At 54.7% G+C, this 107,454-nt stretch carries 87 protein-coding genes and 3 tRNA genes; 31 read left to right on the top strand and 59 right to left on the bottom strand.

Features of this window, described 5'->3' with window-relative positions; all coding sequences use genetic code 11:
* Positions 1-761: 761 nt before the first annotated feature.
* From Q1Q75_RS04040 to Q1Q75_RS04000, 9 genes are all read right to left on the bottom strand, one after another.
* On the bottom strand, positions 762-1,475 hold the full coding sequence (locus Q1Q75_RS04040; protein WP_300667739.1) for a hypothetical protein: 714 nt from the start codon (positions 1,473-1,475) through the stop codon (positions 762-764).
* Between the two features lie 167 nt (positions 1,476-1,642).
* Positions 1,643-2,812 (bottom strand): DegT/DnrJ/EryC1/StrS family aminotransferase, encoded by a 1,170-nt coding sequence (locus Q1Q75_RS04035; RefSeq protein WP_300667738.1) that lies wholly within the window; start codon positions 2,810-2,812, stop codon positions 1,643-1,645.
* 41 nt (positions 2,813-2,853) lie between these two features.
* Entirely contained in the window at positions 2,854-3,951 is a 1,098-nt protein-coding gene (locus tag Q1Q75_RS04030) for a FemAB family XrtA/PEP-CTERM system-associated protein (RefSeq protein ID WP_300667737.1), read from the bottom strand.
* A 48-nt stretch (positions 3,952-3,999) separates the two neighbouring features.
* Positions 4,000-4,911, bottom strand: a complete 912-nt coding sequence (locus Q1Q75_RS04025) for a DUF3473 domain-containing protein (protein WP_300667736.1) — start codon at positions 4,909-4,911, stop codon at positions 4,000-4,002.
* Between the two features lie 132 nt (positions 4,912-5,043).
* Positions 5,044-6,219: an outer membrane beta-barrel protein gene (locus tag Q1Q75_RS04020; RefSeq protein WP_300667735.1), complete on the bottom strand. Its 1,176-nt coding sequence runs from the start codon at positions 6,217-6,219 to the stop codon at positions 5,044-5,046.
* Positions 6,220-6,325: 106 nt separating this feature from the next.
* Positions 6,326-6,928 (bottom strand): polysaccharide biosynthesis/export family protein, encoded by a 603-nt coding sequence (locus Q1Q75_RS04015; protein ID WP_300667734.1) that lies wholly within the window; start codon positions 6,926-6,928, stop codon positions 6,326-6,328.
* Positions 6,929-7,145: 217 nt separating this feature from the next.
* A complete protein-coding gene (locus Q1Q75_RS04010) occupies positions 7,146-8,531 on the bottom strand; it encodes a TIGR03013 family XrtA/PEP-CTERM system glycosyltransferase (protein ID WP_300667733.1) in 1,386 nt (461 codons plus the stop codon).
* A gap of 133 nt (positions 8,532-8,664) precedes the next feature.
* Positions 8,665-9,489 carry a polysaccharide biosynthesis tyrosine autokinase gene (locus Q1Q75_RS04005; protein WP_300667731.1) on the bottom strand — a complete coding sequence of 275 codons (825 nt, stop codon included), beginning with the start codon at positions 9,487-9,489 and terminating at the stop codon, positions 8,665-8,667.
* Between the two features lie 4 nt (positions 9,490-9,493).
* Positions 9,494-11,014 carry a GNVR domain-containing protein gene (locus Q1Q75_RS04000; protein WP_300667729.1) on the bottom strand — a complete coding sequence of 507 codons (1,521 nt, stop codon included), beginning with the start codon at positions 11,012-11,014 and terminating at the stop codon, positions 9,494-9,496.
* 248 nt (positions 11,015-11,262) lie between these two features.
* Here Q1Q75_RS04000 and Q1Q75_RS03995 point away from each other — a divergent pair, with 248 nt between their 5' ends.
* Positions 11,263-11,661, top strand: a complete 399-nt coding sequence (locus Q1Q75_RS03995) for a response regulator (RefSeq protein ID WP_300667728.1) — start codon at positions 11,263-11,265, stop codon at positions 11,659-11,661.
* A gap of 789 nt (positions 11,662-12,450) precedes the next feature.
* Positions 12,451-13,482, top strand: coding sequence for a sigma-54 dependent transcriptional regulator (locus Q1Q75_RS03990; protein ID WP_300667726.1), 1,032 nt, complete (start codon positions 12,451-12,453; stop codon positions 13,480-13,482).
* A 994-nt stretch (positions 13,483-14,476) separates the two neighbouring features.
* Here Q1Q75_RS03990 and Q1Q75_RS03985 read toward each other — a convergent pair.
* From Q1Q75_RS03985 to Q1Q75_RS03975, 3 genes are all read right to left on the bottom strand, one after another.
* Positions 14,477-14,677, bottom strand: a complete 201-nt coding sequence (locus Q1Q75_RS03985) for a cold-shock protein (protein WP_300667724.1) — start codon at positions 14,675-14,677, stop codon at positions 14,477-14,479.
* Between the two features lie 309 nt (positions 14,678-14,986).
* Positions 14,987-15,063, bottom strand: a tRNA-Arg gene (locus Q1Q75_RS03980).
* A 9-nt stretch (positions 15,064-15,072) separates the two neighbouring features.
* Positions 15,073-15,148: transfer RNA gene (locus tag Q1Q75_RS03975), tRNA-His, on the bottom strand.
* A gap of 597 nt (positions 15,149-15,745) precedes the next feature.
* On the opposite strand from Q1Q75_RS03975, the gene Q1Q75_RS03970 reads away from it, so the two are divergent.
* The 3 genes from Q1Q75_RS03970 to Q1Q75_RS03960 all read left to right on the top strand — a co-directional run bounded on the left by Q1Q75_RS03970 (position 15,746) and on the right by Q1Q75_RS03960 (position 19,470).
* The gene (locus tag Q1Q75_RS03970) at positions 15,746-15,919 is read left to right on the top strand and encodes a hypothetical protein (RefSeq protein ID WP_300667722.1); all 174 of its coding nucleotides are present in this window, start codon (positions 15,746-15,748) and stop codon (positions 15,917-15,919) included.
* A gap of 138 nt (positions 15,920-16,057) precedes the next feature.
* Complete coding sequence (selB, locus tag Q1Q75_RS03965) at positions 16,058-17,974, top strand: selenocysteine-specific translation elongation factor (RefSeq protein WP_300667721.1); 1,917 nt, start codon at positions 16,058-16,060, stop codon at positions 17,972-17,974.
* Between the two features lie 257 nt (positions 17,975-18,231).
* Positions 18,232-19,470 carry a DUF2333 family protein gene (locus Q1Q75_RS03960; RefSeq protein WP_300667719.1) on the top strand — a complete coding sequence of 413 codons (1,239 nt, stop codon included), beginning with the start codon at positions 18,232-18,234 and terminating at the stop codon, positions 19,468-19,470.
* A gap of 116 nt (positions 19,471-19,586) precedes the next feature.
* On the opposite strand, the gene hemW is transcribed toward Q1Q75_RS03960, so the two are convergent.
* From hemW to murI, 4 genes are all read right to left on the bottom strand, one after another.
* A complete protein-coding gene (gene hemW, locus Q1Q75_RS03955) occupies positions 19,587-20,759 on the bottom strand; it encodes a radical SAM family heme chaperone HemW (RefSeq protein WP_300667717.1) in 1,173 nt (390 codons plus the stop codon).
* A 692-nt stretch (positions 20,760-21,451) separates the two neighbouring features.
* A complete protein-coding gene (locus tag Q1Q75_RS03950; protein ID WP_300667715.1) occupies positions 21,452-22,381 on the bottom strand; it encodes a malate dehydrogenase in 930 nt (309 codons plus the stop codon).
* Between the two features lie 199 nt (positions 22,382-22,580).
* Positions 22,581-22,997: a PilZ domain-containing protein gene (locus tag Q1Q75_RS03945; protein WP_300667714.1), complete on the bottom strand. Its 417-nt coding sequence runs from the start codon at positions 22,995-22,997 to the stop codon at positions 22,581-22,583.
* A gap of 252 nt (positions 22,998-23,249) precedes the next feature.
* Positions 23,250-24,035: a glutamate racemase gene (gene murI / locus Q1Q75_RS03940; protein WP_300667712.1), complete on the bottom strand. Its 786-nt coding sequence runs from the start codon at positions 24,033-24,035 to the stop codon at positions 23,250-23,252.
* 178 nt (positions 24,036-24,213) lie between these two features.
* Here murI and Q1Q75_RS03935 point away from each other — a divergent pair, with 178 nt between their 5' ends.
* On the top strand, positions 24,214-24,456 hold the full coding sequence (locus Q1Q75_RS03935; protein WP_300667710.1) for a hypothetical protein: 243 nt from the start codon (positions 24,214-24,216) through the stop codon (positions 24,454-24,456).
* Here Q1Q75_RS03935 and Q1Q75_RS03930 read toward each other — a convergent pair.
* The 12 genes from Q1Q75_RS03930 to Q1Q75_RS03875 form a co-directional block, all read right to left on the bottom strand.
* A complete protein-coding gene (locus tag Q1Q75_RS03930; RefSeq protein WP_300667708.1) occupies positions 24,421-24,879 on the bottom strand; it encodes a YkgJ family cysteine cluster protein in 459 nt (152 codons plus the stop codon). The genes Q1Q75_RS03935 and Q1Q75_RS03930 overlap by 36 nt on opposite strands.
* Entirely contained in the window at positions 24,854-25,468 is a 615-nt protein-coding gene (gene recR, locus Q1Q75_RS03925; RefSeq protein ID WP_300667707.1) for a recombination mediator RecR, read from the bottom strand. The genes Q1Q75_RS03930 and recR overlap by 26 nt, the downstream gene beginning before the upstream one ends.
* Positions 25,469-25,569: 101 nt before the next feature.
* Positions 25,570-25,881 carry a YbaB/EbfC family nucleoid-associated protein gene (locus Q1Q75_RS03920; RefSeq protein ID WP_300667706.1) on the bottom strand — a complete coding sequence of 104 codons (312 nt, stop codon included), beginning with the start codon at positions 25,879-25,881 and terminating at the stop codon, positions 25,570-25,572.
* On the bottom strand, positions 25,865-27,721 hold the full coding sequence (gene dnaX / locus Q1Q75_RS03915; protein WP_300667705.1) for a DNA polymerase III subunit gamma/tau: 1,857 nt from the start codon (positions 27,719-27,721) through the stop codon (positions 25,865-25,867). The genes Q1Q75_RS03920 and dnaX overlap by 17 nt, the downstream gene beginning before the upstream one ends.
* Positions 27,722-28,022: 301 nt before the next feature.
* Positions 28,023-28,112 (bottom strand) — tRNA-Ser (locus Q1Q75_RS03910).
* Between the two features lie 246 nt (positions 28,113-28,358).
* Positions 28,359-29,192, bottom strand: a complete 834-nt coding sequence (locus Q1Q75_RS03905) for a universal stress protein (RefSeq protein WP_300667704.1) — start codon at positions 29,190-29,192, stop codon at positions 28,359-28,361.
* Between the two features lie 16 nt (positions 29,193-29,208).
* Positions 29,209-30,903: a chloride channel protein gene (locus Q1Q75_RS03900; protein WP_366945151.1), complete on the bottom strand. Its 1,695-nt coding sequence runs from the start codon at positions 30,901-30,903 to the stop codon at positions 29,209-29,211.
* Positions 30,904-31,244: 341 nt separating this feature from the next.
* The gene (locus tag Q1Q75_RS03895; protein ID WP_300667702.1) at positions 31,245-31,913 is read right to left on the bottom strand and encodes a PTS sugar transporter subunit IIA; all 669 of its coding nucleotides are present in this window, start codon (positions 31,911-31,913) and stop codon (positions 31,245-31,247) included.
* A gap of 253 nt (positions 31,914-32,166) precedes the next feature.
* Positions 32,167-32,994, bottom strand: a complete 828-nt coding sequence (locus Q1Q75_RS03890) for a flagellar motor protein MotB (RefSeq protein WP_300667701.1) — start codon at positions 32,992-32,994, stop codon at positions 32,167-32,169.
* A gap of 3 nt (positions 32,995-32,997) precedes the next feature.
* On the bottom strand, positions 32,998-33,765 hold the full coding sequence (locus Q1Q75_RS03885) for a MotA/TolQ/ExbB proton channel family protein (protein WP_300667700.1): 768 nt from the start codon (positions 33,763-33,765) through the stop codon (positions 32,998-33,000).
* Positions 33,766-33,777: 12 nt separating this feature from the next.
* Complete coding sequence (locus Q1Q75_RS03880) at positions 33,778-35,112, bottom strand: HD domain-containing phosphohydrolase (RefSeq protein WP_300667699.1); 1,335 nt, start codon at positions 35,110-35,112, stop codon at positions 33,778-33,780.
* A gap of 399 nt (positions 35,113-35,511) precedes the next feature.
* A complete protein-coding gene (locus Q1Q75_RS03875) occupies positions 35,512-36,063 on the bottom strand; it encodes an HD domain-containing protein (protein WP_300667698.1) in 552 nt (183 codons plus the stop codon).
* Between the two features lie 405 nt (positions 36,064-36,468).
* Between Q1Q75_RS03875 and Q1Q75_RS03870 the strand changes: the two genes are divergently transcribed.
* A complete protein-coding gene (locus tag Q1Q75_RS03870; RefSeq protein ID WP_300667697.1) occupies positions 36,469-37,560 on the top strand; it encodes a LysM peptidoglycan-binding domain-containing protein in 1,092 nt (363 codons plus the stop codon).
* 93 nt (positions 37,561-37,653) lie between these two features.
* Here Q1Q75_RS03870 and Q1Q75_RS03865 read toward each other — a convergent pair whose 3' ends face one another.
* Entirely contained in the window at positions 37,654-39,441 is a 1,788-nt protein-coding gene (locus Q1Q75_RS03865) for a GspE/PulE family protein (protein ID WP_300667696.1), read from the bottom strand.
* Between the two features lie 626 nt (positions 39,442-40,067).
* Here Q1Q75_RS03865 and Q1Q75_RS03860 point away from each other — a divergent pair.
* The 8 genes from Q1Q75_RS03860 (at position 40,068) to Q1Q75_RS03825 (ending at position 48,810) form a co-directional block, all read left to right on the top strand.
* The gene (locus Q1Q75_RS03860) at positions 40,068-40,538 is read left to right on the top strand and encodes a GspH/FimT family pseudopilin (RefSeq protein WP_300667695.1); all 471 of its coding nucleotides are present in this window, start codon (positions 40,068-40,070) and stop codon (positions 40,536-40,538) included.
* A gap of 1 nt (position 40,539) precedes the next feature.
* The gene (locus tag Q1Q75_RS03855) at positions 40,540-41,196 is read left to right on the top strand and encodes a PilW family protein (protein ID WP_300667694.1); all 657 of its coding nucleotides are present in this window, start codon (positions 40,540-40,542) and stop codon (positions 41,194-41,196) included.
* A gap of 31 nt (positions 41,197-41,227) precedes the next feature.
* Complete coding sequence (locus tag Q1Q75_RS03850) at positions 41,228-41,623, top strand: prepilin-type N-terminal cleavage/methylation domain-containing protein (RefSeq protein WP_300667693.1); 396 nt, start codon at positions 41,228-41,230, stop codon at positions 41,621-41,623.
* A gap of 43 nt (positions 41,624-41,666) precedes the next feature.
* The gene (locus tag Q1Q75_RS03845; protein ID WP_300667692.1) at positions 41,667-42,200 is read left to right on the top strand and encodes a hypothetical protein; all 534 of its coding nucleotides are present in this window, start codon (positions 41,667-41,669) and stop codon (positions 42,198-42,200) included.
* A gap of 63 nt (positions 42,201-42,263) precedes the next feature.
* Complete coding sequence (locus Q1Q75_RS03840; protein ID WP_300667691.1) at positions 42,264-46,736, top strand: PilC/PilY family type IV pilus protein; 4,473 nt, start codon at positions 42,264-42,266, stop codon at positions 46,734-46,736.
* 120 nt (positions 46,737-46,856) lie between these two features.
* On the top strand, positions 46,857-47,186 hold the full coding sequence (locus Q1Q75_RS03835) for a hypothetical protein (RefSeq protein WP_300667690.1): 330 nt from the start codon (positions 46,857-46,859) through the stop codon (positions 47,184-47,186).
* A 187-nt stretch (positions 47,187-47,373) separates the two neighbouring features.
* The gene (locus Q1Q75_RS03830; protein WP_300667689.1) at positions 47,374-48,198 is read left to right on the top strand and encodes a dihydrodipicolinate reductase C-terminal domain-containing protein; all 825 of its coding nucleotides are present in this window, start codon (positions 47,374-47,376) and stop codon (positions 48,196-48,198) included.
* Between the two features lie 12 nt (positions 48,199-48,210).
* A complete protein-coding gene (locus tag Q1Q75_RS03825; RefSeq protein WP_300667688.1) occupies positions 48,211-48,810 on the top strand; it encodes a bifunctional metallophosphatase/5'-nucleotidase in 600 nt (199 codons plus the stop codon).
* Between the two features lie 170 nt (positions 48,811-48,980).
* Here Q1Q75_RS03825 and Q1Q75_RS03820 read toward each other — a convergent pair whose 3' ends face one another.
* The 5 genes from Q1Q75_RS03820 to Q1Q75_RS03800 all read right to left on the bottom strand — a co-directional run bounded on the left by Q1Q75_RS03820 (position 48,981) and on the right by Q1Q75_RS03800 (position 52,117).
* Positions 48,981-49,337, bottom strand: a complete 357-nt coding sequence (locus tag Q1Q75_RS03820) for a NifB/NifX family molybdenum-iron cluster-binding protein (protein WP_300667687.1) — start codon at positions 49,335-49,337, stop codon at positions 48,981-48,983.
* Positions 49,338-49,417: 80 nt separating this feature from the next.
* Positions 49,418-49,780 (bottom strand): NifB/NifX family molybdenum-iron cluster-binding protein, encoded by a 363-nt coding sequence (locus tag Q1Q75_RS03815; RefSeq protein ID WP_300667686.1) that lies wholly within the window; start codon positions 49,778-49,780, stop codon positions 49,418-49,420.
* A 17-nt stretch (positions 49,781-49,797) separates the two neighbouring features.
* Positions 49,798-50,688 (bottom strand): ATP-binding protein, encoded by an 891-nt coding sequence (locus Q1Q75_RS03810; protein ID WP_300667685.1) that lies wholly within the window; start codon positions 50,686-50,688, stop codon positions 49,798-49,800.
* Entirely contained in the window at positions 50,685-51,533 is an 849-nt protein-coding gene (locus Q1Q75_RS03805) for an ATP-binding protein (RefSeq protein ID WP_300667684.1), read from the bottom strand. The genes Q1Q75_RS03810 and Q1Q75_RS03805 overlap by 4 nt, the downstream gene beginning before the upstream one ends.
* A gap of 143 nt (positions 51,534-51,676) precedes the next feature.
* Positions 51,677-52,117 (bottom strand): DUF134 domain-containing protein, encoded by a 441-nt coding sequence (locus Q1Q75_RS03800; protein WP_300667683.1) that lies wholly within the window; start codon positions 52,115-52,117, stop codon positions 51,677-51,679.
* 247 nt (positions 52,118-52,364) lie between these two features.
* Between Q1Q75_RS03800 and Q1Q75_RS03795 the strand changes: the two genes are divergently transcribed.
* Entirely contained in the window at positions 52,365-53,159 is a 795-nt protein-coding gene (locus Q1Q75_RS03795) for a hypothetical protein (RefSeq protein WP_300667682.1), read from the top strand.
* Positions 53,160-53,515: 356 nt separating this feature from the next.
* On the opposite strand, the gene Q1Q75_RS03790 is transcribed toward Q1Q75_RS03795, so the two are convergent.
* From Q1Q75_RS03790 to Q1Q75_RS03760, 7 genes are all read right to left on the bottom strand, one after another.
* The gene (locus tag Q1Q75_RS03790) at positions 53,516-54,211 is read right to left on the bottom strand and encodes a Crp/Fnr family transcriptional regulator (RefSeq protein ID WP_300667681.1); all 696 of its coding nucleotides are present in this window, start codon (positions 54,209-54,211) and stop codon (positions 53,516-53,518) included.
* Between the two features lie 99 nt (positions 54,212-54,310).
* Positions 54,311-54,574: a cell division topological specificity factor MinE gene (gene minE / locus Q1Q75_RS03785; RefSeq protein WP_300667680.1), complete on the bottom strand. Its 264-nt coding sequence runs from the start codon at positions 54,572-54,574 to the stop codon at positions 54,311-54,313.
* A 10-nt stretch (positions 54,575-54,584) separates the two neighbouring features.
* Positions 54,585-55,385 (bottom strand): septum site-determining protein MinD, encoded by an 801-nt coding sequence (minD, locus tag Q1Q75_RS03780; RefSeq protein ID WP_300667679.1) that lies wholly within the window; start codon positions 55,383-55,385, stop codon positions 54,585-54,587.
* 129 nt (positions 55,386-55,514) lie between these two features.
* Positions 55,515-56,192 (bottom strand): septum site-determining protein MinC, encoded by a 678-nt coding sequence (locus Q1Q75_RS03775; protein ID WP_300667678.1) that lies wholly within the window; start codon positions 56,190-56,192, stop codon positions 55,515-55,517.
* Between the two features lie 350 nt (positions 56,193-56,542).
* Complete coding sequence (gene alr / locus Q1Q75_RS03770; protein ID WP_300667677.1) at positions 56,543-57,703, bottom strand: alanine racemase; 1,161 nt, start codon at positions 57,701-57,703, stop codon at positions 56,543-56,545.
* Between the two features lie 104 nt (positions 57,704-57,807).
* Positions 57,808-58,506, bottom strand: coding sequence for an anaerobic ribonucleoside-triphosphate reductase activating protein (locus tag Q1Q75_RS03765; RefSeq protein WP_300667676.1), 699 nt, complete (start codon positions 58,504-58,506; stop codon positions 57,808-57,810).
* 409 nt (positions 58,507-58,915) lie between these two features.
* Positions 58,916-61,006, bottom strand: a complete 2,091-nt coding sequence (locus Q1Q75_RS03760; protein ID WP_300667741.1) for a ribonucleoside triphosphate reductase — start codon at positions 61,004-61,006, stop codon at positions 58,916-58,918.
* A gap of 953 nt (positions 61,007-61,959) precedes the next feature.
* Here Q1Q75_RS03760 and Q1Q75_RS03755 point away from each other — a divergent pair.
* Complete coding sequence (locus Q1Q75_RS03755; protein ID WP_300667675.1) at positions 61,960-62,241, top strand: hypothetical protein; 282 nt, start codon at positions 61,960-61,962, stop codon at positions 62,239-62,241.
* Positions 62,242-62,373: 132 nt separating this feature from the next.
* Here the strand turns inward: Q1Q75_RS03755 and Q1Q75_RS03750 are convergent, their stop codons facing one another.
* From Q1Q75_RS03750 to Q1Q75_RS03740, 3 genes are all read right to left on the bottom strand, one after another.
* Entirely contained in the window at positions 62,374-62,940 is a 567-nt protein-coding gene (locus Q1Q75_RS03750; RefSeq protein WP_300667674.1) for a CoA pyrophosphatase, read from the bottom strand.
* Positions 62,941-62,958: 18 nt separating this feature from the next.
* Positions 62,959-63,387, bottom strand: a complete 429-nt coding sequence (locus tag Q1Q75_RS03745) for a thioredoxin fold domain-containing protein (protein ID WP_300667673.1) — start codon at positions 63,385-63,387, stop codon at positions 62,959-62,961.
* 108 nt (positions 63,388-63,495) lie between these two features.
* Positions 63,496-64,197, bottom strand: coding sequence for a cytochrome c biogenesis protein CcdA (locus Q1Q75_RS03740; RefSeq protein ID WP_300667672.1), 702 nt, complete (start codon positions 64,195-64,197; stop codon positions 63,496-63,498).
* Positions 64,198-64,550: 353 nt separating this feature from the next.
* Here Q1Q75_RS03740 and Q1Q75_RS03735 point away from each other — a divergent pair, with 353 nt between their 5' ends.
* From Q1Q75_RS03735 to Q1Q75_RS03710, 6 genes are all read left to right on the top strand, one after another.
* Entirely contained in the window at positions 64,551-67,670 is a 3,120-nt protein-coding gene (locus Q1Q75_RS03735) for a chemotaxis protein CheW (RefSeq protein WP_300667671.1), read from the top strand.
* Positions 67,671-67,703: 33 nt separating this feature from the next.
* Positions 67,704-68,159 carry a chemotaxis protein CheW gene (locus tag Q1Q75_RS03730; RefSeq protein WP_300667670.1) on the top strand — a complete coding sequence of 152 codons (456 nt, stop codon included), beginning with the start codon at positions 67,704-67,706 and terminating at the stop codon, positions 68,157-68,159.
* Between the two features lie 208 nt (positions 68,160-68,367).
* The gene (locus Q1Q75_RS03725) at positions 68,368-69,486 is read left to right on the top strand and encodes a chemotaxis response regulator protein-glutamate methylesterase (protein ID WP_300667669.1); all 1,119 of its coding nucleotides are present in this window, start codon (positions 68,368-68,370) and stop codon (positions 69,484-69,486) included.
* 132 nt (positions 69,487-69,618) lie between these two features.
* On the top strand, positions 69,619-70,509 hold the full coding sequence (locus Q1Q75_RS03720; RefSeq protein WP_300667668.1) for a protein-glutamate O-methyltransferase CheR: 891 nt from the start codon (positions 69,619-69,621) through the stop codon (positions 70,507-70,509).
* A complete protein-coding gene (locus tag Q1Q75_RS03715; protein WP_300667667.1) occupies positions 70,502-72,031 on the top strand; it encodes a response regulator in 1,530 nt (509 codons plus the stop codon). Before Q1Q75_RS03720 ends, Q1Q75_RS03715 begins: the two co-directional genes overlap by 8 nt.
* A 131-nt stretch (positions 72,032-72,162) precedes the next feature.
* Positions 72,163-74,094: a penicillin-binding protein 1A gene (locus tag Q1Q75_RS03710; protein ID WP_300667666.1), complete on the top strand. Its 1,932-nt coding sequence runs from the start codon at positions 72,163-72,165 to the stop codon at positions 74,092-74,094.
* Between the two features lie 412 nt (positions 74,095-74,506).
* On the opposite strand, the gene Q1Q75_RS03705 is transcribed toward Q1Q75_RS03710, so the two are convergent.
* The 4 genes from Q1Q75_RS03705 to Q1Q75_RS03690 form a co-directional block, all read right to left on the bottom strand.
* The gene (locus Q1Q75_RS03705; protein ID WP_300667665.1) at positions 74,507-75,190 is read right to left on the bottom strand and encodes a GntR family transcriptional regulator; all 684 of its coding nucleotides are present in this window, start codon (positions 75,188-75,190) and stop codon (positions 74,507-74,509) included.
* Positions 75,191-75,256: 66 nt separating this feature from the next.
* Complete coding sequence (locus Q1Q75_RS03700; protein WP_300667664.1) at positions 75,257-76,507, bottom strand: hypothetical protein; 1,251 nt, start codon at positions 76,505-76,507, stop codon at positions 75,257-75,259.
* A 319-nt stretch (positions 76,508-76,826) separates the two neighbouring features.
* Entirely contained in the window at positions 76,827-77,825 is a 999-nt protein-coding gene (locus Q1Q75_RS03695; protein WP_300667663.1) for a D-cysteine desulfhydrase, read from the bottom strand.
* Positions 77,826-77,940: 115 nt separating this feature from the next.
* On the bottom strand, positions 77,941-78,318 hold the full coding sequence (locus tag Q1Q75_RS03690; protein ID WP_300667662.1) for a RidA family protein: 378 nt from the start codon (positions 78,316-78,318) through the stop codon (positions 77,941-77,943).
* A gap of 567 nt (positions 78,319-78,885) precedes the next feature.
* Between Q1Q75_RS03690 and Q1Q75_RS03685 the strand changes: the two genes are divergently transcribed.
* From Q1Q75_RS03685 to rbr, 5 genes are all read left to right on the top strand, one after another.
* A complete protein-coding gene (locus Q1Q75_RS03685) occupies positions 78,886-80,634 on the top strand; it encodes an ABC transporter ATP-binding protein (RefSeq protein WP_300667661.1) in 1,749 nt (582 codons plus the stop codon).
* A complete protein-coding gene (locus Q1Q75_RS03680; RefSeq protein ID WP_300667660.1) occupies positions 80,627-82,603 on the top strand; it encodes an ABC transporter ATP-binding protein in 1,977 nt (658 codons plus the stop codon). Before Q1Q75_RS03685 ends, Q1Q75_RS03680 begins: the two co-directional genes overlap by 8 nt.
* Positions 82,604-82,763: 160 nt before the next feature.
* A complete protein-coding gene (locus tag Q1Q75_RS03675) occupies positions 82,764-83,222 on the top strand; it encodes an NUDIX domain-containing protein (protein ID WP_300667659.1) in 459 nt (152 codons plus the stop codon).
* A 237-nt stretch (positions 83,223-83,459) separates the two neighbouring features.
* Positions 83,460-84,299 carry an alpha/beta hydrolase gene (locus tag Q1Q75_RS03670; protein WP_300667658.1) on the top strand — a complete coding sequence of 280 codons (840 nt, stop codon included), beginning with the start codon at positions 83,460-83,462 and terminating at the stop codon, positions 84,297-84,299.
* A 204-nt stretch (positions 84,300-84,503) separates the two neighbouring features.
* A complete protein-coding gene (gene rbr, locus Q1Q75_RS03665) occupies positions 84,504-85,079 on the top strand; it encodes a rubrerythrin (RefSeq protein WP_300667657.1) in 576 nt (191 codons plus the stop codon).
* Positions 85,080-85,160: 81 nt separating this feature from the next.
* On the opposite strand, the gene Q1Q75_RS03660 is transcribed toward rbr, so the two are convergent.
* Complete coding sequence (locus Q1Q75_RS03660) at positions 85,161-86,072, bottom strand: hypothetical protein (protein WP_300667656.1); 912 nt, start codon at positions 86,070-86,072, stop codon at positions 85,161-85,163.
* Positions 86,073-86,516: 444 nt separating this feature from the next.
* Between Q1Q75_RS03660 and Q1Q75_RS03655 the strand changes: the two genes are divergently transcribed.
* The 3 genes from Q1Q75_RS03655 (at position 86,517) to Q1Q75_RS03645 (ending at position 91,082) form a co-directional block, all read left to right on the top strand.
* Positions 86,517-87,851, top strand: coding sequence for a DEAD/DEAH box helicase (locus Q1Q75_RS03655; RefSeq protein ID WP_300667655.1), 1,335 nt, complete (start codon positions 86,517-86,519; stop codon positions 87,849-87,851).
* Positions 87,852-88,111: 260 nt separating this feature from the next.
* Positions 88,112-88,567, top strand: a complete 456-nt coding sequence (locus Q1Q75_RS03650; protein WP_300667654.1) for a YaiI/YqxD family protein — start codon at positions 88,112-88,114, stop codon at positions 88,565-88,567.
* A 463-nt stretch (positions 88,568-89,030) separates the two neighbouring features.
* A complete protein-coding gene (locus Q1Q75_RS03645) occupies positions 89,031-91,082 on the top strand; it encodes a methyl-accepting chemotaxis protein (RefSeq protein ID WP_300667653.1) in 2,052 nt (683 codons plus the stop codon).
* Positions 91,083-91,778: 696 nt separating this feature from the next.
* Here Q1Q75_RS03645 and Q1Q75_RS03640 read toward each other — a convergent pair.
* From Q1Q75_RS03640 to Q1Q75_RS03595, 10 genes are all read right to left on the bottom strand, one after another.
* Positions 91,779-93,020 carry an MFS transporter gene (locus tag Q1Q75_RS03640; protein WP_300667652.1) on the bottom strand — a complete coding sequence of 414 codons (1,242 nt, stop codon included), beginning with the start codon at positions 93,018-93,020 and terminating at the stop codon, positions 91,779-91,781.
* A complete protein-coding gene (locus tag Q1Q75_RS03635) occupies positions 93,017-95,617 on the bottom strand; it encodes an acyl-CoA reductase (RefSeq protein ID WP_300667651.1) in 2,601 nt (866 codons plus the stop codon). The genes Q1Q75_RS03640 and Q1Q75_RS03635 overlap by 4 nt, the downstream gene beginning before the upstream one ends.
* Positions 95,618-95,630: 13 nt before the next feature.
* Positions 95,631-96,770, bottom strand: a complete 1,140-nt coding sequence (locus tag Q1Q75_RS03630) for an acyl-protein synthetase LuxE (RefSeq protein ID WP_300667650.1) — start codon at positions 96,768-96,770, stop codon at positions 95,631-95,633.
* Between the two features lie 2 nt (positions 96,771-96,772).
* Complete coding sequence (locus tag Q1Q75_RS03625; RefSeq protein WP_300667649.1) at positions 96,773-98,326, bottom strand: GNAT family N-acetyltransferase; 1,554 nt, start codon at positions 98,324-98,326, stop codon at positions 96,773-96,775.
* Positions 98,327-98,575: 249 nt separating this feature from the next.
* Positions 98,576-99,103 (bottom strand): hypothetical protein, encoded by a 528-nt coding sequence (locus tag Q1Q75_RS03620; protein WP_300667648.1) that lies wholly within the window; start codon positions 99,101-99,103, stop codon positions 98,576-98,578.
* A 90-nt stretch (positions 99,104-99,193) separates the two neighbouring features.
* Positions 99,194-102,358, bottom strand: a complete 3,165-nt coding sequence (locus Q1Q75_RS03615) for an efflux RND transporter permease subunit (protein WP_300667647.1) — start codon at positions 102,356-102,358, stop codon at positions 99,194-99,196.
* A gap of 94 nt (positions 102,359-102,452) precedes the next feature.
* Positions 102,453-103,640, bottom strand: coding sequence for an efflux RND transporter periplasmic adaptor subunit (locus tag Q1Q75_RS03610; protein WP_300667646.1), 1,188 nt, complete (start codon positions 103,638-103,640; stop codon positions 102,453-102,455).
* 104 nt (positions 103,641-103,744) lie between these two features.
* Positions 103,745-105,157, bottom strand: coding sequence for an efflux transporter outer membrane subunit (locus tag Q1Q75_RS03605; protein WP_300667645.1), 1,413 nt, complete (start codon positions 105,155-105,157; stop codon positions 103,745-103,747).
* The gene (locus Q1Q75_RS03600; RefSeq protein ID WP_300667644.1) at positions 105,154-105,789 is read right to left on the bottom strand and encodes a TetR family transcriptional regulator; all 636 of its coding nucleotides are present in this window, start codon (positions 105,787-105,789) and stop codon (positions 105,154-105,156) included. The genes Q1Q75_RS03605 and Q1Q75_RS03600 overlap by 4 nt, the downstream gene beginning before the upstream one ends.
* Positions 105,790-106,388: 599 nt before the next feature.
* A complete protein-coding gene (locus Q1Q75_RS03595; RefSeq protein WP_300667643.1) occupies positions 106,389-106,952 on the bottom strand; it encodes a flavodoxin family protein in 564 nt (187 codons plus the stop codon).
* Positions 106,953-107,454: the final 502 nt, after the last annotated feature.

Genomic DNA, 107,454 nt, shown 5'->3' with positions numbered 1-107,454 from the left:
CCCGCACCTTCTACCGTAGAGAGGACCCTCGGCCTCGCAAGTTAACGATGACCACGAGTCTTATTTCAAAATGCGGTGTTTCCGGTTTACGATACGCCTGACGGTGCGCACGGCGCACCCTACGCATCCACCCGGTACTTCATTATAAAAATGAGGACGATACGGATTTTCATACATGGGTTCCTGCCTTCGCGGGAAAGACGGTAGAGAAGAGCGACACCCTTCGCTTACTCGTCTTCCCCGGCGGCCCGGAACAATAGATTCGTTTGTGCCGTTTTACAGCCCGACACTCTTCACCTTTTGTATCGCCAAGTGACCGGGGATCCATCTTGTCCCCTGGAGCGCCGCACTCCCGTGCGGCATGGGTAACGACGAACTAAAAAGTCGCACCGGAGTGCGGCGCTTCGGTTCGTTTTTCTCGATTTTTTAAAGGTCGCGGCCCAAACGATGACCAAGGCCTGAAAGCCCGTGTATGGATGCCCCTCACTCCGCCATTAAATGGCAAAAGATGTTGGTTTTCCAAACAAATGGTGCTCAAGCACACGGGGTGTCGCATGGCGGGACGTTATCTCCACCCAGGTAGATTGAGCTGAATAGTTACAATAAAACATACAAAAGGCGATGCCTCCGACGGGAAGGTGAGCCACCTTGAAGGCTGATTACGGCTGTGATTTATCTCTCAATCCCCAGGGTAAACCAAAGCGGCATTCATGTGTGACGCGTTTTTTTCTCTGAGACCTTAGCCAACGACATTATTAGAATTATTCAATCCCATGCCAATTGATATGCCACCCCCTCTTATTCGCATCTTCCGTGGTGGTATTTAGTCCATTTCTCTGAACATAAACTCTAAATCCTGTTGGTGTCGGATTATAAATCGACGTCCCACCACAAGTATCCCAGTGATCACAATCACCTCCTATGGAGGTAAAATACAATGGCGTGGTGGCGAAACCGCATATAGATGTATCAACGTCAACAAACAATCCCTTCCCATCCAAATAGGTCTTCCAATCCGTGTTTCCCTTTTCTGTCGAACCGCAACATACACGGGCCTGCTTTTCAAGGTTCAGATCTACGCTTTTTAAGCTAATCTGATGTTCCGTTTTCGGATCACACGTAAAACCAGTAGAATAGCGCATCTTTTGCCTCAGCTTAAAATCAAACGTCTTGCAGTCCTCAACAAGATCAAAAGCCCACTTATTCCAATCGCCCGACCCTTCCAAAAACAGAAAATTATCATGCCTTGTCATATAAATGCTCCCATGCCCGTTAAACTGATAATTTTTGTCTCCATTCACTTCGTGAAGTACCAGCCCAAATGAATTGACAAGGTAAGTTCGTCTTTCTGGATCTACTTCTGTCGGAGTGTCTCCGACACTCATATTACCAGTAATAACAACATGAAAAGGCGTAAAATTCCCCTGATCCTCGATTGTTAACAACCCTTGCCCATTTGCTAAATAGTCAGACATTATCGCGATCTCCTCTTTTCAAAAAATCCATAATAAATAACTATTGATACACGCAGAGCATATGAGTTGCTGCTTAAAGCCAAGCGTTAACTTTCTCAATTCTATCTATTTATGCCAAAACCGGAGCCATTCATCTCATACCAGCATACACGGCACTGTTGCGCTTTTTATGTTTCTACAAGCGCAAACAGTTCCCTAAACTTTTGACAATCCATCCTGCTCACATAACCATGGACCGGAAGGGTGATCATCTGTTGCGCCACTGCGTGTGCATTGAGGCAACAAGCGCAATGATCCTTCTGCGCCAATTCATCCAAACGGTCTAAAGACTCAGGGTAGGCTTGCATGACTCCCAATCCACGGGCCTCGCTCGCTTTTAACAACGCCCATCTCTGATCAGATTGTCTCACCAACAACGGGTACCTGAGTAATGGAATGGCGGTTTCAATAACTTTGAATTGATTCAAGAATTCACTACGTTTCAGCTCCTCTGTCCATCCGGCAGAATTACGTTTCCGGATGGAGGAGATCTTCTCGAGGGAGTCCTGCCACTCCCTGGAAACACCCGCCTGAAACGCCGATAATTTCTTGAGGGGAAAATGTCTCTCAAAATGGGTTTCACCAAGGTTGAGAAACGGGAGGGACTTTGGAAACCAAAAAAAGCGGGGGTCCATAAAAATCGAGAGGATGATGGACTGCAATGCGAGTCCAATGATCTCCGGGACACGGTACTCTCTGAATTGGCTTAACTCTTCTTTAAGAGCCGTGGCAATGTGGGTATTTGACGTCAAAACGATGCCCCCTTCCACGGTCGAAAAGGCTTTGCCTCGACCCAGACTGAAAAAACCGACATCACCCAGGGTTCCAAGGAACTGCCCCTTCACCTTTGCGCCCATGGACTGCGCGGCATCCTCAACAAGTTTTATGCCCGTTCCGGTAATCAATCGGCGCACCCGCGCTACATCGGACGGTAGACCAAAGAGGTGAGTGGGGATAAGAGAGAGAATACGTTCGGAGGTATCAGATTTTATGATCTCTTCTAACAAGGTATAATCAAAATCAAGGGTCTCAGGATCAATATCACAGAGTCGTACCCGAAGACCTGCCCGCATAATCGCAGAAGGAACAGAGTAGCATGTAAAGGCGGGCACCACCACTTCATCTCTATCCGGTTGAAGAGACTTCAATGCCTTTAGAATAAGATATAAAGCGGCCTTGCCGGAGGAGACAAGAAACACGTGTTCTATGGCGTGGTAGGCTTTCAATTCCTTACGAAACCGCTCGATCTCAGAGATCCCTCGAATCCAGCCCCTCAACCCATTGATGATACTTTTCATCGGCATAGGCGCTGCTGCCGGGGGCAATGTGCGTCCTATTCTCACAGACTGATCTGCCCCCTGACCATGGGGCCAAGCAGCGTCGTCACCGAGACGGGAAGTTTTTGCCAGTATTTAGCAGCCCTTCCGAATCGATCTTTGTCGCTGCGAATGGTTTTTCCCACAGACACGTTATTACACATCCATTGATACCAATGCAGGGGGCGAGGTTCTGCCCCCCATTGTTTTTTGAACCTGTATGTCCCTTCACCGGAAGTCGATCGTCCGAAATCAAATGTCGAATACCTATGATCACTGGCATATTCCAGCATGGCCCAATAAAGGAGCATATTCGGGCTTAAACGGCTGTATCGCCTTAAAGAGGAAGCCCAGGGATTTTGAAGCGTCTTGCCGTGGGGACAAACAATAGATGCTGCGACAGGCATCCCCCCTTTTTTAACAACCACAATCTTTGCGCGGCCTTTAAAGGCGTTCATCACGCCATGAAACAGGGCCTTTGCATGGACAGGGGAACCAAGATCCCTCATGTTCTCGGCAAACACGGTATAAAAAGTATCAATCAACTCCTCGTCTCCCATGTCAACCGTTAAGCCCTCTTTCATGGCTCGACGAATTTGACTTCGGAGCTTGGATTTGAATGAGGTCCACAACGATTCGGAAGAAGGGGGAAGTGCCAGCAGCATACGCTCTTTTTCTTTAAACACGGAAAGGGTATTCCCTCTATCCTCATGCCTCCCATCCGCCTGGTCATCTAAAGCAGCAATGGGCCTGACCTGACGAATCTCCAGACTCTTAACCCCGAGGGTTCGTCCAATATCAAGGGCTTTAAACATCAATGCCTCTTCAATCTCAGGGGTATCGGCCACAGCCCCACCCACATCAAAATAAGGCATTGAGATCAGCCTGTTACCAAAAATACGTGACCGCATATGAACCATTGGCAAAACGCCCACAATTTTTTTGAGTCCCTCCCCACCCCCAACGGCGACCAGGCGTATGCTGTCATGACCGTAAACGTCCCGAATCACATCACCCCACTCCGCCCTGACGTACAAAGAACCGCATTCATGGTGGGAGACGTAATGATTCCAGGCCTCTTTTTCTGAATCCTGATCCAGGTCTGTGGTCACTATCTGCATGGATGTTTTCCGAATCTTGAGAGCCTAAATGATGGCCCTTCTCAAAGATTAAAGGATTTGGGTTTTTTCTAAACAGGGGGTCACATTGTCGAGATATTCGGAGCATGTCAGAAAAGAGGTTTCCGGCAGGTGATTCATCAGAAAAGCCAACTTCCCAAGGGTTTTATTCAAATTGACATAGTGGCGGAACTTAAAACCGATGGAGGCCTGCGTGACGCGGGGTTGCCCAGGATCAATTTCCCATGGATGGATATAAAAAAGAAAAACCCTGCTCTGATCTACCTTCTTCTTCACACCGTAAGTATAAGCCCTTTCAGGGATCAACCGGAAGAAGCCCCCCCCACCCCAGGGAATCGTACGATTCCGAAACATCAGGTTGCTCACCGGAATCTCATACAGCCCCTCGGGCCATTCGAATATGCCTCTGGATGCCTTGGGTACATCCGCCATCGTTCCGTAACGCCCATGACCCGAAAACGAATTGTAACTGGAATCATAGTGATACCCACACCGTTTCAACATACCGATGAGCCTGGGCTCAATGGAAAAACTGGGCGCTCTGTACCCTTTGACCTGTTTTCCAAGGATGTCTTCAAGACACTTACGACTCGATGACAGGTCTTCGAACAACTCATTGTCCGAGCAGAGGGGCACCATGCGATGATTGTACCCATGAGATGCGACCTCATGGCCCCTGGCATGAATTTCAGAAACGAGGCGTGGATACCTTTCTGCCAGCCAGCCAAGGACAAAAAAGGTGGCTTTTATTTGATACACGCCACTTCGTGAGTCCAAAAAATCAAGCAGTGCCAGAGTATTATCAACAACCCGAAGTTCCCGCTGCCCCCAGGTTTCAAAGGGTATCCACTGTTTGAAATTTTCCACTTGAAACCAGTCTTCGACATCGACGGTAAGGAGAAACACGGTCTGGTCATCGCGAGAAGAGAACCCTTCTGTCATGATATTAACCCGGCAACTTAATATACAAAAAAGTAGATGAAAGAGATGTCAGCTTTATCGGGGTGATAACGCTCCTCGACATCCATGCATTTAACCGCCGGGTTAATATATCCCGACATAATTTAAAATGTTTCACGGTACCGGCTTTGTAAAAAAATTCAAGGTCAGGACAATGCTGTTTTCGTCGTACTCATACTCATCCATATTTGACCGCCTGGTATGGTAACTATAGTCAAGCCGCAGCGTGGCATGTCTCTTAAGCTGACGCTCGATCCCACCCATGATTTTGAACGTCACATCATTCCGATCGGATTGACCGGAATTCGTTTCCTGATAATCATCATCCCGCAACTCACAACCGCCATTGCCCTTCCATTTTCGAGACAGGCTGTACCACCCCGACACCTTGCCGGAAACATAGGTATCAAACCCCGGGTTATCGAAGTCGATATACTCCTCTTCATGACCGGTGGAGAAAGAGGCTGTGAGGGCACCTCTGCGCCAGCTCTTTGTAACATCGGCATTGCCGACGACAGAAAACTGACAGGTAATATCAGCCCCTTCCTGATCACGAATCAAAACCCCGGCACCGAGATCGTATTGCCCATTCTGAAACTCTTGGGCCATACCAATAAAAGGGTTGAAGGTGGAATAATTCGCCCGGGAGTCACCGGTGTACTTCGAAAAAGCCATTCTGCCGAAGACCCTCTTTTTCGGAGTCAGTGCATACTCAGAGCCAAGCGTTCCAGAGCCCAACTGATAGGATGTCGAGTCGTCATACCTCCCTTCGAGGTATCCAGCTTCCAGGGTCCCGGAGAAGTGACCCTGGAGACGTTTTCGTGCGTTGATACGTCCTCTAACCTCACGGCTGTCCTCGGACTCACTCTGACTGTCATAATCCAGGGATTCACCGGTCAGTGAGAAGCCGCATAATTCATCTCTGCCCGGAACCCAGGTCCCTGAAAAGGTTGAGGAGAGATTCGTGTATGGCAACCTTGTAGACCCTTGAAGATCCTGATCATCCGAGGTCCCTTCTTCGGTCCTCTCGAAGAGGGTGTTAAAAGAAAGGCCCGCATTTTTTGCGACATCTCCGGCAAGATCGACTTCAAACCGATGTCCCGCTGAATCATACTCCCGATGGGTCTCATACCAGGTGTAGCTGGGATGGTAGCTCAAGGCCGATCGAAAACGGGGCCATTGGGATTGAATGTCCACCCATGGAGAAACCTTGTACAGGATATCAGTCGTCTCGTGCGACTCTTCGAGATGAATATTGTCGTTGTATTCTGCACTCGATCGTACCCCCATCCGAACCTCGGCACAGGCAAGGGAACACGAAACCAGTCCAACGAAAATGAAGGACAGTAAAAAAAGAATCGAAGAAGCCGATCGTTTATCGAATATGAGCATAGCGTCAAGGCACCACAATGGTGTCATCTGCCTGAAGAATGATGTTGCCTTTAAAATCCTTTCCCGAAATGATATCGAGATAATTGACTTTAAGGACCTTATCGCCCCCCTCACTTCTTCTGAGCACAAAGAGCTCCTTTTTATTTGCCCACTCTGTAAATCCCCCGGCGATGGCAAAGGCCTGTAAGACCGTCAATTCTTTGGAGAGGGCATACTCGCCCGTCCGTGCAACTTCACCTAATATATAAAATCGCTGGCTTCGGGATTCCTTTAGAATCACGGTCACCACAGGATTATCAATATATTTTCGTAAAACGATTTCAAGATGGGACTTAAGTTGTCGGGTGGTTCTCCCGGCCGCCTGGATATCATTCACCAGGGGCACGGTGATCTTTCCGTCGAGACGGACTACGCTGTTTTCTAATGTAAAGTCAGGCTCTTTCCATACATTTATATCGAGGACATCGCCATACCCCATGATATAAGAGTCAACACTCTGCTTATCAACCGGTTCCACGGTCTTCGCATTCAGGTCACCTCGCCCGACCCACAAAATCAACGTCACCAGCGTAATGAGTACTCTCAGGAAAACTTTACGACAAGTCATAGCTCCGCCCTTTGGGTTACATGGCCCATATTTTTACGATTAATTTCAAGTTAAACAAACAAGACAAGTAAATGGGGCTACATATGCATTTTTTATATAAATTCAAGAATGATGCATCATAGCGCATACATGTTAAGGACTTTGCATCAATGGGGAATTCTGTTCTCGTTATACCGCCTTGTGCCAAGAAATGGACTCAACTCGTGAACGATCTCGGTTAACGTGCTCCCACCCCAAAAAGAACCGTCCGGATAGTTCGGAAAGCAATGACGATATCCATGAAGATACTCATATTCTTGATATAAAAAAGATCATAATTAAGCTTTTCTATGGCATCATCCACGGAGTCCCCGTATTCATAACGGACCTGGGCCCAGCCCGTCACACCGGGCCTTACGATATAACGCTCTGCGTAGTAGGGCACTTCAGCTTCAAGTTTTTTTACAAAATGCGCCCTCTCCGGCCTGGGGCCTACCAGACTCATATCGCCCTTCAAAACATTAAACAGTTGAGGAAGTTCATCGATCCGCCACGTCCTGATAAACTGACCGACCCGGGTGACGCGCTTATCATCTTTAGCGGCCCAAACGGGACCGCTCACGGCTTCAGCGTTATCAACCATAGACCGAAACTTATAGAGTTTATAAGGCCGATGGAGCAATCCCAACCTCTCCTGGCAAAAGAAAATGACACCTTTAGAATCTAATTTAATCACCATCGCCGTAACCATAATAATGGGGGAGAACACAATCAAAAGAAGTAAAGAGGCCAGAATATCCTCTATTCTTTTCAGAAAATTACGGATCCTGCTTTTTCTGAATCCATTTGAAAAAATAAGCCAGGTGGGGTTGATGGAGGAGACCAGAAATTTTCCAGTGAGCATTTCATAGAAGGTGTGCCCCTCAATCACATCAATACCGTTGACCCGACACATAAGAAGCTCATCCACAGGGAAATTCCCTCGTTTTTCATTCAAGGCGATGACAATCCGCTTTACACTATGGGCATTAGCGATTTGGGATAGATTTTCATACGAATCGATATGCGGAGCCTTCAGCGAATCAAACTCAGGAATATGATTTCGCGAAACAATCCCTTTCACACAATACCCGCAGTCAATTTCATGATCTATTTCCTGGCAGATATCCAAAGCAAGGTCACTATCGCCAAGAATAAATATGTTTTGACTCAACACCCCCGACTTCAGAAGAAAAACATAGACAAATCGCCAAGCCGTAAGAACCACAACGACGACAGGGATATAAACAAAAAAGAAACCGTTACTGATGATAGCCTGGCTGAAACTCATATAAAAAAAAGATAAGAATATAAGCGCCGCCCCAAAAGATTGAAACAACTTGATGGTAAGATCCATATAGCCCTTGGTGTCTTTAATACTGTAGACATTATTGCAGTAAAGACACAGGACGCTCACAATCACGATACATGCGGCCTTCATATGAAGACAGGGAGAATCAATTCCCGACGCATCACCAAAGACAATAAACGAGGAGAGGATAATACTCAAATAGAGAAGCAAGCTTTCCAGGCTGATCAAAAACAAATTGCGTATTGTATAATAACTTCTAAAAAGATTTATCATACCGACATCACGCCATATTTGAAATTATAAAGCGATTACAAAGTCCCATCTCCGACACATAACGGAGATGGCGATCCCATGGCTTTATGCGTACCCGAATATGAAAATGCTGTTCCGGATAATACGCTTTATTTTACCGAGTTCTGCCGTAAGCATAGTAATCTTTGTAACCATGCTGATTTCCGAAGGGGACATCATACCTGTTCAAAATAATGCCTATCACCTTGGATCGATCTATCTTATCCAACATGTCAGACACATATTTTTTCAAGGTTTTATCGTTTCTTAGAACAACGATAATACCATCTACATGCTTCGAGACAGCGATGGTTTCCGGGGCAAGGAGGGGTGGGGGAGAATCAATGATGACATATCGATCTGAATAACGCGATCGAACTTCAGACAACATCTGAGTCATGTTGGAAGAGGTAATCAACTCCGACGGGTTTTCTACACTGTTCCCGGCTGGAATCACGGACAATTTTTCAATTTTAGTCCGGTATATTATGTTCTCCAGGGGACAATCATTATTTAAGTACAAATCTAAGCCCGAAGACTCGGACGGCAAACCAAAGATTTTAGAGATAGAAGGACGCCTTAAATCGCTGTCAATCACAAGCACATAATTATCCATGCTCGAGGCCATCGTTGCTGCGATATTTGATGCGACAAAAGACTTTCCCTCACCGGGAACTGCGCTCGTCACAAGAATTGAGCGCATTTCCCGTCCATCCTCGGGAAACATAATGGATGTTTTGATAGAACGAAACTGCTCTGAAGAAAAACTGTGTGGAGACGAAACCGCGACAAGCGAAGCAAATCCAGACGCCGGCGAGGACTTCTGGGGTTTCTTTTCATTGGAAAATGCATTAGCTATTTCTTTTGACGGCAGGCGCACGTCAGCGGTAAGGCCCGATTCCGAATCCATCTTTTCCAGTGCTTTTGAAAAGTACCCCATGACATTAACCCTTAATGAAAGCAATACCAAGAAATGCACACAACAATGAGACTGTGATCACTCCTCCGGCAACCGAGGCAACACGTTTAAAAAAACGGCCCTTAACGGGTCCCGAAAAATCAATCACAGGCAAAGTCGCAATCACAGGTAAAGAGGTAAAGGATTCAACAGACTTGGTGCCTCTGAATGTTTGGAAAAAAAACTCGAGAAGAGCAATAATTCCGCACCCGACGCCAAGACCGGCCACCAAAACAAACGCGATTAATTTATTCATGTCAGGTTCAACAGGCTTTTGTGGAACTCGGGCAGGGTCGATCACCCTAAACTGCTCGCCCTTCTGCTTCTTCTCCATGTTTACCGCAATTTGAGCTTCCAGCTGTCGACCCAACAGTGAATGATAGGCTTGTCGGATATTATCATAATCCCGCTGCAAAGAGAGGAGCTCCTGTTCGCGTTTCGGGGTATCCTCAACTCTTTTTTTATAAACGGTAATTTGACCCAGAAGCTGCTGCTGTTCCTTTTCATTTGTCAAAATTTCATTCATGATACCACGATGCTGACGGTCAAGCGTGGTATCCGTTTTTTTCTTAACGGGCGTTTCGCCATTCGGGATTTCTGTCTCACGCTGTTCCAGCTGTTCAATGGTCGCTTGAAGTTGAAGGACGTCCGGGTGATATTTTGTATACCGCTTCAACCGACGACTTAACTCTTCTCGCAATTGCTCAAGATGAGTCTTCACCTCGTCAGGCGTATATTCATTTCCCAAACCCGGGTCCGTTGGTTTATTCATTCTCTGGAGAAGATTATCAAGCCTGTATTTTGAAGACCTGATGTCATCACGCACATGGGTAAGCCGTTCATTTAAAGAGTCAAGTATACGAAGGTTGCTGTCCAACTGTTCAGGCAACCCCCCCATATATCGCTCTCTGTACTCTTTTAACTTTGTTTCTGTCTCCACAAGTTTTCTTCTCATGGATTCCATTTCATCTTCAAGAAACGAATTGGTGCCCAGCACCTGGGTCTCTCTGAGCTTCATGTTTTCGTCGATGATATGCGTTGCAAGGGTACGGGTAATCTTAGCGACACGATTCGGATCGGTCCCTTTATATGAAACCGTGAAAGACTCTACATTTCGATTCTGCCCCTTCGTGATTGTAACGGAAATACGGCTGCGGAGAATGGCCACCATATCCTCCATGTACATTTCGGCAGACTGATCCGCAGAAAAAAGATGAAACTCATTGATAATTTTTTCAAGATTTGTTCGGCTCTGAATCCGCTGAGCCAAAGTAGTTACTCTGGTATTAATGTCTTCTGCGACGACATTTTTTACGACGTCTTCCGGTAATTTTTGGGGTTGTACAAGGATAACGGTTGTCGATTCATAGTACCTCTGTGAGAAAAGAACAAGATAAATCCCCACAAGCATTGCCACCGATAACGGTATAAATAATACCCAATACCATTTAACGATCATCCCGCTATAAAATTCAAGATCGGCCTTACCGCTTTTTGAACCGTCCATCGCCCCCCACTATGATATTAGTGCGATCGCTAGTATTTCTAAAACAAGGCCATTACATCTATACCTACCCACATATAGAGAGAGTCATACGATACACAGACCTGTCACATTAATCAAATCTAAAAACCATAATCATTTGTTATTTGGCATATATTTAAGGCTTGCTGTAAACATAATATTCATCTATCATAATAAAATGTCAATATAAATTTAACTGTACATTTCTCTACATTTCTCTACAAACAGCCATGGAACCAAAGGCAAACATTCTGGTCGTCGATGACAATACGATCATCCTTCTTGGCATGATGACGATGTATCTTTCGGGAAAACAGTATCATGTTATGCCGGCGAAAAGTGAGGTCGAGGGCCTGAAGCTGTTCAACTCACACGCCGACATCATCGACTTAATTAGAACCGATCTAATCATGCCGGATATCAGCGGCGCGGCGTTAATTTCGATTATCAAAAACAACACACCAAACCTCCCAAGCATCGCCATTTCAGGGTTTGGAGAACATCCTATCCCGGATATTTCACGAGTTGGGTGCGCTCATATGCAAGGCATCAGAGCTGAAGATGTAGTGGTTTACCTCAAAGCTCTGATAACGCCGCAGATGAGCGCACCCGGCTCGCCCGAAGGGTGAGAAAATCGAGTCCAAAACTGTGGGTTACATTTTGTATTTTTGAAATATCTGCATTTTTTACAACAACTAACTGTAATAGATAGTTATTGCATTGGCATGGTCGCTTTCTCATGAAATATTCGGGCTATCTCTCTGACTGAGGAGTTGAAAGCTAACGCCACCATGGGAAAACCGCTCATTTTAAGTGAACTGGAGAATCAAATCAGCCTGCGGCCCCCCACCACCACGAATCGGCAGCCCCCGCACGTTTCCCATAGATAGCAGTCGGACTAAATCACCGAACCCATAACAAAATTGTTTATTTTAGGTTACTTGTGATATTTATTGACTGGTTTAAAAGGCATTTTTATAACCTGTAAGACCGCCAGGTCTTTTCGTACGAGTATGAGCTTGGTTCCCAGCCCCTATCCTGAATATCTCATGATAAAACGGTAAAACCAATGTAATAATATTACATTACGGCGAGTTACTAAGCAAAATGTAAATATTTCAAACATGCAAAATGTAATTTGCCATTTTCTACTCGCGTTTCTCACCCTTCGCCCGAGCCGAGAGCACCCACCTTCTTCGTTATCAGAGCTTTGAGGTAAACCACTACATCTGCAGCCCTGATGCCTTGAAATGGTTGTGCTCGACTCGTGAAATATCCGGGCTAAGCGAGGGCATGGTATTGCCATTGCGCGACCAAAAACCATGGCGATATATGTACCTGTAAGGTCGTAACCTCATTCAGGTCCAGGCAAACCTTAAAATTTTAAACGCATATCTTTTCACAGGGTAGATACCACAATGCATACCACCCTCGTCGGCGTGAGTCCCGCTATTGCAAAAATTCGTGAAATCATAGAGCTTATTGCCTTGGACACGGCCCTGAACGTAATTATAACAGGAGAAACGGGGGTAGGCAAAGAAGTCGTCGCTCGCGCACTTTACGAAAAGTCCCCCCGAAACAAAAAAGAGTTCGTCAAGGTCAATTGTGCGGCGATCCCGGACACCCTGCTCGAAAGCGAACTCTTTGGCGTGGAGCAAGGGGCTTACACTGGAGCAAATAAAAAAAGAAAAGGAAAATTTGAGCTGGCGGATGGAGGTGTTCTCTTCTTGGATGAGATCGGCGACATGTCGTTTCACCTTCAGGCCAAGCTCCTGCACGTGCTTCAAAGTGGTGAATACAATCGCCTTGGATCTGAATCCAATATAAAATCAAACACCTGGGTCATCTCGGCCACCAACAACAACTTAAACGAAAAAATACGGGCCAAGGAGTTCCGAAAAGATCTCTACTACCGCCTCAATATGGTTCAAATCTATATTCGCCCTCTTCGCGAACGCCCCACGGACATCCCCGAGCTCATCAAACACTACACGAAGATCTATCAGGAGAAATACACCAATCGAAAAATCAATGAGCTGGACACCGAAACATTCAACAGGCTCTGCCATTACTCGTGGCCAGGCAATGTCCGACAACTTATCAGTTTACTCCAAAGGATACTCCTCATAGGATGCGATGCAGCTACGTTAAATGAGATTCTCTCTGAAAAGGACACCCGTACAGACATGGTTTCCGATCCGGCGATGCCCATCGACGGCCACATCATAAAAGAGATCATAGATATTGTAAGCATAAGCACAGACGACATGACGACGATTTCCCTAAAAAAAATCAAACAGGACACGGCTAATATTGTCGAAAAAGAGATTATTTCACGGGTACTTGGCGTTACAAACTGGAACAGAACACACGCATCAAAAATACTGAAAATTAGTTACAAAACGCTGCTAACCAAAATAGACAATCTCAACATCAGCAGACCCAATTGACAGTACCCTCTCTACGAATCAACGCAATATAACCATACGTTTTTTCCCGATCACACCTGGACTAAACCTCAGCTGTTTGCCAGTGCAGCATCCCTGGGAATCCATACGACCCGAGCAGCCTTTTCAGCCGTGCCTCTCACTCTCATCCATCTCTGGACGGTTAGTTTGCAGTATCAGGCGCTCTTCCGAAATTGGCCCCTCAACTCGATCCGATCTGCGATCGACCCCAGACCTGCGATCATTGACCGCCCGTCGTTCAGGATAATACCCCTTGTATGAATAGACACGCCTGTCAGAATGTACTCGCCGCTCATCATAGCCACCCCGTTCTATATGATCCTCCATCCCAGCCTGAGTGCTTGCCATTCAACGCCCTCCTTTCTCAAATATTAACCCGGCGGTTAAATACCATGGATGTCGAGTGGCACGATCACCCCAAAAAAGTTGACATCTCATTTGCCTGTTGTTTCGTATATCAAGTTGCCGGGTTAATGCAAAAAAACAACCCAAGGCAACAATAAATTTATACCATTTATTGGACAAGATTCGAAAAATAAAATTGTAAGATCCTTGATTAATGAGCAATTAGCATGCCACCCGTCACACCCCATACATTCAATGGGTTACGAATAAATGGATTCAATCGTGACATGTAATTGTAACGTTTACTTCACACAATTATGAAACAGTATCCATACCCCACAAAATGATAAGGAGCCGTGAGGGCAATCAGGGATTACCCGCCCAATCAAAGTGACCTTGAAAGCAAGGCACGGATACACCTTGGGTTCGACGTCAATTTGAAATATATAATAAGGCCTGTTTATCAAACCCGGCTCATACACATTGGCAAGAGCTTGCCCCCCAGCAAAAAAATCATAAAAAAAGCCCCGCTGAAATAAATCAACGAGGCTCTTTCTAAACTATATTCAACTTATCAGGCGATGATGAGTTCTTTCAAACCCGCGCGCCACAAAGTTTTATAATCGGGTATCTAAACTACAGTTACGTTACCTGCAGCGGGACCTTTCTGGCCCTGCTCAACGTCAAAAGTGACTCGGTCACCTTCCTGGAGGGTTTTAAAACCGGTAGCATTGATGCTTGAGTGGTGTACGAAAAGATCCGCCCCGTTCTCCTGCTCAATAAAACCAAAACCTTTTGACTCGTTAAACCATTTTACAATTCCGTTCGCCATGGTGACAATCTCCTAAAGAAAAAGTTTAAATGTTCCAAACTTGAGGTAATTGTCACGCAGGTATACGTATCTGACAAATTATGACTTCCCTTAAGTGCGAAACAGTGAACGCGCCTTGAAATTAAGACAGGCCCAGTTTGTTTAAAGACAACAGGCAAGGGGAGCAAAAAGCAACCCAACTTATTATCTCTTTTTATCTACACCCCGCCTCCCTGACACCTTGCTGTCCATAATCAGACACAAAGACCAAAAAGGCTGGATACAAAAAAAGCCACAAGAACTTAACCTTGAGGCTTTAATTTCCCAAAGTGGTGCGCCCGGCAGGATTCGAACCTGCGACCTACGGATTCGAAGTCCGGCGCTCTATCCAGCTGAGCTACGGGCGCATAGGGTAATGGGGTGAGCGACGGGGCTTGAACCCGCGACGACCGGAATCACAATCCGGGACTCTACCAACTGAGCTACGCTCACCACAAAAACAAGAGATTTATACCCGATGACCTCACGCTTTTCAAGGCTTTTTAAATGCCATGGCAAAAAAAAAGCCCTCACGCCCCACCCTTAGCAACCAACCACCTGAATTTGTGAAACGATACGTCAAAGAGGACATGTCAAACATCCCTAAGGTGCTCCTCACCTGCCACAACAAAGCCAGCTTCATCGATCCCGGTCCCTTGCAATCAGCCCTTTGCATCAAAATCCCTGTGACCCCTCCGGGCCGAGGCGAATCCTTCCACAGCGTCGCCAGAAACAGACCCCTGCCAGAAAAAATAACACGGCCCACCACGGGCCGTCAGAAAGTCCCCTCCTTATTTATAATAAGGCTCCCAGAACGACGCAGCCCACCTTTCCACCGGCACGACAAGCCCACGGACACTTGAGGTGGGATAAAACCCTGGGATAGACATGTCCCCCCTCTCAGGACATTGCCTATTGACCCCCACCAGCCAATTATAATAGGTATGAACCGTGCTTTAGGGCACAGGCTTCAGGCATGCGCTGCATGCGTTTATAGATTCCGATACATGAAAACCCAGACGGCGAGCGATCGCCTTGAGGTGTACCCATATGGAACGTGTGACCATCTTTATGATACGTGCGATTCTCTCTTTTGCCTGTGGAACGCTTCTGATGCGTCTCTTTTATCCAGACAAGGGAATCGTCTTTTCCGCAGTTCTGGGCCTGTTGCTGCTTGCTCTGGCCTACTTTTCCGCATACTGGCGTCACAGAAAATCCACATAGATGTGCATATAAAAAGCCCCGCCCGACCACTTCCCGGGAAGAACAGACCCGAAAAGTATCAGGGTTCCCCGTACTTCCACCCGAAACCGGGCCATACGGCTTAATTATATGCCCGCGATAAAGAGGAGCTAAGGGTCGTTGAAACAGATCATACTCGGCACGGCCGGACACATAGATCACGGTAAAACCAGCCTCATTCGAAGCCTGACCGGCATCGAAACAGATCGATTGAAAGAAGAGAAGGCACGAGGCATCACCATTGAGCTCGGATTTGCTTCCATGGCCCTGCCCAATGGCCAGCACGTGGGCATCGTGGATGTCCCTGGCCATGAAAAATTCGTCAAAAACATGGTCGCCGGTGCCACTGGCATCGACATCGTGGCCATGGTGATTGCGGCCGATGAAGGGGTCATGCCACAAACCCGTGAGCACATGGAAATCTGTTCCCTTCTGGGCATCTCCCATGGCGTGGTGGTGCTCACCAAGACCGACCTCGTCGATGAGGAGTGGCTGGAACTTGTCCAAGAGGACATCGGCGGCTTCCTTAAAGGCACCTTTTTAGAAGGGGCGCCAATGATTCCTGTCTCCTCCGTTACCGGCGACGGGATGGACACCCTGAAGCAGACCCTTTCCGAACTGGCCGCGAGCGTTCCACAACGTCGCACCGCCTCTGTTTTCAGGCTGCCCGTGGACCGCGTGTTCACCATGAAAGGATTCGGTACCGTCATCACCGGTACCGTCATTTCCGGAAGCATCTCCATTGGGGACGCAGTTACCATCTACCCCTCCGGGGTGGAATCCAAAGTCCGCGGCATTCAGGTCCACAGTGACAGCGTGGAAAAAGCCTCCTCAGGAATGCGCACGGCCATCAACTTTCAGGGCCTGGAAAAAAGCGCCATCCAACGGGGCGAGGTGGTGTCCACACCCGGTAACATCAAGCCAAGCTATCTCATGGATGTGGAATTTCACTATCTGCCCAGCGCCAAAAAGCCCCTGAAGAATCGAACCCGGATTCGCCTTCACACCGGCACCAGTGAAGTCCTCGGATACCTGATCCTCCTGGACCGGGAATCCCTGGATGCCGGAAAAACCGCCGCCGTTCAGCTGCGCCTGGAAGAGCCCGTCGCCTGTATCAAGGACGACCGGTATGTGATCCGAAGCTACTCCCCGGTCCGCACCATCGGCGGGGGACGTATCCTGAACCCGATCCCCCCCAAACACAAGCGCTTTCGAGAAGACGTCACCCAGGGTCTGGCAGGCTTGAGGGAAAACGAGCTGCCTGAAATCATCTCATTTCATGTCACCCAGGCAGGGTATGCCGGCCTTCCTTTTTCCGACCTGAAGATCATGACCAACTGCAGCGAGAAACAGCTGACAGGAGCCCTCTCCGGACTGCTCTCCAAGCGAGTGGTTATCCAGACGGACAAAGAATCCCGTACCTTGATCCATGGGGACACCTTCTCCCGCCTGACGGAAATCGGCAAAACCTTTCTCGCCGATTATCACAAGACCCACCCTTTAAAGGAAGGGATGTCCAAAGAAGAGTTGAAATCCAAATTTCCCGCCATACTGGGAAACCGTGTTTTTACCCTCACGCTTAATCATCTCGTCACCGACAAGTCGGTCATCCTCACCTCGGACACGGTTAAACTCGCCACCCATACCGTCGAACTTCAGGTGGATCAGGAGCTGCTGAAGAAAAATATTGTCTCCGCTTACAGCGACACAGCCCTCACGCCACCCTACTTCAAGGCCCTGTGTGAGACCCTTGGGGTCCCGGTCAACAAGGCCATGGATGTGCTCCTTCTTCTCACCACAGAGAAAACGTTGAGAAAGGCCAAAGAAGATCTCTACTTTCACCAATCTGCCCTTGAAGGTCTGGAATCACGCGTGCTGGCTTTCTTTGAAACCCACACCGAAATGACCACCGCAGACTTCAAAGAGATGACCGGCGGGGTCTCCCGAAAATATTTAATTCCTCTTCTGGAATACTATGACGGTAAAAACCTGACCATTCGCGTCGGAGATACCCGACAGTTGAGAGGTCGCAGCTAATCCGGGCAGTGGGGTGCAGAAAAAAATAAACGCCCAAGGGAATTCGGGTAAAAAAATGTGTGACCCTTTATTTCCTGAAGCCTCACGCACCTGCGCCCCGATGATTTACCTCTGTAAAACTAAGGGGTTCTTTTGAAACAATGACGCTCTCACCCTGCTCTTTTGACTTCTGTATTAAAAATGTGCATACTGTGGGCCTGACACTAGCTAAACCATCAATCTGTGGTGCTGAATATCCGGGAGATTAAGGAGAAAATATGAATGATCCCACCAACAAAAAGACCGGCAAAGATTTCAAGGTATATCTCGTTTCAAGAGTGGCCCTGGCCCTTGTTGTCACGGTAGCCGTCCTCTGGGGAGGTTCCAAACTTTTTCAGTATTTTACCGACAGTGACGACGTGCCGTCCGCCTATCACCAGGCCGTAGAGAAAAGCCCTGCACTCAAAAAAGCCGACATCGTCCTTGGAAAAGTCCTCGGGACTGACAAAACAGCTCACGCCGGTTCGGCCCTTGCGACCGATGATTCAGGCACACCGGCCACAGATGCCCACGGGGTTTCAGGTGAAAAAAATACGCCCGCTGTATCACACACACCCCAAGCCTCCGACAGTCACGCGGGAACGACCGAAAAAATAGACCCCGAGTCAACCCTCCATGTGGACGCCCAGGGCCATGGCACAGACCCGGCGAACACCCCCCACAGCTCCGTGGAGCAGGATGTGGCCGATCTCTTCCCCAATGCCGTGCGAGGGACTGCCTTTGTCACCGCGCTCATTGAGCCCCTGAACTATGAGATTAACGTCCGTCGGCTTGGATGGCGCCCCAACGACGTCGCCACCTTCTTTACCGACAACATCAGCAATCGCCAACTCGGCATCCTTGAGGTCACCCGGCGCTCGACCGAAAAACTCACGGAACGTATTGCCAGGACCGGCAGCACGATCAAATTCGACCGCAACCTCAACCTGGCGCGGGCCAAGTTCAACAACGACCCCAAAAAATACTGGCTGCCTGCACCCGAAAAATCCTACGCCCAGGCCCTTGATGAACTCAGAACCTACAGGGAACGACTCAACACCAACAAGGCCACCTTTCACTCCCGGGCTGATAACCTGATCCCCCTGCTCAAAAGTTTTGAAGACCTCTTGGGAGACTGCGACGACGACCTCGTAAAAACCCATGAAGAGAACGGCGCCCGGGTCAGCACCTTCAAGGCAGATGATTACTTCTTTTATGCACAAGGGGTGTCCACGGCCATGGCCACCATCCTGGAAGCCGTGATGGTTGACTTTGCACCGGTTCTGGACTCCAGAGGGGCTGCCAACGACCTGCACCATGCGGTGTTGATGCTTCAACACGCCACGGAACTCGACCCTCTCTTTATTCAGGAGAGCGCTTACAGTGGTTTTTTTGCCAACCACCGAGCCAACATGGCCGCTTTTATCAGCCACGCCCGAGCCTACATCCAGTTTGTCACAAAGACGATGAGCACCTAAAAAGCGGCGATCCTTGCCATAAGGGAGCCCAGACGTTCAACCTAAAAAGCCCGTCATTTCATTCTTCTGAAATGACGGGCTTCTCTTTTTTCCGAGTCATAATAAAGCGTCACATCCTACAGCGCCTGCAACAAACGAAGCACAATCCCATCGGCCACGGCAAACCCTCTGCGGGTCAGGCGAATGGCATCTGACGATCTGACCATCAGCCCCTGCTCTTCCAGCTCTCCGAAAAGCCCCCCCAGGACCGACACCAAGTCCACCGCAAAACGCCGATGAAAGTCTTTCAGAGCGACCCCTTCCATGCGCCGCAGACCGAGATATAACGCCTCCGTCATCAACGCCTCCCGGTCCAGAGTCTCTTCTCCCTGGACAGGGCGCCGCCCCTCTTTCAAGCAAGCCAGCCAGGACCTCAGGTTCGCCACATTCCACCAGCGCGAAGGCTCTTGACGCCCCCCCCCGCCACACCAGAAACCATGGGCCGAAGGTCCCAGCCCCACGGTGGTGACCATCTCCCAATACTTCGTATTATGCCGGGAAACAAACCCGGGGCTCCGGGCAAAGTTAGAGACCTCATAGTGGAGGTAGCCCCCTTCGGTGAGGGTATCCGAAACTGTTGAAAAAAGAGTCCCCTGAGCCGTTTCGTCAGGCATCATAAAATCGTTGTTGCTGTGACGGGCGTGAAGCGGAGTTCCCTCCTCCAGGGTCAGCATGTAACAGGAGAGATGCTCTGGCGCATAGGAAAGAAGGGCTGTCACGTCGGAAAGCACGGCCTCGACGCTCTGCCCCGTCGCCCCCCCAACCCCATAGATAAGGTCAGCGCTGAGGCTGGCAAATCCGCAGGCCCTCGCCGCATCGAGCACATCCCGCGCCTGTTCCGCGTTATGAAGACGCCCCAGAAAACGTAAGGTCGCATCATCAAGGGACTGCACCCCGATGCTCAGGCGATTCACCCCGGCATGGCGAAATCCTGCCAACTTTTCAGGCGTCACCGTCCCAGGATTCACCTCAAGGGTCACCTCCACATCGTCGGCAACCGTGAAATGACGCTGAACCGCATCCAAAACCCCTGCCACCTCCGAAGGCTCCAGAAGCGAGGGGGTCCCGCCGCCAAAATAGACCGTATCAAAGCCCCCCGCATCCGGAAGGGCTTCCGCCACCAACGCCATTTCACATCTCAATGCCTCAAGAAATGCGGATTTCAGCGTCAAATCCGCCTCGGAATAAAAGTCACAATACGGGCACTTGCGAAGACAGAAAGGGACATGGATATATAAGCCGGGGTTCATGGAAACATCTCCTTTGGGATATCAGGGTTCCCATGCTTCCTATACCAACCCTTCTCATTTGCATACCCCAAAAAACCGGCCCGCACACAGAGGCGACTCGACGATCACCGGTGATGATCTCACATCGCGAGAAAACCGTCACTATTCAGCTCATGATACGAAGCCTCCGGCGGCAAGGGTGACGAAGCCACTTAGGCAAAAATACCTATAGGCCATCGGCGAGGAGTCGCTTCGCTCAGGCTTTTGGATTCGTTATCGCCCATGTACCCCCCCGGAAAACCATGGTCATAAAAGGACCTGATTCTTTTGAATGGCCGGGCAAAGCTCCCGGCAAAAAAAGTCGCTACGGAGCACGGCGCGCCCGGAAGGGCGGCTGTGGTGCCTCCACTCTATTGTAAAGCCCTATTGGTGTTTCCGTTCGTTGAGCCCATTTTTATTCAACGTCTCGGCCTTGGTCATCGTTTGAGCCGCGACCTTTAAAAAACCGAGAAAGACGAACCGAAACGGAGCGCCGCACTCCAGGGAACAAAGGCGTTCAGGTATGCTTGCGCACCGCGGACCAACCGCAACGGTCACAAAAACCCGTGTACGGATATCCCTTACGCCGCCCTGAAATGGCTCCCCGGAGGCTAGTGTGTACTGAATCGTGACGCGTGCACACCCATTTCACGAAAGGCACCCGCGGCGACCCTTTACTGCCTCGCACGAATTTCAGAGATCACCTTTCGCATGGACCCGGCACAGACATCCAGCATGGCCCGTTCGTGATCGCTTAACTCAAACTCAAAAATATCGTGGACCCCCCGCTCTCCAATGGAGACAGGAAGGGAGAGGGCCATATCGGTGTAGCCATACTCACCGTTCAGGGTCACACTTAAGGGAAAAATATGCTGCTTGTTATAAAGATAAGATTCAATGATATGGGTCACCTTGGTCGCCGCCGCAAAAAAGCCGCTGCGTGTTTTCAAGCGCTTGACGATATCTCCGCCCCCATGCTTTACCAGGGTCACCAGCCGCTCTTCATCGGCGGGGGTCAAATGCTGTGTCACAGGAATCCCACCCACATCCGCCCGTGCCACCAAAGGGATCATGTTGTCATCGTGGGTCCCAATCACGGTACAACCCACGGCTTCACGGGAGACATTCAGGTGTTCGGCCAGAAAAAATCGGAACCGCATGGCATCCAGGGCGCACCCCAAGCCGGTGACATTCATTTCCGGCCATTTCGCCTTGAGCGCCCAGGCCAGCACATCCACCGGGTTGCTGGTGACATGGACAAAGGCCTTGGGAGCCAAAGCCATCACCTTTTCTCCGATCTGATACATGATATCCAGATTTTGATAGAGAAGATCCAGCCGCGTCATGCCTTCGGCCCTCTTACCGCCGGCCGTAATCACCACCACGTCAGCCCCCTCCATCTCATCGAGGGAACGGCACCCCGACACCTTGGAGTCAGAATTCCAATAGGGAAGCGACTGATTGATATCCATCGCCTGACCAATCGCAAAGTCCTCTATAATATCAAAAAGATAAACGTTCCCCAGCTGTTTCATCGACATAAACGCCGCGCTGGCCGAACCGACGTTTCCAGCGCCGGCAATGAAAATCTTACTAACGGTCATGGATTCCTCCTTCATCAGGTTACAAATCGGAATGGCGCAGACTCGGATAGACGCTTTTCACAAAACAAAAAAAAGAAACGGTTGGCTACAGGCTGGAATAAGAAGGAGTGGAGCTCGTAAAGACAGGAGAGAAGAGATGCCCTGTAAAGGCACAGAGGATAACCGTTTGTAAATGCAGGGAGACACACAGAAACAAGGATCAGCAGGAATCGTTGATCGCGAGACGATCAGAAGCCCCTGCGGTACGGTACCGAAGAAAATAGTCCAATTGCGCTTTCTGATCCAGGCTCATGGCGTCAAAACGCACCCTGCGCTGCCGCACTCGCCTGGCATGACAGAGGCGAACCCCGGAGAAGTCCCACGACGGTCGCTCACAGACGGGCACATCATCGATGATGGTGGTGCGAATGCCATCGAGATAAACGGAGTCGTCCCCGATGAAGACATGGGTCTCTTCCCGGTTGCGGTCCACCCCTTCGTGATCGATGTAGCGAAAGGAGAGCCCTCCAACACTGACATCTACCAGCTGCCCCATGCATGTTGATGCGGGCAGCATGGAGACATAAGTGCCGCTTCTCGCCTTGTACCGGGGATGTCGACGTCGTTCATTTGTCATGGCCGGAAAGATTCATTCTGGAAGGTTCAAGAAGGCATTCAAGGCGCGGACCGCCCGAAGAAAAAACATATTTATTTATAATATCAATCTCATAAATGATCAATCATTATTCACCATGTGAGGACATCGTAAGGGCGCCTCGCCACCATGAACAGCCACCAGAGATAGAATCACGCCTTTCCCGAATAAAAAACCCGGTCATGAGTATCCCTCAGCCCGGGTTTTTCCAGATAACGTTACAAATAGAGAGGCTTACTGCTGCACCAGCTGGAGCTCCACCTTCTGTTTGAGGATGGACTCCGCAATGGAACGAAACTGGGGGGTATAATCCGAAACAAAAAAACGATCCCCGCCGGTACGCCCGCCCTTATCCCGCCATTCAGGGTTGGCTTCGACGAAGGCCTTCACCTGCTGAGCCACCGCGGAACCCGAGTTGATAATGGTGACACGCTTACCCGCCTTCTCCTGAATAATCGACTGCAACATGGGGTAATGGGTACAGCCAAGGATCAAGGTATCGATCTGGCGTTCCCGCAAGGGGTGGATATAACTCTTCACGATACGGCGAGTTTCCGGGCGATTGAACCAGCCCTCTTCCACCAGAGGCACCAGCAGAGGGCAGGAATTGGAGTGGACCGTGGCAGAAGGAAGCATCGCCTTGATACGGGTCTCATACACCCCACTGTCGATGGTTCCCCGGGTGCCGATCACACCGATACGCCCCTTTTTCGAAGCGGCCAGCGCCTGTTCCACAGCCGGTGCCACGACTTCAAACACAGGAACGTCAAAGGCTTTGCGGATGGCGTCCGGAGCCACACTGGAGGCCGTATTGCATCCCACCACAATCATCTCTGCGCCCATCTCAAGGAGAAAGCGACTGTTCTCAAGACTGTAACGCACCACCGTCTCCCGGCTCTTGCTGCCATAGGGAGTTCGGGCGGTATCGCCGAAATAGATCATGTCGTGCCCGGGAAGGGCCTGTTTCAGGGCGCGGCAGGTGGTAAGCCCCCCGATGCCCGAATCAAAAATACCAATCATAATAAAAAAGACGCCTGTGTCATAGGGAGGACAACGCAATCGCTTGCATCGCCCGCCAAAGGTTGTGAATTAGGCACTGTTTGATATACTCCGCAGTGTCATCGAAGTGGGACAGCCTGATGGCCTGCCCCAATCATTCATTCCGCTCATACCGATAGGTCAAGGAGGCCCCATGCACATGGACCAGAAAATCTTCACCCTTCATCTCCCGACGGAGACCGTCTCCTGTTACCTGCTCTTAACCGGCCTGGCCGACCAGGCGCTACCCCTGAACCGAGAGACGGTAGCCACACTGTGGACCGGTGAACCCGGCGCCCTGGAGACAGCCCTTGAAGAGCTTCACCGGCAGGGGATCATCGGGATACCCGAAACGCCAAACACCCCGTTACGCCTTCTGCCCTCGGAGATGTGGGGAAATTGACCCTTTTTCATTGCGGGCCTTATCCAGTTTGTCGATCTCCAGACGGACAATGCGGCGCACCTCTTCGAGGGGAAAACCCGTCTGAATGCCGGGGCAGGCACCGGCCATGAGCTCCCAGTTTGAGGGCACCCGTGCCACCGCGTCAATAAAAGGCCAGGCACGGCACATCCGGGGTTTCACTTCATGGATGGTGCAGTTCCCACGAAAAAAAACGCATCGGCCGTCCTCACCCACGGCAATCACCGGCAGGCCGTCTACCATCTGACAGTAGTCCTCAAGGAACCGCTCCCGGCTCACGCCGACAAAAGCGGCAATGCGATCCACGTCCTCCGGGGTCATGTAGTTGCCACCGAAACCTGTACAGCACTCCCCGCACTGGGTGCACTGAAAAATATCATCACTTGTCAAGGTACCTTGTGTCATGACGCGTCTCCATGGCCCGTTTCAGGGTCACCTGATCCACATATTTTAAATCCCCACCCATGGGAACCCCAGAGGCGATACGGGTCACCCGCACCGGCTGGTGATGCAGCTTTTCCGAAATAAATGCCGCCGTGGCTTCACCCTCCACATTGGTCCCCGTGGCCAGAATCACCTCGGAAGGCCCATCGACGTCCACGCGCTTCAAGAGCTCTGCAATGCGAAGATCGTCGGGACCGATACCGTCCATGGGAGAGAGGGCCCCCTGGAGAATATGATAGCTCCCGTTGTAGCCGCCAGACATCTCAATGGCCGCCATATCGGCCGGTTTTTCCACCACACAGATACGCGAATGGTCGCGGTTCATGTTGGTGCACACCGGGCAGTAGTCCTCCTCTGCGAGGGCAAAACAACGGCGGCACAGCCGCACTCGTTTCTTCACCTCAACAATACTGGAGGCCAGAAGATCGGCTTCACGGTGTGAGGCCTTCAGGATATGAAGGGCCAGTCTTTCGGCGCTCTTTCGACCGATACCGGGCAAGCGGGCGAGGTTGTCAATGAGCTGCTTCAACGAGGCTGGATAATGATTCATGCTGGACCTGGTAGTGGGTGCAAAACAAAAGACAACGCCCCCTGCCTGGGTGCCGGGAGCTGATCACCCGGCATTCAGCACAAGAAAGCGCGTTCATAAACCTACATAAGACCGGGAATATTCATCCCGCCGGTCACTTTGCTCATCTTCTCATTGACGATCAGGCCCACCTTGGTCAGGGCGTCATTCACAGCCGCAGTGACCATGTCCTGGAGGATCTCCACATCTTCTGGATCCACCGCTTCAGGGTTGATGGTCACCGAAAGCACCGTCTGCTTCCCATTGGCCACCGCCTTAACCATCCCGCCCCCGGCCGTGCCTTCTGCGGTGTACTGATCCATCTCGCCTTGAAGCTTCATCATCTTGGCCTGCATCTTCTGGGCCTGCTTCATCATGTTACCCATGCCTTTCATGGTCATCCTCCTTAATGATGTTGACATCCACCTTGCCCCCGAAGACCCGAACGGCCTCGTGGATAACGGGGTGTTCCTTTGCCTCCGTGATGAGGCGATCGTTTCCATGGCGTGCCCCGGCAGGGGCCTCTTCACCGGCAATGATGGTGTGTAGGGTCACGTTCATATCCGAACCAAACCAGGCCCGAATTTCCTCTTCCAGCTCCTTTTTTTTGCCGTTATTCAAACGTCCCACGGCAAAACGGGAGGCAGTGATTTCGATCTCAATACTCTTTCCAGACACTTTTTTCAAGGCGCTTTTGGCCAGAAGCGGGGCCATGGAAGGCCTGTTTTTCCGCAACGCGTCGAGAAAAACACCCCAGGCCTTTTCCGGCGAATGGGAAGGATTCCAGGTCGGCTTCGGCGTTTCGGACCGCTCCGGCGTTTCAGCCGGGGGCGATGGCATCGGATCAGCCACCGGCGCTGGAGGTGAGTCCATGGCCCGATCCTCCAATTCTGGCGTTTCTGGGCTGACTGAGGGCTGAGGGTGCGCCTGGGGGGGGGCCGCCTGCGGGGAGACCGGTTGAGGTGCCTGCGGGGCCGCCTGTTGAGTCCCCTGTTGAGTCATGGGGGGAGTCGCGACATACCCCGTCCGGGTTTCAGAGACCCCGGGTCCGGCCACGGGGCTCCCTGTCGGCGGGACGGGTGCCCCTCCCACCTTCTGCAGGGTGTCAATTTTTCGAATCAGGGCATCAATGGACAAGGCGTCCGGGACCTGCAAAATCTTGATGAGGGCCAGCTCCAAAGCCATTTTAGGCGCCGCAGCGTAACGCATGGCCGACTCCTCGGCCAGAAGCACCTCCAGAGCCTTGGTGAGAAACCCCCGGGTCGAGGCGTTGGCCATGGCGGCCAGGGCACTCATCTCCCCATCGGGAAGATCCAGCACACCGGGACCGGCCACCTCAAGCACCAGAAGGTCCCTTAACGTCTGGGTGAGGCTGCCGAAAAGACGCCTCAGGTCATTGCCCTGGGTGTAAAACCGATTGACCGCGGAAAGAACCTCGCCGCCGTCACGCCGGATCAGCGCATTCACCAACCCGAGGACATCGCTCGTCTCCACAGACCCCAGGGTGGTGAGAACCGATTCATGGGTCACAGCGCCGTCCACGGCACTGCCGATAATCTGATCAAGAATACTCAGGGAGTCCCGCACCGAGCCCCCGGCCTCCACAGAGATGAGATCCAGGCTCTCTGCAGGAACGGTGACCGCTTCCAGGCGACAGAGTTTTTCAAGATGGGTCTTGAGGTCCTGATGGCAAACACGCCGCATGTCATGACGCTGACAGCGCGAAAGGATCGTCACCGGAATCTTGTGGACTTCGGTGGTGGCGAACATGAACAGAACATGGGGCGGGGGCTCTTCAAGGGTCTTTAAAAGGGCATTGAACGCCGCCATACTGAGCATATGAACTTCGTCAATGATATATATTTTAAAGGGACTGTAGACCGGCATGTAGCTGACATTGTTTCGCAGCTCCCGGATCTGTTCCACGCTGTTGTTGGAGGCACCGTCGATCTCGAACACATCGGCCGAGCTTCCCTGGGTAATCTCCCGGCAGGACCGGCAGCTGTTGCAGGGATGAGGAGACCCGGTCTCCTTCCGTCCGGTACAGTTCATCGCCTTGGCGAGAATACGGGCCACGGAGGTTTTTCCGGTACCCCGGGGGCCGGAAAAGAGAATGGCGTGCGCGACGCGGCCTGCCGTAATGGCATGACTCAGGGTCGTGGTGACGTGGGATTGCCCCACCACATCGTCAAAAAGCTGGGGTCTGTATTTTCGGGCAAGGACAAGATAGGACATGGTGACCGGTTCTCCCTGCGGGCCGAAGACCGGTTCCGGACCGGAACACGGACAAGGCGCCGGCGTATCATCAAATCAGCCGCGGCCTGGGTGCCGCCTCAAAGACCCCGCATCATGAATGGGGAGTCACTGTCAGGAATGGCATCATTATAAAATCGACGTTGCATACGCGCCGTCATCCCCAGAGGCTCTGAATAAAAAAAAGGGCCCAAACAAAAAAAACAGGTTCCCACTTCCGAATTGAGAGGATGTGGCGAAAACCTGTTCAAATAAACCTGATCCCTATTTTTGATAAGGGGTGTGGCGGAGAGGGAGAGATTCGAACTCTCGGTACCTGTTACAGCACACACGCTTTCCAGGCGTGCACCTTCAGCCACTCGGCCACCTCTCCGCAAACAAAACCCTTATATCAGCCCCCAACATTTCAAGCAAGCTTTCCTGTAAAGGGAAGCTTGAAGCGTTTTGAGAAACTGTTTCAAAAGCGAAAAAAGATTTACGTCATCCCCCCTTCTTTGTCAAGAGGTTTTCTTACCCTTTTCAGGGGTGCAACCCGAGGCTCCACCGAGGCGTCCAGGCGGGCCCCTAAAGGCTCCGCCACAACACACCGGTATCACCATTCATCCCGCCCAAAAGCGATTCACACCGCATGATCGACGTAATTGGGACCCGCCACCATCAGATTGTTGGGCATCACGGATTGGATGGTCTCCACCTTGCTGCCAAAGAGAATGTCCCGGATCAGTCCATGGCCATACGCACCCACCACAAGAAGGCTGTCATGGGGGACATCATACAGATTTTCTTCAAGCCGCCCCCCGAAAAAAAGAAGCCAGTCATCCACGTACTCCGACATATCGTCTCCGAGACCGCTTTCAATGATCGCCCGCTCGTAATCATCCCGGGTCATCCCAGCCTCAACCTGGGTAAAAAGGCGGAGCTTCACCCCGGTCTTTCGAGCGATCCGAACCCCCAGCTTCAGGGCGTTTACCGCATTGCCAGAGCCCCCAAAAAAGACGGTCACGCTGTGCCATTGCCGAAAGGAAGGGCTACTGATCAACACCGGAAACCGAGCCGATCGAATAATGCGGCGGACCCGTGACCCGATATACCCCAGCCCGATCTTGCTTGTCAGGTCGCTGATGCTGCGCGGACAGCACATGAAATCAAAGTCCACGGGGATATCCGGCAGAGTGGAGGCGGTAAAATTTTTCGGATTGAAAAACTTCGGTTCAAGCCCCTCGGCCTCGGCGAGCTCCCGGGCATGCTTTTCCGCCGTTTCCGAAGCGGAGAGATACGACCCGTCGAGATCCACCTGCACCACGTCTTTTTCGAAGTACATCAAAAATTTGGTGTGCTTGGGGACATACACCACCGGCGAGGCCCCCAGGAGATGACAAAAATAAATGGATTGAAGAAAAGTTTCCCGCCCGGTTGGCGTGTTTCGAAAAATATGAAAAAGTTGGGTATCCATAACTCTCCTACCCTTATCAGGGGTTGTCGGTGGTTTGCACCATCAGCTCTTTTCGATATTTATCCAGCAGGGTGGCCTTGGAGATCATCCCCACAAATCGACGATTCACCACCAGAGGCATACTGAAAAGCCCATCGATGTCCATAATGTGGAGCACCTCGGCCAGCTCGTCCCCATAGGTAATGTGTTTCACCTTACTGTCCATGATCTGCTCGACCACCACCGCATCGTACATAATGGTATCAAACAGGTAGGGACGCACCTCGCTCAGATCGACCATCCCCAGAAAATCTCCGCTTTCCGGCTCTTCCACGGGGAAATGGTTTCGGCGGGATCGCTTCACCACATCGACAAACTCCCGAAGGGTCATGTGGGGCGAAACAACCAGGCAATCTTTTTCAATGAGCTCCCCAAGGGAGAGGTCATTCAGCACCCGGGCGTCTGTCCCTGGCCGAAGCAGCTGCCCCCGGTCCACGAGATCCTTCATATAAAAGGATGCCGGTTCAAAATAATGAGTAATGGTGGTAGAAACGGCAGAAACGACGATGAGGGGCAAAATAACCTCATAGCCCCCGGTAATCTGCACGATAAGAAAGATACCGGTGAGAGGCGCCTGCAGAATGCCACTGATGAGACCGGCCATGCCAAGCAAGGCAAAGCACCCTTCCCCGACGAGGGGAATGGACGGCCAGAGGAGGGTCACGCCACGATAAAAAGCCAGGCCGGTAAAACTGCCCACCACAAGGGAAGGGGCAAAAATCCCGCCAGAGCCTCCCCACCCCAAGGTCAGGGATGTGGCAAGAATTTTTGCAAAAATGGCAATCGCAGCAAGCTGAAAAGCGCCATCGTAAGCCCCAACGATCATCTCACGAATGGCATGGTACCCTTCGCCCTGAACGTCCGGAAAAAGAAGCGTCAAAAGCCCCACCAGGCACCCGCCAATGGCTGCCCGCCCCCACTTGGGAAGCTTAACCCCCTCCGACACATGGTGCATGGACCGCATGGCGCGGGTAAGCAAAATTGAAAACAGGGCCGTGGCCAGGCCGAGGCCGGCGGCAGCCACCGTGTCGGCCACACCGATATCAAAGCCGGCATGGCTGAAGGCGATCTGGTTGCCGTTGAAAAAACGACTCACCTCGGTACCCGCCACCGAGGCAAGGGCAATGGGCACAATATTAACGATGGACCACTCCCCGAGCACCACCTCAAGCACAAAGACCAACCCGGCGATAGGGGCGTTAAATATCGCAGAGATAGCCCCCGCTGCCCCACACCCCACCAGGGTCACCCGCTGGCGGTCATTCATGTTAAACAGCTTGGCAATATTGGACCCGATGGCCGCCCCGCTCATCACCACCGGCGCCTCAGGACCCGCAGACCCGCCGCTGCCAATGGTCAAACAGCTGGAGACAAGACGCGTAATACTGGAACGCAGGCGAAGCAACCCCCCATACCGGGAGACGGCATAAATGACCTCCGGAACCCCATGCCCGGCCCCCTCCTTCATAATATGATCCAGAAAGATTGCCGAGGCAGCGGCCCCAAGTCCGGGCACCACAAAGGCCCAGGGGTATTTGCTTAAATGATGCACAAACTCAAGCATCGCCTCGAGGCTGCGGTTCAAGGCCAAGGCCGCCAAACCGCTTGCAATTCCGACCATCACACCTGCCACCATCAGCGTCAACCGGTCATCCGGTTGAATGGTCAGCAATTTTGACGGAAGCCTACGCAGCCCTTTCAACATGTTGAAAAGATCCCTAAAAATTTCAGAAAACCCCCCATTGACGGGCAAAAAGTTTTCGAAGTCATGACGCAAAAAAGCCCTGAAAATACCCACCCTGAACAGCCATGGTGCCCTCTCGGCAACCCTTATCAAAAGAGCCCACAACGTCTTCGGGCCAGGAATTTCCCTGACGAAACCCAACCGATGCCGGGGTCAACCCGACACCGCCGAACTAACAGATTCCATACCCATTGTAAAGAGACCCATTGCAATGAGACGCCTCGTAAAGGGTCGCCATGGATCAGCGCCCCTCAGAACCCACTATAAAATCACAGCCGGCTCTCAAACTCGGCCACCTTTTCCAACAGCGAGGCCTCGGACGGCACCGCGTCGAGAAAACTTAGAAAGGCGGGCTCCCGCACACAAAAAGAGATTTTCGAAAGCAGTTGAAGATGGGCGCCCACATCGGGACTCAGAATCAAAAAAAGCACACGCACCGGCAGATCATCCACCGCACCGAAATCGACGGGATGCTTTAAAAAGAAGGTGGTGATGGAAGGAATAACCCACGCATCCATGGGCGTCCTCGGGTGCGGCAGGGCCACACCACGCCCGACACCGGTGGAGGCAAGGTCTTCCCTCTCGACGAGGAGATGAAAAAGCGTGTCTCGACCCTCGTCATCGAGTCCCTTCACAGAGGCTGTCATACCAAGCAAAACAGAGGACACATCGTCCCCTTCAAGATCGTAAACCACACCCCCGGATCCGAGGGCGGAGGAAAGGGAGACCGCTTCACGCATCACACCCACCGGAGAGGCGGGCTCTTCAATAATAAAAGAGGTGTTGTGCTTTGTCGCCCAGCTTTTGACCGTTTCATACCCGAAAGAGCACTCCATACCGGCCTTCTTAACCGGGATGCGGCCCTGACGAATCCAGCGTTCCAGGGTATCCCGAGGCAAACCCATGGCCTTGGCAAGAGCATCTATTCTCAATTTCATATCTATCACCACAAAATCTTAAAAGGGGCCTTCCCGGCACAGAGGAGTTTCCGCGCCTGATGTCGTCCCAGCGATATTTAAAAACTTTTTATCCTATCTGATAGAAATTGAGAGTTCAACCGCAATCATGGAAAACCAAACACCTGAGATCAAAAGAGACACGGCACACCAGGCCCGAAAAGCCCCTCTTCCAGTGGCATTCCAACGCACAGGGGGAAATCATAAATAAAAGGAAGGGGAAAAAAGGGAAAGATTAACGATACAGCCCGTCGTCGAAAGCCCGGGCAATGTAGGTGCGCTCGTAGGTGATCTCCACCCGCCTGTTCTTCGAACGCCCTTCCGGGGTTCGGTTGTCAGCCACAGGCCGATAATGGGCAAAGCCCTGCGCTTTTAACTGGGTGGGGTCTATCCCCATGGAAATTAGAAACCGGACCACGCTGGTGGCACGCCCCGTGGAGAGCTCCCAATTCGAAGCATAATCCCGGTTGTCCATGGGCATGGCGTCGGTGTGGCCGGAAACAGTGACCGGATAATGGAATTGAGCCAGGACCATGGCCACCTTCTCCATGACAATGCGTCCGTTCTCAGAAAGGCGAGACTCCCCGGGCCCGAAGATCACCATATCGGCGATGGTGATCACCGCTCCATCCTCCGTCTCTTCCACCCGGACCTGACCGCCCAGCTTGTTGAACATGATCAGCTCACGCACATCACTGACGATCTCCTCCATCTCCTTTTGAACCATCCCGCCGAGTTCGTCCACGGCATGGTCTTTCGGCTCATGGGTGTCCGAGTCAGAGTTCATGACCAGCCCCTCACGTGTGCCGGTCTCAGGGACCTGCTGCACCCCCAGGGCGGACCTCAGGGACTGCACAAGCTCCTTGAAGGTCTCCTCCTGAATGGTGCTCATGGCAAAAAGCAGCACAAAAAAACACATCAGAAGCGTCACCAGATCGGAAAAGGTACACATCCACTGCGGGGCGCCCCCACCTCCCTCATCGTCATCCCCGATGGATGCCGGGGGGTTCAATGCCGGAGCTGCATCCTCTTCACTTCCCCCGGAGCCGGTCTCTTCAGCCATGTGCTACTCCTTTTTCGGCGCTTTTCCGCCGCCGGATGTCAAATAGACGTTGAGCTTGTCTTCCATGAGTCTGGGGTGTTCCCCTTCACGAATGGAGACCACCCCCTCATAAAGAAGGGTCATGTTCAAGATCTCCTCGTCACTTCTGAGTTTCAGCTTGTCCGACATGGGAATAAAAAAGAGGTTGGCCAGAAGGGCTCCGTAAAAGGTGGTCAGCATGGCCACCGCCATTTTAGGACCAATGGAAGAAGGGTCATCGAGGTTGGCCAGCATCTGCACCAGACCGATCAGGGTTCCCACCATGCCAAAGGCCGGTGCGTAAGTCCCCATGGACGCCAGGACCGAATAGCCGATCTTGTGCTCCCGGTGAGTCAGCTCCATTCTTTTCTGCATGACAGCGGCAATATCCGAGGTTTTTACCCCGTCCACCGTCATCTGGAGGGCACTTTTCAAGTAGGGATCTTCGGTGGTGTTGATATCCGCTTCAATAGAAAGAAGCCCACCTTTTCGCGCTTTATTGGATATTTCAATGAGGATCTTAACGAGCTCCTCGGGCTTCTCGATCTTAAAAATAAAGACCTTGCCAACGGTCTTGAAGACGCCGAGAAAATCCTTGAGAGGATAGGCGATCATGGTCGAGGCGATCGTCCCGCCAATCACGATCATCACCGACGGCATGTTCCAAAACAGCAGCAAACTGCTGCCGAGAAGAATACCTGCGGCCGTAAAGCCAAGACCCGAAATTACACCGATCAACGAAGCCAGATCCATGAGTATAACAACCTATCCCTTAATAAAAATGGTTTCTTCCAGGGGGTCGATCCGGTTGTAGCGTGCGATCTGCCTGATATACTCATCCGTCAGGACCGTATTCTCCGGCAGAAGCATGGCACCCTTGGCGGTAAAGATGGCTGAGGCGAGAACCATTCCAGGTTTCACATCAAACACGCTCATCTCTACACGGCCTCCGACTTCTATTTCAGGCTTTCGTCCCAGACACTTGTGCAAACAGTGTACAACCTTGGGATCGAATCGCGTCCCTGCTTCTTCTTCCAGCCTGTCAAGATGATCTCGTTCGCTGCCGCCCCCTGGCCACGCAGCCAGGGTTTCGTAGGCATCCGCCACGGCAACAATCCGCGATGCAAAGGGGATGGTCTCTTTTTTCAAGCTATGGGGCGTTCCACTTCCGTCGAAATGCTCAAACAGATGCCGAACGATCCGAGCCGTCTCTTCCAGCCCCTCCACCTTCTCCAGCAGCCCACCGGCTCGTTCCGGATGCCGAGAGAGAAAATCCGCTTCCGACTCGGTGTAATCCAGCGGGTTTTTACCCGCCAGTGATTCCGAAACGAAAAGCAGCCCCAGCTCATGGAGGCGTGCGGCCTGTTCGAGGTGATGAAGTTTTTCCCCCTCAAGCCCCATCTCTTCGGCGATAGTGACAGCCCGACGCGCGACATCGGCACCATGGCCCCGCTTGAATCCCGGCCTGGCATCCAGAGCCGACACCATCATGCTGACGCACGAGTCCAGCGTCTGTACAGCCCGGGCCTCCATGGTATCGGCCCTTTCCACTGCTTTCTGCCGTTCACCGACCAGCGAGGACACCTGCTTGAGGGCACCCGAGAGTGCCTCTCGCTCACCAGCGAGCTCATCCTTGAGCTCTGCCAGCCTCGCCTCCAGTGCATCGCGACTTTGGAGTTCATCCTTTAAAAATTTATCGGCGTTATCTGCCTTATCCTTTAGCTCTTTTATACGCAGGAGGGCCCCGATCCGAGCCACGAGTTCATCCCGGGAAAAAGGCTTGACCAAATACTCATCTGCACCGGCCCCAAGCCCCGCCACCACGTCTCTGGGCTCCACATCAATGCCCGAGACCAACATGAAAATCACGTCATTTAAGAGATCGGACGCCCGAACCCTTCGGCAGAACTCCAGGCCATCCATCCCAGGCATGGCCACATCACTGATGATAAGGTCCGGCTTGAAGTCAAAGGCAATCACCAGCCCCTCTTCGGCATCGCCTGCCGTTTTCAGGGTGCAATGCTCTCCTTCAAGAAACCGGGTATAAATCTGTGTCAGGTCCTCATCGTCGTCCACATATAATATTTTTACTGTATCCATTCTCTCCATACCTTCCACCCCTGTTGTCCCGAAGAAAAAGTCGGGTGCCACCCCTGTTTTTTGTCTCTGCTCTTTAATGATCTTCAACGTCAGTGCGAGGCCCTGCCCCGAGGCCCCTCCCATCGACGCACCCGCAGCTCTGAGATTTACGACTCGCCAACGCATGCACCTATATAAAATAACAGACCACATACCCGACGGTTTCTTCATCCACCCTTTTTGATCGGCCAAACCTGCCGTGAAGTTAAAGCCATTCTCATTTTTTATCTACCAACGCCTTGACAGCACCGGAGCCCCCATCGATATTAATGTTCATTTTCGGGAAGTTACCAGCAAAAGGTCACAGACTCATGCCAGGGTCTTTCCATCCGATACCCAAGCCGCCCCACGGATCTCCTTTTATTCGGAGTCCCCGCCCAGCCACCAATCATCCCATGAGCGGGCCAGAATCGCCTCGGCAAGCTGCCGCCCCGTATCGGTCACCAGGCGCTGCAGGACCGTCTTCAGCCATTTATCCGCGCCCTTATGCCCGGTATCGATCAGTGTCCTCAAATCCAGGACAAAGGCAAGCTGATCGGCATCCTTGGCCAGCATCGCCTCACGGGATTCACAGGCGTTGAACTCCTCCACAAGAGCCTTGTACTCGCCCCCAAAGGGAAGCCCACGGGCCTGGTCAGCGATCGCAAGGCCCTCATCAGCACGGCAATATTTTTTCTGGACATAGTTTAAATCCCCCGTCCTTGCCTCGGGAAGATCATGAAGCAGGCACATGGCCAGTAATTTGCCGGCGTCCACCTCGACATCCATCCGAGAGAGTACAAAAGCAAGGGTGGTCACCATAAAAGAGTGCTCCGCCACACTCTCCTTCCCCCCCCCGAGAAACTGATATCCGGAACGCGGGATGCGTTTCAACATCCCCGCTTCAAATAAAAAGTCTGCAATCTTTTCCATCACCGATTCACTCCTCTCCATATTCTGTGGCCGTCACGACAGCCCGCCGGACGCCCTCCAGACAGAAGAAGAAACGTCATTGAAAACATTGACAAATCAGGACAATAAAAGCTATATCACCCTTAGATATAAACCGATCGATCCCAAACTGAGCCCAGGATCCACCTGACGAGACCCAAGACAGGGTGCCCCCAGAGTGAAAAATAAACCGTTCTACGCGTTGGCCCTTTGAGCCCTTTTCTCTCCCCGCAACACGGCCAGACACCAAAGGACGTGAGTTCACTTTACAGTATTTGGTATTGACACTTTGTTGAAAAACCCGGACAGTAAAGAGTCACTCAGGGCCCTTAGTTCAGACCCAATTTGGTCTATTTTAATTACATTAATCATCATACCGGAGCGATTATGGATATCAAGGCAAAACTCCGTTACGCCGCCGTACTCTCACTGGTTCTTCTTTTCTCCTCTGGGGTATCGGTTCTGGCCGGGACCACTCAGGAAGTTTCCTCGGAAACAGGTGTCTACTATACCGTTAAGAAAGGAGACACCCTCTGGGATCTTTCTCAAAAATTCAGCGATGATCCCTACACCTGGCCTGATCTCTGGAGTAAAAATGGTCAGCTGTCCAATCCCCACCTCATCTATCCGGGCCAGAAAATTAAATTGATCCATCGCAGCGATTTGGATCGTTTCGGCGCAACCGGTGAGGGGCAATCTGCGGCCATGGATGACTCAGGAGCTGTGGAATCAATCGCGGTCACCGCCAAAGAAGAGAGCCGTCGTTACTACTACTCAAAAATCGAACGCGCCGGCTTCATGAAAAAAAAGCCCATCACACCCCACGGCACGGTCTTCAAGCTCAAGGGAACCGATCAGCTGATGTTGGGCAAGGGCGATGTTATCTACATCAAAAGCAATGAAGAGACCCCCCTGGTCATCGGAGCCCGCTACGTCACCTACCGCACCTTCAGCCCCCGGGAAATCACCTCACGCATGATGGATGTGAACCGAAAAAAAATCAACCGAGTCCGGGATGAAATCGGCACCCAGCATTATTTGAGTGGCGTGGTGGAAATTGTGGGCGAAAAAGACGGCTTTTTCATTGCCCGCATCACCGACTCCTACCGTTCCGTCAAGCTCAATGATAAAATCATGCCCTATAAGAAGCGCTCCCGATACATTCCCCTCCTCAAGGGTCTTGAGTCCATACAAGGCGAGATCATGGTGTCCGAAGAGGGAGAGACCACCTTTGGTCAGGACATGGTGGGTTTCATCAACCGCGGAGATCGTGATGGCATCCTGAAAGGCCAAGCCTACACCGTTTATTACAACGAGGCCAAGGAGTCCAACGATCTCTTTGGAGGAAAAGCCCTGAGTGTCCCGGTGACGATCGGAAATTTTATTGTCATCGATACCCAGGAGGAGACCGCCACGGTTCTCGTCACCTACTCCACCCAGGGGATCAGCCCAGGCGATTTCTTTAAATTTATGGAATAGCCCCCAAACACAACATGACAAAACGACGAAGCGCCCTGCAACCCAGGGCGCTTTTTTTATCAGGCCCAAGGGGCCACTCGAAACCGTTTCAGATCAATGACTCTCCCAGGTCACCCTCAACAGCTCTTCCCAGGTCGTATGCCCCGCCAAGAGTTGCCGAATCCCACTCTCCCTGAGACTGATCATGCCCTCTTTTGTGCCCTGCCTTCGAATGGCCGCCGCATCCGTGTCCCGGGTGGTCAGGCGACGAATCTCGTCGCTGAAGGAGAGAATCTCAAAAATAGCCAGCCGCCCCAGATATCCCGTCCCGCGGCACTTCACACACCCGGTACCACGATACAGCGTGAGCGCCCCTTCCTTCCCCACATCCAGACCGAGCCCCTTTAATTTGGTGCTGTCCATTTCATACGGCGCCACACAGTGGGGGCAGATCCGCCTCACAAGGCGCTGGGCAACCACCCCGGCCAGAGTCGCCTGAATAATGTACGAGGGGATCCCGATATCCAGAAGCCGTGTGATGGCCGACGGTGCATCGTTGGTATGAAGGGTGGAGAGAACCAGGTGTCCTGTCATGGCGGCCTGGGCGGCATTTTCAGCCGTATCCAGATCCCTCATTTCACCGAGCATGATGATATCCGGGTCCTGCCGCAGAATATTTCTTAAGATGGTTCCAAACTTGATCCCCACCTGGGGTTGAACCGCAATCTGATTAAATTCCTCGTGAATCATTTCAATGGGGTCCTCCACCGTGGTGATATTCACCTCGGGGCTGGCCAGTCGTCTCAGGGTGGAGTAAAGGGTGGTGGATTTGCCACTCCCCGTGGGTCCGCATACCAGCACAATGCCATGGGGCCGATTCACCAACGATTCATATCGCTCCAGGTCCTCCCCCGTAAAGCCGAGCTTCTCAAGATCCTGAAACATGATATCCGGATGCAGCACTCGCATCACCACCTTTTCTCCAAAGGCAACCGGAACCGTTGAAACCCGTATTTCCACCTCTGTCCCATCCTGGTCCGTCTTGATACGCCCGTCCTGGGGACGCCTTTTCTCCGCCATGTCCAAACGACTCATGGCCTTGATACGCGTCACCAAGGCACTGTGAATCGTCCGGGGCAACTCGTAAACCGTATGCAGCGACCCATCAATGCGCATGCGGATGACGGTCACCTCCCGCTTGGGCTCAATATGAATATCACTGGCCCGCTGGTCAAAGGCGTAACTGAACAGGTGGTTCACCGCATTGATGATGTGATGATCCGACGACTGAATTTCCCCGTAGGAGCCGAGTTTAACAAACTGCTCCAGGTTCCCCAGGTCGATGCCCGAGCCATCGTACTGAGATTTCGCGGCGGCGATGGAAGACCTGAACCCGAAAAATTCATTGATATACCGTTCAATATCAGACCGGGCCGTTACCACAGGCCGGATACGCATCTGACTCACCCGCTTGAGATCATCGAGGACTTCGGTATCAAAGGGATCGGACATGGCGACGGTCAGCTCCCCATCCTTGATCACCACCGGGAGCACCAGGTGTTTCATGGCAAAATTTTTCGGAATGGTTTTGGTCACCGTCTCCATATTCAGCTTCAAGGGGTTGATCTTCATGTAATCGAGACGCCACGCCCCAGCGAGCCCCTGGTAGATGGCATCCTCGTCCAGGGGCTCACCCGGCCTGTCGGCACGGTCCATGGCCAAATGCCACAACACCTCAATAATCCCGACCGGTTTGCCCCCTGCTTTCCGGGCCAGCTTTCTCTCCACACTCTCCCGCATGGAAAAGACATGCCTGGCCTGATCCTGGGAGAGGTAGCCCCCCCTAACGAGATGGCTCAAGACGGCTTTCGGGGAAAACTTCTCACGGGATATTGAATTCATAACAATGGGATCTCCTTGATTTATGCAGAAGAAACGAAGACGGATACCGACCGTTTGCCGGGGTGGCATGAGCCTGCCAGCCTATCGTTTCCTATTTTTATCACACAGATGCCATGAGAACAACTGACAGCGGCCTCCCCCCCATATTAAATCTTTTTACAGCCCACAACAGTTCCAATATTATCGAATTGTTAGAATGCACACAGCTCGGCATCCCTGATGCGTTCACTATTAAAAAATTTAATCATTCCCTCCATCGCCAGGATCAAATCATCCCCGCTGACCCGCCCCTTAATCTCCTGCCTGACATGGCTGTCACCCCTGTTAAATGGCTATTTCATGTAAAAAAGACGCCCTGCAGGTGTGCCATGGTTACCCTGGCATCCACGCGGTCAGTCCTCACACCCGACAAAAAAACAAACCCTGCCCGGCCCCTCAAAGCCAGGAGTCCCTCATTTTTCTCTGAGCCCTTGCCTCAAAGTACCCGGTTATCTCTTTGATACACGGGGTTTTCGATAAAATGAGGTCTGGAGTGCGTCTCACCGGGGTTCGTTTCAGCGGAACACTGGCATGCTTATTGTATATTTAATCCCTGCCGACCAACCTCAACCAAGGAAGCAAGCCGCATGAAAAAAACAGATGGATTCACCTTAATGGAATTGATGGTCACCGTGGCGATTGTGGCGATTGTATCCACCCTTTCCGTCGCGGGCTACTCCCACCTTATTGAAAAGACACGCCTCACCTCAGCCGCCAATGACATCAAAGGCGACTTGGAGCTGGCCAAATTAACGGCTATCCGGCGCCATGCCACGATCCTGGCCTACTTTGACGACGGAGCAGGGAAAAATGGCCATTATACCCTCTCTGTCAACACAAAAGGTGGAGAAAAAATCCTGACACGCGCCATGCCCGAACGCGTGACCCTGACCGGTGTCACCACCCCCATTGGATTTAATTCCCTGGGAATCGCGAGTTCAACAGGACAGGTCGAGGTGAAAACCAACGACGCCTCCGCATACAAACGCATTACCGTCTCCGCTGCCGGCAACATCAAGCTGGAGCGCAGCACCAACGGCACGACCTGGGAGGATTAATATGAGACGCACCATCCGCCGCCCCATAAAAAATGATCAGGGCATCACCCTGGTGGAACTGCTCGTGGCTCTGGCCTTGGGAACCATCGTCTCCGTGGCCCTCATCGCAACCTTTGCCGCGTATTCACGCACCCAGGTCGTCCAGGAGAATGTCCTCTCCATGCAGCAGAACCTGCGTGCCGCCCTCTACCTCATGGGAAGAGACCTCCGCATGGCAGGATACAGGGGCCCCGACCCCACCAACACCGCGGCCACAGGCTTCCTCACGGCCACCCCCGACGCCCTCTCCTTTACCTTTTTCGACGATGATTCCGGGACGCTGTCTACCCTGGCCTATGCCTTCCTCGATTCAGACGGAGACGGAACCAAAGATGTGCTTCGACGCAATGACGGCACCACCAACGAGATCGTCGCCGAACAAATCGACAGGGTCGAATTTTATTATACCCTGGGCTCAGGAGGCCCATCCACCGCCCCAGGGACCCTGACCGATATCGAGGCGGTGCGTATCACGGTCCTGGCCCGCACCCATCGCCGCGACCGGGATTTCTCCACCACCACCACCTACACCACCCCCTCCGGAGTAACCTGGGGACCGTTTAACGATGGGATGAGACGACGGCTGGGTGAACGTTTTATCCTTTTCAGAAACCTGTAATCCCTTGTAATATAGAGAAGGAACAATCACCATGTTCAACACAGAGAGCCAACACAACCCATCGCGCTCCACCACCGAGGAGGGCTTTACCCTCATAGAGGTCATGGTGGCACTGGTCATCTTCACCTTCGGAATTCTTGCCGTTCTTGGCATGCAGATCACCGCCATCCGAGGCGGCTACCAGTCGATGAACCTCACAGAAGCTGCCAATATCGGAGCCAACAGGATTGAAACCATCGTCAGCCAGACTTATGACGCTGTCAACACAGGTAACGACACGAGCGGCAACTACGCACTGGATTGGACGGTTGCTTCCCCCACCGGTCAGCTGCAGGACACAAAAAGCGTCCTTCTCACCGTTACCTGGTCTGAAGGAGGACGCTCCCATCAGGTCGCTTACGAATTTCTCAAGGCCAAAGACATTTAACGGACAGAGCGGCCAGGCCCCCCCTGACCGACAGGAGTCAGCCATGAAACACATCCCACACGCCGTCACCAATGAGGAGGGGTCCGTTCTTCTCCTGACCCTGGTGCTGCTCATTCTCTTTACCGTTGCCGGGCTGGGGCTCTTAAGCACCACCAACACAGAGCTCAAAATCACCCAGAACGACCGATGCTTCAAACAAAATCTCACCCGAGCCGAATCTGCTGTCATGGAAGCGGCCCAGCTGATCGCCTACTACGACGACACCGCCGCGTCCCCGGAATCCAATCTGAAACCCACGGGTGGCAACCCGCTTCTCTGGATTGAAGCCTCGGGCTTTGACCCCTTTGTGGACGGCCAGTGGCGAACAGCACCCGACGGGGCGAATCCGCAAACGGCCCAAGCCTCACAACACTTTACTGACACGCTCTCCGGATATACGGCCGTCTACGAAGGCATCGCCCCGGGTGCGTCCCTGGATGTAGCCAACCCCACCATGCGGCAGTATGCCATCGTCGGCCGGGCTGAACAGTGCAACGGCCTGGTAGATGTCATTGCCGGCTACCGCATCAGATTTTAAGCCAGTTAAAAACGGCATAAACAGTTTTTGAGGTACCAAACACCTTTTTATGGAGGAAATATCATGGGCTATCACACGCAACCCAGTCGAGCCCCCGCCGGGACCCTGCCCCCCTTAAAGCGTCTCGCCGGCCTGATGCTGCTTGGCCTGCTGAGCTTCTGGCTCCTGGTGGGCCAGCCTGCAGCCCATGCCGTCACCCTGCCATTCAATGACAATTTCACCGGGTCCCTCGACAGCGAATGGAACGCATACGACCAGACCCCGTGGTGGTACAACAGCTACCACAACATCCAAAACAATTCCCTTCGCATCATCTCCGGGGGCTATGATGCCCTGGGACACTACTACACGGTCTACCTCGATGCCGTCAGCAATGATTTCACCGCCACTGTCCAGGTGAAACGGCTCACCAACACCGACCCCAACACCAAGGCGGGTCTCATCGTTCAGAACAGCCTGGGAACTGAGACCGACAATCAAGCGCATATTCAGGTGGCCGCGAGCCGCAGTGCCGGTTACCTCATGCTCTTTGACGACAACGGGGACGGCACGGTCGACCAGTCTTTCTCCCTGCCCGGAGCGGTCGATCCTCCCGATATCTGGCTGAGACTCGTCCGCAGCGGCGACACCTTCACCGGGCTCTACAGTACCGATAACGCCACCTGGACCGCCCTGGGAACCGTCACCTCCTCAGAGGCAGGGTCCGACGTGAACCTCGGGGTCTTCGGGACCTCCGGCCACTGGTGGTGGAAAGAGAGCACGGCCCGTTTCGATAATTTCACTCTGCTCGGCTCCGCCGCCGCCTTTGTCTACTTCGCCGACAGTGACGGAGACACCTATGGCAACCCCTCGGCATCCATCGTGTCAAGCTCTGCCACCCCCCCCTTCGGTTATGTCACCGACAACACCGACTGCGATGATTCCGACGCGAACACCTACCCAGGGGCCACCGAACTATGCGACGGCAAAGACAACAACTGTGACGGTGATATCGATGAAGGACTGGTCACCACCACCTTCTATCGGGATGCCGATGGAGACGGCTACGGCACCTCAACCGACACCCATCAGGGGTGCACCCCCAACCCCGGCTACATCGCCACCCCCGGAGACTGCAACGACAACAATTCCCTGATCAACCCGGGTGCCGCCGATATCTGTGACAACAACATCGACGAGGACTGCTCAGGCGGCGATGCGGCCTGCTCCTCAGGCACCCTCTGCGAACCCATTTCGGATATCCCATTAAGCGTTACCGTCGGGGGATCCCCTGCCATTATCATGTTCATTCTAGATGATTCCGGGAGCATGGAGTGGAGCGTCATGTGCCCCGAGGATGAGGGACGTTTCAACGGCATGGCCGAATACACCGAAAACTACGCGAGACCCCGGTGGAAATCTCAGTATCACGGATACAACCGCATCTACTTCAATCCGGAGACCACCTATAATCCCTGGGCGAAATCACAAGCCAACACCTTTACAGACGCCGACTTCACCAATGTGCCCAAGCACCCCCTCGGCTTCACCTCCAACGCCCTGAAAAATGAAAACCGGGGCAGTGCCACCCTCAGCCTGACACGAAGCTTTGACACCGTGGGTGGGCAAACCATCACCTTCGGGCACTACTACCTGGTCTCCACCACAGACAGCCAGCCCTATCTCGTGGACCTGGGCATCGACAGCACTGGCCCCGCCTATTACCGCGTCACCCAGAGCCGGGGCAACGCCAATGACCCCTACCGAACCGTCCAGGGCCTCTCGCCGATCACCGGGACTGCGGTCCCCGCAGATGTCCTCCTTGCGACCTCCTTTGCCGAAGCCAGGACAAATTTTGCCAACTGGTTCACCTACCACCGAACCCGTGAAACCAGCACCAAAGCGTCCCTGGGGTTTGCCCTTCTGAACCTTTCAGGCGTCAAGGCCGGAGTTCACACCTTCAACCGCTCCGTGGTCAAAGCGGCGGCTCTCATCAGCACCAGCGCCGATGTGGAGTCCCTTCTGGACAGCATCTACCAGGTCGCACGCAGCGGGTACACCCCCATGCGACTGGCCTTAAGGGACATCGGCCGGTACCTTGACGTCGACGACGGACTCGACGGAGGCATCGGACCCAACCCCTTTAACACCACTGCCAATGGCGGGGACTGCCAGCAGGCCTTTGCCATCCTCATGACCGATGGATACGGCAACGGCGGCTCCCCCGGGGTGGGCAACGCCGATGCGGACGACAACACCGCCTGGGACGGTACCGAATTCTACGGCAAAAATGCCAACCGACTCCCGGACGTGGCCATGTACTACTATGAGAGAGATCTCTCCACTGCCCTGGCCAATAAAGTCCCGCTTCAAGACCCTGACTACGAAGCCGCCCACCAGCGGATGGTCACCTACACGGTCTCCTTCGGTATTCGTGGATTCTTTAACCAGGCGAACTATCCCAACTGTCCCCCTGCGCACCCCGATAACCCCATCGACTGCCCGGTCTGGCTCTCCGGCGGGACCAATGAAGCCAAGGTCGATGAGCTGTGGCACGCGGCCGCCAACGGTCGGGGACAGTACATCAACACCAGCACGCCCCAGGAACTTGCGGACGCCATCAACGCGGTCTTAAACGACATCACCCGCCGAACCGGTACCGCAGCCTCCGTTGCGATCAGCTCCGAGAAACTCGATACCGGCCTGGTCATCTACCAGGGGTTCTTCGACAGCGGCGACTGGTCCGGCAACCTGGAAGCCTACGATGTCAGCCCCGACGGCGTCGTCAATCTCACCGCCAAGTGGAGCGCCAAAGCCAAACTGAATGCAGCGGACTGGAACACCGGGCGTGTCATTCTCAGCCGAAACAATGCCACGGACGCCACCGTCGCCTTCCGTCACTCGAACCTCTCTCCGGCCCAGAAGAGCTATATCACGGCCAATCAGGTGGACTTTATCCGAGGTGACGACAGCAACGAGGAAGACAATTCTGGAACCTTCCGCAATCGCAACAGCAAATTAGGAGATATCGCGCACTCCTCCCCCATTCTCCACGACGGGGTCGTCTACGTGGGGGCCAACGACGGGATGTTCCATGCCTTTGACGCGGAGACCGGCAACGAACTTTTCGCCTATGTGCCCGGTTTCGTCTATCCAAACCTCGACGAATTCACCAGCCCCAGCTACGTCCATAAATACTATGCGGACGGCACGGCCACCGCGCGAACGGTGACTCAATCAGGAGGTGGCACGGACACCTGGGTGGTCAGCGGCCTGAGAAAAGGCGGACGGGGACTCTTCGGAATCAACGTGAACAATCCAAAGGCCATTACGGAAACCACCCGTCCCGATACCTGGGAGTACCCCACGGTGGCCGCACCCGATGACGACATGGGCTATACCTATGGAGAGATCACTTTTGCCACAGGCAACGACACCTCGGCCGGAGGCCCGCTGATCGTTGTCTCCAACGGCTACGACAGCCCCGACGGCCATGCGGTGCTGCTGTTCCTGAAACTCGACGGCACGCTCTTCCATAAAATCGACACCGAAGTCGGGAGCAGCACCCCCGGCAACTGCAACGGACTGAGCGATCCTCTGGTGGTGGATTTAAACGATGACGGCAAAGCCGACACGATCTACGCAGGTGACCTGCTGGGCAACCTCTGGAAGTTCGACATCTCAAGCACGGACAAGAGCAACTGGGACGTGGCGTTTAAAGACGGCACCGACAACAAACCGCTCTTCACCGCTCGAAACAGCTCGGGACAGATCCAGCCCATCACCGCCAAGCCCTCGGCCATGTTCCATTGCGACGCCACCAAAAAAGGGACCATCGTGGTCTTCGGCACCGGACGCATGCTCTCACAAGCGGATCTTGCCGACACCAACGTCCAGACCGTCTACGGTATCTGGGACTGGCAGGCGGACTGGGCGTATAACGGCATCGGGGACACCACTGAATACAACATGGGACTCTTCGACCCGCCCAGCGGAACCCCTGCGGTCCGGACTCTGTCTAACATCGATGGAAACAGCGACTTCCCAAGCAACGTAAACCTGACCCTCCTGCAGCAGACCCAGACCTCCGCAAGTGACGACTGGCGTTACACGAGCAACAACCCCGTCGACTGGTTTTCTCCGGAGAACTATCTCAATCTGGCCGCCGGGGCCAGCTACACCGGCGGCACCCATATCGGCTGGTACCTTAACCTGCCGGAAACCAAGGAACGGGTGATCACCAAGGTCCAGATCCGCGACGGCAAAGCCTACATCGTCTCCATCATCCCGATCCCAGCCCCGTGCGCCTCCGGAGGCACCACCGTGGGGACCATCCTGAACGCCTGCAACGGCGGACAGCTGGATGACCCCCAATGGGATACCAATAACGACGGCGTGGTAGACGACAACGACAGCAACCCGTCCGGTAAGAAATTCGATGACGACATCTACTACGCGCCGGCCATCATCGAAGACAAACTCTTCTTCACCAAGGACAGGGTAGAAGACACCGCTGACGAAATCAAAGGACTCTTCTACTGGCGTATTCGAGACTAACAGGCACCGGAATCCGTCCATCAGGCGCCCCCCGATGGACGGAACCCGGCCCCTCTCCCCCCCCCCCCAAAAAAAAAGGAGGGGGAGGGCCCATGCCGCAAACCCTCACAGGAGAGAAACATGAAACGATACCTCATCGTCATTATGGGAGCCTTGCTTCTGGCCACAACGGTGGCAGCCATCGCAGCAGAGAAGCCCGAACCGTTCAACCCCGCGCTATACAATGAAGTCACCCTGCCGCCGGGCATTCTCTACATGGACAGCGGCGCGATTGATTTTGTGGAAGCCACGCGGGTGGTTGTAAACGATGCCGACTACCCCTTCCACACGAATATAAACGTGTATACCCGGGAGGGCCTCAAGACCGACCGGAAAGCTTTGAAAAAAGGGACGAAGGTGGAGCTCTACGCCAATGACAAACACGAAGCGGTCTATGTGGTTATAAAATAAGAGGCCGTGTCAGCTGGCTGATCGTCCCTGCCCCCTTAAAAAAACCGCCCTTCAAAAGGGGCGGTTTTTTTCATGACGGCAGGCTGTTTTGATTTTTGAATCGGGGGGGTAAATATGGTAGGTTGGCCTCGGACATGCCACAGGCGTGTTTCAACCCCATCGAATCCACAACAGACGAGGCGACACCATGACCCCCATCCACATCATGATCAACGGCGTTCCCGGCAAGGTGGCCACCACCCTTTTGGCCCACGCCATGAAAGACGAACGGTTCACCGTCATCCCCTTCTCCCTCACCGGGCCCGGCACAGAAAAAAGCATCCCGGTAAACGGCACGGACATCACCCTGGTCTCCCCGGACGAACGCTTCGAGGCAATCAAAAAAATCAAGGCAAAATACGCCCCGTTCATTACCGTGGATTACACCCACCCCACCGCCGTGGATGCCAACGTCGCCTTCTACTGCGAAAATGGACTGCCCTTTGTTATGGGCACCACCGGCGGCAACCGGGACCAAATCCGTGAAGCAGTCAATCACTCTGACATCCCGGCCGTCATCGCCCCCAACATGGCCAAACAGATCGTCGGTCTTCAGGCCATGATCGAATACGGAGCCCAGAACTTTCCCGGCCTTTTCAACGGCTATGAGATGAGCGTCAAAGAGAGTCACCAGAGCTGGAAAGCCGACACCAGCGGAACCGCCAAGGCCATCATCCGCCAGTTCAACCTCCTCGGTGTGGACTTCACCGAGGCCGATATCGACAAGGTCCGGGATCCCGAGGCCCAGAAGGCCATGGGCATTGCCGAAGAGCACCTGGACGGCCACGGCTGGCACACCTACACATTAAAGGCCTCGGATGGCGGCTCTGAATTCGGCATCACGCACAACATCAACGGCCGCGACATCTACGCCGAAGGAACCTTGGATGCCGTCGCCTTCGTCGAAAAAAAGCGCGACCAGGGCATCTCAGGACACTGTTTCTCCATGATCGACGTCATGAAAAACCTCTAAACGGATCCTTTCATGAAACATCCTATTTTTATCGATCTCGATGACGTCATTTCCGAGACCACCCGGACTTACCCGGCCCTGGTGACACGCGAGTTCGGGATCGACGCCACCTATGAGGAGATCGCCCACTTTGACCTCTCCCACTCGTTCGGCCTGACCCGGGCCCAGCTGGAGCACCTGTTTCACGTGGTGCACCAGGAGGAGGTTCTCATGGGATTTTCCCCGGTCCCGGGGGTGAGGGAAACCCTCACCACCTGGCAAACGGCAGGCTACCCCCTTCATGTGGTCACCGGCCGCCCCCCCAAGACCCGGGAGGTCTCCCTGGCCTGGCTGACCCGGGAAAACATTCCCTTTGATCGTTTTGATATCTGCGACAAGTACGGGCGTCACGACCCGTCCCAGGGCTCTTTTCTCACCCTGGACAAGATAAAAGGCCGCCCCTACACCCTGGCGGTGGAGGATTCCCTCTCCATGGCCACCTTCCTGGGAGAGGCCATGCAGGTTCCTACCTTTCTCTACAACCGGCCCTGGAACCAGACCGACACCCCCTGCCCCACATACACCCGCTGCGTCTCCTGGCGGGATATTGATCGGAAGGCGGATCTTTCCTAAGCCTGCCCCCCAACAAAAAAACCCCGCATCCGAGAGGGACCTCTCAAAAGCGGGGTTTTGCGTGTTCAGCGGGGGCTCTCATCTTCAAGTGGACGGACAGGCGAATCAAGCCCCTCGCAGAACGCTATCGTACTTCTTATCTAAAATCTGATAACAGGTTCGCGCCTGGATCAGTGGTCACAGATATGATTTTCATCGTGACCGCAGGTGTTCTCACCCGTCTCCAGGGATTTGGCAAGCCAGGCTTTCACCAGCACTTCAGGATCTTCCACAGGAGCACCGGTAATCACGGCGATATTGCTCTCGGTGAAGAGCGCCTGAGCCCTGCCGCCCATGCCACCGGCGATGACGTGGGTGACACCGTGCTCCGCCAGCCACTTGGGCAGAACGCCGGGCTCGTGGGGAGGAGGAACAAGTTTCTCTGTTCCGGTAACTTTTCCATCAGCAACAGCCACAAAGGCAAATTCCTGGCAATGTCCGAAATGTGCAGTCAGCTGGCCCATGGCCAGTGGAATGGCAATTTTCATATCTTTCTCCTTGGGATATTATTTGATCACTGAGTATAAACGAGGACGTCAGGCCCCCCACCGCGGTGGGGGGCAGGCGACTAAATCCAGTGCCCTTCAACGTTGGCTTCTGAGGACTCCTGGAGCTCGCCGGCTTTGTATTGCTCCACGGCCTGACGGGCACTGCCCTTGGCCCCGGTAACAATTTTAATACCGGCCCCGGTGAGAATACGAAACGCCTTGGGACCGCAATTGCCAGTAATGATGGCGGTACAACCGGTTTCCACGATGGTTTTACCTGCCTGGATCCCTGCACCCTGGGCGGCATTCAAGTTCTGGGTATTTTCTACTACGCTCCAGGACATGGTCTCGGTGTCCACCACAAGAAAACAAGCGGCACGGCCGAATCGAAGATCCATGGGGGCGTCAAAATCTGCTGCTGTAGCTGTCACTGCAATCTTCATTGAAAGTTCTCCTTGGGTTACAGAGCCATTTTAAATGGCCCGTGTTTATCATCGAGAAAATTGACGACCTGCTGCCACACACCACGAATGGCTGTAGCGGCAGGGCCATCGGAGCAGGTGACCAGGGGTTGCCCTTTCACCATAGCCGCCGTGACTCCTTCGTCTACAGGGATGTCACCCACATGGTGCATGCCCTTCTCCTTTGCAAACGCCCGAATGCGTTCCGCCATCATGGGATGAATATCCCACCGGTTGATGGTGAGCATCACCGGCACCTTGAGGAAAGCGGCAAGCTCGGCCACCCGTTCTAAATCGTGAAACCCGGAGACGGTGGGCTCAGTCACCACGACCACGGCGTCGCATCCCGTGGTGGAGGCAATCACCGGGCAACCGATCCCTGGAGGGCCATCGACGAGAATATAATCGGCTCCGGTGGCTTCAACCTGCTTACGGGCCTCACGGCGAAGCAGGGAGACCAGCAGGCCGGAGTTCTCTTCGGCAATTCCGAGACGGGCATGGACCAGAGGGCCATTTTCAGTGCTGGAGTTAAACCAGGTGCCACAGACCCGAGGTTCCATGGTAATAGCCCCTTCGGGGCAGAAATGGGCACACACGCCGCAGCCTTCGCAGGCGATGCGGTTCAGGCGAGGGCCTTTTTCCAGGGCGTTGAATCGACACCGCGTGATGCAGTCGCCGCAATGGGTGCAGGCCTGGATATCGATCTTCGGCAGACTCCCTCCTTCGAAGGGATGTTCCGAATTCACGGTGTGGGGGGTAATCATATAAAGATTCGCGGCGTCGACATCCGCATCCACCAGAACCCGATTGCTGATAAGCGCCGCAAAGGAAGCGGTCACGGTGGTTTTGCCCGTGCCCCCTTTGCCGCTCAAGACGGTAATCTCTTTCATCGCGTCCCCCTTTCCACGGCTGCCCGTATTTTTTCGACCAGGCCGCCAAAGGCCTCAGCCATCTCTGGCATCGCCTCCACCAAAAGCCGTCCCCGGGCGTAATACTCTGCCACCTTTCGGCTGTAAGGAATCGACATCAGAATTTCGATGCCCTCTTCCTCTGCATACCGGACGACCCGATCATCACCGGCATCGGCCCGGTTAATCACGATGCCAAAGGGCATGCCCAGAACCCGCACAGCCTCCACGGCAAGCTTCAGGTCGTTAAGCCCGAAGGGAGTGGGTTCGGTCACCAAAAGCACATAGTGAGTCCCGTTCATGGCGGCGATCACCGGACACGAGGTTCCGGGAGGCGCGTCCACAATGACCAGCTCCCGTCCCTCGGCGGCTTCTTTAACCCGCTCGATGAGGGGAGGGCTCATGGCCTCTCCGACCCGGAGACGCCCTGAGATCAGCTCAATATCGTTCCACTGGCCAATCTCCAATTCCCCTAATTCACGGGATCCTTCCGTCAGAGCACCGGCAGGGCAAACCATGACGCAGCCCCCACAGCTATGGCACATATTGGGAAAAAGGTACAATTCGTCTGCCACCAGCGTGATGGCAGAAAAATGACACAACTCACTGCAGGCGCCACACTGAATGCAGGCATCCTGATCCACCACCGGAATCATGGTGGTGATGGGTGTTTTTCTAAGATTTTTGGGTTCTAGAAACAGATGGACATTGGGCTCTTCCACGTCGCAGTCGAGAAGGGTGGTCCCTTTTCCGACGGCTACGGCGAGGTTGGTGGCCACGGTGGTTTTCCCCGTGCCCCCTTTGCCGCTGGCTACCGTGATGATCATGGCGTTCACTTCCCCGTGTTACGGGTTCATCTTAACGCCGGAGCTCCTTATATGGGAAGAGATGTCTCGGACAACAATCATTTTGAAACAGATTCACGCGGTACTGCGCCGGACCTGGGGATCAAAAAAACGTAACCACGGCATCATTCGAATTCGGGGAACTCGGCTTCTTCTTTCCATACCCTGTGAAATTGGATGCTTCCACACCCCGGACACCCATCGGGCCGACCGGTTCCATAGGGTTCTACCCACCTTTTGCCGCAGTCGCTGCAGACAAACAGGCGCATCTCCTCTGTGATCCGATAGTTACCGCCCTCAACGCGCAGCGCCTTGGCATGAACCAGCGCATCGGCGACTTTACGCCGTGCCTCGCGAACAATACGTCCGAGAGTGGCCCGAGACACATTCATACATCGACCCGCCTCTTCATGGGAAAGCTGTTCCAGATCACAGAGCCTCAGAGATTCCAGTTCGTCCACGGTGAGAAGGGTCTCCTCCAGCTGCCAGAGGGGAATGCCCCCGGGTTTGAAATAGCTGAGGCTGGTGGAAACTCCCACCACCCGTTCTTTTTTCGGACGTACCATAATTCCTCCTGAGTTATGAGCATATGCTCATAAGCTGTTATTTAGACCAGGCCCAACCCTCTGTCAACGTTTTTTTTGGCAGAGAACCGACCGGCCCCTATTCACAGCGAAAACACCCGAAATAAAACGCTAAAATTTAACTCAACCATTTTCCAGACAAAGGGAGGAAGACCGATCCATCCGAACGGAGTTTCTGACCCTGCTTCCCTATTCCCAAGCCCCGGCGGTGTGTGGTACACTTATTTCTATGGATGAAACCTACCGACAAATTCGGGAAAGGGCGAGGGAGCTGGTGCGGGATCTCCCAGCGCCTGCTTTTTATAAAAAGGAAGCCGATGCCCTGTTACGGTCGCACCGGCTTTTTGAACAAAGCAAGCCGCTTAAGGAACTCATGTCCCACCTGAAAGCCGAGCTTGATGAAGACTTCGGGCATGGGCTCTCCCACTCGCAGAAGGTCGCCATCGAAGCCGGTGCCATCGTTTTCGTGGAAGGTAAAAATACCCCGGGTCCCCAGATCGATCACATCATGTTCAAAGCCCACTGTGCCGGTCTCCTCCACGACACCATGCGCAAACACAAAGACCACGCTGAAAAAGGGGCCACCTACGCCCGGAAAGCCCTTCATTTCCTGGGATTTCCCGAAAAAGAGATTGGTGAAATTGCCTTTGCCATTGCCTGTCATGAAGCCTTTCGAGTCCAGGAGACCCCCTGTCCGATGGGACCTGACGCCCAAGGCCTGGCCGACGCCCTCTACGATGCCGATAAATTCCGGTGGGGTCCTGACAATTTCGCGCATACCGTCTGGGATATGGTCTCTTACGCTCGAATCCCCCTGCCCCTGTTCATGACCCACTACCCCAGAGCCCTGGAGGGAATCGCACGGATCAAAGAGACCTTCCGATCCCAAACCGGGAAACTCTATGGCCCGGAATTCATCGATATTGGCCTTGAGGTGGGGAAAAAACTTGATGCCATCATCCGAAACGAGTTTTCCCCGCTCCTCAGCAAACACACCGTCCCCTCGCACCCCACAACCCCATAGCAATGTGCTAAAAAAAGTGACTGTTCAGCTTCCAAAAAAGCCTCCCGCGGATGTAATCACATCCGCCTTTGATTTTAGCATGGCTCTGGAATCATACCATAATCATCTGTAACTATTCAGATAGTGCCTCCGGCGGCCCTGCCGGGGGCTAAACTTTTGCCTAAGTGGCTTCGCCACCCTTGCCGCCGGAGGCATAAGATGAATAGTTCCAAAAAAACAAAAAAAGTCCCCGACAGCGCTGCCGGGGACTCGTTTCCGCGGGAATTCAGCTCGTCACCCGAGCATTTTCCGTTATCAGGAACTCAGCCGTTACCTTTTTTATAGTGGTCGATACGTTCTCTGGGATGGCCCTCTGTTTAAAAATCGATGGGCATGGCGAGTTCTTCAAGTGCGTCCCAGTCGGAAATCGTGATAATCCCCCGGTTCAAATGAATAATGCCCTCTTCCCGAAATTTTTTGAGCTCGCGGTTCACGCTTTCCCGGGTGGCCCCCACCATCTCACCCAGCTCTTTCTGGGTAAAGGTAAGATCGATCTCCACGGGATGGTCACTTCCATCTGAGGCCTGTTCGGCCAACTCCAAGAGACATTTTGCAAGGCGGGTGGAAATACTGAAAAAACAGAGACCTTCCAGGAGGTCGTCTGTTTTACGAATCATGGAGGAGAGGTCGCACAAAAGAGTGCGAAGGGCGTGTTCGTCTTCCTGGAGGATATGAATAAAGGAGTCACGTTCAAGGACCAGTAGGCGGCTCGGGGTCATGGCCACGGCATCGGCGCTTCGGCTCTGTCCATCAAACATCGACATGGTGCCAAAAAAAGAGGGCTCCCTCAAGACGGTCAGGATAATCTCTTCCCCCACGCTGGAAGGCAGAACGATCTTCACGGCGCCCTCTTCAATAATGTACATCTCGTTGCCGTCATCCCCTTTGCGAAAGAGCGCCTCTCCCGGTTTAAGCGTGACAGGTTTCACGGCGGCGGCAATACGCGCAAGGCTGTCGGTGTCCAGGGAACGGAACAGCGGAATGGTCGGCAGCAGGTCATGGGTGAGATCCATGGAATCCTCTCATATCATTTCGTAACACGGCACCCCCGGGTCTTCCCTGGGGCCCTCTTGGAATGGCCCGGCGACAAAGCACACACAGCACGCTGTGCCTTACCGGCGAAGGGCCGACAAAATCGGGGTATTCATCACAAGGGCAGAGTAATCTTCGGTTTTATCAATATCCAGAGTAAACCCTTTTCTGTCAATCTCAAAATAAGTGGAAATGACATCCAGCAGATCCTCCCGCAAGTTATGCAGCACCTCATCGGAGACCTCCAGGCTGTCACACACCAAGGCGAGCTTCAGACGCTTTCTGGCCACATCACTGCTCCGGGGTGCCTCTTTTCCCATCATCTTCTGTAACAGGTTCAGCATCATCTCCCCCTTACCTTGCCAGGCCCATTTTCCGACCCAGGCGTTTAAAGAAGCCACTGTCCGTCCGGGGCACTTCGATAGGCAAATCGGTCTGTCCGGCAAGACGTCCGGCAATGCGCTCAAACGCGCGCCCCGCTTTGGAGTCCTTCTGCATCACCAGGGGAACCCCGGTGTTGGTGGAGACAATCACCTGCTCATCCATCTCCACAAGGCCCAGCAGTTCCACCGAAAGCACATCCACCACATCCTCGTGACTGAGCATATCACCGCGCGCCACCATCTGGGGCACAATACGGTTCACCACGAGTCGGGGCACAATCTCCTTGGCCAGGAGCAAGCCGATAATACGGTCTGCATCTCGAATGGAAGAGACCTCGGGCATGCAGACCACCACCGCGTCGTCCGCTGCGGCCACGGCGTTTTCAAAGCCCTGTTCAATGCCCGCAGGACAGTCGATCAGGATAAAATCGTAGTCGCTTCGAATCTCGGAGATAAAGGCCGTCACCTCATCCGGACTCATGGTGTTCTTGTTGTCGCTCTGGGAGGCGGGGATGAGAAAAAGGTTGTCGATGCGCCGGTCCTTAATGGCCACCTGGGAGGATTTGCACTTGTGCTTCACCGCATCCACCACGTTAAAGACGATCCGGTTTTCCAACCCCATCACCACATCGAGGTTGCGCAGTCCGATATCCATATCCACCACGGCCGTCTTCTTGCCCTTAAGGGCCAGGGCCGCACCGATGGAAGCCGTTGCCGTCGTTTTGCCCACACCGCCTTTACCCGATGTGATCACGATCACTCTGCCTTTCACGTATCCAACTCTCCTGTCCGTGTGTTTCACGTTGACGATGCGCCTGCTAAAAGACATCGTGTTATCAAAGGGGACCCAGCCCTGCAGCGCGCCACAAAAAAACAGCAAGCGGCGATGCGGAGGCCCTGCCTAAGTTCTCCAGGTGAGAACCGGGGCTTTGGCAAAGGGATTTTCATCCAGATAGTCGGCCACCACCACCCGCCCGGCGGCGACAAAGGCATATTCTACCCGTCCCGGTTTTGCCGGCACATGATGATCGGCCACATGGGGCCCCACCTGCAACTGCATGGGCCGGAAATCCAGGGCCATGACAATGGAGGATGAGTCACTGGGATTACCGGCCACGGCGGTTCCACGCAGGCTGCCCATCACGTAGATATCGCCTCCGGCCACCACCTCGCCCCCCGGGTTCACATCTCCCAACACCACCAGATGCCGTTCCGAGTTCACCCTCTGCCCGGAGCGCACCCGCCCTGTCAGAACCTGGGTCTCTAGAACAGAGGGCGTGGCAATCATCTCTGCCCCCTGGCTTTCCGGTGGTTCCCCGTAGGGCAGAACACCGGAGACAGCAAAACGATCCTGCAACACCAGCGCAAGACGATCCGCCCAGAGGGCTGACCCGGACCAGCTTCCGGCATCTACCTGAACCAGAGCACCCGCCGCAAGATTTCTGAGCTGGCGAAAAATCCGAATGGTGGCTTTCAGGATGTGATCTTCTGAGGCCTTTGGGTCCACGGAGAGCAAAAACCCGTCCCCATATCCCTTAATTTTTACCGCTGTGTTCGCCGATCCAAACAAAACTGCCACTGCAACCCTTTCCTTAACATAATGGCAACATAACAAATAACCCCGCTGCACGGCACATCCCGGCACATCAGCCAGAGGACGTATAGGGGGACCGCAACAGCCTGTTTATCGACAGACGAGTCCACAATTTTTTGGAAGCCCATCAGCAATAATAGCTATTCAAACAAACACCCAATCATAAAAAACCAAAGGATATCGGTCAAGACAGATCACGTAAGGATAGAATAATAGAGGGTCACAAAGGAGGGAACTGATTTTAGAAAATACCAGGTAGGCAAATAACATACTAAAATTTTGAGGGTTTATCACCCACATGGCTACAGGGGAGCGTTCACTCCCCTCTTCCGTTTTTAGGACACATAGACCCGGGGTACCCGGGAAGCGACCATGCAGGTTACCTCATAATTGATGGAATCAATGATGTCCGCAATCTCATCGGCGGAAACGACGGCCTCGGCCTGGCTGCCCATGATCACCACCTCATCCCCGACGCAGACGCCGTCAATACCGGTCACGTCAATCAGGGTCATATCCATGCAGACCCGTCCCAGGACAGGGGCACTTTCTCCCCGCACCAGCATGCGCCCACGCCCCGACAAAAACCGGGGATACCCATCCCCGTAACCGTAAGGCACCGTTGCCACCCAGGTCTCTTTTTCGGCCTTCCAGGAACCGCCATAACTGACGCAGCCCCCTTTCTGTACGCGCTTGAGCTGAACAATACACCCCTTGACCTGCATGGCAGGTTGAACGCCCAGGTGTTCCACACGGACATCCCGGGAGGGGTTCAATCCATACAGGGAGATGCCCCCCCGCACCATATCAAAATGGGCTTCAGGCATCGTAAAGATACCGGCCGTGTTAGCGGCGTGACGGACGTCAAAGGTGAGCCCCCGGGCCTCAAGGTGAGAGAGAACCGCGGAAAACCGGGCCAATTGTTCCCGGGCATCGCCCAGGTCGACTTCATCCGCGGTGGCAAAATGGGTAAAAATACCTTCGGCGTAGAGCCCCGGAAGGGACGCGGCCCCGAGGATAGACTCCGCACAGCACAGCGCCGACGCGTCCATCGGTTGCGGCACCGCATCAAAGCCCACACGGCCCATGCCGGTGTCTACCTTGATGTGCCCCAACACACGACCCCCCTCTTTTTCCGCGGCACGGCTTAAAGAGAGGGCATGGTCAGCATCCACCACCGCCTGACGAAGCGCATACCGCAGCAGGAGAGGGACCCCTGCAGCCGAGGTGTGCCCCAAAATAAGAATGGGGGCGTCAAGGCCCGCCTCCCGCAGGGTGACCGCCTCAGAAAGCCGCGCAACGCCTAACCAGGAGGCTCCATGGGCAAGGGCGGTCCGGGCCACGTGTACGGCTCCGTGGCCATAGGCATTGGCCTTCACCACCGCCATGAGCTTCGCCTTGCCGGCATGCTTTTTCAAAATTTGTGTGTTCGCAGCAATACACTTCAGGTCTATTTCTGCGTAAATGGGTTCGGGCACGTTGCCGATCACCGTCATGGCTCACCTCCACAGACGCACATCATGACAGAATCGAAAACAATCCGAGAAACGGCGATCAACGCCAATCCTGGGCACGTTCTTCACGAAGCCACCATGTCACATTACGTCATCCTGAGAACACAGCGCCCGACCTTCCCCTCGGCCACAAGCTTGAACCGTTTGAGAAGCGCCGGAGAAATCCCTTCATGATCATTAAAAAATTCGGGATTCAGGGTGTGCTTGGGGTTAAACTCCTGCAGAGCATAAAGCTCCGCGCCTTCAATCATGCAGGTGATGGTGTCAAGGACGGCTTCATCGATAAAAGGGGAGGTGCAGGTGGTCCGAAATTCATGGGGCAGCCCCGAATGCAAAATGGCCGACACACTCTCCCGGAGCTCCACCTCGATGGAGCGACTTGAAAGATAAGGCTCATAAGAGGCCGGGTCTGTTTTAATATCCATGGCCACATAATCCACCAGATTTTGCTCCATCAGGGATTTCAGCATGGCCGGACGGCTGCCGTTGGTGTCCAGCTTCACCAGGTACCCCATCGCCTTCAGCGTGCCGATAAACTCGGGGAGATCGTTGTGAAGGCAGGGTTCCCCACCACTGACCACCACGGCGTCCAGACGCCCAACCCGACGCTTTAAAAAATCGAGCACCGCATCGACCTCATACGGGGTCTCAGGCCCTCCCGCCGACACCAACCCTGCGTTATGGCAATAAGGGCAAGTGAGATTGCAGCCATAGGTAAAGACCACCGCCCCGATCTTTCCGGGGTAATCAATGAGCGAGCATTTGTTCAAACCGCCGATAATCATATCCAGCCGACTCCTTCCATCACCAGACGCCCGGACGGCGTCCGGGCATGTGCCGCTTAAAATAGTCGGGGCCGATCTTTCCTGCAAGAAAAAATCGGCCCCGACACAAACATGAAGGCTCAGTGTACTCACCGAACCCTGTGCTGATCAACCCTCGGGGCTAACCCGAATATTTCATGAAAAAACGACCATACCAAGACAATAATGAGTTATTGTAGCTTGTTACCAATAAATATATAGACATTTCAAAAATGCAAAATGTAATTCACCATTTTCTACTCACTTTTCTCACCCTTCGGGCGAGCCGAGTGCACCCATCTTCTGCGTTATCAGAGCTTTGAGGTAAACCACTACATCTGCAGCTCTGATGCCTTGAATATGGATGCACTCGACTCGTGAAATATCCGGGCTAAGCCACCTTAAAGGTCTGACGCATGGTAAATTCACTCTGCTTGCCGTTATTCCACTGAGAAACAGGCCGCAGGTAACCCACCACACGAGAGTAGATTTCCGTTGTGCTCCCGCACTTCTCACATATCGGGACTTCTCCAGAGATATACCCATGGGACGGGCAGACACTGAAGGTAGGGGTCAGGGTAAAGTAAGGCAGGCGGTAATTGCCGGACACTTTTTTTACCAGGGCCTTCACGGCTTCCACGTCGGTGACCTCTTCCCCCAGGAACATGTGAAGCACCGTGCCGCCAGTGTACTTGGTCTGGAGCTCATCCTGGAGATCCAGCACCTCAAAGAGATCGTCGCTGTAATTCACCGGCAGATGGGTGGAGTTGGTATAAAAAGGGTCATCGCCGTTTCGGAACGCCTCCTCATTGGCACAAACCGCATCGGGGTACCGCTTCTTATCCTTCATGGCCAGTCGATAACCGGTGCCTTCACCGGGGGTGGCTTCCAGGTTAAAAATATCGCCGGTCTCATCCTGAAGCTCTTCCAGGCGGCCACGGATGTGATCCAGAATACGCAAGGCCATTGCGTTGCCTTCGGGATCGGCGATCCCCTTGCCCATGAAATTTTCAAGGGCTTCCTGCATCCCGATGATGCCGATGGTGGAAAAGTGGTTCTTCCAGTAAATACCGAAGCGTTCCTTGATGTGGCGCAGGTAAAACTTGGAGTAGGGGTAGAGATTCTTCTCGGTGAACTCTTCGAGAATCTTGCGCTTGATCACCAGGCTCTCCTTGGCCAGCTGGATCAACTCATCCAGTCTCGCCAGAAAAGCCTCTTCGGTTTTGGCCTGTTTGCCGATGCGGGGCAGGTTCAGCGTCACCACACCGATGGAGCCGGTCAGGGGGTTGGCTCCGAAAAGGCCTCCGCCGCGTTTAAGAAGGACTCGGTTGTCCAACCGCAGGCGGCAGCACATGGACCGTGCGTCGTCAGGGCTCATGTCGGAGTTGACGAAGTTGGAAAAGTAGGGGATGCCATAGCGTCCCGTCATTTTCCAGATCATATCGAGGTTGGGATTGTCCCAGTCGAAATCCACGGTGATGTTGTACGTGGGAATGGGGAAAGTAAACACACGCCCCTTGGCATCCCCCTCCATCATCACCTCGGCAAAGGCGCGGTTCAGGGTATCCATCTCTTCCTGAAACTCGCTGTAGGTCTCGTCAAGATCCTCGCCGCCGATAAGAATGGGGGTGTCTTTGAGGTTTTTCGGTACCACAAGGTCCATGGTGATGTTGGTAAAAGGCGTCTGAAATCCAACACGGGTGGGAATGTTGATGTTGAAAACGAACTCCTGAAGCGCCTGCTTCACCTTGTCATACGGAAGCTCGTCCTTGCGGATAAAGGGAGCCAGGAGGGTATCAAAGTTGCTGATGGCCTGGGCGCCCGCCGCCTCCCCTTGAAGGGTGTAGAAAAAGTTTACGATTTGACCCAAAGCGGTCCGAAGATGCTTGGGCGGAGTGCTCTCGACCTTGCCGGCCACGCCCTTGAATCCCACGCGTAAAAGATCCTGAAGATCCCAGCCCACACAGTAAACGGAAAGCAGGCTCAAGTCATGAATATGGAGATCCCCTTCGTTGTGCGCCTCACGGATGGCCTTGGGATAAATCCGGTTCAGCCAGTACTCTGCGGTGATATCCGAGGAGATGTAGTTGTTCAGGCCCTGGAGAGAGTAGCTCATGTTGCTGTTCTCTTTAATCTTCCAGTCGAGCTTTTTAATGTAGTTGTCCATCAGCTCGGTGTTGGCCTTGATGGTGATGTTTCGAATCTGGGCACGCTGCTCACGGTAGAGAATATAAGCCTTGGCGGTCTTGTAAAACGGAGAATCCAGGAGCACTCGCTCCACAATGTCCTGAACCTCCTCCACGTCAGGGACCGCACCCAGACGAAGGGTACGCGCCATGCTGAGAAACTTCATGGTCAGCATCTTGCCTTCCCGCTCCCCGAACTCCCCTGTCACCTTCCCCGCCTTAGAGATGGCCGCTGTTATCTTGGAAGAATCAAATTCAACCACACTACCGTTTCGTTTTTTTATTCGATCGAACAAATGCATACCCCTTCTTCATCTTTAACGTTCACAGGTTTACACGGACCGCACTGAAGAGACATCCTCGCCCTCTGCATCAAGGGCGCATCTCATTTAGTGACAGTCAGGTTACGGTCCCGGTCTCATCGTCACACACCATGGTTTGGGCTGGGGGGGAGCCGCGATGCGCATACGCATCCCCATGGACAGCCGCTGACAATGAAACCACCATCTCCTCTTGTATTTTGTAAAGACTGCTTACATCGGATTTTTTTTATTGGAAAGATACCGACCGACAGGCCTCGAGCCAGAGGTCATCCCTGCCATTCAATTCGGTAACGATGTGACATGACACAACGGACATGGTGCGTCACTGATGTAGAGCCTGTGATTCACCACCGTTGTCATAGATTATATTGTGAATATCCCTATTATTCTGCATGAATTACCCCATAGAGCATGGAGTCACCTGATTTTTCAGGATTCCAAGGACTCAATTTTCAGCTTGGCCGTCCCAAGAGGATACGGCATCGTGAAAGCGGGTGCCGGGTAAGGTCCCGGGGGTTTCTACGCCTTCAGTTAGACCCGAAGACAACCCAAGTTTACACAATATATAGGCAGTGTCAAGAGCCTTTTCCCATATATTGTATATTCCCCCTCCGGGACACCTCCACGCATATCCCGAAAAAATTCAAGGATGTAGACGCGTTGTCACGTTTGTAAACAAGGATCACGAAGCGGTATCCTACTTATATTTCCGTCCCAGAAAGGTGAAAAAAAAGCCAATTCCGTTCATTGACAGGAAACACAAAAAAAAGCCGTCCCAATGAACGGTGAAGTCATGCTACATTCCTTCTACACAACCCACGTAATCACCGTTCATCGAGTCGACTCTTATACAGACAGACAGGAACCAAACGCCCCTTCAAGAGAACGCATCCATCGGCAGAGAAAAGGGACGACAGGAGATCACCATGTTCGAAGAAAAACGGTCCTCACGACTCTCCGCAGGAGGGTCTCCCCCCGGCCTTAAACGGGCCATCGGTGGATTGTATCGGTCCCGCGTCACCTCACGTATTCTCATCCTGATCGCCCTTGTCTCCGCCCTGTTCGGTGGGGTGGGGCTGGAGGTCTGCCTGACGGAGTCGCCATGGGAAAAACATATCTGGATTCCCTCCCTGCTGATCATCCTGGCGGTGTGGATCTTCGTCTCCCACCTCCTGCACACCATCCGCATCAAACTCTTCGGAAAATAAACCGGCCTGCCGGTAAACGCAAAACTGCCCTGCTGACGCCACCGCGTTCACCAGGGCAGTGTTTCCATTGATCCATCCCAGGAAGCCCTCCATAGAATAGACGGACACTCCAGCCGGGCAGCCATTGCCGACTCAGACCAACAGCAACTCGGTAAAATAATGTAAAATCCGGGCCGTGGCCCCCCACACCGTCATATCCTCCACCGGATAAAGCAACTCCTCCCACCCGGGAACACGGCCGGTATACGCTTTTTCATGATGGGTTTTTACGAGGTTCTTCAGGGGGATCATCACGATCCGAGCAATCTCAGAGGCGTCGTAGACCACCTCCTCTTCATCCCCTTCCCAAATCCCGAAGAACGCCTCGATTTCGGTACTATTGATGGTCTGAAAATGCCCCAGGGATCCGATATAATCCACCTCCGACGAAAGAATCCCGGTCTCCTCCTCCAACTCACGATACGCCGTGGCAAGGGGAGAAAAATCCACAGGGTCCTGGTGTCCCCCAGGGAGGGCCACCTGATTGGCCCAGGGATAGCCCTTGTTATCGGCCTTCAAAATAGCCAGGATGGTGGGAGAGGTCTCCGGAGAACGCAAAAGCATAAACACGGATGCCTTTTTCAAATGCTCCCCGGCCGAATCGGGATGCTCCGTGGAACAAATACGCTCCCGGGCTGCGGTTACATCAAATGGGGCCATCGCACTCATTGACTGTTTCTACCCTTCGTTCACCATGAACTGTAACATGTTCAGAAACTCACTGGGATCCATATACCCCGCCCGAAAATTGATCGGGTTCCCGCCCTCATCAAGAAACCAGCTGAGAGGCAGGCCCCGCACTTTGAACTTTCGGGCCAGCGCTTTTTCTTTATTCGTATCCACTTGCACCGGAACAAAATATTCATTCAAAAAGGCAATCACCTTTTTTGATTTAAAGGTGGTGTTGGCCATTTTCGTACAATAGGTGCACCAGTCCGCGTGAAAATTGACGTATATTTTCTTGCCGCTGGAAGCCGCCAGGGCCAGCCCGGCATCATACGACTGCCACTGAATACCGCCGGGCGTACTCTCCAGAGCCTGGGCGGAAACGGCGGTGACCGACACACAGATAAAAATCGTCAAAAACGATTTCAAGGCTTTACGCATAACATTCTCCACAGGGAAAAAGGCAAGGGATCGCCCCCCATGAGGGGCCCCGTCAGGCCTGCCGATTTAAATGGGTTTCTTACCATAATTAACAAAAAACCATAACGGTTAAAGGATTGCAAGGGTATTGATCGAGCCGGTCAAAAGCACAATCCCCACGACCACAAGCAGCACACCGGCCACTTTATTCACGTAAGGCAACACCCGCTGCGCTTTTTTTAAAAAACCAAGCATGCCACCGATAAAGACAGAGATCAGGATAAAGGGCAGAGCCAGCCCGGCGGAATACACCGAAAGCAGGGCCATCCCCCTGGCCACCGTCTCCTGGTTCCCGGCAAGGACCAGGATGGAGCCCAGCATGGGGCCGATACAGGGACTCCACCCCGCCCCGAAGGCCATGCCCACCACAAACACACCGAAAAGGTGCAGAGGCTTCCGACGGACCTTGAGTCGTTTGTCAAACTCCAGCCCGGAAATACGAAGCACACCCATAAAATGAAGCCCGAATAAAATCACCAGCACCCCGCCACCGATTCTGAGCCACTCCTTATGATCGTAAAAAAAACCACCGAGGGATGAAACAGCAGCCCCCAGAAGCACAAAGATAAAGGAGAACCCCAGGACATAAGCAAGGGTGGCAAGAATCACCTGCTTCCGAACCGCAGCCCCCCCCGTATTCAAATCTTCGAGAGACAGGCCGGTAATAAAGGTAAAATAAGCAGGGACCAACGGCAGAACACAGGGGGAAAAGAACGAGAGCAGGCCTGCTACAAAAGCCGCACTCCACGAAACCGTCAAAAAACCATTCATAAGAACGCAGACTCCGGAGAAAAAAAGCGGGCCAGAAGCCCGCTTACCAATAAAGCCGATGTTCCCGGCCAGAAATTTGATTGAATTATATGGCAGTTATCCGGGAAAGGCAAATAATACCTTCCGCACCCCTTTCCTTACCAGACAAATAATTATCCATCATACCAGTCATTTCTACCCTCTCAGCATCCAATATTTAGCCATCCGGCCCAAGAAACACGAAATCGGCCTTTTTTTAAAAAAAAATATAAGTAATCTCCGTTTCCTGCCGATAAGAACGATAAAATGAAAATAACATGTCCAACGGACAAGGCATCCAATGCACCTGACCGGCTGAGCTGGAGGTATATGCAATGATTTTTGAAGATGACGACACCTTACGAATGTACGTGGAAGAGTCCCTGGAGCACCTTTCGGACATCGAAAGTGACCTCCTGGCCATCGAAGAGGCAGGGCTTGAAAACGGTGAAGAGCTGATCAACAATGTGTTTCGAGCAGCCCACTCTATTAAGGGGGGGGCAGGTTTCATGGGACTCACGGCGGTGAAGGAGCTCTCTCATAACCTGGAAAACGCTTTGAACATGATGCGCAACGGGGAGCTCGAGCCGACCCCTGGGGTCATCAGCACCCTGCTCACCGCCTTCGATAAATTGACGGAGCTGATCAACAACATCGACACCAGCAACGAGGCTGACATCTCCCGTTTTGTCGAGGCCCTCATCGCCATCGACAGCCTGCCCGACACTCCCGGGACCCGTGATGCGCAGACAGAAGAGCCCGATAAGGACCCCCTGTCCCCCTTCACGGTAGACACGGAAGAACTTGGCAAAGTTCTGAAGCAGGGCAAATACATCTACCGGCTTACGTATGACCTGAACCGGGACATCGCCGATCAGGGCAAGGTGGTCAACGAGGTGCTGACCACCCTGAGCAACAGCGGCATGATCCTGGACTCCACGGATCCTGTGGCGGCACCCGACAGCGAAGGGAATCGTCCCTTCCTCGTCCTCTTTGCCTCCATTATTGAGCCTGACATCGCCCCACTGCTCGCCGACCTGGATGAATCCTCCGTGCTGGACATCACGCCGCTTATCGGCGGAGCCGAAACCGATATACAGGAGATCGTCGAAGAGGCCCAAGCCGCTCCCGCGCCACTGGCTCAAAGCACCCCCGAACCGGTTCTCCCAACGCCTGCGCCTCAACCGCAGCCCGTTGTATCTGCCCCCACACCCAAAGCAGAGCCCTCCGAAGCGCGCCCCACGGAAACGGACACGCGAAGCAAAGGGCAGACCTCCATCCGCGTCAACCTGGAACTCCTCGACACGCTCATGACCCTGGCCGGTGAACTCGTTCTCAGCCGCAACCAACTCATGCAGGGCATCACGGGAAGCAACACGCGCGCCGTGGAGACCTCCGGCCAGCGCATCGACATGATCACCTCCGAACTCCAGGAGGCCATCATGCGAACCCGTATGCAGCCGATCTCCAACGTCTTCAACAAATTTACCCGCGTGGTCCGGGACCTTTCAGGGACCCTGAACAAAAAGGTCGATCTCTTCATTGAAGGCAAGGACGTTGAACTCGATAAAACCATCATCGAGTCCATCAACGACCCCCTCACCCACCTGGTACGAAACTCCGTGGACCACGGCATTGAGTCTCCCGAAGAGCGCAGCCGACTGGGCAAGTCCCCCACCGGCCGCATCTTCCTCAAGGCCTTCCACGAAGCGGGCCAGGTGAACATTGAGATCAGCGACGACGGCGGCGGCATCGATGGCGAAGCCATGGCGTCAGCAGCCGTCAGAAAAGGGCTCCTCAGCGAGTCCGACGTGGCTGTCATGAGCACCAAAGAGAAGGTGGGCCTCATCTTCTTACCGGGATTCTCCACCGCACGCCAGGTCACCGATGTCTCCGGCCGCGGTGTGGGCATGGACGTGGTAAAAACCAACCTCGATAAGCTCGGCGGCATCATCGACATCCACTCCAAGCCCGGCAAAGGGACCACGATTCTCATCAAGCTCCCCCTGACCCTGGCCATTATCCCCAGCCAGATCGTCTCGGTGGAGAACGAGCGCTACGCCATTCCCCAGGTGAACCTCGACGAGCTTCTGCGCATCCCCGCCGCCCAGGTTAAAGATCGGATTGAAAAGGTCGGCAACGCCGACGTCGTCAGACTCCGTGGTGCACTTTTACCCCTCTTGCGTCTCACCGATCTCTTAGAAATTGATCCCACCTTTGTGCACCCCGAAGATGGAAAGATTTATCCGGACAAACGCCGCAACCTCGCCGACCGCCGCCAGGGCGATGAGGATGAACTTCCCGAAGAGATCCGTGAACTCCGAACCGGTGACGACAGGCGTTATCGAAGCGACAGCGCCATCAACATCGCCGTGGTCTCCGCTGGAAACTTCAAATACGGCCTGGTGGTGGACGAACTCCGGGACTCTGAAGAGATCGTGGTGAAGCCCCTCGGGCGTCACCTGAGCAAAAGTGACGGCTACGCAGGTGCCACCATCATGGGCGATGGACGTGTCGCCCTCATCCTGGATGTCGCCTCTCTGGCCAAGATGGGCCGCCTCAACGAGACCTCCACCAAAGCCATCAGCGCCGCTGAAGAGGCCTCGGCAAAAGAACACGGCGCCGCCGGCAGCGACCGCACGGCCCTGCTCACATTTAAAGGCAGCGACACCGAACACTTTGCAGCCCCCCTCAACCTGGTGGAACGCATTGAGCGCGTAAAATCCAGTGACATTGAAGAGGTGGGCGGACGCCGGGTGATCCAATACCGTGGCGGCAGCCTTCCCCTAAATGAGATCTCGGAAGTGGCCAATGTGGCCAAGGTTCCGGACAGCGACCAGTACGAAGTGGTCGTCTTCCGAGTGGGAGGCAGGGAGACAGGCCTTCTCGTCACCCCGCCGGTGGATGCTGTGGAAGTAGACCTGAACGTGGACGCCTCCACCCTCAAGCAGAACGGGATCATGGGCTCCTTGATCGTCGGAGACCACACCACCCTCATGGTGGACATCTTTGAGCTGGTTCGGACCGTTAACCCCACCTGGTTTGAAGAGAATCGCCCCACCGGGCCGGACCTCACAGCCAAGAGCAGCGAGATTCGCATCCTCTTCGCCGAAGACTCCGCCTTCTTCCGCAACCAGGTCTCCAACTTCTTAAACGACGAAGGGTTTATCGTCACCACCGCCGAAGACGGTGCCGAGGCGTGGGATTACCTGCAAAAAACAGACGACGAATTCACCGTGGTCCTCACCGACCTTGAGATGCCCAACATGGACGGCTTTGAGTTGACCAAAAAAGTCAAGGCATCCGCGACATACGGACACCTGCCCGTGGTGGCCCTCACCTCCCTTGCCAGCGAACGGGACATGCACAAAGGCAAAGAAGCCGGCATCGACAGTTATCAGATCAAACTGGACCGGGAAAAGCTGATTGATGTGGTTCGAGAGTTCTCCCTGTAAACAGGCAACCCCATCACCCGTAGGAGACACACCATGAATGAACAGATAAAAAGAAACGGTGCTTCATCCATGCTGGAGCTTGCCACCTTTTTCGTAGGGCAGGCCCAGTGCGGCATCGACATCCTTAAAATTCAAGAGATCAACAAACAGATCGACGTCACCGGGGTGCCCCAATCCCCCGACTATGTGGTGGGGGTGCTCAACCTTCGCGGACGCATCGTCACCGTCATCGACCTCGGACTGAAAACCGGCCTGTCTCCCATCACCCGGGACAAGGACAACCGGAACATCATCGTAGACTCCATGGGCGAACACATCGGCCTCCTCGTGGATCGTATCAGCGACGTCATGAGTGCCGACCCCCGTCACGTCGAGCCCCCCCCCGCCAACCTCGGCGGAATCGAAGGAAGTTACTTCGAAGGGGTCGTCAAAACCGACGCGGGACTCATCGGTGTTCTGGACATTGAACGGGTCCTTGCAGAAAGCTGACAAACGCTCTTTGTGCCGACGTTATGACAAAAAGTGTCGCCCAAATCGTGATTCAGTGATACGTCCTTTCATTTCTACCGGAGTCGTGACGACTCTTCGGATGAAACAGGGGGGCAGGGGCCTTCCCTTACGGGAAGCCCATCCACCCCGGAACGATCACTCATTTTCGTTGCAGCTGAAACCCTTCTTGCTTCCTGGAGGCATCCCAATGGATCCCATCAGAATCATGGTGGTTGACGACACCATTCTCTATCGTAAAGTCATCGGAGATGTCATTGCGTCGATCCCCGGTGCCGAGGTATGTGGTACCGCCGCCAACGGGCGATTTGCCCTCACCAAAATCAATACCTTCAAGCCCGACCTCATCACCCTGGATATTGAAATGCCAGAGATGAACGGCCTTGAACTCTTGGAACAACTAAAAAAAACGGGGACCAAATTACCCCGCATTATTATGCTTTCCACCCTCACCACGAAGGGGGGGGATATGACGATCCGTGCGCTGGAGCTCGGAGCCTTCGATTTTATCACCAAGCCCCAGTCCGGTACGGCCGCTGAAAATATGGAGAAAATCCGGGCGCAACTGACGCCGGCGATCACCTCCCTGATTCAGGAAAAAAAATTCCGATCCCGTCTCAGCAATACCCGCGCGACCCTGGCGCGCACTGTTCTCCCGCGGGAATCAAAAGAGAAAAAGACCGTCATCCCGGTCACTCCCCCGCCGAGACGGATTCCACGCACCGTCAGCAGGCCGTCGGAAGTGGTGGCCATCGGAATCTCCACCGGCGGTCCCAACGCCCTGGCGGCGATGCTTCCCAAGCTCCCCGCTGACATCGGTGTGCCTCTTCTCATTGTGCAGCACATGCCTCCGGTCTTTACCAAATCTCTGGCGGGAAGCCTCAACAACAAATGCGCCATCGAGGTCAAGGAAGCTGAAGACGGGGATCTGCTCAAGCCCGGTCTGGCCCTGATCGCCCCAGGGGGCAAACAGATGCGTGTGGAAGCCCACCGGGACGGCATTCACCGCCTGGTCCGCATCACCGACGACCCCCCTGAAAACAGCTGCAGACCTTCGGTGGACTACCTGTTCCGTTCCATCGCCGGTCACTACGTGGGACGCGCCACCGGCATTATTATGACCGGCATGGGCCAGGATGGGTTTAAAGGGCTGCAGAAAATGCATGAAAACGGGGCGGTTATTTTAGCCCAGGATGAGGCCAGCTGCACCGTCTACGGGATGCCCAAGGCGCCTGCAGAGGCCGGGATCACGGACAAAGTCGTGCCCCTTTCCGAAATGGCCCGTGCGCTGATCAACACACTCAAATAACGCCTTTCAATGCAGCGAAGGAACCCGGCATCCGGCCCATTGCCGAGACGCAGAGGGGGTCGTGTGCCCAAAGGCACCCCCCTTACCCTGAGCTCAGAGACGGCGATAACCTCGCAACAACAAGCAGGTCCGATGAATCGATTGAAGGTCACCGAAAGCGAATTTCAAGCGCTTTCCAAATACATTTACGGAATCTCCGGCATTACTCTGGCTCCGGGTAAGGAGTACCTTATCGAAACGCGCCTGGGCCAGATTGCCGTAGAGAACGGCTGCAACTCGTATCTGGAACTGCTCACCCGAGCCCGGACCGAGTCATCCCATGCCCTTGAGCGACAAATCATCGACGCCATCTCGACCAATGAAACCTATTTTTTTCGTGACAGCACCCCTTTTGAGCTGCTTCAGTATCGGCTGCTCCCGGACATCATCGACCGCAAGAGTAAGAAGGGCGGGCCTGTGACCTTACGCATCTGGAGCAGCGCAAGCTCCACGGGTCAGGAGATCTACAGCACCGCCATGGTCCTCAGGGAGCTGGGCCTGCAAAAAAACGGGTATAACCTGCAGCTCGTGGCCACGGATATCTCCGATGCTGCCATCACTCGCGCCAGTTACGGACTCTACAGCCAGTTCGAAGTCACCCGAGGACTCTCTCCCGCGCGGCTCAACCGCTATTTTACCCCTCAAGGGGACGGCTACCGCATCCGCGATGAAATCCGAAGCATGGTCTCCTTTCGCAAGCAGAACCTGCTGACCTCCCTTGCCGGGCTCGGTAAATTCGACCTCATCCTCTGCCGCAACGTCGCCATCTACTTCACCCGAGAAGACCGACTGCGGCTTTTTGACAATCTCTCCCGTCAACTCGAGCCCGACGGCGCCCTCCTCATCGGATCCACGGAATCTCTCTCCCAGGAGGAGTCGCCCTTTGTCCCGATACGCTACCTGAACTCAACATTTTATCAGTTGCAGGGCCAATCGCCCCCGGCGAACGCCCGCCTGAGCAGCCTGAGAGCCGTTAATGGATAACCCGGAACGCCAGTACATTGAAGAACTGAACCACTGCATCGACTTCAACGATGCCGTCAAGGGCTGCGCCCTGATGCCTTTTTTTACCACCATCCCCGAGTCGATCAGGCACCTCACGCTGAAAAAACTCTTCCTGAGCTGTGAAGCCCCGGGGCTACCTATCATCAAATTTTTAACCAACGACCTGAAAAAGAAAGGCAAGCTTGGTGAGGTAGACTGGATTATCGGCCAGTTTCTTGCCGGAAACACCTTTGGGCCCATGGACGAGAACCGCCTCTCCTTCTGGGCGGACGCCATGGTGGAACTGGACCTCCCCCAGGCCCTCCCCCGCCTCCTGGATCTCGTCGCGATCAGCCGCTCCGGCATCGTCCTCATCGCCGCCTGCCGGGCCAGCCTCGGACTGGCCGGCACCGACGGACCCAGCCTGATCAAATGCCTGTGCGAAGAAAACGCACCCCAGGGCATGCGTATTGCCGAGACCCTGCCCTTAACCGGCAAAGCTGGATTTTCTGCGGTGGCGGCCCTTCTGGGCTCCACCCATCATGAATTGCGGACTCTGGCCATCGATATCTTTGCCGCTGCGGGCAGTGCCGGGGTCTGTGCCCTGACCCACCATCTGACCATGGCCGACACCAATGGCATCATCCATGCCGTCAATGCCCTGGGCAGATGCGGCGCTCCGGAGGCCGTCCCGCCCCTGCTGGGCCTTCTCACCTCCCTGCCCGACGACCCCAATATCCGCTTCGCTGTCTATGAAGCCGCAGGACGACTCCCCTCCCCCAAATGGGCGCTGTACCTGGCCCGGGGACTTGCCGACGACTCCGAAGCGGTGCGCATGGCCGCGGCCCGTGCCGTGGACCGAAACATCACCACCCACCTCATCCGGGGGATCTCCAACATTGTCTCCTTTGGGGACGAGACGGCGGCCCGGGTGATCGGTGCCCTCATCGACTCCCAGTCGGACAACACCCTTGGGTTTCTGTTCACCATCGAAGGCTTTGAAGCGCTCACCGAGCGGCACCTGACCCAGTATGCCCACCCTGAAGTCCGAGACCACTGTGTCGGTTTTTTAAAGAAAAAACGATTCATCGCCCTTGCCGCCCGAGTGAAAAAGGCGGCCTCAAGGATGCAGACAAGCCGACCGCTCATCGTCTGCGTCGACGACTCCAAGATGATGCTCATGCTCTACATGAAAAAGCTCAACGCCTCAGGGTTTGAGGTGATCGCCTTCGACAACCCGGAAACGGCCCTTCGTGAGATCCCAGGACTCTCACCCCGGCTGGTCATCACAGACCTTAACATGCCGGAGATGGATGGATTTACCATGGCCTCCCAGCTGCGGCGGCATGCGGACCGCAGACGCCTTCCCATCCTGATGGTCACCACCCAGAGCGACGCAACCCCGCCCGCCGGGGATGGCGCCAGCCCCGTGGATGCCATTCTCATGAAGCCCTTCTCCGACGAGGGTCTTGAGGAGATGGTCAGCCGCCTGATTCACGTCAAGGAAGCCGTTGATTTTTGAGAAAGCCCCACGTATCATGGCCACGGACGTTGGGGCACCTCTGCCGAAGGAATCGTGACCCGGTCGGCACATCGGTAATCCTCGTGACCCGACAACAATAGAACTCCGACAAGGTAAGGCCACCCAAAACCATGAGTCGACGTTTTGTCATTACCCTCATTGCCGTTCTCGTCATCGGCACCGCGACCGGCCTCATGGCCGGTCTCTTTTTCGGGACCACCCGGGACCTGCCGCAGATCGAAGCCCTGAAGTCCTTTAAACCCTCGTCGGTGAGTCGGGTCTATTCAGCGGACGGGGTGCTTCTGGCCGAATTCTACGCAGAAAAAAGGGACCCGGTGCCCCTGGCCATTGTCCCAACCCACCTCCAAAATGCGATCATCAACACCGAGGATCGAAACTTCTACAATCACAATGGGGTGGATATCAAAGGGATTGCCCGGGCCATCGTCAAAGACATCATCGCCCGAAATTTTGTCGAAGGGGCCAGTACCATCACCCAGCAGCTGGCCAAGACCCTTTTTCTCACCCGGGAAAAAAGCATCGACCGCAAGCTCAAAGAGGCGATCCTCGCCTTCCAGCTGGAACGACGCTACACCAAAAAAGAGATCCTGGAACTCTACTTAAACCAGATCTACTTCGGCAGCGGTGCTTACGGGGTGGAATCCGCCTCTCGCATTTACTTCGGGAAAGGGGTCTCTGAGCTGACCCTGGCCGAGTGTGCTCTCCTGGCAGGGCTTCCCAAATCCCCCTCCCGGTACTCTCCCCTGGTCAGCCCCAAAAAAGCCATCAGACGGCGAGACCTCGTCTTAAAGCTCCTCCACAAACGTCACCGCATCACCACCCGAGCCTACAAAGCGGCCCTGGCAGAACCCCTGGCCCTGACCGGTCGACGCGGACGCGTCCACCAGGCCCCTTACTTCATCGACTACATCAAAGGCGAGCTCGCCGGGATTGTCGGGCTCGACCGTCTTTACCAGGAGGGTCTCACCATTCACACCACGCTCAATCTGTCCCTCCAGCACGTGGGCGAAGCCTCCGTCACCAAAAATATGGCTCGCCTCGAATCACGCATGAAGAAACACCACATCAAACACCCCGATCCTCAGTGCGCCCTGCTGATGCTGGATGTCAAAACCGGAGCCATCCTCGCCATGGTCGGCGGCCGTGAGTTTAAAAAAAGTTCCTTCAATCGGACCACCCAGGCCAAGCGACAACCCGGGTCCTCGTTTAAACCCTTTGTCTACGGCCTGGCCGTGGAACAGGGGCTCGACCAGAATCGGCTGATCCTGGACTCTCCGGTCTCTTTTTCCATGGGGCGGGGTAAAAAGCCCTGGCAACCCCAAAACTTTTCCAAAAAATACAGCGGAGAGGTCACGTTAAGAAAAGCCCTGGCCCTTTCGAAAAACATCCCCGCCGTCCGCCTTGCCGACTCCATCGGCGTGGCCAACGTCGCCGCCTTCGCGCGCCGCTTAGGCATCACCTCGCCCCTGCACGGAAACCTCTCCCTGGCCCTGGGCACAGCGGAAACCAACCTGATGGAGCTCACGCGGGCCTACGCCGTCTTTCCGAATCGAGGGGTCAGGTCGACCCCCATGGGAATCACCCGCATCGAAAATCGGGACGGACGGGTTATCTGGGAAGGCCGTCCGGCCCATGCCGTGGCCATCACCCGGGACGACGCTGCGGTGATCACCGACATGCTCGCAGCCGTGGTCACCGAAGGCACAGGACGAAAAGCCCTTCGCGTGGGCAAGCCGCTGGCGGGTAAAACCGGCACCACCGACAACTACCGGGACGCCCTCTTTCTCGGGTTTTCCCCGTACGTCGCCGCCGGGGTCTGGGTGGGCAACGACAACCACGCCCCCTTGGGACGCCTGGAAACCGGGGCACGTGCCGCCCTGCCCATCTGGACCGACGTCATGGAAGCCGCCTGGGCAAACCGTCCCCCCGCCCAGTTTGATATCCCCGACGGGGTGACCCGACGCCATATGAACCCCACCACCGGCCGTATCACCACGGCCCCCGCCCCAGGCAGCGTCACGGCCCTGTTTAAAACGCACTAGCCCGGATATTTCACGAAAATCAGACAGAAAACCGAGGAAGGAAACCGTATAAAGGGTCTGTCCTTTGGTAACCATGTCGAGGTGAAATGTAGGGTGCGCCGTGCGCACCGCTTAACGTCCGATAAACCTGCAACGCCGCATTTTGTTATAAGTGTTGAGACGGGGCCGGCGGTTTGCGTGACGTTAAACGGTGCGGGAGCCGCACCCTACGGACTGAAAGGCATCCGAATGGACGAGATATGTGATGACAGCGCGTAATGGGTCAGCCGCCCCGGCTCTTTGAGGGCGATGGCGTATGGGGGGGGCAAAAAGGGTGTATCGGGAAGGAAAAAGAAGAGAAAAAGCGATCTCATGACCGCCGGAGACAAAAAACGCCGCGACGCGACGCTCCCGTCTCCCTATGGAAATTAAATTACTGCCTGCAGATCTTGCACAAGGGATTGTCCTGCTCACAGCCGAACTTGGACATGCGAAAACCGGATTCAATGTAGTGCTCACGCAAGGCCCCCTCGATGGTCACCTGATCCCGTGTTTTCAAAGCATCCAGGATCGATTTATGACGCAGCCAGACCGTTCGGGGAGAAAAAAGATTTCGCCAGTACCTGAAAAGGAGAAATTTTGACAATCCATGACAATACCTCCGGGAAAGCTCCACCAGAAGCGTATTGTCAGTTTTTGAAAACAGCAAGCCATGAAACCTGTCGTCAAGTGCCGGCATGTAATCCGCCGCGGTTTCCATGGACGCGACGACCTCCATACGATCCACGATGGCCTGAAGTTTTTCGAAGTCTTCGTCGGAAAATTCATGAATGGAAGCCGCCACAGCCGCCCCTTCGAGCACCCCTCCGGTAAAATAACTTTCTTTAATCTGCTGCTTGGTCAGGCAGTTGATGTACTTACCCTTTTGAGGAACAGAAATGATCAGGCCTTCACGGGTCAACATTTGAAGGGCCTCACGAACAGGGGCCCGGCTGATGGAGAGGGTGGCAGCCACATGCACTTCATTGACCTTGTCTCCCGGGTTCAGGGTCCCCTCCAGAATGGATCGTTTAATGAATTCCGTCACCTGTTCGCTGTACGTTTTAATTTCTGCCATGATACATCTATTTCCGTCAAAAAGATCCAGGCGCCGCGCTAAAGCGGCACCTGATAAGGTTGTTGGTTACATGGAAACCATTCTATGCAACATATTCTCCATGAGATCAACTGAAAGTCTTTCGCTTACGAATTGTTGAGCCCTGCCAATCTCGGCATTCAGCAAAGGAATCGCCGTCAGCAGAAGATGACGATAGGCCAGAGCGTCTTCCTCCGTCAGCTCTGGAGCCCCTGTCTTTTTGAGGGGTTGCTCACACACGGCCATGGAGAGCACCGCAGAGGTCCCGGGCATCAAACCACCCCCCGCCACCTGGGCATGAAGCGCTTCCGACATAAAGGTCACCCCGCCAGCATCTTCACTCACCAACGTGGCCAGCTCGGCGATCACCCGCACTTTCTCCACAGAGGTACCGGCCAGGTAAAGGGCATCTCCCAATCCGGCAATTTTGCGACCCAGAGCCTGGACGGCACGGCGCATCTCGGTGTCACTTCTGAGATACGCTTGATCCGTGTGGATGAGCGCTGCACCCAGCTTTTCTCCTGCGGCCACGAGGGCCTCACCCACCACAGGGTTATCGTGCTCCCGGTTAAACCGAACCCAAAGTGTATCCTGTGCCAGCCCTTTGGCGACGGCTGGCACGAAGGCTTTGCTCTCCACGATGACGGTGGGCAGGCGATCGAGCCCCAACGCCTTCATGGCCGTGGCCTTGTCTCCTATACAGACATTGCCTTCCCGGTCTTCCACGGGTCCAAGCCCACCGTCCGTGGCGTTCACGGTGGCAAGAATCGACACGGGAATGCCTTCCAGCTCAACGACCCCACCGACGCAAAGGCCAATATTACCCTCAATACCCTCTGACGAAAAGGTCAGACGCCTGGGATGGGTCAACCGAAAACTCTCCACCACGGCAAGACAGAGAGCTGCCTGAAGGGCCACCGCGTGCTCCATCACCCCCTGACCATACATGCGGCCAAAGACAGACTGCACAATCCCCTGGCTGAACAGGGCATCGCGCCCTTCGGCCGCCACCGCAAGGCGGGCTTCATGGGCGGTAATTCCCCGACGTGCCACGGCACGCCCCACGCCGCCCTCCTCGGTTTCTACAAGAAAGGCATCGCCATCAACCCAAACGCGGCGAATCTGCGTGGAGATGGGATAGGCCTCCTTTAAAAATCCGGCGGCGAGGGTAAACCCCACGGAGTCATCTTGAATAAACCCGGCATTGCTGTGCACATGCCCGACGCCAACATGCCCCATGATTCCGAGGTGTCCGCAGGTGTGCTGTGAGGGGAGGAGAGGGGAGAGGGTCTTTTTCATTGTGATCCGATTCCGGGGCTTCAAGCCCATAAGGGTTGGGAGAAATACCCACAGCACCGGAACCCGTGCCGGTACGGCAGTCATCGTGACCCCGCACGTCAGAGAGACATCCCTGGATTCAAGAGTGATGGCAAAAAGGGAGCTCAACCTGGGGGGGGGAAGGGGCAAAGGCGAAAAACCATCGCCATGGCGTTAAAGAACCCGCTCGCCTGGTTGCAGACGAGCGGGCAGACTGCGGAGATGAGATCAAGAAGTCTTCAGGGGGTGACAACACCAACCCGAAGACCTGCCTTGACTCGAAACCGAAATCAGTGTGCTGCTACCTGAAGGTATCCAGGTAAGCATACAGAGCGGGAGATCCACCGGTGTGGAGGAACAGAACGTTGGCGCCTTTAGGGAAAGTGCCTTTACGTACGAGGTCGATGAGACCTGCGGCTACTTTACCTGTGTAAACGGGGTCGAGGAGGATAGCTTCTTCGCTTGCGAAGAGCTTAACCGCTTCAACCATGGCATCGGAAGGTACAGAGTAACCGGGACCTACATACTCGTCGTAGCAAACCACGTCTTCACGGGCGATGCCGCCTTTAACACCGAGGAGCTCAGCAGTTTTGCCGGCAAGACCAAAAACAGTCTCTTCCTGGGGGCCTTTGGGACGGGATACGTTGATCCCGGATACGGCGATACCCGCGTTGGTACCGGTCATGCCAACCACCATACCAGCGTGAGTACCGGCAGAACCAGAAGGAACAACCACGTGGTCAATGGAGAGACCCATGGTGTTGAGCTGATTCATCATCTCTTCGGCACATGCTGCGTAGCCCATGGCTCCGATGGGGTTAGACGCGCCACCGGGGACGATGTAAGGTTTTTTACCCGCTGCTTTGAGCTCTGCTGCGGTCTTCTCCATCTCAGCCATCATGTCGGAACCTGCTTCAACAACACGCTTGGTTTTGACACCGAGGAGTTCGAAAAGGAAGTTGTTGCCGCTGCCGTCTTCTTTGTAAGTGCCTTTAACGCGCTCTTCAAGAATCAGGTGGCAATCGAGGCCTTCTTTGGCTGCCCAGGAAGCGGTCAGACGGCAATGGTTGGACTGAATGGCTCCACACGTGATGATGGTGTCGGCACCCTTTTCGATGGCATCGGCAATGCAGAAATCGAGTTTACGGGTTTTGTTGCCACCAGAAGCACCGGGGAGCAAGTCATCACGCTTAACAAAGAGGTTCACATCGCCACCGAGGGCTTTGCTGAGGTTTTTCATGGGCTCGATGGGAGTCTCGCCCTGGAGGTAGCCGCGTCGGGGGAATTTAGTGAAATCCATGGTCTTTAATTTCCTTTTATTTGGTATAATGAGGAATAAGCGTTTATCGGATCCAATCAAAAGATCCGTTTGTTTCGGGCGATCAAGGGGTCCCCTTATCGCCCGGGAATTTTAACTAAAGGGCAAAAATCGCCTCGATTTCGATGGTGGCTCCCAGGGGAAGCGCCCCTACCTGAAAGGCACTTCGAGCCGGAAAGGGCTCTTTGAAATACTGCGCATAGACCTTGTTGGCCTCCGCAAAATCAGCGATGTCAGCAAGAAAAACCGTCACTTTCACGGCTTTTTCGAGGGAACTGCCCCCTGCTTCAGCCACGGCCTTGAGGTTTTCAAGGGCACGGGTCGCTTTTTCGACGATGGTTCCCTCCACCATGGTTGAGGTGGCGGGATCGATGGGGAGGCAACCTGAGGCGAAAACAAATCCGCCGGAAACGATCCCCTGTGAATAGGGGCCGACGGCTGCAGGTGCATTGGGAGTTTGAATCGGCTGGGTCATGATGCGTGATTCCCTTAATAATTTAGGTTAATGCCTGTCGATGAAAGGAGAAGAGGGACGATCCGTCTCGCCTCCATTCCAAATGTCGACATTTGACATGTATGAAGTTTTAAAGATCTTCGAAGCGTCCTGTCAAATAGTTTTTTGATGCTTCTATCAAAAAAATTCTCAAGTCCTTTACTGCCAAGCGTTTCCACACATTATCAAATTTTTTGTGCCATCCGCTCGGGATTCATCAAACCCGCCCCACACGAGCCTCCCTCGTTTGGCTTTAAGATCCTTTATTTTCAGTATCTTGCAAACAACCAGTCCTCTCCAGGTCACCCCCAAATCGTTCCCCCGTCGCGACACGAGGACGCGATAGGTCCGCCCAAAGGTCCCATCGCGGATGTCCCTCCCCTCTTTTTCCCCCGACGTCCTGAACACCCCTTAGCCACCGAAATCAAAGAGATCGTTCCGAAAAGGCAAGGGGCTGTTTTTCCCTTTCCCACCTTGACTTTCATCCATTTAGTCCCCATTTTTAACGATAAATATTTTCACCTTCGACCCCCTTTGTGTGGATATGCCATGACTGCGTTTGCCCTGATCCGCCCCTACTTCCGCGAGAATTTACGTCGCATTGCCACAGGACTCCTGTTTCTTCTGGGTGTGGATGCCCTCCAGCTCTTCATCCCCCGCCTCGTCAAACATGCCGTGGACGCCCTGGCAGACGGCTCGGCCTCACCCCAGCTCCTCGCCCGGGACGGGGGCATCATCGTGGGCTTTGCCCTCTTCATCGGTCTCTTCCGGTATGGCTGGCGCCACAACCTCATCGGCACCTCCCGGCGCGTGGAAAAAGCCATCCGAAACGACCTCTTTTCCCACCTGCTCACCCTGGACGCCCACTACTTCGACGCCACCCGCACCGGCGACCTCATGAGTCACGCCACCAGCGACATCAACAACATCCGCATGGCCACCGGTATGGGAATCGTCGCCATCACCGACGCCGTGGTGCTCGGCGGTGCAGCCATCGGCTTCATGGCCTGGATACATCCAGGACTTGCCGCCATGGCCCTGATCCCCATGCCCTTTATCGTCTTGAGCGCTCGGATCTTCGGGAAAAAAATGCACGCCCGCCACAAAGCGGTCCAGGAAGGACTGGCCGCCATCACCGAGCAGGTACGGGAAGCGGTGGACGGAATCCGTGTGGTGAAAGTATTTGGCCGGGGAGAGCAGGTAGACGCCAGGCTCAGAGCGCTCTCCGAAGATTACGTCCGGCGCAACATGCGACTGGTCCGGGTCACAGGGAGCCTCATGCCGCTGATGATCTTTCTCTCGGGTGCCGGCACCGCCATTGTGGTGGGGGCCGGCGGCAAGCTTGTCATCCAGGGGGCCATCTCTCCCGGAGACTTTGTCGCCTTTATCAGTTACCTGGGGATTCTCACCTGGCCCATGATGGCCATGGGCTGGATGACCAACCTCGTCCAACGGGGCAAGGCCTCCCTCGACCGGCTGGCCGTCATTTTTCATGAAACCGCGAAGGTGGCCGAGCCCAAATACCCCGCCACTTTGCCAGATGTCATCGGCCGCATCGACGTGGATGCGGTCTCCTTTGCTTTTGATGACGCCAGAGAGGTGCTGAAAGAGATCACCCTTTCTCTCAAAAGCGGAGAGCGCCTGGGCCTTGTCGGGCCTCCGGGAAGCGGCAAAACGACGCTGCTCTCTCTGCTGGTGAGGCTCTACGACCCGACTCGGGGAACCCTCCGGCTGGATGGCATCCCCCTGCCCCACCTCCGAACACCGGATCTCAGGCGCCACATCCGATTCATGCCCCAGGAACCCTGGCTCTTCTCCGGCTCCATCGCCGAGAACATCTGTGGACTGGGCGCCCCCAGCGACCCTGAAAAACTCGCTCACGCCGTAGAGGTCGCCGCCCTCACGGCCACCCTCGCCGGGTTTGAAGAGGGACTGAACACCATCGTAGGGGAAAAAGGGGTCATGCTGTCCGGCGGACAAAAACAGCGGGTCGCCCTGGCCCGAACCCTCTACGAGCCCTCCCGCATCCTGATCCTTGACGACCCCATCAGTCAGGTGGACACCCGGACGGCACACCAGATGACCGAGGCGATCTTCGCCGACACCACCCGAAGCCTGATCATCGCCTCCCATCGATTGTCCGCCATCCGCCCCTGCAACGAGATCCTCGTCATGGAGAAGGGCCGCATCCGGGCACGGGGGACCCACGATCAGCTGGTACAGACCGACGCCTACTACCGGGAGACCTGGCGGCTCCAGAGCCTGGCCCAGGAAATCGAGGAGGCAAACCATGCGTAGAGGCGGCTACATCGAAGAGACCGAAATCACCTCCTCAAAGGATTACCGGCTGGCAGGACGCCTGCTGCCATTTATCACCCCCCATCGCCACCTGCTGGCCATCGCGCTGATGCTTGTGGCCATTCTGACGGGCCTCGACCTCTCCATCCCCTGGATCACCAAAGAGGCCCTGGACCGCTACATTATCCCGGACATCAGCCGCACGGAGACCCATCATCTTTCCGTGGATGCCTCGGACCCGACGGTTCGTCGGTTCCTGAACCAGCACCCCGAATGGCGCACGGCAACCGAAGGCCCGACAGAGATCCCTCGCACCGCCCTCACACTCGCCGACTCCGCGACCCGACTTCGCCTTCGCGCGGCCGACATAAAGGGCACGGCCCTTGCCGCCCTCCTGCTTCTGGCCGTCCTCTTTTTTAATTTTCTCTTCGGATTCTGCCAGACCTTTGTCCTGGAAACCATGGGACAGCGAATCATTCACGACCTTCGCCTGACCCTTTTTACCCACATCCGAAAACTCCCCCTCGCCTGGTACCACCGGAACCCCACGGGCCGAGTGGTGACCCGGGTGACCGGAGATGTGGAAAATTTAAGGGAGATGTTCACCTCCGTCATCACCTTTGTCTTCAAGGACCTCTTTCTCCTTGTAGGGATCCTGACCGTCCTGCTTCTTCTGGACGCCCGTCTGGCCGCCGTCACCCTCTTGGTGATTCCCGTGGCCGTCGTCGCCGCCATCGGATTTGCCCGCCAATCTCGCTCGGCCTTCCGGGATCTGCGCATCCGTATCGCAGAGATCAACTCCCGCCTGGCCGAGGCCATCGGTGGAATGAGCGTCATCCGCCTCTTTGCCCGGGAACCGGAGACCGATACCGCCTTCCGGCGACTCTCGGATCGCCACTTTGATGCCGGCATGGCCCAGGTCCGCATTTTTGCCCTTTTCATGCCCGTCATCGAAGTTCTCAACGCCACGGCCCTGGGCCTCATCATCGTCTACGGGGGCTATCGGGTCCTCGGGGGTTTTGTCAGCCTGGGGGTGCTCGTGGCCTACATCAGTTACCTGCGCATGTTCTTCCGCCCCATCCGGGATATCGCCGAAAAGTACAATATCCTTCAAAACGCCTTTGCCTCGGCCGAACGTCTCTTGCTCATTCTTGACACCCCCATCGCCACAGACGAAAACCCTGGAGGAGACCAAGGGACCGCCATCGAACAGATCACCTTCGAAGATCTCACCTTCGGCTACACACCGGACGAACCGGTCCTCAAAGGGATCAGCCTCACGGCCCGCAAAGGCGAAACCATCGCCATCGTCGGCCCCACAGGAGCCGGCAAGACCTCCATCGTCAGTCTCCTCGTCCGATTCTGGAACCCGCAAAGCGGTACCATCCGGGTCAACGGCACCCCCCTGCCCGAACTCGACCCTCACAACTGGCGACGCCGCATCGCCATGGTCATGCAAGACCCCTTCCTCTTTGCCGGGACCCTTCTGGAAAATATTCTTCCCGACCCCAACCATCCCCCGGAAGCCGAGGTGCTGGAGGCGACCCTGCGCCACGCCGGCTGCGGTTTTGTCCTCGACCGACTCGACCAGGGACTGAACACCCGCCTCACCGAGGGCGGGCGCCCCCTGTCCAGCGGCGAACGACAGCTCCTCTCCATCGCCCGAGCCTTCTTTAAAAACCCCGAGCTCCTCATCCTTGATGAGGCCACCAGCTACGTCGACTCCGTCAGCGAATCAGAGATCCAGTCGGCCCTGGCCCGTCTCATGAAAAACCGGACCACCTTCCTCATCGCCCATCGCCTCTCCACCGCCAGACATGCGGACCGCATCCTCGTCCTCAAAGAGGGCCAAATCGCCGAATCAGGAACCCACGAAACCCTTATGAGCCACCGGGGCATCTACTTCCGTATGCAACAGATGGAGAACGGACTCGTCCCCGTTAAAACGGTGGGCCTTCAGGCACAATAAAAAATTGTTTTTCCATGGCAGTCATGCCAAAATTGATTCGTGACGAACAAGACAGCCGATCCGACCCCTCTTTCTCCACCGCAAAGCCCTACCGCCGATGCGCACCCTTCCTGACCCTGAGACCCCTTGTTCTATACCCGACGTTGCAAGGAGGTAGCCCATGAACATCGTGACCAACATCGCCAAAGCCATCATCTCAGATGGCCAGAACGTCCTGCTGATCATGAAAGAATACGAAGACGGCCAGACCCTTTACACACTGCCCGGCGGTCGCCAGGCCCCGGGAGAGACCCTGGAAGAGACGGTCAGGCGACACGTCCACAAAGAGCTCGCGGCCTCCGTCAACGTCCTGGGCCTCCTCGGTGTCTACGAACACAACCACCCGGCACGAAAGGACCCCACCGTCATACAGTACCATGTGGAGTTCGCCTTTCTCTGTGAACTCATCGAGCCCTACGATCCCGTCATGGGTCATTCTCCGGATCCCCATCAAATTTCCGTCGAATGGATTCAAAGAAACGACCTGCACCGGCTCTCTCTTCACCCTGAAGAACTCGGAGGAATCCTGAAATCCTTTAAATTACCGGAGCCACCCGCCTATCTCGGGAATGTCTCCTGAGGCATCACTTTCACGAAGGCCTCTCACCCTCTTCCATCGTAGAACAGGAGACATCTCGCGATTCCTCACAATTCCATTTGGAGTATTATTGGAACGGGTATAAAGTAGCGGAAAAAAAACTACGGAACCCGACGAGGAGAAGACATGAAACAACGGGGCAGGAAATTATGGCAGGCAATCCGCGCACAGGTCACGCACCACGAGGGACTGGCGCCTGGCGCATTGGAACACAGATTGATGGGCAGCTTAAAGGCGGAATCCAGGCAGGCCGATATCGATGGACATGGCATCCACTGGGTTGAGGCCGGAGACGGCCCGCCCCTGGTTCTGATCCACGGCTGGTCCTGTTCCGGGTTTTTCTGGAAGCCGATGATCCCCCTCCTTCAATCGACATGCCGGGTCCTCGCCCCGGACCTTCCCGGCCACGGGCTCTCATCCAAAGACGAGGCCTCCTACCTGCCTGAGCTGCAGGCAAAACGTCTGCTGGAGTGGCTGACCGCCATCGGGGTGGACCGGTTTACGGTCGTGGGCCACTCCATGGGCGGTGAAATCGCCGCCCGCATGGCCCTTGCCGCACCGGAGCGCGTCGAAAAACTGGTCCTGGCCGGTGCCATCGGCCTGAAACAGGTCTGGGACAACCTCCCCTGGTACGCCAGAGTCGGCCTCACCCCCAGAGTCCAGAAAATCGCCAACCGTTTTTTCACCGAAAAAGCCCTTGCCCGCTCCCACCGTCTTTTTATGACCGGTCCGGGGCGTCCCCCCTACCCGGAATGCATCCGGGACATCGTCCTCACCAACTGCAACACCCCCCAGGACCTGACAACCCTTACACGCACGACCCAAGACGGATTGTTTCAGGCGTTCCTGGACCCACGGCTCTCCGAGATCAAGCAGCCCGCCCTCTGTATTTGGGGAGAATTGGACAAACTTGTCCCCCTTTCAGCAGGGAAACGGTGCGCAGAACTCATCCCCCAGGCACGCCTCTCCCAAATTCCAGGCACCGGCCACATGATCCCCTGGGAAGAACCGGAACGGATGGCCTCTGAAATCACGGGGTTTATGAAGAAGGAGAAATAGACGGAGGCGTCACACCCGCCCCCCTCATTTCCATATGACAGACCCCGCCTGTTGTGTTAAAAAAAAAGAGTCTTTTCGCCGCAAGGATACAAGAAAAAATAAAGGCTCATCTTTGTCACTCACAGATCACAAAACAGGCCCACATCAAGGCGCCTTGCTCTTACGTAACAACCTACTTTATCTCTTGAAAGGAGACCTCAGATCATGACCACGCTTAAAGGGACTCAGACAGAAAAGAACCTCCTCACCGCGTTCGCAGGAGAATCCCAGGCCCGCAACCGCTACACCTACTTTGCCGGCCAGGCCAAAAAAGAGGGCTACGTACAGATCTCAGCAATCTTCGAAGAGACCGCGAGCCAGGAGAAAGAGCACGCCAAGCGCTTCTTCAAATTCTTGGAAGGAGGCGAAGTGGAAGTCAAATGGAATTTTCCCGCAGGCGTCATCGCCACCACCGTTGAAAACCTCAAGGCCGCGGCCGCAGGGGAAAAAGAAGAGTTCACCAGCATGTACCCCGGTTACGCCAAGGTGGCTCGAGACGAAGGCTTCGACGCCATCGCCACGGTCTTTGAAAACATCTGTGTGGCCGAAGAACACCACGAAAACCGCTTCTCCGCCCTGGCCGCTAACATTGAAGCCGGTCGAGTCTTCAAACGCGATGCCAACACGGTCTGGGCCTGCCGAAACTGCGGGTACGTTCACACCGGAGAAGAAGCTCCGATCAGCTGCCCGGCCTGCGTTCACCCCCAGGCGCACTTTGAGCTGAAGCCCGACAATTACTAACCCGGACATTTCATGAGAAACCGCAATACAAAACGTCATTTTCGGTTTTCTATTCGATTTTCTCACCCTTCGGGCTAAGACTTAAAACTGAAATTCAAAGCTGTGTTTTTTTTCAGTGGAAACATCGCCCACCACTCCGGGCAGGGCTTTGGCCATGCCCTTCTGGGACCAGGCCGTCACCTCATGGGGATAGAACTTGTCCGGAGTATCAAAGGGGGCGCTGTGATAATAGGTGTCCTTTCCAAAACTGATCGCCCAGTAATAAAAGGTCTTTCCGTTCCCACCGGATCTCAGCTCAAGGGTCGCCTCATCCCTGGCCTTTTTCATTTTGTAGGCAATACGCCCGTTAACAATGGCCCAGGGCTTATAAATCCCGTTAAAAAATCCATTGGGAAAGCCGTTGAACTTGAGCACCAACTTCTCCTCATCGGTGGTGGCCGGGGCCTGACTGGACTGAATCAACACATCACAAACCCTTCCGTTTGATGCCGTCCAATGCGCGCCGTGGTAATGAGGCCCATGCCCCTTGGGCACATGTTTCAAGGTGGCCAGGGTCTCCACCTGCCGAGAGGATGACGATGCCTCGCCCAGGATCCAAATCCCGAAACCCGTCTTACACCCCCTGGCATAAAGAACCCCCGTCCCGAATATTTTTTGGAAAACAGGGCAGGGCTCATCCAAAAAGGCCTCTTCATACAGGCCGCTGTCAACCCCTGGCAGGGTAGACGCCACCTTGTAATATCGGGGCATACGAATGGTGATGATCCTCTCGTCAACCACGGAATCATTGATGGATTCGTCCACCCGCTCCACCGTGGATTCCGGAACCCCCACCGACTGCCCAGCGACGGTGTAATAAATCATTCCGCTTTCTTTGTAATACGAGTCGGTGTGAATCTCTCGACCGCTCTTCAGGTAAATAACGGCGGCCTCAACACCCGTAAACCCCACAAAAAGAAAACAACAGACCATCCATACCATGCGCTTCATCATTCGACCTTTTGGTTTGATAAGGTTACCCGAGCAGGGCTTGAGTAAAAAAATAAGCCCTCACCCGGATATTTCGATGCCTTGAATATGGGCGCACTCGACTCGTGAAATATCCGGGCTCACCATCTTGAAGAGGTATCATAAAACGAGGAATCCAGCGGTTCAAGGGAATTTCCTTTTTTGCCCCTTCCCGAATCTCAATCGACACACCGCATTTCGTCAGGGGCTCTCCCACATATTTTCCCTACAGGAAATATACCTTGTGGACAGACCCATTTGCAGATGCTATAGTCCGCGTTTCTTGGCGCACTTCGGTCGGCGCCATACGCTACCGTCCCGCAGTTCCGCGGATGACGGAGTCCCATACACAAACCCAGCCCAGGCCGGTCCATGACTTCCAATTTACCCATGGCTTAGGGGCAGGGTGTTCCCGGAGTTTTCTTCCCCATGTTATTTTCACAGCTCGGCCTTTCAGCCGAATTGTTGCGCGCCATAGCGGATCAGGGTTACGATCAGACTACCCCCATCCAGGAAAAAGCAATCCCACTCGTTCTCGAAGGCCGCGATGTTCTCGCCGGTGCACAGACAGGCACCGGCAAAACCGCCGGTTTCGCGCTGCCTTTGCTTCAGCGAATGCAGTCCGCCTCTTCCAACAGCAATCGCCCCGTTGTACGAGCCTTGATTCTGGTACCAACACGCGAACTGGCGGCCCAGGTCGGCGAGAGTGTCTCCGCCTACAGCCGTTATCTGCCGTACAAAACCTCCATTATTTTCGGAGGCGTCAGCATCAACCCGCAGATCTCCAAGCTGCGCAAAGGGGTCGACATCATTGTGGCCACCCCCGGTCGCCTGCTGGACCATCTCCAGCGTGGGACGGTCAACCTGAGAAACGTCGAAACACTGGTCCTGGATGAAGCCGACCGGATGCTCGACATGGGCTTCATTCACGACATCCGCAAGGTCATGAAATCGCTTCCAGTCAAGCGACAGACCCTTTTGTTCTCGGCAACCTTCTCCAGGGATATCAAAAAGCTCTCCGATACCCTGCTGAATTCGCCCAGCCTGGTTGAAGTCGCCCGCCACAACACAACGGCCGAAAGCGTCACCCAGGTCGTCCACCCGGTGGACCGCACCCGCAAACTAGAGCTGCTCTCACACATGATCGGCGCCAACAACTGGCGCCAGGTGCTGGTCTTCACCCGGACCAAGCATGGAGCCAACTGGGTCAGCCAGCAGCTGAAACGCAACGGCCTGGTTTCCGACGCGATTCACGGAAACAAATCGCAGAATGCCCGAACCCGGGCTCTGGCCGATTTTAAAAACGGAAAAGTCAGGGTGCTTGTCGCCACAGACATCGCGGCCCGCGGGCTCGATATCGAACAACTGCCCCACGTGGTCAACTACGAGCTGCCCAACGTTCCGGAAGATTACGTGCATCGCATCGGCCGCACCGGACGTGCCGGACTCGACGGCAATGCGATCTCCCTGGTCTGCGTCGATGAGAATAAATTGCTGGAAGATATCCAGCGAATGCTGAAGCGAAAAATCAACAAGGTTCTCATCCCAGGCTACGAGCCGGATCCAAAAATCCTGCCGGAACCGATCCTGAAACGCAGCAACAGGCGGCCCTCACGAAACAACCGTCCCGCAGCGGGCAGGGCCTCACAGGGCACCCGTCGCACCAATGGCGGCGGAAACGGGAACGGCGCCCGTAACGGCGGTGGCAATCGCAATGATTCAGGCAACCGCAACGGTGGTGGTCGCCAACGTCACGCGAGTTAATTGCCTGTCGGCGAAAAACCAACAAGGGCCGCAGGAAAAATAAGGTCATGCCTTCAGCGACAATTTGTCCTCCTCGGGACACATCGTCTCACCCCGTTGACCCACACCCGCAGAAGCCCTTGACGTGCAAAACGAATGGACACGCATTTTACAGAGTTGAGACCCCCAATCCGGGTCTCAACTCTGCCACCCCTTAAAAATTATCCACCCGCCCTTTCGTTTCAGCAGCAACGCGGAACCCACCTTAGGAGACAAACCGAGTGACCCTTTACATTGATGGTGATGCCTTCCCCAACCTGTTGAAACCTGTCCTGCTTCGAGCCATTAACCGACTCGAAATCCCCACGGTGGTTGTTGCGAACAAACGGATCACCCTGGGCCCATCCAAACATATCACCTACATCCTTGTGAGCGCAGGGGCCGATGAAGCAGACCACCGCATTGTAGAACTGGTGAAAGAAGGTGAACTGGTCATCACGGCCGATATCCCCCTGGCCGACCGGGTCATCACAAAAAAAGCCCACGCCATCAACCACCGGGGTGAGATGTTTACGGCCGAAAACATCAAGGACATCCTCTCCATGCGCAACCTCATGCAGGGGTTCCGGGATTGCGGTGAGTTCACGAAAGGCCCTGCCCCCCTCAACCACAAAGACGTGAGCAAATTCGCCAACAAACTCAATCAATTTTGCAACAACCCCAAGGCTTTTGCCTGAAAAACTCCGCCTGCTCCCCCATCGTCCCCCATCGTCCCCCCCCGACCCGCCCTGCCTTTTAACGCCGCGCCTCTTCGTCTCTCAGCATCATCACCATCCTCTGTGCCAATTTTAAGCGCTTGAACCCTGGAAATAAACATAGGCGGCACCCTCCCTATGAACGACAAGGCTCCGCCGTTGCTTAAAATCACAATTTTAGTAATTCAACCACGCCTAATCGTGATTGAAGCCCTACGCCATCTAAGCGTTAACTCCGGATCAATCATGTCTGATATTCCTTATTTCAGTCAACCTCACTATTGCTATATTTGAATTGACATTCTTTTCAGAGAAGCCCATGATACTATTAATACTCATATTGTGACACATATAAAGGAAAAGCTCCGCGTCCAATGGTCCCTTTGTTTACAACCCGCCCTGCCGCTATATCCCTCTGTTTATTTATGCCTTAAAGGAATGTTCAATGCTCAAAAATTTCAACTTAAAAATGAAGATGCTTCTCTATATCGGCACGGTTGCCGTTCTGGCCTTTGCCGTGACGATCGGCGTGGTCGCCATAAAGGCGAGCAACATGGCCTCAAAATATGCACATCAAAATGCTACCGAAGCAGCCCAACGGTATGGGGGCGTTGTAAAGGCGGAGTTGGAGGTTGCCATGGACGCGTCCCGAACCTTGAGCCAGACCTTTGAAGGGTTGAAAAAAAGTGGGCAGATGCCGGAACGAAGCGCCATGGATGAAGTCCTGAAACAACTTGTTGCCGACAACCCCTCTTTTCTCAGCGTCTGGATGGCCTGGGAACCGGACGCCTTAGACGGCAAGGACACTGACTTTTCAAATACGCCGGGGTATGACGCCACCGGTCGGTACGCCCACTTCGCGAGCCGGAGCGGAAATGGGATTTCCGTCGCCAGGCTTAACGGATACGAGACAAAAGATTACTATCGCATCCCAAAAATGCAGGGGACAGAGGCTGTCATAGAGCCTTTTTTGGGTAACGTGGATAACAAAAAAACGCTTATGACAACTCTTTGCGTGCCCATCCATCACAAGGGAAAAGTCGTTGGCGTTGTAGGAACGGGCATGGCCCTTGAAACGCTTCAAGAGCAATTTTCCAAGGTCAAGATTCTTGATACCGGCTACTTAAGCGTCATCTCCAATGCCGGCACCTACGTGACCCATTTAGAACCAACACGAATCGGCCAATCCGTGTTGAAAACCGCGTCCTGGCTTGCCCCCTTCATGGGCAAGATCAAATCCGGAGACAGCATTAACACCCAGAACCATTCAGACGCTATAGGGGAAGAGGTGGGAAGGATCTGCGAACCGATACAGATCGGAAACACGAAAACCCCTTGGGCCATGATGATCAACGTTCCCCTCTCCGAGGTTTATGCCGGAGTGACCAGCATCAGGAGGATCAGCATTGCCATCGGGTCCGGTGCGCTCCTCTTACTGGTCTCCATCATCTATTTCATTGTCAACAGCATCACCGGCCCCATCAAAGAGGGGGTCGATTTTGCAGAAACCATGGCCAGTGGGGACTTCAGTCACAGCCTTGAGGTCAATCGCAGTGATGAAGTGGGCCAACTCGGCGAATCCCTTAACCACATGACAGCGAATATCGGCGGAATGATCAAAGAAATCGTCACCGGGGTGGCAACCCTTTCCACCTCCTCCACCGACCTTGCCGGCATCTCCGAGCAGATGTCCCAAGGGGCCACGGAGTCATCGAATAAAACAGAGACCGTGGCCGCGGCCACCGAAGAGATGAGCGCCGGTATGGCATCCATCGCCGCCGCCATGGAGCAGGCATCCACCAACGTCTCCATGGTCGCTGCGGCCTCTGAAGAGATGACCGCCACCATCCAGGAGGTGGCCATAAATACGGAAACCGCCCGATCCATTGCCGACACAGCGGTTTCCAAGGCAAAACTGGCCAGCGACCAGATCACCGAGCTGGGAACGGCGGCCCAGAAAATTGATAAAGTCACCGAGACCATCACGGATATCTCCGACCAGACCAACCTGCTGGCCTTAAACGCAACCATCGAGGCAGCCCGGGCCGGAGAAGCCGGAAAAGGCTTTGCCGTGGTGGCCACAGAGATCAAGGAACTGGCCCGACTCACCGCCATGGCCACCCAGGATATCCGGGATCAGATCGGCGGCATTCAGAAAGCGACCTTCGTCTCCGTCGAATCCATCCAAGAGATCACCACGATCATCGATGAAATCAGCGAAACCGTCTCCACCACAGCCACAGCCGTTGAGGAGCAGACCGCCACCACCCTGGAGATCGCACAAAACGTCAACCAGGCCTCCCAGGGCCTCACAGAGATCAACACAAACATCGCCCAGAGCTCCCGCGTCGCCGAAGAGATCACCCGGGATATCTCGGAGGTACACAACCATGCCCGGGAAATGACGGAAAGCAGCGCCACGGTCAAGGGAAACGCCGGTGACTTACTGCGCCTTGCCGAAACACTGAAAGAAAGGGTGGATCAGTTCAAGGTGTGATGGGGAAAGACCAAACATGAAAACGTTCTGGGTGCTTGGTTCCTTGTTCTTCGTTCAATGGATTCGCTACGCTCATGCCTTTTATAAAAGCAGGGGCGTGGCGACTCCGTCGCCATAGAATCCAGCACCTCGGCGCGTTTTTTACCTGAGTCATCGCTTCCGTCACATCACAAAAGCAGGTTACGGATGCGCTTTATCCCCTTGTCACGGCGTAGCAGCCTTTTTTCAGGCGTAGCTGACGAAGACGGATCACTTGTCGCGTCGTAGCTCATTGACGTTCGTCGAATGGTAATGCATAGACATGGGCATAGGCGTAGGCGTAGGCGGACTTGTCACACCGGAGGCTTTTACGTAGGCGGACTTGTCACGCCGGAGGCTTTTGCGTAGGCGGATTCCTCGTGGCCAATCACATCTGCTGTCACACATGAATATGATTATCATTCGTTCTCATCCCCCCCCCTCATTGGAACAACGACGGCCCGTAGGATGGGCACCCATTTAATATCAAAGGGCGAAGCGTGCCCATCTTGCATTGGCAGAACCCACAACGATGAAAATGACAAAAAACCGTAAGCACCGGTCGCGCATGCCCTTACGACGTACGAGGCATCCCCTCACCCTTCACGCGAATGCATTAGCAAACCCCCTTTCAAGGTGGCTCACCTTGCCGCCGGCAAGCTTATTTTTCGGCCATCCTTAACGCAAGGCCTGAGATTTTCGAAAGACCCCCAGAAAAAAGAAGCCCGAGAGCAGACAGAGCATGACGCCGTCTGCTGCCAAGACCTTTCGTACGGAGTAGAACTGGGACAACGCCCCGTTCAGGGCCAGAGCCAGGGGCATGACGGAATAGGCCACGGCGGTCAGAATGGCGAAGAATCGTCCCTTCAGCGCGTCGGGAACGGTGCGTTGGAAAAAGCCCATGGCCGCTGCGTTGACCAGGGCAAGGCTGCATCCTGCGAAGAAGACGAGGGGAAGAGCCATCCACAGTTGGGGACAACGGGCAAAAAGGACAATGGAGACACCCATGACGATCACCCCCGTAAAGATCCTGGACAACGTTTTGCCTCCCGAGGCAAAGCTCATGACGATGGCCATGGTGACGGTTCCAAGGGCGAGGCTCGCTTCGAGGATAGCCACCCAGGAGACGCTTCCGTCAAAGGCATAGCGAACCATCATGGGAATGGAGATCATCAAGGGGGCGGCAAAGAAATTGAGGACGCCAAAGATGATCAACATCCCCAGCACGTCGCGGTGTTGCCCAAGCCATGACACGATTTCCCCCAGAGACTGCCGGGTACTGGCCGGTCCGCTCCCGTCCTCTGTTCTCGCTTCGGGGACCAGGGATGTTTTCACCGAGGCAATAAACAAAAGGGACACGGCAAAGGTGGCCCCGTTAAAACCAAAGGCCCCGGCCGTGCCCAAGGCGGCCAGGGCCATGCCTCCCAGTGCAGCACCCAGAACATTGGACATGGCCACCACGGAAGAATCCACGGCAACCGCTGCAAAGAGCCCCTCTTCGTCTGTGAGCGAGGCCAGGGAGCCTTCAGCCGATGATTCGAACAGCGGCATAAAGCAGGCCAGCAGAAAGACCAGGACGTACATACGCGGAAGGGTCATGGCCCCCTGCACCAGCAGCACGGCCATCAGGGAGGCCAGCAGAAGCCGGCAGGCATCGGCTATGATCATGCAGCGTTTCCGGTCGAATCGGTCGACCAGGGTCCCGACCAGGGGGCCGAAGATCACCGAGGGCACCAGGGTCAGGGCCATGAGAAAACCCAGGTTGAGGGCGCCTTGAGGCCCTGTTTCGTTAACGGCCCACCAGGCCAGGGCAATGGTGAAAAATTTATCGCCCATGGCCGAGACAAACCGGGAGCTGAAGAAACGCCTGAAGTCGGGAAAACGAACCAGGGGGTGTGCAGCGAATCCGTCCATAATCATTTCGCCACCCTGAGATCGACAATTTTTCTAATTTTTCCGGTGCGCCCGACCCGCGGGATGCTTCCCGAGGGCACAATATCGATGGCAAAGGGACATCCAAAATCCGGCAGGTCTGTAAATTCGGAGGCTTCTTGTTTCAGCCTCTCCCATACCTTTGTCGTGAGCCCCGGCACCTCGTCTCCTTCGATGACAAGAAAGACCTCAAGGCCCTTTTCGCCGCCCTGCACGGTGATTTGATACACCGGGGTCAGTTCGGGGAAAGGGGCCAGCGCCCTGTCTATCTCCACCGTATAAAGGTCGTTGTAGAGAAGGCGAACGTAATAGTCGGTGCGCCCCAGGAGCCGGAATTTCCGTGCTGTTCTTCCGCAGGTGCATGGGGTGTCGACCCAGGCGGCCCGATCGCCAATGCGGTAACGGATGATGGGGTGTAGCATCCGTGCCGTTCCCGTGGCAAAGACCTCTCCCTCATCGCCGAATTCCAGGTAGGCCCAGTCCTCGGACACGTGGAATTCATCATGCCGGCAGTGGTCACACTGGAACCCCAGAGTGCCGATTTCCACGGCGCCGTAAGCGAGGGACCCGACCTTAGAAGCTTTGAAGACGCTACGCAGCAACTCGCGTGACGAATCGGACATGGCCTCTCCCGTATAAAAAATACGGTCAAAACGGATCTCTCGCCCCTCTTTTCTGGTTTTTTCAGCCAGCTCCACCAGGGTACTGGTCATGCCCATGGCCACGTTGGGTTTGAGGTTTTCCAGAAGCTCCAGGGTCTCGTCGATGCTCTGGTTGGCGGTGATGGAAAGGATCTGACAGCCCGTCTGCTCCAACCCCCCGTTCATGGCCAGAAAGCCGGTGTACAGGGAGCCTGCCCGCATCAGGTTGGCCACCCTGTCCGTCGACGAGAGCCCCAGAGCCCGGAAGCCCTGGCCCAGAACCCGACCCGCTTGTTTAAATTCTTCGGTGGTCCAGCAGATGTTCCGGGGAACACCGGAGGTGCCTCCCGAACTGAAAATATAACTGGCTTCAGACGAAGCGGTGAGCATCGCCGTATCCATGGGAGGGCAGTGCTCTTCCAAGGCCTCTTTTTCCAGGACGGGAAGCTGTTCAAACTCTTTCAAGCTGGTGAGGGGCCGCTTCACATCGGCGTACAGCTGTTGGTAAAAAGGACTCTTCATGGCCTGCTCCACCAGCCGGTTCAATTCGGCCAAGAGGCGGTCTTCACGCCGCTCCGGGCTGTCGTAATAACGCCCCAGCCGTTCTAAAGGCACGTCTTCTCTGCTGACGAGGCGCACCAGGCCCAAAATGATATAGGACCCATCGTGGGGCGCCCCCCCGTCGGTCCCTGTCCCCATGGTGCCGGGACGGCAAAAGCGCGGGATCCCCAGAGGTTCGAGGCCCTGCAGGGTTTCGTTGAAGAGTGGCCCGGGCACGGCCACGCCTGCGGTGGACATGTGGTCGGCCATGCAGCGCATGTTTCCCTGGAGAAGATCCCGCCAGTCTTCAAGGGCGTTCACATAAATGGTGCGGTTCAGGGGAGAGGGGATGATATCGGCGCCCTCGCCTAAGATGACCGAATGGGTCTTGCCTTCCAGGAGTTCTCCCTGGCCGTCAAAGGAGGCCCTGAAGGCTTTTTCTCTTACCTTGCGGATGTCCACGCCTTCATCGAGCGAAAGGGTCTCCTGGGGCAGGGTCTGGCTGAGTGCCTCCAGATTCCGGTGAAGCCTGTGCGCCACTTCCCGGGCCAGCTCTTTTCCCTCCACAAAGAGGTTCTGGCAGCTGGTACAGGCCTTCTGTTCCCAGAGGGCGATGTCCAGGGCAAATCCTTGCACGGCGTCTTCAAGGGCCTCGGGTTCCAGGCCGCTGCGGATCAGCCCCCAACTTAACTTGGGCCCATAAGCCATCAGGCGGGTGCCCATGGCCGTGATCTTGGCGTACTCCCGAACGGCGTCTTCCCCCCCAAACAGGAGGATGCCGTCAAACGCATTGCCTACCAGCTCCATCATGCCCGTATTGGTATGACTCCAGGAGGTGATGGCCAGGGTCGATGCGATTTTTCTCGTGGGATCCTCTTCCAGAAGGGCCTCAAGGAAGATAAAGGGAAAGATCGGGTCCTGACTGGAGAGCTTCAATACGTTGATGTTCTTGGTGATCATCCCCGTGATCATGGAATCGATGGACCCCAGAAAGATATTGCCGGGGGCCACGTGGCAGATGGCGCCCAGGGGCAAGGCGCGGGAGGGCTTTCCATGGGAGAGGGTCCAGCCGTCCAGGACACGCCGATCGCCGAGGCAAAAGAGGCGTTCTTCCAGGGCCTCACGGGAGAGCATCCCCTTAAGGGCCTCCAGGGCTTTGTCCAGCATGGGCAGGGAATAGCCCGTGATGCGCGGCATGATCTCCAAAATATGATCCCGGTACCGGCCCGGCTCCGTGAGCCTGCGTCCGACCCGGTCCAGCAGTGAGATGACGTCATCCAAGGGGACCTGGGCAAAGGCGTCCACACGGGTACGCATGCTGTCGCGGTTAAAAAAGCTCCTGCCCTCTTCGAGGGGCAGGTCCTGTGAACTCTCTTTAAAGTCGCCAAATATAAAATGTTTCATGGGTGCCATCTCTTTATTTTTCCTTCCTTGCTGAACGGATTCTGTCGAGGATCTCCTGGGCCGACAGGGCGCACCCTTTATGCTTTTGGTTCCCGCCGCGCCGGATGGAGGCGATGTACTCCCCGGGAATACCGCAGGGGCATCCGGTCTCTATTCGGACCAGATCGGTGGAGAGGACGGAGCAATTGGGTTGGGCCACATTCCAGGGTGAGATGAGCTGAAGCAGCCCCTCTTCGCCTATGGGAAGCCGCTCCAAGGTGACCGGGTGCCTCACCGCCACCCGGGCAAAGACCGGCACATGGTGATGTCCTTCCGGACAGGAGCAATAGGGAATCCCGTGCTCGACCATGCCGTACAGGTCCCGGACGTTGCTCCGGGGAAGGCCCAGGCGCTCTTCCAACTCGCCTGCGAACTCGCTTTGGGTCATGGGGGTGCCTGCGTGATTTTTCCAGCCGCCTCCGGCGATGACAAAGCTGTCTGGATGCACGCGAACCTTCAGGCCTTGCCGCTCAATCTCTTCCAGGGTCTGAAAAATAAACGCCGGAAAACCCAACATGCGGACGGGACCTTTTTCCGCCAGCTCCGCAAGGGAACGCGCCGCCTCTTCCACATTAAAATCAAAATTCCCGTCCGGACCCTTTCGCAACAGCCAGCGGGCATCAGTGACCGGCGCGCATCGCATCTCCTGCTCATCGCTCCAACTGGTACCGATTTCCCGGGCGTCTTCCCTGGCATAGCTGAACATCAGGTAGCCTGCCGGACGATCAGAGCAAAAGCCGACGTCTTTGAAGATTCGGGCGGAAATGGTCTGGATGCGTTCCAGCCCGTCCGCATCGAAAAGGGCCTGGGTTTTTTGGCCGCCGGTGCCGGAGCTGGTCAGGCTCATGGCCACCTGGTCTTCTGGGATAGACAGGAAACGATGGTACTTCATGGTCTCCACAAAGATGGGGGGGACATCAAAAACATCGTCCGGTGTCTTCAGATCCGAAGGCGAAAAATGATACCGCTCGGCCAGGGCCCGTACATAGGGTTGATTCTCGTATTGAAAGCGATAGTTTTCCTGCATGGCCTCAAGGAAAATCCGATCACTCGTCGATGTGTCTGAAAAAGCCGGCGCCAGGTCGGCGTAGCGTTGGATACTGTGAAACCCCATGTTTATTTCTCCTCACGGGCAGCCATATCGCCCTGTATGAATTCCATGACCTCGCGTGCCTGATCCCCGTCCAGATCCAGGGCTGTAAAATCGATGCTGATGTCGTTGAGTTTTTGCAGGATCAGGCCGTCTCGCCCCGCCATCTCGCCCGGCATATAGCCACAGAAGAAAAATCCCAGCTCCAGGCAACGTGCGGCAAAGGGAGCGGCTTCAGGGCACTCGATATCCAGGTAGAGGTAGATGACGTCTATGCGATTTCGGACATAGCCCTTGACCCGCTGACCAAGCTCCTCCAGAACATCCTCACCAAAGGTGCGGATCCTTATTTCGGCAAAATTGAACTCCTCCACCTGGTAATACCGGTTCCCCTCGCCTCCCGAAAGGTCGGGTAAAGGGGGGGAGGTGTCTTCAACAGAAACCATTTGCCCGACGTTCGTTGAGAGCGAACGAATAATCTCTGTGTAACGATTCGGAACATATAAGGTGTAAGGGGACCTGGCTTTCAGCGGTTTGACCATGAGCAGGGCGTTTTCCTTCTGGCTCACCTTGCCGGTGAGCGCCTTGAACTCCAGGTCGGGAAAAAGGGCCGCCAAAAGAAGCCCAGTGGGGATAAAATCGAACAGGGTGGCGCTTTTTTGAGAGGCATGATGGCTCGTAACCGCATGGACAAAAAGGTTCCGGATGCCCATCATTTCAGCCTTGGACATGACCTCAACCATCAATTGCCCAAGGAGTCTCTTTCCTCTGCAGGCCGGATCGACAAAGGCTGCGGTCAGCTCTGCGATGGTGGCCTCGGGGGCGCTAAAGGAGAGGGCCAGGTGGCCCAACAATTTGTTTTGAGCGTCCACCAGCACAAAGGAATGCAACTGCCCGTCCTGGTTCAATTCCCATATTTTTTGGGGATAATAGATAAAATCCCGGTAGGTATACCCATAGGCGCGATAGGCACAACGCGAGACGTCAAGGGCCTCGGCTTCCGTGAGGGGGCGCACGGAAAAAGGGGGCACGAGGGGGGGCTCATTCGGCGTTGCCTCTGTTGGGTGTTGATCCCCGGAGAGATCAGGAGCCACCTTGCCGTGCCGGAAATATTTAAACATTCGGACCAGCTTACCCTGCTTCCCGAGGTTGATGAACTCCACCCTGTCCATGGCGCCCTTCATGAGCCGGACCCCCAGCCCCTCGTGGGGATCTGAAACTTCTGAGGCGTCGCTTTCTCCGCAGGCACTCAGCATGCGCGGGTCAAAGGGGAGCCCCTTGTCATGGATTTCGATGGTCAGGTCCGCTGCGCCCACATCAAAGGAGATATCAAAGGTGCCTCCCTTCTCAGAAGCAAACCCATGCTGGATGACATTGCTCACCGCTTCTTCAACGGCAAGAACCACCATCAGACTCTCTTGGGTTTCACAGCCATGAACGTGACAAAGGCCTTCCACATAGTTCTGGATCGGCTCTAAATAATCGATGCGTGCGGGCAGGGAGAGTGACGATTTTGCCCTTGATGACGCAGGAAAGTGCGGGAGGTCGGCATACGTTTTGCCTGATTCAGTGTCCATCATGTATTTCTATCCCAAAAAAAATGAATACAAAAAAAGAGCTGTTGAAAAGCTCTTTACTATTCATTTTCTTTAAAAAAAAGCCAAGCAAAAAATAAATGAACATCTGTTATTAGGAATAAACCCATCGGCAGGGCTGTATCAACACCCAGACACATGGATCATGGGCGATACAGCGAAGGGGAAAAGAAAAAGGAAGGCAAACAGACACGTTTGGCAAAACATAAAAGTAACTATTCAGATAGTTACAAATCAATTTAATTTCTTATGATAACGCCTTGTTTTAAACGATCTGATCTTAGCGACGATATGCTTTCCAAAGACTATGACAACGTATAAAAAAGCCCCGTACAGAATCAGAAAAGATGCATAATCATTCTTTTCTTTTTTTTCTTGGGAGAAAGAAAGAATGTCATCGTTACCCACCGTTATCCCCCAAATATTGTCAAAAAAACTTTCTACGACGATGTCAACCTTGTCACCTTTTTTAAGCCGTCGATTCATTTCACGGACCTTCTCTTTTTCTGCAGTGAATTTTAACGGTTCTAAATGAGATTCCAGAAAAATAATCAGGGAAGGATTTTGACGCCTGCTGTCGCCACTGTTGTCATATTGGGTAAGGGTGACGATCCCGGATATATGACGAAATGACTTTTCATAGTGAATAATGCCATAAAAAATGACACCTGAAACAAAGAACAGCATTCCACTCACAAGAATAAACTCTTTTTCTTTATAAAAAATCAAAAAAAACAAGGAAAAAATGATGAATAGCATCATGACTTATATCGTGTCCTCTCTTGGCCTTCAGGCCAGCATAGGCTATTGGGAACAAATAATCATACAGTGGTAACCTGCTTTCAAGGTGGCTCACCTTGCCGCCGGAGGCAGGCTTTTTTCCCTCTCGCCCACGGTGTCCTTTGCATCTTCAAGGATCATGTAAAGGGAAGGGATAAGGATCAGGGTGATGAGGGTGGCAAAGAGGATGCCGAACCCTAAGCTGATGGCCATGGGGATGAGAAATTGGGCCTGAACGCTGGTCTCCAGGATCATGGGGACCAGACCAAAAAAGGTGGTCAGGGAGGTGAGCAGGATGGGCCGGAGCCGGCGTTGTCCGGCTTCCATGACCGCTTCAGCGGTCGCCATCCCCTGGCTTCGGTTGGTATTGATGCGGTCGATCATGAGCAGGGAATCGTTGACCACCACGCCGGAGAGGGCGATGACGCCGAAGAGGCTGAGCATGCTCAGGTCATAGCCCATGAGGAGATGCCCGAGGATCGCCCCCACCATGCCGAAGGGAATGGCAAACATGATGATCAGGGGCTGCACATAGCTCTTGAAGGGGATGGCCAACAGGGCATAGATGGCAAAAAGAGCCAGCAAGTACCCTTCCCTCAGGCTGCTGATCGATTCCCGTTTCTCTTTTTCTTCACCGGCAAACCCGTAGGAGAGGCCCTCGTATTTTGCCATCAGGCCAGGGAGCAGGTGTTCCCGAATATCTTCGTTGATCTCCCCTGCGTTGCCCTCTTTGGCGTTGACGGTGGCGGTGACGTTCACCACCCGTTTCCGGTTGGCACGGGTGATGGTGGAGTAGCCCCGTCCCCGATCAAAAAAAGCGGCACGGGCGATGGGGAGTTCTCCCCCCTGGGGGGTTCTTATGCGCATGGAGATCAGGGTCTCGATGAGTCTGCGATCCTCTTCGGGGTAGCGAATTTTTACCTTTACCTCGTTTCTTCCGATCTGAAGGCGCAGGGCCTCACTGCCAAAAAAAGCGCCGCGCACCTGCCGGGCAAAATCCGCCTCGGTGATGCCCAGGGTCTTCGCCTCATCAGTGAGGGTAAATTTGATCTCCCCCTTGCCTTGAGAAAAGTTGTCCTCAATATCCGTTACACCGGGATACCCGGTCACGTAGTTTTTAACCTCCTCTGCCGCCGCCTCCAGGACCCGATAATCCACATGCCGAAGCTCCACGTCGATGTTGGCCCCCATGCGCACGAGGTCGGTGGTAAAGGTCAGGGAATCAACGCCGGGGATCTCCCCCACCTTTTTACGCCAGGCGTCTTTGACGGCGCTGATGGGAACATCCCGCTCTTCCGCCTTGGTGAGAAAGAGCGCTATCTCAGAAAGATGGGTGGCTGACGCCGCAGATTCCCCGCCGTGGGCAGGTCCCATCTTGGCCATCACCCCCCCCACAATGGCATAGACATGGCGAAAAACCGACGGCTCTCCGGGGTGATCGGCGTCCACCTCGGCCACGCTCTCCATGGCGGCCGCGATGAGCCGGTCCGCCTGGGCCCCCGTGGTCTCCAGGGTGGTGCCCACGGGCATTTGAAGGGCCGCGGTGATCCGCTCCCCTTCCACCTCCGGCATAAAGGTAAACTTAATCAACCCGGAGCGCACAATCCCGACACTGAGAAAAAGCATGGCCAGGCTCAGGGCAAAAGTGGCGTAGCGAAAGGAGAGGGCCAGGGTCAGGGTCCGCCGGTACGGGCCGGAGACAAACCGATCCAGTTGGTTGCCAAAGAGAATCCGGGTCTTGTCCAGGCGCCCAAGGAAAAAGCCGGACAGGGGACGGCTGGTGCCCCCGCTCAAGTGGGCGGGAAGGACAAAGAGACACTCCACCAGAGAGATCATGAGAAGGGAGATCACCACCACAGGCACGGCCCCCATAAATTTCCCCATGGTCCCCCCCACAAAGGAGATGGGAACAAAGGCCGCCACCGTGGTGAGAATGGAGAAGGTCACCGGCACGGACATTTCCGTGGCCCCGTCGATGGCGGCCTGTAAAAAGGGTTTCCCCTTCTCCCGGTGGTCAAAGATATTTTCCCCCACAACAATGGCGTCGTCCACCACTATCCCCAGGGCCAGAATAAAGGCGAACAGGGAGATCATGTTGATCGAAACATCAAAGACCGGCATCAGCATGAGCGCCCCCATAAAAGAGATGGGAATCCCCAGCATCACCCAGAGGGCCAGGCGCAATTCCAGAAAAAGCCCCAGCACGATGATGACCAGACAAAGGCCAAGAAAGGCGTTTTTCTTCAACAGATTCAGGCGACTCTCCAGAAGCTCACTGGTATCGTTCCAGACCGCCGCACGCACGGACTCCGGCCAGCGGGCGTTCACCTCGTCCACATAGGCCAGCACAAGGTCGGAGATCTCCGTGGGTTTCTCATCCCCCACGCGAAAGACATTGACCATGGCCGCAGGCTTGCCGTCAAAACGAGCGTAGGTGCCGGTGTCTTCAAACCCATCGGTGAGGACGGCGAGATCTCCCAGACGCACCGCAGCCCCGTTTTCCCCCCGCACAATGACAATATCGGCATACTCCGCCGCCTTGTACCGTTTCTCCTTGGTGCGGAGCAGGATCTCACCGCTTTTCGTCTTGATCGTCCCGCCGGGAAGGTCCAGGGAGGCCTGCCGAACGGCCCCGGCCACCCTCTCCATGGTGAGTCCATAGCGTCTTAAATTTTCCTCGGACACCTCGATGGTCACCTCGTAGGGGCGCACCCCGCCGAGCTCCACCTGGGTAATCTCCGGACGGTCAAGAAGTTCGTTCCTGACCCTTTCCGCACGCTCCCTCAGGGTCCGCTCGGGAAGATCGCCATAGACCACCACGGAGACCGTCTCCTGAAGATTCAAAATTTTGCTGACCACGGGTTCTTCGGCGTCTTCGGGGAAGGTGGTGACACGATCCACCTCGCTCTTGATGTCCTGAAGCACCACGTTGGCGTCCACCCCGGAACGGAGCTCAGCGATGACGTTGCCCCGGCCCTCAAAGGCCTGGGAAGTGAGATCGTCGATGCCGTCAATGCTGGAGATCGCCTCCTCGACTTTGAGGATAATCCCCTCCTCCACCTCTTCCGGTCCGGCCCCGGGATAGGCCACCGCCACCTGAATCTTGTCCAGGGCAATCTCCGGAAAAACCTCTTGTTTTACCCCAAGGCCCTTGACCAGGCCCCCGACCACAAACACCAGCATCAACAGGTTGGCGGCCACATGATTGCCCGCCATCCACTCAATCCATTTTTTCATCTCTGCACCTTAGATTCAGCCTCCGGCGGCCCTGCCGGGGGCTAAACTTTTGCCCAATTTATTTGAGCTGGGTTTAACAAACAGGTATTCGGGACTACTCGGCCGCCGGTACGGGAGTTTTCCACTTTCTCAGCTTCATGCCCGGCGCCGCGCCGGGCACCCCGGAGGTAATCACCTGCTCCCCTTCTTTGAGGGCTCCTGACACAAGGACCTGCTCTTTCTGGCGGCGTACCACCCTCACCTCCCGAACGGAGAGGGTCTTCTCCGGGGTGAAGATGTAAACCCAGCGCCCGTCCACCAGCGCCTCAAAGGGAATGGACAGGGCCTCTCCGATCTCTCGGCCCACCAGTTCCACGTCCACATACATCTCCGGAACCAGGGCGCGCACTTCCTCATCAAAGGGATCTTCCACCCGCACCAGGAGGCGGGCCATGCGGCCTGTGGGGTCCACATCGGCCAGACGCCGGACCAGGCGCCCCGCTCGTGCCACCTGCCTCTCTCCCACCCGGTAAACAACCCGCAACCCGTCACGATCCGGGTCCACCCAGGCCAGCTCTTCGGCGGTCACCGGCACCACCACATCCATGCGGTCCGAGGCAAGCAGTGAAGCCACCTTCATCCCCTGGGAGACAAACTGCCCCGGCGCCACGGTTTCGGCCAATACCCGGCAGGCAAAGGGCGCGGTCACCCGACATCGCGCGATGTCGAGGCGCCGGGCCGCCAGATCGGCCTTTACCCCCTTCAGCTGGGCTTCGGCCGCTGCCAGCTGAGGTTCATAGAGAAGCAAAGGCGAAGGCGTCAGGGCCTCACGCCCCGGCATCCGTTCCCACTCCAGCGTTGCGGAATGAGCCTTGGACCGAACCTCCGCCAGGGATAGGGCGGCCTGGGCGACCTGGGCCTCAGCCTTTACGGCGGCCAGACGGTAATCCTCGTCGTCCAGGGTAAAAAGCACCGCCCCTTTGGTAAAGGCCTTCCCCACTTCCAGGGCATCCTCCGAAACATACCCCGACACCCGGGGCACGAGCTCCATCTTCTGAAACGGAACCACCGTGCCGTGGGTGGCCAACCGCACCTGCCCTTCGGCCCGCTTCACCGGGGCTGTCGTGACCAGCTGCCCCCGATCTTCGATGACAGACCTCTCCGGTGCCTTTTTGGAGAGGATCATCACCCGCATCCCCACAAACCCCAAGGCGATAATCACCAGGGGCAAGATCCATTTCAACCGGGCCTTCCTCCGCTCTCCCATGACCGCCCCCTTTTTCAACTGCAAATCATCGCTCATGATGCTTCTGACCTTTCTAAGAAAACCTGTTTGTCAAACCCATCTTTATAAAATCAGGCAAAAGATTGCCCCCCGGCAGAGCCACCAGAGGCTTTCCCCCTCACTCAATCGGTCTTGACGTACGACTGGAGCCATTGATCGCTGAAGCTTCCCCCCAGGGCACGGGCAAGGCCGATGCGATGAGAGAGGAGCAGACGCTGTTGGGCGATAAGACGTCCCCGGGCTTCATTTTCAGAGATGCGGGCAGCAAGAAGGGTCAGATAATCTGACGCGCCTTCAAGGTAACGGCTCTTTATATAGGCCGTAGTGGATGAGGCCGCGTCAAAGGCGTCCTGCAAGCGGGCCATCGCCATGTCGCCGTTCCGGCAGAAGGAGAGAGCGTCGGCCGCCTCTTTGAACGCGGCAAGGGCGGTGCTTCGGTAAAGGGCCAGGGTTTCGTCAAAAGCGGCCCTGTCGGCCTTCACCATGGCTCTTCGCCCTCCCCAGTCGAAAAGAGGGGCCAGAAGATTGCCGCCGACATTCCACACCGGCCCACTCCCGGACAAGGGGCCCACCTCATACCCGGACCTGCCGTAGCCTGCGGTGAGACTAAAGGATGGAAAACGATCCGCCAGGGACACGGCCACGGCCTCATCGGCCTTTTCCACCTGGATCATGGCCTGGATCATATCGGGCCGTCCGAGGATCAATCGTGAGGAGAGGGGCCGATCGGCCAGGGGGGAGAGGTCTGGCAAGGCACCCGGAGCCCCCCCCGGCAGAGGCTCTTCAGTGGTCCCCGGTTTCCGGTTGAGAAGCGCTGAAAGGGCATGCTCTGCCACAGCCAGGTCAGAACGATACCCCGAAAGAAAAGCCTCTTCAGCGGCCAGCTCTGCGCGGGCGCCATAGACCTCCCGGGCCGGTACCGTGCCCTGCCCGTAGCGACGCTCCACCAGCTCCAGCCGCTCCCGGCGCAAAGCCACCCGCGCTTCGGCCAGGCTCAGTTGAGCGGACCGTTCGACCCGAAGATACCAGGTATCTGCCACCTGGGCAGACACCGAGACCATGGCCGAGGAGAGCGCGGCAAGGGAGGCGTCCCGGTCCAGTACGCGCTGAGTCGTCAAGGCCGCCCGCCGCCCCCAGAGATCCAGCTCATACGAGGCAGCAGCCGAAAGGTTCCACGTACTGGAGACCCCGCCCATCACCCCTTCGGTCCGGGCGCGGCCCAGATTTCCAGAAAGAGTGACACCAGGTAAATCGGCCGCCTTTTGCCCTGCGAGGAAGGCCTCCGCCTTTCTCACCTGGGCCGCCGCCCCATCCAAGGTCGGATTTTCCTTCAAGGCCTGAGCCACCCGCGTATTAAGCGCCTCATCTTCAAAGGAGAGCCACCAGTCCACGGCCGGGCGAACGTCCGCGGCCCCGCCCTCCCCCAGGTCCGAGGAGAGGGTCATCAGGGCCTCCGGTGCCGTCCGTTGATGAACCGAACACGCGGAAAACGCCCACAGCGTCAGCATCAGAAAAATCCAGAGCGCTCGTTTCATGTTCCCTCCATGCCACCGGCAGCAAAATCAATGAGAGCGGCCATGACCTTCTCTTCCGGGAGCTGGGTGGTCAAGGCTCCGGGGACATCGTTTACCATGTTTCCCCGCACGGCATGGATGGCATGGTGCATCGCCCCCAGCGACATCCGAAATCTCAAAGCCACCTCATCCCGGGATAAATGGGGGAGCGCTTCACACAGGGCCGTTATAAACCGGGCAAGAAGCCCTTCGATCAGGGGGGCCACCCGCTCCATCACCACCCCGTTGTGCTCGGTAAAGATACGGCTCATGATCAGCGAGAGGTTCCCGAATTCCGGTTGAATCACCGTCCGCAGGGTCGGCTCCATAAAGCTTGCCACCACATCCCGTGCCGACGGCTGCACCCCGGCTGCCTTCGCCGCAGACAGCACCGCCTCCAATTGCGCCAGGCGAAGAGCGTTCAAGGGCTCGATGCGCCTCTTGAGCACCGCGTCCATGAGATTCTCCTTGCTGCCAAAATGATAATTCACCGACGCGACGTTCACCCCTGCCCGCTCCGTGATCTGCCGCAAGGAGGTGGCATGAAACCCCATCTCCGCGAAAAACCACTCGGCCGCGTCCAGAATTTTTGTCTTGGTCTCTTCCACCGCCATCTCTTCTCTCCTAAACGACTTAATATAAACAAAAAAAATGCCTCCGGCGGCAAGGTGTGCCACCTTGAAAGCGGGTTTGCGAATGCGCTTCGGGTGCTGTGACTCGACGTTTATCGCGTCCGCATTCGCGTGGTGTGTGACGTGACTCCCATTGCGCCACAAAGGCTTGATCTGCTGGAGCCACAGCGCCAAATCGCAAGCTTACTTTCACCGGAAGAACGCCACTGACATGGGGATGTGCGGACTCACGTCCCTCGTGATCACCACTCACTATTCACGGCCTTAGTCATCGTTTCGGCCACATTATTTGAAATAGGTCTCAAGCGTGGTTCTCTCTCGTTCCCAGGCTCCGCCTGGGAATGCTCCCCGGAGGCTCTGCCTCCATGCTTGAGGCCCAGCAATCTGTGAGTTTCACTCCAGCATGACGACTTTTCGTATCGGCAAGGCGGAGCCTTGCACCCGACACTCCCAGGCAGAGCCTGGGAACGAGAAAACGCCACTAACATGGGGATCATCCCATAGGCGTACGGACTCACGTCCCTCGTGATCACCACTCACCATTCACTACTCACTACTCACCATTCACTATTCACTATTCACTATTCACCATATCCACCCATCTCTCTCCCCATCTCCCGCGCCGATGCCAGCAGCGCCTTCTGAGTTCCAATCTCCCCTTTCATGTGGGTTCCCCCGGCCACAAAGGTGGGCAGAACCTCAAACCCCATCTGGGTGAACATCTCATCGCACAACTCAAAATACGACGCATAGCGGGCCACGTCCGCCTGTGCCTGGGTGAAAAGAGGAAGAAGACGGGTTCCCGCCTGAAACCTTGGCGTCTCATCGTTGTTGAGCAAGGCGTAAAACCGATCCACCACGGCCTTAGCCTGGGCGCTCATCTGCCCCATATAGACGGGTGAACCGAAAACCACGACATCGGCCCGCATCACCGCTTCATAAATCAGGGTCATCCGGTCATCAATGCGGCACCGCGGGACCCTGCGGCACCGCATGCACCCCGTGCACCCGCTGATGTCGCCATCGGCCACGGAAAACAGGATCGCCTCCCCGCCGGCCTCCGTGACCCCCTCCAACACCTCAGAGATCAACATTTCCGTGTTGCCTTTTCGCCTCGGGCTTCCTGAAATTCCCACCACAACCATTGAATATCTCCTCTTTTTTTATCTTTCCTTACCGTAATTCAAACAGTTGTTTAAATCAACTGTTTATTTCAAGCACACGTTTAAATCACGACACCTCCGGATCGCCCGTGATACGGAGACAGAAAGCATCCGCAACCTGAGTCCAAGGGATCTTTCCAAAGTGGCATGGCCACCCACGCCACCGAGGCTTTTTTGCACAAACGACATCGTGACTCAAACCAACGGTCAAAACGCCCTGATTCAATAGAGACAATCCCATGAAAACAGAGGTGTTACTTTAAAAGTATGCCATAGTTTTTAGCCCGGATATTTCATGAGAAAACAATCAGGATTAAGGAATAATCTGTAATTACAGTTTCTTGTAGTAACATTTTGAGATATTTTAAAAATGCAAAATGTAATCCACGGTATTCTGTCTGATTTTCTCACCCTTCGGGCGAGCCGGGTGCACTCATCTGCCGCGTTATCAGAGCTTTGAGGTAAACCACTACATCTTCAGCTC

Source organism: Desulfoluna sp. (assembly GCF_030145185.1).
In the GTDB taxonomy this organism is placed as follows: Bacteria; Desulfobacterota; Desulfobacteria; order Desulfobacterales; family Desulfolunaceae; genus Desulfoluna.
Note: the sequence above shows the minus strand (reverse complement) of the source record. Positions and strands in the feature narration are given on the sequence as shown.

What these genes read in the sequence shown, in the direction of transcription:
- Q1Q75_RS04040 (WP_300667739.1), bottom strand. Translation starts at nt 1,475, where the DNA reads ATGTCTGACTATTTAGCAAATGGGCAAGGGTTGTTAACAATCGAGGAT.
- Q1Q75_RS04035 (WP_300667738.1), bottom strand. Translation starts at nt 2,812, where the DNA reads ATGAAAAGTATCATCAATGGGTTGAGGGGCTGGATTCGAGGGATCTCT.
- Q1Q75_RS04030 (WP_300667737.1), bottom strand. Translation starts at nt 3,951, where the DNA reads ATGCAGATAGTGACCACAGACCTGGATCAGGATTCAGAAAAAGAGGCC.
- Q1Q75_RS04025 (WP_300667736.1), bottom strand. Translation starts at nt 4,911, where the DNA reads ATGACAGAAGGGTTCTCTTCTCGCGATGACCAGACCGTGTTTCTCCTT.
- Q1Q75_RS04020 (WP_300667735.1), bottom strand. Translation starts at nt 6,219, where the DNA reads ATGGGGGTACGATCGAGTGCAGAATACAACGACAATATTCATCTCGAA.
- Q1Q75_RS04015 (WP_300667734.1), bottom strand. Translation starts at nt 6,928, where the DNA reads ATGACTTGTCGTAAAGTTTTCCTGAGAGTACTCATTACGCTGGTGACG.
- Q1Q75_RS04010 (WP_300667733.1), bottom strand. Translation starts at nt 8,531, where the DNA reads ATGATAAATCTTTTTAGAAGTTATTATACAATACGCAATTTGTTTTTG.
- Q1Q75_RS04005 (WP_300667731.1), bottom strand. Translation starts at nt 9,489, where the DNA reads ATGGGGTACTTTTCAAAAGCACTGGAAAAGATGGATTCGGAATCGGGC.
- Q1Q75_RS04000 (WP_300667729.1), bottom strand. Translation starts at nt 11,014, where the DNA reads ATGGACGGTTCAAAAAGCGGTAAGGCCGATCTTGAATTTTATAGCGGG.
- Q1Q75_RS03995 (WP_300667728.1), top strand. Translation starts at nt 11,263, where the DNA reads ATGGAACCAAAGGCAAACATTCTGGTCGTCGATGACAATACGATCATC.
- Q1Q75_RS03990 (WP_300667726.1), top strand. Translation starts at nt 12,451, where the DNA reads ATGCATACCACCCTCGTCGGCGTGAGTCCCGCTATTGCAAAAATTCGT.
- Q1Q75_RS03985 (WP_300667724.1), bottom strand. Translation starts at nt 14,677, where the DNA reads ATGGCGAACGGAATTGTAAAATGGTTTAACGAGTCAAAAGGTTTTGGT.
- Q1Q75_RS03970 (WP_300667722.1), top strand. Translation starts at nt 15,746, where the DNA reads ATGGAACGTGTGACCATCTTTATGATACGTGCGATTCTCTCTTTTGCC.
- Q1Q75_RS03960 (WP_300667719.1), top strand. Translation starts at nt 18,232, where the DNA reads ATGAATGATCCCACCAACAAAAAGACCGGCAAAGATTTCAAGGTATAT.
- hemW (WP_300667717.1), bottom strand. Translation starts at nt 20,759, where the DNA reads ATGAACCCCGGCTTATATATCCATGTCCCTTTCTGTCTTCGCAAGTGC.
- Q1Q75_RS03950 (WP_300667715.1), bottom strand. Translation starts at nt 22,381, where the DNA reads ATGACCGTTAGTAAGATTTTCATTGCCGGCGCTGGAAACGTCGGTTCG.
- Q1Q75_RS03945 (WP_300667714.1), bottom strand. Translation starts at nt 22,997, where the DNA reads ATGACAAATGAACGACGTCGACATCCCCGGTACAAGGCGAGAAGCGGC.
- murI (WP_300667712.1), bottom strand. Translation starts at nt 24,035, where the DNA reads ATGATTGGTATTTTTGATTCGGGCATCGGGGGGCTTACCACCTGCCGC.
- Q1Q75_RS03935 (WP_300667710.1), top strand. Translation starts at nt 24,214, where the DNA reads ATGGACCAGAAAATCTTCACCCTTCATCTCCCGACGGAGACCGTCTCC.
- Q1Q75_RS03930 (WP_300667708.1), bottom strand. Translation starts at nt 24,879, where the DNA reads ATGACACAAGGTACCTTGACAAGTGATGATATTTTTCAGTGCACCCAG.
- recR (WP_300667707.1), bottom strand. Translation starts at nt 25,468, where the DNA reads ATGAATCATTATCCAGCCTCGTTGAAGCAGCTCATTGACAACCTCGCC.
- Q1Q75_RS03920 (WP_300667706.1), bottom strand. Translation starts at nt 25,881, where the DNA reads ATGAAAGGCATGGGTAACATGATGAAGCAGGCCCAGAAGATGCAGGCC.
- dnaX (WP_300667705.1), bottom strand. Translation starts at nt 27,721, where the DNA reads ATGTCCTATCTTGTCCTTGCCCGAAAATACAGACCCCAGCTTTTTGAC.
- Q1Q75_RS03905 (WP_300667704.1), bottom strand. Translation starts at nt 29,192, where the DNA reads ATGGATACCCAACTTTTTCATATTTTTCGAAACACGCCAACCGGGCGG.
- Q1Q75_RS03895 (WP_300667702.1), bottom strand. Translation starts at nt 31,913, where the DNA reads ATGAAATTGAGAATAGATGCTCTTGCCAAGGCCATGGGTTTGCCTCGG.
- Q1Q75_RS03890 (WP_300667701.1), bottom strand. Translation starts at nt 32,994, where the DNA reads ATGGCTGAAGAGACCGGCTCCGGGGGAAGTGAAGAGGATGCAGCTCCG.
- Q1Q75_RS03885 (WP_300667700.1), bottom strand. Translation starts at nt 33,765, where the DNA reads ATGGATCTGGCTTCGTTGATCGGTGTAATTTCGGGTCTTGGCTTTACG.
- Q1Q75_RS03880 (WP_300667699.1), bottom strand. Translation starts at nt 35,112, where the DNA reads ATGGATACAGTAAAAATATTATATGTGGACGACGATGAGGACCTGACA.
- Q1Q75_RS03875 (WP_300667698.1), bottom strand. Translation starts at nt 36,063, where the DNA reads ATGGAAAAGATTGCAGACTTTTTATTTGAAGCGGGGATGTTGAAACGC.
- Q1Q75_RS03870 (WP_300667697.1), top strand. Translation starts at nt 36,469, where the DNA reads ATGGATATCAAGGCAAAACTCCGTTACGCCGCCGTACTCTCACTGGTT.
- Q1Q75_RS03865 (WP_300667696.1), bottom strand. Translation starts at nt 39,441, where the DNA reads ATGAATTCAATATCCCGTGAGAAGTTTTCCCCGAAAGCCGTCTTGAGC.
- Q1Q75_RS03860 (WP_300667695.1), top strand. Translation starts at nt 40,068, where the DNA reads ATGAAAAAAACAGATGGATTCACCTTAATGGAATTGATGGTCACCGTG.
- Q1Q75_RS03855 (WP_300667694.1), top strand. Translation starts at nt 40,540, where the DNA reads ATGAGACGCACCATCCGCCGCCCCATAAAAAATGATCAGGGCATCACC.
- Q1Q75_RS03850 (WP_300667693.1), top strand. Translation starts at nt 41,228, where the DNA reads ATGTTCAACACAGAGAGCCAACACAACCCATCGCGCTCCACCACCGAG.
- Q1Q75_RS03845 (WP_300667692.1), top strand. Translation starts at nt 41,667, where the DNA reads ATGAAACACATCCCACACGCCGTCACCAATGAGGAGGGGTCCGTTCTT.
- Q1Q75_RS03840 (WP_300667691.1), top strand. Translation starts at nt 42,264, where the DNA reads ATGGGCTATCACACGCAACCCAGTCGAGCCCCCGCCGGGACCCTGCCC.
- Q1Q75_RS03835 (WP_300667690.1), top strand. Translation starts at nt 46,857, where the DNA reads ATGAAACGATACCTCATCGTCATTATGGGAGCCTTGCTTCTGGCCACA.
- Q1Q75_RS03830 (WP_300667689.1), top strand. Translation starts at nt 47,374, where the DNA reads ATGACCCCCATCCACATCATGATCAACGGCGTTCCCGGCAAGGTGGCC.
- Q1Q75_RS03825 (WP_300667688.1), top strand. Translation starts at nt 48,211, where the DNA reads ATGAAACATCCTATTTTTATCGATCTCGATGACGTCATTTCCGAGACC.
- Q1Q75_RS03820 (WP_300667687.1), bottom strand. Translation starts at nt 49,337, where the DNA reads ATGAAAATTGCCATTCCACTGGCCATGGGCCAGCTGACTGCACATTTC.
- Q1Q75_RS03815 (WP_300667686.1), bottom strand. Translation starts at nt 49,780, where the DNA reads ATGAAGATTGCAGTGACAGCTACAGCAGCAGATTTTGACGCCCCCATG.
- Q1Q75_RS03810 (WP_300667685.1), bottom strand. Translation starts at nt 50,688, where the DNA reads ATGAAAGAGATTACCGTCTTGAGCGGCAAAGGGGGCACGGGCAAAACC.
- Q1Q75_RS03805 (WP_300667684.1), bottom strand. Translation starts at nt 51,533, where the DNA reads ATGATCATCACGGTAGCCAGCGGCAAAGGGGGCACGGGGAAAACCACC.
- Q1Q75_RS03800 (WP_300667683.1), bottom strand. Translation starts at nt 52,117, where the DNA reads ATGGTACGTCCGAAAAAAGAACGGGTGGTGGGAGTTTCCACCAGCCTC.
- Q1Q75_RS03795 (WP_300667682.1), top strand. Translation starts at nt 52,365, where the DNA reads ATGGATGAAACCTACCGACAAATTCGGGAAAGGGCGAGGGAGCTGGTG.
- Q1Q75_RS03790 (WP_300667681.1), bottom strand. Translation starts at nt 54,211, where the DNA reads ATGGATCTCACCCATGACCTGCTGCCGACCATTCCGCTGTTCCGTTCC.
- minE (WP_300667680.1), bottom strand. Translation starts at nt 54,574, where the DNA reads ATGCTGAACCTGTTACAGAAGATGATGGGAAAAGAGGCACCCCGGAGC.
- alr (WP_300667677.1), bottom strand. Translation starts at nt 57,703, where the DNA reads ATGACGGTGATCGGCAACGTGCCCGAACCCATTTACGCAGAAATAGAC.
- Q1Q75_RS03765 (WP_300667676.1), bottom strand. Translation starts at nt 58,506, where the DNA reads ATGATTATCGGCGGTTTGAACAAATGCTCGCTCATTGATTACCCCGGA.
- Q1Q75_RS03755 (WP_300667675.1), top strand. Translation starts at nt 61,960, where the DNA reads ATGTTCGAAGAAAAACGGTCCTCACGACTCTCCGCAGGAGGGTCTCCC.
- Q1Q75_RS03750 (WP_300667674.1), bottom strand. Translation starts at nt 62,940, where the DNA reads ATGGCCCCATTTGATGTAACCGCAGCCCGGGAGCGTATTTGTTCCACG.
- Q1Q75_RS03745 (WP_300667673.1), bottom strand. Translation starts at nt 63,387, where the DNA reads ATGCGTAAAGCCTTGAAATCGTTTTTGACGATTTTTATCTGTGTGTCG.
- Q1Q75_RS03740 (WP_300667672.1), bottom strand. Translation starts at nt 64,197, where the DNA reads ATGAATGGTTTTTTGACGGTTTCGTGGAGTGCGGCTTTTGTAGCAGGC.
- Q1Q75_RS03735 (WP_300667671.1), top strand. Translation starts at nt 64,551, where the DNA reads ATGATTTTTGAAGATGACGACACCTTACGAATGTACGTGGAAGAGTCC.
- Q1Q75_RS03730 (WP_300667670.1), top strand. Translation starts at nt 67,704, where the DNA reads ATGAATGAACAGATAAAAAGAAACGGTGCTTCATCCATGCTGGAGCTT.
- Q1Q75_RS03725 (WP_300667669.1), top strand. Translation starts at nt 68,368, where the DNA reads ATGGATCCCATCAGAATCATGGTGGTTGACGACACCATTCTCTATCGT.
- Q1Q75_RS03720 (WP_300667668.1), top strand. Translation starts at nt 69,619, where the DNA reads ATGAATCGATTGAAGGTCACCGAAAGCGAATTTCAAGCGCTTTCCAAA.
- Q1Q75_RS03715 (WP_300667667.1), top strand. Translation starts at nt 70,502, where the DNA reads ATGGATAACCCGGAACGCCAGTACATTGAAGAACTGAACCACTGCATC.
- Q1Q75_RS03710 (WP_300667666.1), top strand. Translation starts at nt 72,163, where the DNA reads ATGAGTCGACGTTTTGTCATTACCCTCATTGCCGTTCTCGTCATCGGC.
- Q1Q75_RS03705 (WP_300667665.1), bottom strand. Translation starts at nt 75,190, where the DNA reads ATGGCAGAAATTAAAACGTACAGCGAACAGGTGACGGAATTCATTAAA.
- Q1Q75_RS03700 (WP_300667664.1), bottom strand. Translation starts at nt 76,507, where the DNA reads ATGAAAAAGACCCTCTCCCCTCTCCTCCCCTCACAGCACACCTGCGGA.
- Q1Q75_RS03695 (WP_300667663.1), bottom strand. Translation starts at nt 77,825, where the DNA reads ATGGATTTCACTAAATTCCCCCGACGCGGCTACCTCCAGGGCGAGACT.
- Q1Q75_RS03690 (WP_300667662.1), bottom strand. Translation starts at nt 78,318, where the DNA reads ATGACCCAGCCGATTCAAACTCCCAATGCACCTGCAGCCGTCGGCCCC.
- Q1Q75_RS03685 (WP_300667661.1), top strand. Translation starts at nt 78,886, where the DNA reads ATGACTGCGTTTGCCCTGATCCGCCCCTACTTCCGCGAGAATTTACGT.
- Q1Q75_RS03680 (WP_300667660.1), top strand. Translation starts at nt 80,627, where the DNA reads ATGCGTAGAGGCGGCTACATCGAAGAGACCGAAATCACCTCCTCAAAG.
- Q1Q75_RS03675 (WP_300667659.1), top strand. Translation starts at nt 82,764, where the DNA reads ATGAACATCGTGACCAACATCGCCAAAGCCATCATCTCAGATGGCCAG.
- Q1Q75_RS03670 (WP_300667658.1), top strand. Translation starts at nt 83,460, where the DNA reads ATGGGCAGCTTAAAGGCGGAATCCAGGCAGGCCGATATCGATGGACAT.
- rbr (WP_300667657.1), top strand. Translation starts at nt 84,504, where the DNA reads ATGACCACGCTTAAAGGGACTCAGACAGAAAAGAACCTCCTCACCGCG.
- Q1Q75_RS03660 (WP_300667656.1), bottom strand. Translation starts at nt 86,072, where the DNA reads ATGATGAAGCGCATGGTATGGATGGTCTGTTGTTTTCTTTTTGTGGGG.
- Q1Q75_RS03655 (WP_300667655.1), top strand. Translation starts at nt 86,517, where the DNA reads ATGTTATTTTCACAGCTCGGCCTTTCAGCCGAATTGTTGCGCGCCATA.
- Q1Q75_RS03645 (WP_300667653.1), top strand. Translation starts at nt 89,031, where the DNA reads ATGCTCAAAAATTTCAACTTAAAAATGAAGATGCTTCTCTATATCGGC.
- Q1Q75_RS03640 (WP_300667652.1), bottom strand. Translation starts at nt 93,020, where the DNA reads ATGATTATGGACGGATTCGCTGCACACCCCCTGGTTCGTTTTCCCGAC.
- Q1Q75_RS03635 (WP_300667651.1), bottom strand. Translation starts at nt 95,617, where the DNA reads ATGAAACATTTTATATTTGGCGACTTTAAAGAGAGTTCACAGGACCTG.
- Q1Q75_RS03630 (WP_300667650.1), bottom strand. Translation starts at nt 96,770, where the DNA reads ATGGGGTTTCACAGTATCCAACGCTACGCCGACCTGGCGCCGGCTTTT.
- Q1Q75_RS03625 (WP_300667649.1), bottom strand. Translation starts at nt 98,326, where the DNA reads ATGATGGACACTGAATCAGGCAAAACGTATGCCGACCTCCCGCACTTT.
- Q1Q75_RS03620 (WP_300667648.1), bottom strand. Translation starts at nt 99,103, where the DNA reads ATGATGCTATTCATCATTTTTTCCTTGTTTTTTTTGATTTTTTATAAA.
- Q1Q75_RS03615 (WP_300667647.1), bottom strand. Translation starts at nt 102,358, where the DNA reads ATGAAAAAATGGATTGAGTGGATGGCGGGCAATCATGTGGCCGCCAAC.
- Q1Q75_RS03610 (WP_300667646.1), bottom strand. Translation starts at nt 103,640, where the DNA reads ATGAGCGATGATTTGCAGTTGAAAAAGGGGGCGGTCATGGGAGAGCGG.
- Q1Q75_RS03605 (WP_300667645.1), bottom strand. Translation starts at nt 105,157, where the DNA reads ATGAAACGAGCGCTCTGGATTTTTCTGATGCTGACGCTGTGGGCGTTT.
- Q1Q75_RS03600 (WP_300667644.1), bottom strand. Translation starts at nt 105,789, where the DNA reads ATGGCGGTGGAAGAGACCAAGACAAAAATTCTGGACGCGGCCGAGTGG.
- Q1Q75_RS03595 (WP_300667643.1), bottom strand. Translation starts at nt 106,952, where the DNA reads ATGGTTGTGGTGGGAATTTCAGGAAGCCCGAGGCGAAAAGGCAACACG.